Genomic DNA, 115343 nt, shown 5'->3' with positions numbered 1-115343 from the left:
CGGATGGGAGCGCTGTTCATGGGCGGGTCCTGGTCTCGACGTGCGGGGTGAGGGGGAGCCGGGCGGTCAGGGCGGTGCCGTGGCCGGGGGCGGACCGGATGGTCAGGGCGCCGCCGAGGGCGTGCACGCGCGCACGCATCGCCGCCAGGCCAAAGCCGCCGCTGTCGCCGTCGGGGGCCGGGAGCCGGCCGGGGTCGAAGCCGCGGCCGTCGTCGACGACACCGAGGACGATGTGGTCGCCGAGATAGCTGAGGGTGACCTCGGCGCCGACGGCTCCGGAATGGCGGACGGTGTTGGCGAGGGCGGACTGGGCGATCCGCAGCAGGGCGACCTCGTGGGCGATCGGCAGCGGGGCGGCGTCGCCGACGAGGTGGAAGCGGGCGGCGAGCCGGTGGCGGTCGCTGGTGGTGACACACAGGCGGGCCACGGCGTCTGCCAGGGTGGTGCCTTCCAGGGCGGGCGGGGTGAGGGCGGCGACGAAGCGGCGGGCCTCGGCGAGGTTGTCCACCGCGGCCTGCCGGGCTGCCTCCGCGTGCCGGGCGGCGGTGTCGGGCCGGTCGGGCAGGGCACGTTCACAGGCCCGCAGCAGCAGCTGAATGCTGGACAGGCCCTGGGCGAGGGTGTCGTGGATCTCCCGGGCCAGGCGTTCACGTTCGGCGAGTACGCCGGCGGCGTGCTGGGCGTCGGCCAGGTCGGCGCGCGTGGCGGTGAGTTCCTCGATCAGTTGCCTGCGCTGTTCGCTCTCCCGGTACAGGGCCTGGTACCCCCGCACCACCGCGACCGCGACGGCCGCACCGAGCGCGGGACCGACCACCATCGCCGGGCTGAAGGAGTGCTGGTGGGCGGCGAAGCCGACCGCGGCCGTGGCCGCGGTGGCGGCCACGGCGGCAATCCCGGTACGGCGGGGCAGCAGGTGAAGCTGGAGGAAGTACAGCGGGAACGCCACCCATACGGCGTCCGGGGACAGGGCCAGCAGCACCAGCCACACGACGCCCACGGCGGTCAGCCACAGCGCGGCGGCCCGCCGCGAGCGGCGTACACCCGGCAGCACGGGGCCCGCCACGTACACCAGAGCGCAGGCCGCCGCGGCGGCGACGACCGGCCCGGCATGGGGCCGACCGTCGGCGACGGTCCGCCCGGCGGCCAGCGCGAGCAGGCCGATGACGAGCAGGTGCAGGCACCAGGCCAGGACCCGGGTGGTCGGGGTCAGGGTGGGGGCGGTCGCGTTCACAGTGCCTCCCAGGCTACGAAGGCAGAACCCCGGGGGCGTCCATCGAAAGGTGGAACCCGCGTCCCGTCTTTCGGACCGCGAAGTGCCGTCCTGCGCCGGACGCGCTCACCGGGGGCCGACGGCGACGGTGGAGACGTACCACTTCCACCGCTGGAGAAGGCAGGCCGAGGCCGTGTTCGTCGCCTGGAGAGACCTGAAGTTCGCCAAGGGCCGTTTCGCCCTGATGGGGGCCGTCATCGTACTGATCTCGCTGCTGGTCGGGCTGCTGTCCGGGCTGACGGCCGGACTCGGCCGGCAGAACACCTCCGCGATCACGTCACTGCCCGCCGACAGGATCGCCTTCCAGGCTCCGGCCGGTGGCCAGAACCTGTCGTACGCCGACTCCGCCGTCACCGTGCGGCAATGGCGGCAGTGGTCCATGGCCCCTGGCGTCGAGAGCGCCGATCCACTGGGGATCAGCGCCACGAAGGCCACCGCCGGGGACCGGAGCACCGGGGTGTCCGCCTTCGGTGTCCGGCCCGGCTCCCGCCTTGCCCCGGACGGCGGCCGGATCGACGACGAGTCGGTGGTGCTGTCCGGCGGCGCCGCGGACGACCTCGCCGTCGGGGCCGGGGACTTCCTCACCCTGGCCGGACAGCGGCTGAAGGTGGCCGCGGTGCGGGGCGACGCCTACTTCAGTCACACCCCGGTCGTCTGGACCAGCCTGGACACCTGGCGGAAGACCGCGCCGCCCACCGGCGGCGGTACCGGACCGGCCGCCACCGTCATCGCCCTGGACACCACGTCCGGCGCCGACGTGGCGGCCACCGACCAGCAGGCCGGCACCAGGACGGTCGCCACCGGGGACTCGCTGTCCGCGATCGGCTCCTACACCTCGGAGAACGGCTCCCTGCAACTGATGCGCGGCTTCCTGTTCGCCATCTCCGCCCTCGTCATCGGGGCCTTCTTCACCGTCTGGACCATCCAGCGCAGCGGCGACATCGCCGTACTCAAGGCACTCGGCGCCCCCACCGCGGGCCTGCTCAAGGACGCCCTCGGCCAGGCCGTCGTCCTGCTCACCGGCGGCACCCTGCTGGGCACCGGAATCGCCGCCGCCCTGGGGGCACTCATGGCGGGCTCGGCGGTGCCGTTCCTCCTCACTCCCGCCACCGCCCTCCTCCCGGGTGCGGTGATGATCGCGCTCGGCGTGCTCGGGGCGGTCCTGTCCGTCCGTCGCATCACCTCCGTCGACCCGCTGACCGCCCTGGGGAGCGCCCGATGAGCCTGCACCTGACCGACGTCACCCTCACCTACCCCGACGGCGACACCCGGTTGACCGCTCTCGACCAGGTCGGCCTGGACGTTCCGCGGGGCAGCCTGACCGCGGTGGTCGGCCCCTCCGGCTCCGGCAAGTCCAGCCTGCTGGCCGTCGCCGCCACCCTGATCACCCCCGACGCCGGCACCGTCACCGTCGACGGGACCGCCACCACCGGCATGAGTCGCAGCCGGCTCACCGAACTGCGGCGCCGCAAGATCGGCATCGTCTTCCAGCAACCCAACCTGCTGCCCTCCCTCACCGCCGTCGAACAGCTCCAGGTCATGGGCCGGATCGACGGCCGCGGGCCCCGCGCAGTCCACGGCAGGGCCATGGAACTTCTCGATGCGGTCGGCCTGGCCGACCAGGCCCGCCGCCGACCCCACCAGCTCTCCGGCGGCCAGCGGCAGCGCGTCAGCATCGCCCGCGCCCTGATGAACGACCCCACCGTCCTCCTGGTCGACGAACCCACCAGCGCCCTCGACCAGGAACGCGGCGCCGCTGTCATCGACCTGATCGCCGGTATCACCCACCAGCGGGCCACCGCCACCGTCCTGGTCACCCACGACCGCACCCACCTCACCGCCGCCGACCGGATCGCCGAAGTCCATGACGGGCGTCTCCGCCTACCGGCACCGACGCGCTGAGACAGCAGTCCGCGAACGGTTCGTGGCGCCGCCCTCGCCCCTGCCGCGCGATCGGTCGGTGCCCGGTGCCCGGTGCCCGGTGCCAGGTGCCGGCCGCCGGTGCCGCCGCCCGCGCCGTTCGGCACGCGGCGGCTGCTCGGCGCTGAGGACGCTCGGCCCGGCGGCGGGTGGACGCGTGCCGGGTCCTGATCAGCCCAGGAACTCCGCGAGCGGGAACGAACGGTGACTGCGCGGTGGGATCAGGAAGTTCTGGCGGTGGGTCGTGTTGACCACCGCGTTCAGCCCGGCTCTGGGTGAGCGTGGTGAGAAGTCGTCGACTCTTCTGCCGTCGGGATAGTAGCCGTCCATTGCCAGGCGAATACGGTTGAACGTCTCAGTCGTCGGCACAAAGATCAGGAAGTGCAGTCCGGCGGCTTTCTTGGAGCTGTAGTGATCACCGGCCGGGTCGGAGGTGTAGTGGAACGGGTTGTCCAGCGTGGCGAAATCACCACGGTTGGACACCGGTGTGGTGGCCGGATAGGTCACGCCGTAGTTGCTCTTGATCGCTTTCTGCAAACGGTTCGTCGGCTGCATGCTCCCGTTGTGACCGTAGCTGCCGGAGTTCTTCACTCCTTGGAAGACGTCGTTCTCGTTCTGGGTGGGAGGGTTCACGGTCACGGTGCCCTGTGGGACCGACAGCCCCGGCTGGTACATCGCGCGGATCCGGTCCGGGAATCCCGGGAAGTCCTGTGCTCCCGCACTTCCTTCCCCGTACCAGGTGGCCAGGTCCGAGTACAGGTGCGAGAGGGGCATGACGGTCCCGTACCTGAAGTAGCCGTTGGGCCACTGGTCGGTGTAGCCGGGCAGCGTCTCCAGGTTCGAAACGGGGGTGGAACTCTCCGCGGACTTGAGTGTGGTGGTGAAGCCGAGAAAGAGGGGAGAATGCTCCGGAACGGACGTGGCTCCGGGCAGACCGGCCTCAAGGGCGAGTTTGCTCGCGAGCGACTGCCTTCCGGTGTGGCCACCGCCCGTGAAGCCTCTTCGGATACTGGTCACCTCGAAAAGATCACCGGCCCGGCCGGGCCCCGTCCCGAACAGGGTGTTGGTGCCCTCCATGATGTGGTCGAGCGAATCGCTGCGCATGAGCACGGCCACGTGGTTCTGCTCCAGCCGGACGGCTCCGAAGCCGGGCGGCGGCTGGTCACTGGGATACGTTCGGGCGTGCTGGAGCGCGTAAATCGTGCGGCCCTGCTGTTTGGACGTCATCAGATCCACCGGCAGGTAGGCCGGGTAACGCGTTCCCGCCTTGAAGAACCCGGAGCTTTTCCCGAGGCTCGGGATGTAGTGCTCGAAATAGGGAAGCCCCCAGGTGACGACGATGCCCAGGCCGCCGGGCGGGGGTGGGAGACGTTTCTCCAGGTCCTGGATGACGGACTCCAGGTGGTGCTGTGCCTCCTGCAACGCCTTCGCGTTCGGCGCCACCTTCAACGTCGCGGTGATGACATGGGCGTGGAACGGCGGAATCAGCACGGGGATCGTTCCGTTGCTGCTTTCTACGCCCGTGCCGTTGTCCTTGATGACCCGTGGTGCGGGAAGGGCGTACTGTTCCGGCGGCAGGGGTTTTCCGGTCTCGGCGGGGGCCCGCTCGGGCGGGGTGACCAACTTGTCGATGACCTCGTAGACGCCCGCTGAGGCAAGAGCTACGCCAAGGGTCGCTCCCGCGACGAAGTTTCGTCTGCTCGGCTTCGTGGATTCCTCTGCACCGGACGGGTCCTTTCCACCCTTTTCCACCACGGGCTCCATCCTCCCTGTACGGCACGTATGCCTCTGGCCACCGCAAGCCGGGGCGCAGAGGTCGCTTCATTCGTACATGGAGGGGCGGCCCGAGCCAGTCGTGGCAGGCCATTCGGTCCACACCTCAGGCAGTGACAGAACCGATGCCGGGACCCGGTCCCACACCTGCCCGAGCCCGGCTAACCCGCCACCTTCTCGCCGGTCGGCCCCACCGCGAACCACTTGCCGTCGAGTCCCTGACCGTTGAGGTCACCCGGCTTGGCGTCGCCCGAGAAACGGTAGACGGGCTGTCCGCCCACGGTGATCTGGACCTGGCCGTCCTGCCGGCGGATGGCGCCCACCGCCTTCGGGTTCACGCCCGCCAGATAGACGTTGCCGCCCTCCTGGACGGTCACGGGGGGCCACTTCGCCGCGCAGGCGTCGTTGCAGGCCGACCGCGACGGGTCGGCCGTGTCGTCGTCGAAGCGGTACAGCGCCGCCTGGTTGATGTTGATGAGGTGCGGTGCGGACAGCGGCGCCGAGGTCACCGCGGACAACTGCACCCACTTGGGCGGCGCCTCCTGGACCGCCGCTCCGACCACGGTCCCACCGGTGCCGCTGAGCCCGGCGTCCTGGGCCGTGGAGTCGACCACCTGGAGCGCCGAGTTGCCCGCGCCCTGGCCGGGTGCCGTGGCCGGAGCGGACACCGGGGCCGGTGACGAGGCGGCGGGCGGCGCGGGGGACGAAGCGGCCGGGGCGGGGCTGTCGCCGATGGTGATCGTCTTGCCGCAGCTCGCGAGGCTCGCCGCGCCGCACAGGGCGAGTACGGACGCGACGGCGGCACGGCGTGCGGCGGTGCGCCCAGCGGCGGCGCGGGCGGACAGCAGGCGGGGGAGGAGCCGGTTCATGCCTGCAACACGAGACAGGCCCCGGCAAGGGTTCAATGCCGCCGCGGATCGGCCGGACCGCGCGTGGAAGTGAACGCTCCGCCCCCGTGGCCTCGTGTTCCCCGAGAGACGAATCCTCACCGCACAGGAACGGGGGACCGCAGTGGCGTCGGACGTCAACATCCCGGGGAGCGAGTTGAAGGAGGCCCAGGACATGTTGGGCTTCGTGGCGGACTTCATCGACATCGGACACCACACGTTCGACTTCGACGCGGCGTTCGGCCCCGAACTCTCCCACGGTTCCGCCCAGAACTTCGAGAACAAGTGGGAAGACGGCAAGCACCAACTGCAGAAGCAGGTGAAGGGCATCCGCGACGCCATCGGCACCATCCTGGACTCCTTCGAGAAGACCGACCGGGACGCGGTGTCGAACCTCGACGACGGAAGCGGCGGATGAACACACCCCGTTCCCCCAAGTCCCCCGAACCATTCCCCGAACCAGCCCCCGAACCATTCCCCGAACCAGCCCCCGAACCATTCCCCGAACCATTCCCCGACGGACGAAGTGGCGGCCGACCGATGAGCACTGCACAGCGTTTTCTGCTGGACATCCCGGATCCGTGGCAGCAGGTCGACCTGAGCGGCGAGGAACTGGCCAGGACCCGCGCACAGGCCCTGGCCTCGACGGACGACCCGCGCCACAAAGCACGGATCAACGACATGTTCCGGCAGGGCCGGGAGGTGAGCAGGGCGGCCCGCCGGCACGGCGCGCTGCTGTCCGCCGGCACCGCGACCATGTACACCGAGGGCCTGTTCATGGCGTACGCCATGGTGTTCGCCGTCAGCACGCCCGAGGGCGAGGAACTGACCCTGCCCGTGCTGTCCGCGCGGCTCGGTGTCTCCTCGGCGACCGGTGCGGCACCCCGGGACCGGGTCATCACCTCGGTACGGGTGCCCCACGTGGGCACGGCGGCCCGGGTCACCGGCACCGAGGTGACCCGGCTGACCGGGGACGTCGACGTCAAGCTGCTGACGATGCACACGATGATGCCGGTGCCCGGCAGCACCCAGGACTTCCTCGTGGTCACCCTCGCCAGCCCCAACCTGACGCTGAAGAACGAGGTGTACGACCTCTTCGACGCCATCACCAGCACGTTCCGTTTCGTGACGGACGGCGGAGTGCAGATCCCGGCGAACGGCGACGAAGGCGGCGCGGGCAACGGCGTCGCCGCCTGACTCGGGCGGCCTGACTCGAACGGCCTGACTCGGGCGGCCCGGCTCGCCTGGCTCGGGCCGACCGGCTGAGGCCGCCCGCTCCTGGCCGCTTCGCGCGCCTGCCAGGCCGCTTGACACCAACCGACATGGGGTGTCCGACCTGCCGAAGGGCGGCCGGACCCCCACGGTCCGGCCGCCCTTCGTCGCTCCGCAGGACCAGCCGCTCATCCGTCCTGCGGGCGGGGAGGGAAGTGCGCCCCCGAGGGGACACGGAGGCGCACCTCCCGGCTTCAGAGTTCCGCTGCGAGGAACGGCACCTGCACCGTCCGCAGCGTGCCGTCGCCCAGGTGCAGCAGGCCCCGGCCCGGCTGCGGAGCCTGCCCGACGACGCCCCGGGACAGCCGCACGCCGATCACCTCGCCGTCACTCGGTCCCTGGGGGGAGAGCAGCATGCCCGTGCGGTTGCGCTTCACCTGTCCCATCCAGCCGGCCAGGCTCAGCGACAGCGACTCGGCGTTGCCGGCCGCGAGGACACCCCAGCCGGTTCCGGCACCGCCGCGGGCGAGCACCGCGAGGTCGGCGTCGATCTCCGACCCCATGAACAACTCGGCGTCGTCCACGACGATCACACCGTGCTCCTCCGGCACATGGCCCAGCGCCTGCCGGAACTCACCCGCCGGCACCTCGGCGTCGGTGATGACCACGGCCACACCGGGCCGTCCCCGCAACTGCCGCAGCGGCGAGCGCCGCGGTGCCAGCACGATCAGGCCCGTCCCGGCGGCCAGCAGCGATTCGGCCGCGGTCAGCAGGGCGGTGCTGCGGCCGGTGCGCGGCGGCCCGGCGACCACAAAGGTCGGCACGTCCGCCAGGTCGGGGCCGAGCGCGGACAGGGTGTCGCCACCGACGGCCACCAGGGGCCGCATCGGTCCGCCGCCGTGGTGCAGGGCCAGGGCCTCGGCGTACGTGATCCGTTCGGGGAGCACGTCCAGCCGGATCGGCCGCCGCGCCGCGGGGACCGAGGACTCGCGTGCGGTCAGCTCCCGGCCCAGGGCGGCCAGGATCTCGGCCTGCGCGCTGCCGGACAGGTCCGCGCCGAGCACCGCGATCTGCGCCTCGCTCAGATCCTGGGTGCGGATGCCGCGCCCGGGTGCCGGGTCGGACGGCGCGGACTTGGTCGGGACGCCGACACCGGAGTAGTCCTGCCGGTCGTTGAGCCTGAGGACGATCTTGTCCTCCGTGGTGCCGGAGAACCGGCCGCTGCCGAGCACCCGGTCACCGGCCAGGACGACGTGGATGCCGACGCCCGCCCCGTCACGCAGCAGACGCAGCATGCGTTCCATGTAGCTGCCGTTGTCGTACGAGGTGAACTCGCGCTCGAAGACCTCGAACCGGTCGACCAGCAGCACGATGTGGGCGAGCCGTTCCCCGGGCGCCTGGTTGCCGCGCAGCTCGGCCAGGTCGGCCGTGCCCCGAGCGCCCAGGAGGCCCTGGCGCGCGGTGAGTTCGGCGCCGAGCCGGTCCAGCAGGCGGCCCAGGCGCTCGGTCTGGTTCCGGTCGACGACCGCCCCGCAGTGCGGCAGCGCGGCCAGGGCGTTGAGCGCGCCGTTGCCGCAGTCGATGCCGTACAGGTGGACGTCGTCGGCGCCGTGGGCCTGGCCGAGCGCCGCCGCCAGGGTGCGCAGGGTCTGGGAGCGTCCGCTGCGGGGCGAACCGACGATGTGCAGATGGCCGGCCCGGTCGAGGTCGAGGACCAGAGGAGCGCGGGTCTGCTGAGCGGGCAGGTCCACCATGCCGTACTCCACGACCGGCAGTGCTGCCGCCCGCTCGGCGGTGGGCAGCGGCGCGGGCGGCACCGTCCACGGGAGCACGGCGGGCAGCGGCGGCAGCCAGGGGCTCGGCTGGGACGGCACACCGGCGAGCCGGGCCGCCTGCGCGACGGCTGCCGCGAGTACCGCCAGGTCGGTGACCGCCTCGGTCCGTGCCGCGCCCGAGCCGTCCCGCGCCCCACCGGCCGGCCGCGGGCCACCGAGGTTCTGCCAGGTCAACGGTTCCGCCCGGACGTTCACCTCGGTCCCCTCGGAGTCCTGGACGCCGGGCCGGCGGCCGCCGACGCGCCCCGACTGGAAGGGCAGCAGGGCCGACGGGCCCAGCCGGGCGTAGGCGCGGCCGGGGTTGGCCGGGGAGATCTCCCCGGAGTCGGGGGCGTCGATGATGTCGCGGCTCTCGCTGGTGTCCGTGGTGCGCAGTGCGATCCGCAGATTGGTGTTGGCGCGGATGTCCGGGGTGACCGCGCCACCGGGACGCTGGGTGGCCAGCACCAGATGGATGCCGAGCGACCGGCCGCGCTGCGCGATGTTCACCAGTCCCGAGATGAACTCGGGCAGTTCCCGCACCATGGACGCGAACTCGTCGATGACCAGCAGCAGCCGCGGCAGCGGCGGCAGGACGTCGCCGCCGCGGGCGCGCTTGTCGAGGTAGTCCTCGACGTCCTTGGCGCCGGCTCGGGCCAACTGGGTCTCGCGGCGCCGCAGTTCCGCGCCGAGGGAGATGAGCGCCCGCTCCACGAGACGGGTGTCGAGGTCGGTGACCAGGCCGACGGTGTGCGGCAGGTCGGCGCACTCGGCGAAGGCGCTGCCGCCCTTGTAGTCGACGAGCACGAAGGTCATCTCGTCGGGCCGGTTGACCACGGCGAGGGTGGCGACCAGGGTCTGCAACAGCTCGGACTTGCCGGAGCCGGTGGTGCCGGCGACGAGGGCGTGCGGGCCGTCACGGACCAGGTCGACGGCGAACTCACCGTCGTAACCGACACCGAGCAGGGCCCTGGTGCTGCGCCCGCCCAGCGACCAGCCGGCCACCACCGCCTCCGCGGTCGGCGGCTCCACGCGCAGCAGGTCCAGCAGGCGTACGGAGGCGGGCAACGCACCCTCGTCGCTGTCGCCCACACCGCGCAGCGGGGCCAGCGCGCGGGCGAAGTGCTCGAACCAGCCGGACTCCGGCGAGTCACCGCGCACGTCCTCCAGCGCGGCACCGGAGCCGGTACGCACCCTGCACGTCGTGGCGCCCGCCCCGGTGACGACGACGGCGCCGCACTCCTCGGGCAGCAGCCGCTCCTCGCGGTCGATGCAGACGGTGTGGACCCCCACGGACGGGCCGTCCCGCAGCAGCGCGATCACGCCGGGCAGCGAGCGGGCCCGGCGCGCCTGCTCCAGGACGACCAGGACGTCGGGCGGGCCGGCCGCGCCGCCGCGGGTGGCGTCGGGGCCGGCGGCCGTCCGGGAGGCGATGAGCTGGCCGAGTTCCCCGATGCGCCGGGCCAGGGACTCGGCGGTGCTGCCGATGAGGGCGTAGGCGTCCTCACCCTGTGTCTGGGCGTGCGGCAGCCAGCGGGTCCAGGACCAGTCGCGTTCGCCGTCGGGTCCGGCGAGGACGACGACCCGCAGGTCGGTGGGGCTGTGCAGGGCGGCGGCCTGGGCGGTCAGCCAGCCGGCCAGCCGGGTCGCGCCCGGTCCGGCGACGCCGGTGACCCCGGCCTTGCGCAGCGGGACGGCGACGGGCACCTGGTTCAGCGACGGCACGGTGCTGCGCCGGTGCTCGTCCTGCTCGGGGTCGTCGACGCTGATCGAGGACGGCAGGTCGGCGGTGCCGACGCGGACGGACAGGAAGTCGGGGTCCTGCCGGCGGCGTTCCCACAGCCGCTCGGACGGCTGGGCCGCCATCTGGAGCAGGGTGGCCGGGTCGGGCAGCGAGAGGCGCAGCTCGTGCTGCTCCGCCAGCACCGCGGAGTCGATGTCGGCGCGCACCCGGGCCAGGGACCGCTCGTACTCCTCCTTCTTCTCCAGGTACTTGAGCATCGCCTGCTTGCGCCCGCCGAACTGGGTGACCAGGGCGGCGATCGGCGAGAGCAGGGCGATGAAGACGAAGGACCACCGGTGGGTGACGAAGATGGCGACGGCGGCACTGCCGGCCGGCAGCAGCAGGATCGGCAGCAGCGGGACGGGCCGCTTGTCGGGCTTGACCGGTGGGGTGGGCAACCGGAACTTCGCGCCCGCGGCGCGCGGCAGGAACCGCGGCGGCCGGTTGAACTCCAGGCCCAGCCCGTCCTGGGCGGGGGTCAGCGGGGCGCGGGCGGCCGGACCGGAACTCAGCTCCAGCAGGATGTCGCCGACGGCGAGCTGGCTGCCCTCCCGCCAGGGGGTGGGGGCCTGCGCGGGCTTGCCGTCGAGCAACGCCATGTCGGTCATGAGGAGTTCGGCGCCGCCGTCGACACGTATCCGGGTCCGGGCCGCGAGCGCGGGCGCACCCTCGGCGAGCCGGACGCGGCACAGTGGGCCGCTGCCGATGTCGTAGTCGCCGGGGACCAGCCGGAAGACGGTCCCGGCACCGGGTCCGGAGACGAGCCGGACCTCGGTGCGGCCCTCCGGCTCGGGCTCCCGCGGCAGGGGAGCACCGAGCCCGAGGTCCATGCCGTCGCGGACACCGGCGGCCCGGAGGGTGGTGTCCGGGTCGACGGGGGTCGGGCCGACGTAGAGGGACGGCGCCTCGGCGGCAGCCCCCACGTAGCCGACGGCGCGGGCCAGTTCGGCCGCGAACTTGCCGGTGGGCGCGGACGGCTCGGTCTCCACGGCGACGGTGGTCGACACCCCATCGACCTGCGGGTCACGCACGCTGACGGTCAATCGCACTGCTCATCGTCCTTCTCGAATGGAGGTGGGTGCCGCACCGCCCGCCGTGGCGGCGAGCCGGGCCGTCGGGTCAGGAGAGGTTGGAGCCGAGCTGGCTGTCGGTCTGGTCGAATGCCTCACCGACGGCCCTCACGTACTGGCCGATCCCCTGCAAGCCCTGGTTGACCTGCTCGAAGCCCTTGGCGAACTCGTCGAAGAACGGCGAGAACTTCTGCTGGGCGGCCGGCGTGCTGTAGCCGTCGGCGAGCAGGTTGGAAATCTTGCCCTTGACCTCGTTGAGCTTGTCCTGCAACTGGGAGAAGTCGTTGAGGAGGGCCTGCGAGGTCGAGGAGGTGGTGTCCGAGTTGACGCTGTAGTTGGGCATGGGAGCACTCCTTGCTGGTTGTTCGGTGCGGTCCGTCCCTTTCAGGGGCGGAGGACTGGGTGCGCGGACGGCTAGCGGCCGTCGCCGCGCGGGCTCTCGGAGGGGCTCGTCGGCGCCGTGACGAACCCGTCACCGGACGGGGACGGCGAGTCGCCACCGCCGTGCGGCTGCGCGCCGGAGGTGTCGATCGGCGGGAGGGTGGGCCGTCCCGGGGAACCGCCGCCGTCCGCGGGGGTGGGCGAGGGCGGCAGCGGCACGTCGGCGGGGTTCGGCGACGGCGGCCGTGACGCGGTGGGGGAGGGGGGTAGCGGTACGTCCGCGGGGTTCACCGGGGTGGGTGTGGGTGTGGGTGTGGCCGGGTGCGGTGTGGCCGGGTGCGGTGTGGTCGGGGACGGCGGGAGGGGTACGTCCGCCGGGTCCACCGGGGCCGGTTGCTGGGGGCCGGGGGGTGTGTTCGCCGGGTTGGCCGGCGGCCTGGGGCTGCCCTTGAGGGGGATCTTGTCGCTGAGGCCGTCGACCGCGCGGCCGAGCCCCGCCTTGCCGACCGGCCCGACGCCCAGCTTGGGAGCGGAGTTGGCGATCTCGCCGGCCGCGACCTCGTTGGGGTCGCCGCCCTGGGCGACGCCCACGCCGATCTTGGCCCCGAGTCCGGCGCCCTCCTCGACGAAGCCGCCCAACTGGTCGCCGGCCCGCTTGCCCACGGTGTCCCCGGCCGCCGGGTCCGTGGTGTCGCCGAACCGGCCGCCCTTGCCCTCCGCCACCGGAGGGTTCCCGCGGCTCTTTCCCATCCTTCCGATGCCTCCCTTGAAGGCGGTTCCGGCCACCGCTCCGGCCGCGGCCCCGGCGAACACGCCCGCGGCCGTGATCTTGTCGTGGTTGGCCGCCTTGGCGGCGGCCTCAAGACCCGAGTTGGCCAGGAACTTGCCGGTCACGCCCGCGACCACGTTGCCGACGGGGTTGGCGAGGACACCGCCGACGACCTTGCTGACACCGAGCGAGTCGCCGATCCTGGTGATCGAGCCGGTGCCCTTGGCGATGAAACCGGAGTTCTTCACGGCGGCCACGGCGGCCGGCGCGATCGCCTCGGCCGCCCTGCCACCCAGCTTCAGCAGGGAACCGCCCGGGACGATCCCGAGCAGGCCGACCACGAAGTCACCGGCCTTGATACCGCCGGTCTGACTCGCGACGACTTGGTTGAAGAGGAACAATGCCCCCCCGAGGAGCGCGCCGACCACCGGGAAGAACACCGCCACGACGGCGGTCAGAGCCGCCAGCAGGATCTGGACGAACGGGAAGTCCTTGAAGAAGTCGGCGATCTTCTGGAAGATGTTCCGCTCCGGGATCGCCTCCGACGCCGCCCGGTCCAGTACGTCGGCACACTGCCGCTGGGCGCTCTCCCGCATCGTCCGGGCCTGTTCCGCCAGGCTCCTGGCCGCGCTCAGCTCGGACTTGCCGGCGTCGATGGCGTCCTGTGTCCGGCGGGCCTCGGTCTTCTCCTCGTCCGTCGGGTTCGCACCTAGTTCCGTGGGCGCCTGGTTCGCCCGCGGTGCGGCGGCCTGCGCCTGGTCCACCGCCCGGTCGAAGGTGTCCTGGGCCTCACGCAGCCGCGGCATGTAGTCGCTGTACGCCTGGGCCGCGTCGTGGTACGAGGTCATGGTCTTGGTCAGCTTGTCGGGGAGATCGTCGCCGATCTTCTCCTTCAACTGGTCCATCGCCGACCCGCGGCCCTGCGAGATCGTGCCGTCCTTCTTCAGGACGTTCAGCGCCTTCTCCGCGGCGTCACCGACGTCCCGGTAGCGCTGCATCACACCCTGGATGAGGTCGGGGTCGCCGGGCGTCGGGTCCGAGTCCATGCCGACCAGCCGGAAGTCCTCGGGACTGGAATGCCGACGTGCCATGAGGATCCCCCGGTGCGGTGCCTGACAGATGCGGTGTTCGCCAGGTACACGAGGCCGGGCTTCAAGAGGGTTCACACCGCGATCGCTTCGAACGTTTTCGCCGGGCGGTTCCGTGTATCCGGTGCAAGGCGACCCCGGAGGGCATGGGTGGACACGATGAGCGACGGCGCGGACCGCGGGTCCGAGCACAGGACGGCGACCGCCACGGCACGCGGCACGGCACACACACTCCGGCACGCCGTGGCCGCGCTGCTTGCGGCGTGGCTCGTGGTGCTCGGCGCGGGCACCTGCGCGCACGCCGCGCCCGGCGACGGTCTGATCAAGGTGTTCGTGGTCCCGGACCCCGCGCGGACGGGCGGACAGCCCGCCACCCTCCCGTCGATCGCCGCCGACACCCTGGGCGACCCGGCGCGCTCCGGCGAGATCCTCGACCTCAACCGCGGGCTGGCGCAGCAGGACGGCGGGGCACTGACCGGCCCGGACGACCCACTCCACCCCGGCTGGATCCTGCGCCTGCCGCAGGACGCCTCGGGACCCGCGGTCCAACTGGCCCGCGACACCGGGAACCAGGACGGAACCACCCTCCCGCCCGGCACCGGGCAACAGGCACCACCGGGCACCGCTCAGTCCACGATGTTCGCGATTCCGTTGGCCGCGGCCGTCGCGGTGCTCGCGACGATCCTGCTCGCCCTGGTCACCGCCGGCATCGTGGGCAGGCGCAGGGTGCGCGTCGCGTACACCGCCGTACTGCGTGCCGTGCGCGGGCTGGGCGAACCGGTGCGGCGCAGGCGCCGGCTGACGCAGCGACGGACGACGGGCCGCCGGTTCGCCGCCGACACGGAATCGGTCCGACGCGCCTACGGCGTCCTCGGCGAGTTCGTGCCCACCCGCCACCGGCCCGAGCGGCCGGTGCACGCGGTGCGCGTCGACGAGGCGGGCGCCACCGTGTGGCTGACGGCCGCCGACACGGCCGACGCCCCGTGGACGCACCTGGACAGCACGCGCTGGCGACGCCCCACGACAGCCGCCGGCCGGCCGGCCCACGCCGACGACACCGGCCCGGCCGCCCAGACCTCGGTCACCGCGGCCTGCCTCGTCCGCGTGGGCACGGACAGCGACGGCGCGCCCGTGTTCGTGGACCTCAGCCGCCTGGACGGCGTCCTGAGTGTGAGCGGCGATCGGACCGTGGCCCGCGACGTCGTACAGAACCTGCTGGCGGAAGTCGCCCGTACCCGGCCGGACACCGCGGTGACCGTGCTGCGCGGGGCGGACGGCGGCCCACCGCTCACCGTGCCGACGGGCCTGCGGCAGCTTCCCCGGGTGGCGGCCCCCGCTCCGTCGGCGCCCGCCGCGGACCTGGGGACGGTGCGCGCAGGGGCCGCGCGCCGCCCGGTGCGGGGCGTGGTCGTGGTGGCCGGGACGCCGGACGAGCGGGTGGCCGCCGAACTGGCCGCCCTGTGCGGGCCGGGCGGCGCGGGCTGGACCGGGCTGGTCCACGGCGAGGTGAGCGGCGCGCACTGGCGCTGGCACACCGACGCCGACGGCCGCGTCGACATCCCGGTGCTGGACGTCCGGCTCACCGTTCCGGCATGAGTCCCTGGCCGGCCTTCGCGCGCAGGATTCCGAGGGCGTAGTGCCGGCGGGACTTGACGGTGCCGGCAGGTATGCCGAGGATACGGGCCGTCTCCTGCGCCGTCCGGCCGCACACGTAGGTGTGCAGAAGGATCTCCCGGTGGTCGTGGGACAACTGCTGCAGCAGGTCGGCCGCCTCGACCGAGTCCAGCACGGCGTCGGCGTGGTCGGGCAGGGCGACGTCGTGGTACTCGGCGCCGACGGTCTCGTGGCGGGCGGTGGCGCTGCGCCTCTGGTCGACGACGAGATTACGGGTCACCTTGAGGAGCCAGCCCAGTACCGATCCCTCGGTGCTGTAGAGGCGTTCCGCGTGCGGCCAGGCACGGATGAGGGCCTCCTGGACGATGTCCTCCGCCAGGTGGGGATCGTTCAGCAGCTTCTCGGCATAGCTGACCAGTGCTTTCGCGTGGTCGGACATCATGGTGCGCAGCAGTTGCTCGGGGGTCGCGGCCGGTGCGCCGGCCGCGTCAGTGGTCGTGGGCATGGCTTCGTTCCTGAGGGGGCGTCGTGTGCGGCTCACGGCTCCTGGCGGAGCGGAGCGCGCAGAGCGTAGACAGGACCCGCTTCCGGAACGCTGAACGTTTACTGACGCGGGTCCGAACCGGACACGGCGAGGTCCCTACGGGCACGGCGCCATCTCGCACGGGCAATGCGAGGTCTCCCACGTAGGGCGAGCAGTCCCACGCGTACGGTGGGGTCCATCAGTGGGCCGGACGGTGGCCGCACAGTTGCCGGACGGTGGCCGTCCCGGAGCCCTCCCTCGTCGCCTGCTTCCGGCGATCGATGCCGGGCGGTGCGCGGTCCGCGGCGCGCGGCGCGCCCGGCGGACCGCTTCCGGGGCGCCGCGACTTCGTGTCAGGTCGTGTCGAGTGCCTCGGTCGGGGTGAGCCGCGCCGCACGGATCGACGGATACGCGCCGGTCGCCATCCCGATCACCACGGCACCGCCCTCCTGCCTGACGGCGTCACCCAGTCCCGCGGACCGGGTCCCTCTCGCTCACCGGAGGGCGTCGAGCAGCAGGCTCGCGGCCACCGTCGCACCGTCGGTGCGGATCTCCGTGCTCAGAGCCTCGGCCCGCGCCCGGGTCTCGGGTGCCAGGGCCGTCCTGAACGCGACGCCGAGGGACTCGACGGTCGGAGCCGGACCGTCGAGTGCCGCGCCGATGTCCAGGTCCGCCACCCGGCCGGCCCAGTACGGGTTGTCCGCCAGTTGGAGCGGCACCACCACTTGCGGCACGCCCGCCCGCGCGGCCGTCACCGTCGTGCCCGCGCCGCCGTGGTGGACCACGGCGGCCACCCTGCCGAACAGACGCTGGTGGTTGACCTCGCCGATGGTGAAGCAGTCGTCCCGGCCGTCGACCAGGTCCAGGTCCGCCCAGCCGCGGGAGACGAGCGCACGGTGACCTCGTGCGCGGATCGCCTCGATCGCCTTGCGGGCGATGTCCGGCGACGGGCGCATGCTGCCGAAGCCCACATAGACCGGCGGCGTGCCCGCGTCCAGGAACGTCGCCAATTCGGCCGGGAGCGGGCGTTCGTCCGGCAGGGCCCACGCACCCGTCTGTACCACGTCGAGGCCGGGGGTCTTCTGCCACGGTCCCAGGACCGGGTCCGCCGCCAGCCACGGCTGGTCGGTGACGACATGGTCGCGGACGTTGTCCACCGGTGGCAGGCCGATCGCTGCCCGGTGGCCGTTGAGCGTCTCGCCGAACTGCGCGTGCACGTTGCGGGCGTCCAGCTCCCACAGCGTCAGGTTGTCGTTCACCTCCGGCTCCGGCCAGCCCGGCCGCGGTGGCGGCGCGTGGTGCGGCGACGGCAGGTTGACCGCCGAGTAGCTCACGTACACGTAGCGGATGCCCGCGGCCTCGGCCACCGACCGCGCCGCAATCTGCGCCAGACCGGCCGCCACCAGCGCGTCACACCCGTCGGCCGCGGTAGGGAAGATGTCGAACTGTGTGTGGACCATCTCGGTCCGGTACCGGGACAGATCCGCCGCCGACGGCAGACTCGTCCCGCGCATGACCGCCTTCACCGGTGGCCCGACCGGCACCAGTTGTATCCCGAGACCTGCCAGCCGCTCCGCGAACTCCTCGTCCGGCGGGGCGCACATCCGCACCTCCACCCCGAGCGCCCGGAGCCGCACCGCGAGTGCCACCAGCGGTTCGACATCGCCACGTGTCCCGTACGTGGACAACAGCACCCGCATTCCGCGTCCTCTTTCGCTCTGTCTCCTCGTACGCTTCGGCCCGTGGCCGCCCGGGTTTCGAGCGGTCCTCGTCGACGGCGACGCGCCGGCCGCAGCGGGTGTGCGGCAGCAGTGTACGTCGCGTGGTATTGAACGCGGGAGTGGTCACCGAACACCAAGGTGCCGGGGCAACGGGTCAACTCCTCGATTTCGACGTCGACTTCGACCCCCGCGTTCCACCCCCTTGTTCTACCCCCGCGTTCCGGCCCCCGTGTTCCACCCCCGTAGGCAGCGGCGAGCGTCCGCCGGCCCCCTCGTCGACGATCTCGTCGATCAACGCTCCCTCTCGCCTGGAACCGCCCTCGCTGACTACGGTGAGCGCCAGCGCACCTGCCAGGCCAACGTGTGGCGTCCGCCGTGGGCCGCCCGTACCCGGCGTGGCGCGCGAGGTTCCCCACCGTCAACACAACCTGAGAGCCACTCGATGCATAGTGAGAACCACTCAATGCATAGCTCGGCCGTGCCCATCCCCGATGTTTCGATCATCTTGCCCTGCGCCGGATTCGGAACGCGCTTCAGTGCGCCCTACTCGAAGGAACTGCACTGTCTGGCTCCCGGGGTCACTGTGCTGGACCGCAGCCTGGAGGCCGTCGTCGAACTGGCCAAGAGCGGACTCGACGTGCGCGTGGTCGTCGTGTTCGGGACACACAAGCTGGACACGGTGAGGTATCTCGCGCGCTACGCCGAGACCTTTCACATGGCCTTCGTCTACCAGGACGAGTCCTTTGCGTCCGGGCTCGACGGGGCGATCCGGTCCGCCCTGCCGATGACGCACGGGCCGGTGGCCCTCGTTCTGCCTGACATCGTTGTCACCGGCGCGGGGAGTGCCGGCTGTCTTCTCGCCGCGTTCCGGCACCTGGGGGTGGCGGGTTGGAGCGTGGTGGCCGCCGAGGAGCGGGATCCCGACACGCTGCGGCAGATGGGCGCGCTGGCCGTGGTCGAGGGGAGCGGGAGCGGCGTGGCCACGGTCGGGGCGGCCGCCGAAAAGCCGGCGGATCCTTCGGGCTTCGACGCGTTCTGGGGCATGGTGGCGGTCACCCAGGAGGGGGCACACCGGTTACCCGACGTGGTGAGCAAAGAGGCGGACAGCCCCCTGGGCGGCGCGGTCGCCGTCATGGTGGAGCGCATCGTCAACTACAACACCGTCGCGGGCTGACCCGCCAGGCAGCGACGGGTTCGTGTGTGGTGGCCCGCACGGGCCGTGCTGGACGGGCGCGACCGGCTCGTTGCGCGGTCCACCGTTCTCACGGCGGGATCGCCTCGATCGTCTCTCGCAGGTGGCGCAGTACGGCGCCGAGTTCGTCCGGGGCCACGGTGGCCAGTGCCAGCCGGAGCGCATGGGGCCGGTAGGGGCCGGTGGCGAAGGCGTCCGCGGTGGACACGAGGATGCCCTGCCGCGCGAGCACGGCCGCGACGTGATCGGGGCGTTGGTACGGCTCCAGGCCGAGCCACACCGTGTACGACGCCGGGTGTGCGGTGACGTCCAGGCCGGCGAGCGCGGCGCGGGCGATGTCCTGCCGGGCGGCGGCGTCCCTGCGACGGTCCTTCTCCAGGTGTGCCACCGTGCCGTCGCCGAGCCAGCCGGTGGCGAGTGCGGTGACGAGACCGGGAGTTCCCCAGGCCGACGTGCGCAGACTCCGCGTGACCCGCTCCACATCGTGGCCGGGTACCACGGCGAAGCCGAACCGCAGGCCGGGTGCCACGTTCTTCGACAGGCCGGCGACGTAACAGGTGCGTTCGGGTGCCAGGGCCTGGAGCGGAGGAGGCGGCGACGCTTCGAGGAACGCGTAGGTGCCGTCCTCGACGATCAGACAGTCCCGTGCACGGGCCACGGCGACCAGGCGGTCCCGCTGCTCCCGGTCCAGCACCCAGCCGAGCGGGTTGTGCACGGTGGGGATCGTGTAGATCGCGCGGACGGGCCGGGCACGGCACAGCCGGTCGAGCGCGCTCAGGTCGGGACCTGTCCCCGTGGCCGGGATGGGCGCCAGGTCGAGATGGTGCGCCGCGGCGAGGAGCTTGATCCCCGGGTAGCTGAGCGCGTCGACCGCGAGGACGTCGCCGGGCCGGGTGAGCGCGCTCAGCACGGAGTCGAGCGCCTGCTGCGTCCCGCCGGTCAGCAGGACGTTCCGTGGCGCCGTGTCGATGCCCCGCTCCAGCAGGTAGGTGGCCACGACCGCGCGGTCGGGACGGCGTCCGCCCGGCGGGTGCTGGCGCAGCAGCGCCTCGACGTCCCCTGACACCGCGAGTGCGCGCAGGGCCCGTCGCAACAGCACCCCCTGCTCCGGGGCCAGCGGCTGGTTGAACGACAGGTCCGCGACCCGTTCCACCGGTAGTGCGCGCGAGGGTTCGAGCCCGTCGTAGCCGGACCGCTCCCGGACGAAGGTTCCTCGGCCCGGTTCTCCCACGACCAGGCCCATGGCGGCCAGCTCGGCGTAGACCCGGGTGGCCGTGGCCAGCGCGATCCGCCGCTCGTGGGCCAGCGCGCGGTGCGTGGGCAGCCGGGTGCCCGCCGCGAGCGCCCCGGAGCGGATCGCGGCGGCGAACTCGTCGACGACGGGTTTGTAGGAAGGCGGTCGCATGCGGCACCTGCGTCGAGCGTGTCAGGGACGTACATGTCCGGGACAGACGTACGTGTCCAGGACAGAAGACAGAAGACGTACGTGTCCGGGACAGAACATGTATCCAGGACAATAGCTGGATTGTACTGGAATCCGGCTCCTAGCCTCGGTGCGTCCATACCCAGGCGGGACGGAGCCCGGCATGACCGTTCACTTCGAGCGGGACGACCACGTCGTCACCCTCACCATCGACAGGCAGCACAAGCTCAATGCCCTCGACTATCCGACGATCGACGCGCTGCTCGGCGAGCTGGACCGCGTCGACTCCGACGACGGGGTCCGGGCCGTCATCCTGACCGGCGCCGGGCGCCGGGCGTTCAGTGCGGGCGCGGACATTCCCTCTCTGGCGGACAGCATCGCCGGCGGGCCCGAGCGCGCGCTGCGCGAGATCGTGCGCCGTGGCCACACCCTGACCCGGCGCATGGAGGAGTTCCCCAAGCCGGTGATCGTCGCGGTCAACGGCCTGGCGTACGGCGGTGGCTGCGAGATCACCGAGGCCGCCCCGCTCGCGATCGCCGCCGAGCACGCGACCTTCGCCAAGCCGGAGATCTCCCTCGGCTTCCCGCCGCCCTTCGGCGGTTCCCAGCGGCTGCCACGCCACGTCGGCCGCAAACGCGGCCTGGAGATGATCCTGACCGGCGACCGGATCCCGGCCGCCCGAGCCGTCGAGATCGGCCTGGTCAACACCGTCGTACCCGCCGACGAACTCCTGGACGCCGCACGCGACTTGGCCGCACGGATCGTCCGGCACGCGCCGACGGCCGTGGCGGCCTGTCTGCGTGCTGTCACCCGTGGCATCAACCTGCCCATCGACGAGGGACTCGCCGTCGAGGCGGCCTGCTTCGCCGCCACCGTGCCCACGGCGGGTGTACGGAACGGACTTCGGCGCTTCCTCGACCGCTCAGCCGTCTCCGACTGAACCCGGCCTCCGTATCGCGGTCACCACCCGGGCCCCGATGCCACAGCTTCAGTTCTAGCGGGCATCGGGGCCTTCGTCGCGGCGACGGCATGTGCGCTCCGGCCCGGCCATCCGCCGGGCGCATGGCCGGGCGGAAGGACGGGCCCGCAGCACTGTCACGGCCGAACGTGAACGGACGTGGCGTACCGACGAGTCCGCTCGGTGGGTGATCGTTGGTCCGGCGGTCGGATCAAGTGCCTTGGCCGACCTCGGCCCGGCCGGTGTCCACGCCGCCCACAGCACCCTGCTCGAACTGGCCAAGGCGGTGGCCGGACGGCGTTTCGACGACGCGGAACCCTTGCCGGCCCCCGCACTCGCCCAGGTGGCGAAAGAACTCACCGACCGTCATCTCGCCGATCCCGGGCTGTCGCCCACGATGCCGGCGGGCGAACTCAACGTATCCGTCCGCACCCTCCACCGGGCCTTCGCCGCATCAGGAGAGTCACTGACCGCCTACATCCGCCGTCGGCGGCCGGCCGGGTTCCGCGCGTCGCGGCGCATCACCTGCCGTCGGACACCGGCAGTTGTTCCGCGCGTCGCGGCGCATCACCTGCCTTCGGACACCGGCAGTCCCTCGCATGGCCCAGAGGGGGGCCGGCGGGCCCGCGGGCACGGGCCGACCGACGCTCCGGAGGGGCATCGTGCCTGGTGATGTCTGCGGCGCTCACGTTGCCGCAGGGGGCTACGCTGGCCTCCGTGGTGGGACAGGTCACACATGGCAGGGGAGTTGGTCAAGAGTGTCGTCGATGCCGGGGAACATCGGGGAGCCCGGGTCTGCGGGGTTCGTCGGTGGTTACGCGCTCCTCGGCAAGCTCGGCAGCGGTGGCATGGGTGTCGTCTACCTCGGACAGTCGCCCTCGGGGCGTCAGGTCGCGGTGAAGGTCGTGCACGCGCAGTACGCGCAGGACGAGGAGTTCCGGGCCCGCTTCCGGCGGGAGGTCGCGGCTGCTCGCCGAGTGAGCGGGGCGTTCACCGCGCCGGTCGTGGACGCCGACCCCGACGCGGAGCAGCCGTGGATGGCGACCCTGTACGTGCGGGGCAGAACGCTGGGCAGCACCGTGGCGGAGACGGGACCACTGGCCGGGCGCGAGTTGCGTCTGTTGGCGCTGGGCCTGGTGGAGGCGCTGCGGGACATCCACCGGGCGGGCGTGGTGCACCGCGACCTCAAGCCCGGCAACGTCCTGATGGCCGAGGACGGACCGCGCGTCATCGACTTCGGCATTTCGCACGCGGCCGACCACCAGGCCCTCACCGTGACCGGTCGGCTGATGGGCACACCGCCGTTCATGTCGCCGGAACAGTTCGAGTCGCCCCGCGACGTCTCCGCGCCGTCCGACGTGTTCTCGTTCGGGTCGCTGCTCGTGTACGCGGCGACCGGCGGAGGCCCGTTCGACAGCGACAGCCCGTACCTGACGGGCTATCGGATCATGCACGAGCCGCCCGACCTGGACCGTACTTCACCGCCGCTGCGTTCCATCGTCGAGCGCTGCCTGGACAAGGACCCGCAGCAGCGGCCGGGACTCGACGAGTTGCAGGGGCTGTTCTCCTCGCTGCCGGACGCCGCCCTGCTCCCGCCGGCCGGTGCGCCCACCGCGGCGCACCTGGCGGCCCAGGAGACGGTGGACGCAGGGGGGAACCGCGAAGCGCCCGGTGCGAGCGCGAAGACGCGGGACAGGACCGGCCCCGCCGGGCGGGGCCGGCTCGTCCTCGCGGCCGGTGCGGTGCTGGCCGTCGCCCTCGCGGGCGTGTCGGTGTACCACTTCACGTCGGGCGGGCAGAGCGGCGGGATGGCTGCCGGCGACGTCTCCGCCGCCCCGGCCGGGCCCGCGGCCCCGGCGCTGCCCGCAGGCTGGCGGTCCTGGCGGACCAGCCTGGTCCGGACCGTGAAGGACGGTTCGACGGCCACCAACGTGGACAGCGTGGACTCCGGGTGTGTGGTCGACGGGGCGTCGGTGTACTGCGCGGGGACCGGCTTCACCGTCGCACGGATCGACGCCGCGACGGGCCGGGTGCGGTGGCGCTTCGGTGACAACAGCCAGGCCGCGGAGCGGCCTCTCGGCGTCCGGGGCGGACTGGTGTACGTGACGGTGCCGCCCGACGAGGACCACGTGTACTCGGCCCAGCAACTGGTGGCCCTCGACACTGCCACCGGCAAGCGGGTCTGGACCCGCACCGTCGACGCGGGCCACCCGGCGGCCCTGTTCGGCGGCGGCGTCCTCGCGATGCCGGACGGCGCGCACGAGTTCGTCGCCCTCGACGCCGCGACCGGCAAGAACCTCTGGCACACGTCGGCGCGATCGTCCCAGGGCACCGGATGTTCCCCGCTGGTGGTGGCAGGCGCCCCCTACGGGCTGTGCGTGAACGCGAACGACCCCTTCCAGGGCCAGGTCGGTTTCCTGCTCCTCGATCCCGCCGACGGCACTCCGCGAGAACTCGATCCCCTGCCCCTGACGGTGGAACCGCTCGGCTCAACCGCAGGACGGCCGCTCTTCGCCGTGCTCGCCGGCCAGGACGCCGCGGACGACAACAGAAACGACGCCCAGTACTCCGCCCTCCTCAGGGTGGACCCGAACACCGGATCCCTCACCCGCGTGCCCCTGAAGAGCGCCGCGCGGGGCACACCCCGGCTCATCGACGCCACGGTGTACTTCGTGCGCCCCGACGGCACGGTCACCGCGGTCAACGCCGCGACCGGCGAACGGAGATGGCAGAGGAGCACACAGATCGAAAACCTCTCGGCGCCCACCAGGTCCGCCACCTACGACACCCTCTACTTCGCCAACCGCTACGGCCGGCTGCTCGCCCTCGACCGGGTCACCGGCGCCACTCGGTGGACGAAGGACCAGCTGGCCGATCCCGGGTCCTCTGCGCAGAACCGGCTCCCGAGTATCGCCCTCGTGCAGGACGCGATCGTGGCCGTAGCGGGTGACACGGCCTTCTCCGTACGCCCTGATCAGCCACCGCCTGCGGCGGGGTGACGCTCTGCGGCTCGCCGACCGGACGACCGTCGTCGCTGGACTCCGCCGCCACACCGCGTCGATCAAGCCCTGAAGTGATCACCGTGGCGGGTCGGCGGACGCGGACCGGCGGGTCCAGGGCGGGCTGACGCCGCCGCAATCGGACCGTCACCACCTGACTACAGTCAGAAGTCCCTGCCGTGTACCCCCCTGCTCGTAAGCGGGGTGGTTCCGCCACGCGTCGGCCGCATATCGGCCATACATGAGCCATACATCAGCGATACATCGGCCGTGTATCCGGAAGCCGCCGACCGTGCCGTTCCCAGGGCGCCCGCGGAGGCGCCGGCACCACTCACCAGCGGCATCCGGCGGCCGCGCCGACGATCCGCATCTCGCCATGCGGCACCCCTGAGCGGGGCTGACACTCGGACATATGAACACGACGACGGACATGCCACGAGGTGACTCCTCGACCCCGCGCGGGGCACCGGACGCCGACGTTCTCGTGGTCGGGGCCGGTCCGACCGGCCTCCTGCTCGCGGGTGACCTCGCCGAGTCCGGAATCGATGTCGCACTGCTGGAGCGACGCGACCACGAATCCAATCTGAGCCGCGCCTTCACCCTCCATGCGCGAACCCTGGAGCAACTCGACGCCCGGGGCATGGCCGACGAACTCCTCCGGATCGGCACACCGACCCGGGCGCTGCATCCGTTCGGCCGTCTCAGTATCGACTTCTCCAGGCTGCGCACGCGTTTCCCCTTCATCCTGACCATTCCTCAGTGGCAGGTCGAAGGGGCCCTGCTGCGCCGGACCGAGGAGGCGGGAGCCACCATCGTCCGTGGGGCCCGGGTCACCGGGCTACGGCAGGACCCGGACGGCGTCGACGTGGACGTGTCCCACCCGGACGGCACCATGACCACGCTCCGGGCCCGCTACGTCGTCGGTACGGACGGAGTGGGCAGCACGGTCCGGCGGAGCCTGGGCATGCCGTTCCCCGGCAGGCCGGTCATTCGCTCCGTGATGCTGGCCGACGTGCTGCTCGACCGCGCCCCTGACGACATCTTCAACTTCAGCTCGAACGAAGAAGGGTTCACGTTCTTCGCGCCGTTCGGGGACGGCTGGTACCGCATCATCGCCTGGGACCGGCGCGAACAGGCGCCTGACGATGCGCCGATCACCCTGGCGGACGTCCGGGACATCACCGAACGTACGATCGGCGACGACCTCGGGATGCACGACCCGCGGTGGCTTTCCCGCTTCCACAGCGACGAGCGGCAGGTACCCCACTACCGGCAGGGGCGAGTGTTCCTCGCGGGCGACGCCGCACACGTCCACTCACCCGCCGGCGGCATGGGCATGAACACCGGGATCCAGGACGCCGCCAACCTCGGCTGGAAACTGGCGGCCGTCCTGCACGGCTGGGCCGATGACGCACTGCTGGACAGCTACCACGCGGAACGTCACCCGGTGGGGCGCATGGTCCTGCGGGTCAGTCACGCACTTCTCACGGCCGTCACCACCGGGTCACTTCTGGTCCGGGCGTCGCGGGCCGTGCTGGCCACCGTCGTACACCAGTTGATCGTGGTGGAGGCGCGTGCGGCCCGCGGCATTTCCGGCATCGGGATCACCTACCGGGCACCCCGCGGCTCTCATCCGCTCGTCGGACGCCGGGTGCCGGACCTCCGCCTGGCAGAGAAACCGGCCCGGCTCTACGAGGCACTGCGGGAGGGCAAGTTCGTACTGGTGGGCCGCGATGTCGCCGCGGTTGCCGCGCCATGGGCGGGGCGAGTGGTGACCGCGTTCCCGGCGGCCGGCCTGCGCCCGACGCTCCTGGTCCGGCCCGACGGCTACGCCGCGTGGGCGGCCGAGGACCCCGACCCGGACGAGGTGCGCGAGGCCCTGGCACAGTGGCTGGGCCCGGTGGACCGCGAGGGAGCGTGAACGGGCTTCCCGCTCGCCTGAAGCAGGACACCGCGGCGGCCCACCGTCCTGGCCGGTGAAAAGAACGAGCGCTCAGCTTGTGCTGCTCTCGGTCTGCTCAGCGGGTGGCTGTGAAGTCTGCCTCCGCGTTCGTGCGGGCGGGGGCCGCGGATACGGCGTGGGTGAGGCGTTCGCCCTCGACGTCGACGTGCGGGACCAGACGCTCCAGCCGTCGGGGCAGCGACCACGCGCGGCTGCCCAGCAGGGCCAGGACGGCGGGCACGATGGTCATACGGACCACGAAGGCGTCGAGGACGACGGCGGCGTGGGCGGCCCGGACGGCGACCGGATCACCGGCCGCCCGAGGCGGCTCCCGTGGTCGGTCCCGGCCCGGGGGAGGGGACCGGGACCGGCCGGTCGGGTGGGCGGAGCCCGGGTCCGGGTGGTCCCGGATGCGGTGGGCGGTCAGCCGGCGTCGGGGGTGAGTCCCGCGCTCTCGACGGCGGCGAGCGCGCAGATCTCGTCGTTGTCGGAGGTGTCGCCGCTGATGCCGACGGCGCCCAGGACATGGCGTTCGGCGTCACGGATCAGCACGCCGCCCGGTACCGGCGCGATCCGCCCACCGGAGATGGCGGTCAGGGCGTCGAAGAACGCCGGTGCGGTGGCCGCCCGCGCGGCCAGGGCGCGCCCGCCGAGGCCCATGCCGAGGACCCCCCAAGCCTTGGCCTGGGCGATGTCGGGACGGAGGAGGCCGCTGCCGTTCTCCCGTTTGCAGGCCACCAGGGCCCCGCCGTGGTCGAGGACCGCGACGGTGAGCGGATGGAGGTCCAGTTCCCGGCCCCTCGCCAGCGCGGCGTCGACGATGTGGGCGGCCTGGTCCAGTGACAGGGGTTCCATGGGGTGATCCGACTCCTCGGCGTTCTTCGGTGTTCCTCGGTGGCTCTTGTGTGTTGCCCGGTGTTTCTCGGTGTTTCTCGGTGTTTCTCGGCCCTGTGGTGGTGGCAGGGGTGGCCAGGGGGAGCGGCCGGGCGGCGGGGACGCGGGGCGCGGCGCCCGGTTCAGGAACCGGCGGCCGGTTGCGGCTCGCCGTCGGTGATCTCCACGTAGTCGAACTCGGCCGACTCCCGCGTCGGCAGGATCACCGGAGGCAGCCCGACGACGAACAGTTCGGTCTCGGTGTCCGCGGCGATGTCCAGCGTCTCGTCGGCCTCCACCTGGATCGCGGTGAGCCGGCCGTACGGGGTCGTGCCGCAGGTGCCCGTACCGGACAGGGTGACGATCAGGCGGCGGCCGAGAGGCTGCCGCGAGGTCCACCTGGCCCCGGCGGCCGCCCGGATCATCTCCATCCACATGCCGCGTTCGGAGTAGGAGCCGAGGAACCTGCGGTCCACGCGCGGGGCGTCCGGAACCGGGAGCCGGTTGAAGCGCCGGGGATCGACGACTACCGCGCTCTTGTAGCGGGGCTTGGGATAGCGCAGCCGTTCGCCGTGGACGTGCTCCCAGATCGCGTTGAGGCCCCACTGTTTCCTGCCGTCGGCGAAGTAGTAGTAGTTGCCGTCGAACCGCCCGGTCCGCGCCATCTCCTGACGTGCCCGGCGGCGCTGCTCGATGCTCATGAAACCGTAGCCGGAGGCGCCGCCGAACTGGAGGACCAACTGGACGCGTTCGCCGGGCGCGGCGTCGCCGAGCGGGTCGTCCTGGGGGCCGTAGGCGGTGCCCTCCGGGAAGTACCCGATCTCGCCCTGCCGCAGGACGAGGCCGCGCCCGATGGTCATGTCGCCCTGGATCGGCAGGCGGATCTGATCGAAGTTGTGCCGGTGCCGGGGCATCCAGAAGTCGGCGTCCTGACGGCCCAGGATGTACATGAAGTTCTCGGGCGTGTCCGGTTCGCCGCGCAGCATGTGGTGGAAGGAGACGTCGCCGGTGGGGTGGTCCTTGGCCCAGACGTCGTCGTCATAGGGGACGATCTTCACGGAGTCCTCCGCTTCACTGTGTGTCCTGAGGTGTGGGTGCGGTGTGCGTGCGGTGTGGGCGCGGTGTGGGCGCTCAAGCCTGCTTGGGGGTCGGTGGTGGGTGCGTGCGGTGCTTGAGCCTGCTCGGGGGCCGGTCGGCCGGTGCCCGCGCCGGCGGCCGAGGCGGTGGCAGATGGAGGCCGGCGCGGCACCTCCGGCCGGTCGGTGGCGCGGGCGGTGGCGCCGCCGGTCACCCGGCGGCGTGGGGGGAACGGCCGCCGGTCACCCGGTGGTGTGGGTGGAACGGCCGCCGGTCACCCGGTGGTGTGCGGGGTGGGGACGGCGGTCTTCCTGGGCGGCCGGCCCGCGGGGCGCAGGGCGAACCGGCCGAGGGCGAGGACGGTGACCGCGCAGGCCGCGCTGACGACGCTGACGACGACGAACAGCGCGCTCATGTCGAACGAGGCGGCGATCAGCCGGCCGCCGACCGTCGGGCCGATGATGCCGCCGACCCGGCCGCAGCCCATGGCCCAGCCGACGCCCGTGCCCCGCAGCGAGGTGTCGTAGTACGTGGCGACCAGGGAGACGGTGCACATCTGCGCGCCGATCGCCAAGAAACCGGCGACGAAGGTCGTGATCAGCAGCCAGGTGCCGGAGGTGCCGGCCTGGCCGATCAGGGCGATGGCGGCGGCGCCCAGGGTGTAGGCGGCGCCGAGGGCCGCACCGGGCGGGAAGCGGCGGGAGAGCGGGGTGATGACGAAGCTGCCCACGATGCCGCCCAGGTTGAGCGAGGCGACGCTGAGAATGGCGGCCGAGGAGCCGATACCCGCTGCGGTGGCGACCGTGGGGATCCAGTTGACCAGGAAGAAGGCCATCAGCAGGGTGAGGAAGAGGGCGAGCGACAGCAGTGAGGTGCCGACCGCGCGCCCCTCGGTGAACAGGTCCCGCACCGGCACCTTGCGCGGTCCCTCCGCCGCTTCGAGCCGGACCCGCGCCGCCTCCCGCTCCCCGATCCCCATCCGGGTCAGCAGCCGGATGATGGCGGCGTCGTCCTGCCGCAGGGACAGGAAGCGGACGGACTCCGGGACGAACGCGATGATGCAGGGCACCAGCAGCAGCGGGATCAGCCCGCCCACGACGAAGATGCTGCCCCAGCCGCTGTCCGGGATGAGGTGGGAGGCCAGCACGCTGCCGATCACGGATCCCAGCGGGATGCCGCAGAAGGCGATGGTGGCGACGGCGGCACGGGCCCGTTCGGAGGCGTACTCGGCGGCGATGGCGATGGCGCCGGGCAGCGCGCCGCCCACGCCGAGCCCGGTGACGAACCGGATGACGCCCAGGGTGGTCATCGAGTCGGCGAGCGGGGTGACGAGGGAGCCCAGCCCGAACAGCGCGACGGTGCACACCAGGGTGGGTTTGCGGCCGAACCGGTCGGCGACGACACCGGAGGTGATCGCACCGACCAGACCTCCGAACAGGCCGATGCCGAACACGAAGCCGAAGCTGGAGGGCGACACGTGCCAGGCGGCGGCGATGGCGGGAGCGGCGAAGGAGATGGACTGGGTGTCGTATCCGTCGAGGACCATCACCGCGACGCAGACGGCGATGACGAGGACCTGGAAACGGGACGTCCGGGCGTCATTGATGATCGTTTCGAGCGAGGGGCGTGACTCGGCACTCATGGCGGTCTCCTGGGTGTGAGCGGCTCTTACCAGGTCCCCGTGGTGTGGCCAGTTGCCTGTGCGCGATGATCCGACCGCGTGCGACCGCGTGCGGATCGGTTCGTTCTGGCCGGCGCCGTGGTCGGGTGCGCCGGCGGCCGGGTCCGGAGGTTTCCTGTCCCTTCTGTCCGAGGGTGTACGAAGCCGTCCTTTGGTGCACATCTCACCGGAGGTGACCGGGGAGGTGGTCGGGGGCGATCGGGAAGGTGATCGGGGAGGCCGGACCGGGGAACGGCGTCAGCGGGTGAGCGAGGCGAGCTTGGTGCGCATCAGCGACGAGATGAGTCCGGTGTAACTGGGGTCGGAGCACCGGACCTCCCGGGCCTCCGGCACGGAGGTGAGCAGGTCCAGGGCGTGTACGTGGTAGGCGCGGGTGACGCGCACCGCACGCTCGGGATCCCGGGCCTCCAGCGCGTCGACGACGGCGATCCGGTCCTGCTGGAGCGCCCCGGCGACCCTCCGCAGCGGCAGCAGTCCCCGCTGGGAGAGTTCTCTGGCCAATTCCACCTGCACCTCGCCGAGGAAGACGCAGATCGCCGCGAGTACGGGGTTGCCGCACGGCTCGGCCAGGCGCCGGAGGAAGTCACGCAGGCCGTCCATCGCCCGGTCCAGGTCGTCGAGGTCGGCGAGCCCCTCGGCACACGTGCGCAGGGCGGCGATCTGCTCGTCGGTCGCATGGCGCGCGGTGAGGCCGGCGGCGTGCGAGTTGACCACACCGAGGATGTCCATCACGTCCGTGACCGGGGCGGACTCCAACTGGATCGCGGAGGCCATGGACACGGCGATCAGGGTCTCGGTGCGTACGGTCACGAAGGAGCCGCTGCCGTGCCGGACCCGGACGAGTCCGAGCGCGGCCAGCGCACGGACCGCTTCGCGGACGGTGGCCACGCTCACTCCGTACCGCTCCGCCAGGTCCCGGTCGGGCGGGAAGCGGGACCCGTGCGGCAGCTCACCGCGCAGGATCCGGTCCCGGAGGTCCTCCAGGATCTGGTCGGCCGCCCGGATCCGGTCGATCTTCCGGTATGCCCGCCCGCCGTCGGCTGTCTGCTCCTGCTCCTGGTCCTGCTCCATCGCTGGGCGCCTTCCGCGGAGACGGTGAGGTGCAGAGCAAGCTACGATCAGCGGTCACCGGTGTCAAGTGACCAGTCACTGGTCACAGCCCGCGCACGGTTTGCCTTGAGTGGCTCGGGCCCGCACCGTAGAGGCATGGGCGCTAAAGAGGGCCCCACGCTCATCACGTCCGTGCAGCGGGCCTTTCGGTTGATGGAGGCGGTCGGGGCGCACGAGAGCGGCGCGCCGGCCAAGCAGCTCGCGCGGGAGACGGGGCTGGCGCCGGCCACCACGTACCACCTGCTGCGGACGCTGGCGCACGACGGATACGTGCGCAAACTTGAGGACGGGACCTTCGTCCTCGGCGAGAGGCTGGGGGCGCTGCACAGCGTGAGCCGGACACAGGCGCTGCTCAGCCGGGTCCGGCCGATGCTCGGTTCGCTGCGGGACGACCTGTCCGCCGCGGCCTATCTCACCTTCTACGAGGACGGCGAGATCCGTGTGGCGGACATCGTCGACGGGCCCCAGGCGCCGCGCGCCGAACTGTGGGTCGGCTTCGAGGACGCCGGTCACGCCACCGCCCTGGGCAAGTGTGTGCTGCGCGAGTTGGACGACGAAGGGCGCCAGGAGTACCTGACACGCCACCCTCTGGCGGACCTCACGCCCCGGACGATCACCCACCGCGAGGAGCTGCTGCGTCGGCTCGACGCCGTCCGCGAAGCCCCGACCGTCACCGATCAGGAGGAGTACGCCCTCGGGATCGTCTGCGTCGCGGTGCCGGTGTACCGGGGCGACACCCTGGGGTCGCTGGGCATCTCCCTGCGCACGGGCCGCGAGTCCACGGCCGAGGGCGCCGCCGTACGGCTGCTGGCTGCGGCGAACCGGGTGACCAGGGGCCTGTCGCTCACCATCTGAGAAGGTGGCGGATCGCCCCGGGACACGCCCGGACACCCTCCTCGCAGGCGCCGCGCGATGCGCCCGGACACCCTCCGCTGACGCCGCGCTGCCCGGGTACCCCGCACCGGTACCCCGCACCGGTACCCCGCGCCGGTACCCCGCGCCGGTACCCTGCGATGCGCCCGGACGCCCCGAGCGCGGAGCGCGGGACCACGGCAGGACCATCGCCGCGAGCGCTGGCGGCAGCGGGGACGAAGGGCAGGAAGGCCCGCCGCTCACTATCTGAAACTCACACCCTTGTGCCGGAAAACGCCTGAACCGTTCACTGGAGACACGGAAGCATCCAGGCCGGCACGAGAGGCAGTGAGCGAAGATTGCGGACGTTCCTACAGCTCGCCCCGACGAACGACAACCTCGATCACCGTACGACGAACGGGTGGACCGTCGTCAGTGTCACCGCCGAGATGGACATCTGCTGCTCAGAGCCGATCCGGCAGACCGTCGCCCGACTCGTCGACGAGGGGCACCGGCACTTCGTCCTGGACCTGTTCGGCGTGACGTTTCTGGACTCCATGGGGCTGGGTGCGATCGTGGCGATCACCAAACTCCTCCGCGCGCACGCCGGATCCCTGGTTTTGGCCCGCGCCGACGCCCGGATACTCACCGTGTTCAAGGCCGGCGGTCTGCACGCCGTGTACGCGTTCAACGACTCGGTCGAGGGGGCGACCCGGCACGCCCCCGACGGCAGCGGCCTGGACGGGTGGCCGTACGTCCGAGCATGACCCGGGCACCCAGGGCGGTCACGGGTGCGTCGGAGTACTCCCACGACCGCGGGTGCGTCGGACGACCGCTGCCCGTGGTCCACGCGCACACACGCAACGGAACCCAGGGTGCCCTGACCCCGACAGGCGGCGGATTGACAGGCGATTTTTCTGCAACCATAGTGGTTGCAGTTAGTGGTTGCAGTTAGCTCGATGGCACTGAGGTCGTGAGGGGAAGATGGCGGGTCTCAGCAGTAGGAGTGCGGTCGCGATTCACGCGCTCACCATGCTGGCGAACCGGGGTGAGGGCTCGCTGACCTCCGCGGAGATCGCGGACAGCCTGGCGAGCAATCCGGTTCTCGTGCGGCGCATCCTCGGCAGTCTGCGCAACGCCGGCCTGGTGTGGTCCGCCGAGGGCCGCGGTGGCGGCTGGACCCTTGCCCGTGCCGCACGGGACATCACGCTCCACGACGCCTACGCCGCCGTGGAGGAGGGGCGAATCCTGTCGGGGCACGCCCATCCGCCCAGCGACGTGTGTGAGATCGGACGCAACATCGGCGCCCTGCTTGAGGTGGAGTTCCGGAGCGCGGAACGAGCGATGGAGGAGCGCCTCGGCCGCACGACGATCGCCGACCTGCTCCAGCAGGTGCTGGCTGCCGAGCGTGAGCACACGCCGGTGAATCGCTGATCGAGCAGGGGCGGAGGCGCTTCCTCCGCCGTTACTCGCACCCTAACTGTAACCATTGCAGTATCAGTTCAGCCGCGATGGGGCACACCGATTACCGCGCCGCTCGACCGGCCGCCAACGACGCGTCGGCATCCGCGGACGCACGAGCCACCTTGGTGGATCGCCCCCGGCTGCGTCGTACACCTGCCAGATCGCCATGTTCGAGACCTGCCCACAGCGCGGTCCGGCGACTTACCCGACCCGAACTCGACCCCGACCCCGACCCCGACCCGCACCAGACACCGTCCGATCAGGAGTGAGAGCAATGGTCCATGAACCCGAGGTGATCACGGAGGCCGAAGTTCGCGACGCCGCGACTTACGACCTCGTCATCCGCCGGGCACACGTCTTCGACGGCCACAAGGCGCACACCGGGCTGTACGACGTCGCCATCAACGGCGGAGAGATCGCCGCCGTCTCAGCGGAGCCGCTGAGGGGCGGAAAGGAGGTGGACGCGGCCGAAGGATGGGTGCTGCCGGGCCTGATCGACACACACATCCACTTCTACGACGTGCTTGCGGTGTCCGATCCGGCATCGATGCGGACGTTCGAGGAGAACGAGCTTCCCGGACGGCTCGACCTGTTCCTCCAGCACGGGATCACCACCATCAAGTCGGTGGGCGATCCGACCGCGGGGATACTGGAGACGCGGGCCAAGATCGCCGCGGGCACGCTGCGAGGCCCGCGGCTCCTGGCGACCGGCTGCGGCATCACCGGACGGGACGGGCATCCCGCGGCCACTGTCTTCGACGGCAATCCGTGGGCACGCGCACGGTTCACGGGCGAGATCGACAGCGTGCAGCAGATGCGTGATCTGGTGCATCACCTGGCCGACCGCAAGGTGGACGCGATCAAACTCCTGTCGGAAGGTGCGTGCGCGCGCCCCGGCTCACCGACGTACGTCTGGCAGAACGCCGCATTTCCGGTCGCTGTCGAACTGGTGCGGCTCCCCCTCGATTTCCTTCGGGCGGGCATCGAAACCGGGCACGAGCGAGGTCTTCGAGTGACCGTCCACACGACCCAGCAGGTCGCGGCGCGCGAAGCGATCGAGGCCGGCGCGGACGGCCTGGAGCATGGTGTCACCGTCGAACCCATCACCGATCGCTCGCTCCTCGATCTGATGCTCGCGCACGACATCACCTACACCCCGACGCTCTGGGCTCACGACGCGATCCATCCGGACGTGCGCGGCAATGTCAGGAAGGTGGCCGATGCCGGCGTGAGCATCGCCCTGGGCAGCGACACCTTCAGTGGCCGGGGCCTGTTCGGGGCGAACACACTGGAAGAGGCGGAGCTGATGGTCGCGGCAGGGATGACGCCCGTCCAGTCGCTCGTCGCAGCCACCAGCGGGGCGGCGCGGCAGTGTGTCCGCCCCGATCTCGGCGCGGTGGCGCCCGGCAAGCGCGCCGACCTGATCGTGCTGACCGCCGATCCCACCCAGGACATCAGCAACCTTCGCGAACTGAGCATGACGATCCTGAACGGCCGGATCGTCGTCGACAAACGCTAGCCGTGTCCGCGGCGCGTCGTCCGCAGCAGGCTCGGGGGAGAGGCGTTGCCACGCCGATTCCTGCTTTCGCAAGGAACCGGGGTCGGTGACAAGGTCGAACCGGATCGGTCACCGCATCTGTCAACATCTGTCAACATCTGTCACCGCATCTGTCACGGACGGCGGAGAACCGTGGTGTGATGGCGCCGTGAGCCGCGCCGCAGAGGAGACGAACCGCCGCATGCTTCGGGCACGGGATGCGATGGACCGCGCCTACGCGCAGCCGCTGGACGTCCCGGCCCTGGCCCGGATCGCCCATGTGTCGGAGGCACACTTCACGCGCACCTTCCGGGCCACGTTCGGCGAGACACCGCACCGCTACTTGCAGCGCCGCAGGGTCGAGCGTGCGATGTTCCTGCTGCGGGAGACCGACCGCAGTGTGACGGACATCTGTTTCGAAGTCGGCTTCGGCAGCCCGGGAACCTTCAGCCGCACGTTCCGCGACATCGTCGGCCGGTCTCCGAGGACGTACCGCAAGGAAGTGGCGCTGGCCACGGGTGTGCCGACCTGCTTCACGATGGCGTGGACGCGGCCGAGCGCCTGACCGTCCGACTGCCCGGCCCGGCCGTCGGGTGAGCAGTTTCGGATAAGTTTTCGTCCGGCTTGCCGAGTAGCGTGACGCACATGTTCAACGCCATCACGCACTCGCAGATATACGTCCTCGACCAGAACGAGGCCCTCGACTTCTACGTCGGCAAGCTGGGCCTGGAGGTGAGCGCCGACGTCAACCTGGGCTTCATGCGCTGGCTGACCGTCAGCGTCCCCGGCCACCCGGAGCGCCAGATCCTGCTGGAGAAGCCGGGTGCTCCGGCGATGTCCGAGGAGACGGCACAGCAGGTCCGCGAGTTGGTGACCAAGGGCGCGACGGGTGGCTGGCTCATCTTCACCACGGACGACTGCCGCAAGACGTACGAGACGCTGGTCGGCCGGGGCGTCGAGTTCACCGAGGAACCCACCGAGCGCCCGTACGGAATCGACTGCGGCCTCCGCGACCCCTTCGGCAACCGCATCCGCTTCACCCAGCTGAAGGCATAGCACCGCGCGGCTCGCGGGCCAGGACGCCCTCGCGGCCGGCACCCGCCGGTGGTCGGTGCCGTCGAGGACGAGGGCGAGGGCGAGGACGACGGCGAGGACGAGGACAGGCCGGCGGTCGGTGCTGTCGTCGACGACGAGGACCCGCTGGAGGGGTTCGGCCGCTGCGCGCGGGCGGTGGCGCGAGCGGTGTGTGAACCGCCATGGCGAATGGCACCGTAGACCGCCGGGACCGCCGGTCTACGGTGCCATCCCGTGCTGGTAGGCCCAGTTGACGGTCTGCACCCGGTCCCGGGCGCCGATCTCGTGCATCGCGCGTCCGAGGTGGGCCGACGTCGGTCCGCCGCGCCGTCGCCGTCAGCGCGGTCCACCCGGCGGCGGTCTCGGTGCTCACGTACGTCGTCGGCCGGTCGACACACCTGGTGCGGTTGACCGGTGAACCCGCGGTGCTCGGCATCGACCTCCCCGGACCGCGTGCCGTCCAGGTGACCCTCGCGGTCAACCTGGCCGGTGTCCTCCTGCTGTCCACATCCCGCCTGCCCGGTCGGTCTCGGCCTCACCTGAACTGACCACTGTTCAGTACGTGCCGTGCTGAGCCCGGACGCGGGTGCGGCGAGGCGCGGACGCGTCGTGCGTGTTTGTTCGTGCGCCTTTGTTTCAGGCCCGTGAAGTCTCAACCCAGGGGCTTCTGGCATGCGACTTCGCATGCGAAGCTGCATGCGGGCTTCTTGAACGACAGAGGATTTGCCATGACGCATCTTGATCGCCGCGCATTTCTGCGCTCTGCCGGTGCCGCTGGAGCCACTCTCCTGGGCGGCGGGCTGCTGGCAGCCTGTGGGTCGCCGGGCAGCACCTCGGCCACCGGGTCGCCAACTCTCACCCTCTTCCACTGGGCCGGAGCGCAGGGGACCGTGCCACGCAGGGTCGCCAAGTCGTTCGCCGAGAAGCACGGCGTGACCATCCGCTACATCGAGGGCACGAACGCCGACACCTTCCCCAAACTGGTCTCGTCCGTACAGGTCAACGCCGACAAGCCACTGCTCAACCTCGGCTTCTTCAACGCCCAGAGTTTCGCCCAGGGCGCCGCGGACGGACTGTGGGCTCCGGTGAGCGAGAAGTCCGTGCCGAACGTCTCCAAGGTGCTGTCGGGCTACACCACCACCGGCGGGCTCGGCGCCTACATGGTGATGGACGCGATGGGCCTCATCTACAACAAGAAGGTCATCCGCACTCCGCCCACCTCATGGACGGACCTCTTCGACTCCGCCTACCGAGGCCGCGTGACCACCTGGGACGCGCCGGCCTTCAGCGTCAACGCGGTCCCGGTGATCAACCAGATCGAGGGCGGTTTTGACGGCGACCTCTCCAAGGGCATAGCCGCCTTCTCACAGGCGGCGAAGAAGGGGCAGTTCAGCGGACTGATCAGCTCGGTCGACCAACTGCGTCAGCAGCTCAACAGCGGCCAGGTCGTCATCGCCCCCGGTTTCCAGGGCGTGGCCCAGCCGTGGATCGACGAGGGCGATCCCATCGGCTTCGCGGTGCCCAAACAGGGCGTCATGGCGTTCCCCGAGGGCTTCCAACTGGTCAAGGGGTCGAGTGACGAGCAACTGGGCCTGGCCGCGGACCTGATGAACGAGATCTTCGCGCCGGGCGCGGTCTCCGACTACAGCGCGGCCACCGCCACCATCCCGCTCGTGCAAGGCGCCGAACTGCCCGCCAAATACCGTGACATCGAGAGCTTCCAGCTGGGGACCGTGCAGGACGCGCTCAAGCTCGACTGGTCCGCGCTGGTCTCCGGACTGGACAAGGCGACCACGGCCTGGAACAACGACGTGAAGGCACACCTGTGAACGCCTCCCCGTCCGACCCGGCGGCCGTCCACGCCGACGGCCTCACCCGCTCCTTCGGCTCCCGCCGCGTCCTCGACGACATCGAACTCCGCGTGGCACCAGGGGAGTTCTTCTCCCTGCTGGGTCCGTCCGGCTGCGGCAAGACCACCGCCCTGCGCATCATCGCCGGCCTGGAGCAGGCGGACGAGGGCCGGGTACGGATCGAGGGCGTCGACGTCACCCACGCACCCGCCCACCGCCGCCCCACCAATCTGGTCTTCCAGCAGGGAGCCCTCTTCCCGCACATGGACGTCGCCCGCAACGTCGCCTTCGGACTCAGTACCGAACGGACCGGCCGCAAGGAGACGGCCGACAGGGTCGCCGAAGCCCTCGACGTGGTGGGGATGTCCGCGTTCGCGCGCCGGGCACCGAGCACCCTGTCCGGCGGCCAGCGCCAGCGGGTGGCCATCGCACGGGCCCTGGTGAAACGGCCCCGCGTGCTCCTCCTCGACGAGCCGCTGAGCGCCCTCGACCTGAGCCTCCAGCTCCAGATGCGGCGCGAACTGCGCAGCCTCCAGCGCCGTACCGGGACCACGTTCGTCTGCGTCACGCACAACCAGGCCGAGGCGATGGAGATGTCCGACCGCATCGCCGTCATGGCCCACGGAAGGATCGAGCAGACCGGCACGGCCGAAGACCTCTACCGGGCGCCTGCCAGCCGGTTCGTCGCCGAGTTCATCGGGGAGAACAACCTCTTCGAGATCACCGGCACCCAGGACGATCCCGCCGTCCGGGGCGGGCGGCGCGCGGTCACCGCGGACGGGGGACTGGGACTGCCCCTGCCTGCGGGAGCCTGTCTGGCACCGGGCGCCGTGGTCGCCGTACGCCCCGAGTCGTTCCGGATCACCGCGCCGGACGAGGCCGGCGCCGCGGGACGCGCCGTCGTCCGGTCCACGGGCTTCCTCGGCGCCCTCGTCCGCGTGGTCCTCGCCACTCCCGACGGCCGGGAGATCCTGGCCGACACCCGCGCGGGCGGCGCGACACCCACGGTCGGCGACCACGTGGGCCTGGCCGTCAGCGCCGCGGACGTCACCGTCCTGCCGCCCGCCACCCGGCCCGCCGGCGGCCCCGCGCTCGCCGGGGGCGAGCGATGAGCGGCACACGCGAACAGACGCGCGAGCCAACGGCGACCCATCCGGACCGCACCGGCCACGACCCGGCGCCCGCACGCCCGCGCCGCCCCAAGGGACGGGGCCTGGCCTACGCGCTCGTCGCGCCGGGCGCCCTCTACCTGCTCCTCGTCTTCTGCTCCATCATCCTGCTGCTGCTGTCGTACAGCCTGCGTACCGAGCGCACCAGCCGCCTCTTCGCCCCCTTCGACCTGGGCACCTGGCACAGGCTCCTGGACGACGCCTACACGGTGGACGTGCTGTGGACCACCCTCCGGGTCGGTGTCCTGGTCGCCGTACTCAGCGTGCTCGTCGCCTACCCCATCGCCTGGTGCCTGCTGCGGGTACGCCGCTGGTGGCTCTTTGGGCTGCTGATGTTCGCCGTCTTCTCGCCCATCCTGATCAGCGTCGTGGTGCGGTCCTACGGCTGGATGCTGCTGCTGGCGCCGGGCGGGCTGCTGCACGGTCCGCTCGGGAGCTGGCTCTACCACGAGCCCGGCGTGGTCCTCGCCCTCGTCCACGTCGAACTGCCCTTCGCGATCGTGCCGTTGCTGGGATCCCTGCGCTCGCTGCCCGACGGCGTGCTGGAGGCCGCGGCCGATCTGGGCGCCTCCCCGTGGCGCCGACTGCGGTCCGTGCTGCTGCCGCTGACGATGCCCGGCGTCATCGCCTCCCTCCAACTGGTCTTCGCCCTCACCGTCAGCGCCTTCGCGACCCCCTCCCTGCTCGGCGGCGGACGCGTCGCGGTGCTGGCCCAGTCCGTCTACCAGAACATCCAGCAGTTGCAGTGGCCGCTGGCCGCGGCCCAGGCACTGGTCCTGCTGGCCGTCGCCCTGGTGGTGCTGGCCGTCTTCAACCGGCTCGGCCGGCTGACCGACGTACGGCACCGCGCGTCCGCCACCGAGAAGGGGGAGGTGCAGGCATGACGACGTCCCGCCGTCTGCTGCCGGCCGTCCGCGCGCTCTTCCTCACGGCGACCACGGTGTTCGTGCTGCTCCCGCTCGCCGTGGTGGTCTACGGCTCCTTCCGGGGCACGACCGCGGCCGGCGGGGGAGGCGGATTCACCCTCCGCTGGTTCCGCGAAGCCCTGTCCTACGAGCCCTTCACCGTCGGCCTGGTCTACTCCACCCAGGTCGCGGTGGTGGCCACGGCGATCTCCGTGGCCGTCGGCACGGCCGCCGCGTACGCCGTCGCGAGGCTGTCCTTCCCCGGACGGGAACTGCTGCGGTCGCTGTTCGTGATGCCGCTCAGCCTGCCGCGCGTCGTCACCGGGTTCTGCCTGTTCGTCCTGTACGCCTCGCTCTTCCCGGCGGCGTACGGGACCGTCGGAGGCATCGCCTTCGCCCACTGCCTCCTGCTGATGCCGTTCGTGGTGGCCGTCGTCGGCGCCGCGCTCGCCGGCCTCGACCCCGCACTGGAGGAGGCGGCCCGCGACCTCGGCGCCTCCCCGCTCGCCGCGTTCGCGCGGATCACGCTGCCGCAGATCCGGCCCGCCCTGCTGGCGGCGACCGTGTTCACGTTCCTCACGTCGTTCGACGAGGTCGACACCTCGGTGTTCCTGATGCCCGCCGACACCACGACGCTGCCGGTGGCGATGTTCCTGCGGCTGGAGCAGCGGCAGGACCCCACGGTCACCGCCATGTCCAGCCTGCTGATCGCCGGCTCCCTGCTGCTGGCCGCGCTCGCGGCGGTCGCGGCCCGCCGGGTGGCCGGCGCCCTGGTCAACACCCGCGCCCCACAAGGAGGTTCCGCCCCGTGAGCACCCCCACCCCGACGGCCGGACCCGTGCCGGCACCGCCGTACCGCATCGGTGTCGATGTCGGCGGCACCTTCACGGACGTGGTCCTCGCCGCCGCCGACGGCTCCGCCCTGCACACCGCCAAGGTGCCCTCCGACGCCGCCCGGCCCGCCGCGGCCGTGGTCCGGGCTGTCACCGAGATCCTCCTGAGGCACCACGTGGCACCGGAACAGGTGGAGTACTTCGCGCACGGGCAGACCTTCGCCCTCAACACCGTGCTGCAACGGTCCGGCGCCCGCACCGGGCTGCTGGTGACGGCCGGGTTCCCGGACCTGCTGGAGATCGGACGGCTGCGGCTGCGCGACCCCATCGACTTCTTCGCCGAGGCCCGCCGCCCCCTGGCCGACCGCCGGGACGTGCGGGAGATACCCGAGCGGATGCGGGTGGACGGCACGGTCGACCGCCCCCTCGACGAGACGGCCCTCCTCGACGCCGCCCGCGACCTGCTCGCCGACGGCGTCGAAGCACTGGCCGTCGTCTTCCTGCACGCCCACGCCCACCCCGAGCACGAGCAGCGGGCCGTGGCACTGCTGAGGCAGGCGCACCCCGGGCTGATCGTGGCCGGCTCCGCCGAACTGTGGCCCGAGGAGAAGGAGTACGAACGCGCCACCGTCGCCGTCCTCGCCGCACACGTCGCCGGACTCCTGCGCGGCTACCTCCGCGACCTCTCCGCCCGGCTGCGCGAGCAGGGGCTGCACTGCCCGCTGCACATCACCAAGTCCAACGGCGGAGTGATGTCCGTTCAGGCCGTCCTCGCCACCGGCGACACCACCACCGACGGCGAAGCGGGCGCGGCCCTGCTGCGCGCCGCGGTCGAGACCCTCCTGTCCGGCCCCGCCGCGGGCGTCGCGGGCGCCGTCCGGCTGGCCACGGCCGCCGGGGTCGGCGACCTCGTCACCATGGACATGGGCGGCACCAGCGTCGACAGCGCCATCGTCGAAGAAGGCCGCATCCCCTACTCCACCGACGCGGAACTGGGAGACTTCCCCCTGATCACCCCCTCGGTGGAGGTCTCCTCGATCGGTGCCGGCGGCGGCTCGGTGGCCTGGCTGGACGCCTCCGGCGTGCTCAAGGTCGGCCCGCGCAGCGCCGGCGCCCGCCCAGGACCCGCCTGCTACGGCCACGGCGGCGGCGAACCCACCCTCACCGACGCCTACGTGGTCTGCGGACACCTCGACCCGGACGACTTCGCCGCAGGAGCGGTGCGCCTGGACCGGGACGCCGCCCGGGAGGTGTTCGTCCCCCTGGCGCGGCGGCTGGGCACCGACGTGGAGAGCGCCGCGGAAGCCGTCGTCGACGTGGCCACCGCGATGATGCACGCCCAACTCGTCCCCCTCCTCGCGCGCCGCGGCGTCGACGCCGCCGGCTGCCGCCTCGTGCCCTACGGAGGGGCAGGCCCCGTGCAGGCGGTGGCGCTCGCCCGCGAACTCGGCATCCGCCGGCTGTTCGTACCGTGGTCCCCGGGAACGCTGTGCGCGTTCGGCGCGCTCGTCACCGACCTGCGCCACGACCTCGTCGCCCCGCTGGGACGGACCACCGACCACCTCGACGACGAACACCTGCGGACCGTGTGGAAGGACCTGGAGGAGCGCGCCCGCCTCTGGTACCGCGACCAAGCCTCCCCCCTGCACCAGCGGGTCGCCCTCACCCGCTGGGCGGACGTACAGCTCGCCGGGCAGTCGTTCACCCTGCCCGTCACCCTGCCCGACGAGGAGCAGCCCACCCTCGCCGCACTGCGCGACGCCTTCACCGCCCGCTACCGCGCCGCCTACGGCGTGGACGCCTCCGGACGCGAACTCGACGTCCGCAGCCTGCGCGTCACCCTCACCGCACGGTCCGAGCCGCTGACACCCCGCGCGGGCACGGGTGCCGGGACCCGGCCCCGGCCGCACCACGTCACCGAACACGGCCGCCGGGTCCCGGCCGGCCGCGTCGGGCGCGCCGAACTCGCCCCCGGAACACGGCTGCCGGGCCCGCTCGTCGTCTCCGCGCCGGACGCCACGCTCTACCTGCCCACCGGCGCCACGGTCGAGGTGGACGCCATGGGCAACCTGCTGATCGACGCCGGGCACGCCCGGGGGAAGGCCGCCTGATGCGCAGCTCACCGGTGACCCTGGAGATCCTCTCGCGCCGGCTGACCGCCGTCGTGGAGGAGATGGCCGAGACCATCCGCCGCACCAGCTTCAGCGTCTTCGTCAAACAGACCGCCGACTTCGGGACCTGCCTGGTCACCCCGGACGGCGAGGTGTTCGCCGCGCCCCGGGGCATCTCCGGCAACCTCATGATCGGCGCACCCGCGCGGGCCGCGATCGAGGCGCTCGCCCCGTACGCGCCCGGCGACATCGGCATCAGCAACGACCCCGACGCCACCGGCGGCCTGGTCACCCACCTCCCGGACGTGTGGACCTGGGCCCCGCTGTACGCGCGGGGCCGCGTCATCGCCTACGCCTTCAGCTTCGTGCACGCCTCCGACATCGGCGGATCCGTCCCGGGCTCCATCTCCTGGACCCACACCGACCGCGCCCAGGAAGGCGTGCTGATCCCGCCCGCCAAGCTGCACGACGCCGGCCGGGAGAACACCGCCCTGCTGCGCACGGTCCTGGCCAACACCCGGGTGCCGGAGGAGAACCGGGGCGACATCGACGCCCAGATCACCGGACTCGTGGCGGCCCAGCGCCGCATCGACGAGATCGTCACCGTGCACGGGGCCGACGCCCTGGAGGACGCCATCGCCGACCTCCTGGACGAGGCCGAGGCCCGCGCGAGGGCGCAGTTGGCCGAACTCCGCGACGGCAGCCACCGGTTCGTCGACTACGTGGAAGGACTCACCGGGACCGGCCCCGACGGCGCCGGCACGGTCGTCGTCCCGCCGACCCGGCTCGCCCTGGAACTCACCCTGACCCGAGGCCGCCCCCACCTGTCCTTCCACGGCACCTCACCCCAGGTCGCCGAAGCCGTCAACCTGCCCACCGGCGGCGACCCCGGCCACTACATGCTGGTGTTCGCCCTGGCCAACTACCTGGTCTCCAAGGACCCCGGGATCCCCTACAACTCCGGCCTCGTCCGCGCCGTCACCGCCGACCTGCCGCCCGGCTCGGTCGTCAACCCGGGGCCCGGCGCCGCCTGCGGCGTCCGCGCGGCCGTGTTCTTCCGCATCATGGACTGCGTCCTGGGCTGCCTGGCCCAGGCCGCCCCCGGCGACGCGCTCGCCACCGGATCCGGCGCCGTGGCCATTGCCACCGTCGCCCACACCGACCCCGTCACGGGCCGCCGCCACGTGGCCGTCGGCCAGCCGCTGACCGGCGGATCCGGCGGCCGGCCCGGACAGGACGGACTGCACGGCACCAGCTTCACCGGCGGCTGGCTGCGCAACGTACCCAACGAACTCCTGGAGCAGGACGCCCCCGTCCTCGTCGAGGAGTACCGCTACCGCACCGGCTCCGGCGGCGCGGGCCGGCACCCCGGGGGCACGGGCATCACCCTGCGGGTCAGGGCCCTCGCCGACGGAGTGACCCTCGCCGTACGCGGCATGGAACGCCTCCGGTTCGAACCCTGGGGCGTGCACGGCGGCGGCACCGGAACACCCGGCCGCGCCCTGCTCAACCCGGGCACCCCGGAAGAACGCGACCTGGGCCGTGTCAACGTCGTCACGCTGGCCGCCGGGGACGTCCTGCTCGTGGAGACGGCAGGCGGCGGCGGACTCGGCGACCCCGGTGAGCGGCCCGCCGCCGCGGTCGCCGCCGACGTCGCCCGCGGACTCCTGGACCCCGTCCGGGCCCGGGATGCCTACGGCGTCGTCCTGCGCGCCGACGGCACCGTCGACGAGACGGCCACCGCCGCGGCCCGTACCCCCTCGGCTCCGCACACGGAGGTGTTCACGCTCGGAGCGGCCCGCACCGCCTACGAGCGCCGCTGGCCGCAGGACGTCCAGCAGGACCTCGTCGACGCCGTCGGCCGCCTCCCGCAGGCCGAACGGGCGCGGACCTACCGCACCGCCTACCTCACCGCGGACCGCGCAGCGGGCTCCGGCACCGTCACCCGCGCCGCGGTCGCCCACGCCGTACGCCGGGCCGCGGGCCGCACCGGGGAAGACCCCGGCACCACCCCGGCCCCGCACGCCGACAGGACAGGAGAGACCACCCGATGACCCCGCTCAGGTTCGGCCTGATGACGTACGAAGCCGCCCCCTGGCCGGACCTCACCGCCCGCTGGCGCCGGTTCGAGGCCGAGGGCTGGGACAGCCTGTGGGCCGGAGACCACCTCTGGAGCGCCCTCGACGCCGAAGGCCGTCCGGCGCGCGGCCGGTTCGACGCCTGGATGCTGGCCGCCGGGATCGCCGCCGCCACCTCCCGCGTCACCGTCGGCACCCTGGTCAGCGCAGCCCCCCTGCGCAACCCCGCGATGGTCGCCAAGCAGGCCATGACCCTCGACCACGTCTCCCGAGGCCGCGCCGTGGCCGGCATCGGAGCCGGAGGCAACCCGAAGGACCTGGCCTACGCGGGCGTGGCGCCCTGGCCGCAGGCCCGGCGGGGAGGACTCCTTGAGGAGTACCTGACCGTCGTCCGGGGCGTACTGGAACAGGACACCTTCGACCACGAGGGCACGCACTTCAGCGTCGGGGGAGCGGTGCGCGCCCCCGCCCCGGTCGGCCCCGACCGCCCCGCGCTGCTGGTGGCGGCGCACGTCGACGCCACCCTCGCGGTCGCCGCGCGCCACGCCGACGTCTGGAGCAGCTACGGCAGCCTCTTCTCCCAACTGCGCCGGGGCATCAAGCTCGACGAGCAGCAGAGCCTGCGGCTGACCCGCGAGCGCGGCGCCCTCCTCGACGCCCACGCCGAGCGCGCGGGCCGCGACCCGGCCACCATCCGCAGGTCCTTCATGGCCGGGTTCACCGAGGACGCCCCCTGGGAGTCGGTCGAACGCTTCCGGGACTTCGTGGGCCGCTTCACCGACATCGGCATCACCGAGTTCATGTTCCCCTTCCCCCTCCAAGGACCGCACCGCGACGGCGTGTTCGAAGAGGTCGTCGCCGATGTGCTGCCCCGCCTCCGGGCCGGGGAGCGGCCGTGAACGGGGCACGGGAGCGGTTCGCCGCCCGCTCCCGCGACCTCGCCGGTGACCTCGTCGCGCTGCGCCGCCGCCTGCACGCCGTACCCGAGACCGGCCTGCGCCTGCCCCGCACCCGCGCCACCGTGCTGGACGCGCTCGCCCGCCCGGCCGAGGACGCCGGACCCGCCTGGGAGGTGAGCACGGGCAGCGCCGTGGACTCCGTCACCGCGGTCCTGCACGGAGCCCGGCCCGGTCCCGTGGTGCTGCTGCGCGGCGACATGGACGCGCTGCCCCTCAGGGAGACCACCGGACTGCCGATCGCCGCCGACACCGACCGCATGCACGCCTGCGGACACGACCTGCACACCGCCGCCCTGGTGGGCGCGGCCCGGCTGCTCGCGGAACACCGCGCCGACCTGGCCGGGAGCGTCGTGTTCATGTTCCAGCCCGGCGAGGAGGGCCACGACGGGGCCGGCCGGATGCTGGACGAGGGCGTCCTCGACGCCGCGGGCCGCCCGGTGGACGCCGCGTACGCCCTGCACGTCGTCGCCGACCTGCCCGCCGGCCGCTGCTACACCCGGCCAGGACCGGTGATGGCCGCCTACAGCGTCCTGGACGCCACCGTCCTCGGCCGGGGCGGCCACGGCGGCCGGCCGCACGAGGCGCTCGACCCGATCCCCGTGGCCATGGCCGCGGCGGCGGGCGTGCAGACGTACACCGCCCGCCGCTTCGACGCCTTCGACCCCGTCGTGGTCACCGTGGGCGAGTTCCACGCGGGCACCGCCCCCAACGTGATCCCCGCCGACGCCCGCTTCCGGGCCGGAGTGCGCTCCTTCTCCGCCGTCGCGACCGAACGCCTCGCCGCCGAACTGCCGCCGCTGGTCGAAGGCATCGCCCGAGCCCACGGCCTGGACGCCGACGTGACCCTCACGACCGTCCTGCCCACCACCGTCAACGACCCCGCGCACGCCGACCTGTTCGCCCGCACGGCCGTCGACCTCTTCGGCGCCGACCGGTACGAGGAACTGGCCACCCCGCGCGTCGGCTCCGAGGACTTCGCCCGGGTCCTCCAACGGGTCCCGGGCGCCTACGGCTACCTCGGCGCGGCCGTCCCCGGCCCCGGCCGTCCGGCCGGCAACCACGCCCCGAACGCCGTGTTCGACGAGGCGGTCCTGCCCGACGGCGCGCTGCTGCTGGCCGCACTCGCCTGGCAGCACGTCGGCCCCGCCACCCCGTCCTGTCCCTGACCGACTCGCCGCCGCACCTGCGCGGCGCCCACCACCAGGAGTGTTCCGTGTACGACGTCCAGCCCGAGCGGGCGCCCCTCGCCCCGGCCGCCCCGCAGCCCGAGCCCGCACCGGGTGGGCGCCGGGGGAGCGACGCGCTCGTCGACGCGCTGGTCGCCGCGGGCGTCACCACCCTGTTCGGAGTCCCCGGCGACACCGGCGTGGCCCTGTACGACGCCCTGTACCGGCGCACGGACGACATCCGGCACGTCCTGGCCCGCGACGAGCGGCACGCGGCCGCCATGGCCGACGCCTACGCCCGCAGCGGCAACCGGGTGGGCGTCGTGGAGGTGTCCAGCGGCGGCGGCACGACCTACGTGGTGGGCGGACTCGGCGAGGCGTACGCGGCAGGCGTCCCGGTGCTGCTGATCACCTCGGACATCCACTCCGCCAGCCGGGGCACCGGCGCGCTCACCGAGATCGACCAGGTCGCCCTCTTCTCCGCCGTCACCAAGTGGACCCGGGTCGCCGAGCGCGCCGACGACCTGCCGGGACTGGTCGCCGAAGCCCTGCTGGAGGCCGTGTCGGGACGCCCGGCCCCGGTCGCGCTGATCGTCCCCGAGAACGTCCTCGACGAGCCGACCGAGGCCCGGCCCGCGCCGGACGCCGACGCGCCCGCCCTGCCGGCGCGGCGCACGGCCGCCCCCGCGCCGGCCGTAGCCGAGGCGGCCCGACTGCTCTGTGCGGCGCACCGGCCGGCCGTGCTCGCCGGCTCGGGCGTCCATGTCTCCGGCGCCTGGCACAGCCTCGAACAGCTCGCCGACACCCTGGGCGCGGCGGTGGCCACCTCCCTGCACGGACGCGGCGCGGTGCGCGGCGACTTCCCCTGGTCGGTCGGCGTGGTCGGCAACAACGGCGCCCTGCCGGGGGCCAACGCCCTGATGCGGGAGGCCGACGCGGTGCTGCTGGTCGGCACCCGTGCCAACGCCACCGACACCAACAGCTGGACGGGACCCGCCCGGGGCGGTGTCCCCGTCATCCAGATCGACATCGACCCGGCCCGCGCCGGCCGTAACTTCCCCGGAGCGCTCGGCCTGCCCGGCGACGCCGACACCGTCCTGCGCCAACTGCTGGCGGCCGTCACACCCGCCGACGAGGACCGGCGGGCCGAGCGGCTCACCGCCGTACGCGGCGCGGCGAGCGCACCGGCACCCGAGCCCCGCCCGGCGGATGCGCCCCCCTTGCGGGACGGACTGCTGCTGCCCGACGAGGTGGTGCGCGTCGTGTGCGCCGGTCTGCCCGCGGACACCCCCGTCATCGCCGACCCCGGCACCCCCACCCCCAACGTCGCCGTGCACTGGCGGCAGCGGCGGGCCGGCCGCACCGTGGTGATCCCCCGGGGCCACGGCCCCATGGGCTACGCCATCCCCGCGGCCGTCGGAGTCGCCATGGCGCGGCCCGGCACTCCCTTGGTCTCCTTCACCGCCGACGGCAGCTTCGCCATGGCCTGCGGTGAGCTGGAGACGGTGTCCCGCCTCGCGCTGCCGGTGCTGTTCGTGCAGTTCACCAACCACAGCCTGGGCTGGATCAAGATGCTCCAGCACCTCTACACCGGCCGCCGCTACTTCGGCGTCGACCCCGGTACCATCGACGCGGTCGCCGTCGCCGGAGGATGTGGCGTGGAGGCGTACGCGGTCCGTTCCCTCGCCGAACTCGCCGCTCACGTCGCGGACTTCGCGAAGCGGCCGCGGCCGCTGTACCTGGACGTCGAGGTACCCCACATGATCGACTACACGCCGCCGGTGCCCGCCTGGGACCGTGGCCCCTCCGGCGACGCCGAACGCCCCGTGTACTGACGGCACGCGGCGGAGCATGGACCCGGAGCGGCAACAGGACTGAACGGACAGGACGGACCAGTGACGGAACAGCAGCCGGAGGCCTCAGCCGGGAGCGTGGGCAAGGCGTCCGCGCGCCGCCGCTCGGAAGAGGTCTACCGGATCCTGCGCCAGGAGATCGCCGACGGCGTCCTGCGGCCCAACGCGCCGCTCGTGGAGGACGAGATTGCGGCACGCCTCGGTGTCTCACGCACCCCGGTCCGCGAGAGCATGCAGCGGCTCATGGCCGACGGCCTCATCCGCTCGCAGCGGCGCCGCTGGGTCGTGCACGAGTACACCTCGCAGGAGATCAGGCACCTCTACGAGGTCCGGGCCGGTCTCGAAGCCCACGCGGCGCGGCTGGCCGCCCTGCGCGCCACCGTCGAGGAGCGGGCGGAGATCGCCCGCTGGCGGGAGCGGATGACCTCGCCGACCGTGGACTCCCTGTGCGACCGCGCCTCCAGCAACGACGCCTTCCACGACACCATCACCGCGGCCTCGGGCAACCCCCGGCTGCTGGAGATGATCCACGCCAACCGGCTTTTCCACTTCAACAAGCGCATCGCCGCGCTGTACAGCCCCGAGGAGATCGCGGTCTCCTCGGGGCAGCACGGCGACCTCATCACCGCGGTCTGCGACGGCGACGCGGACCGCGCCGGGGAGACCGCCCGCGAGCACACGGAGTACTCCCTTGAGATCATCCTGAAGCGGCTGTTCTGAATCCCCGTCCGGCAGGGTGAGGGAGCGCCGGAACCTCTCGGTACGGCCGCGCAGCACTTCGGCCGCTCCTCGGAACACCTCGGGCAGCACCACGAGAGAGTCATAGCCGGGTGGCGGTGCGGATGAGCTCGGCGAGGGCGAGGGAGCGGCTGTGGGCCGGCCAGGCGATGTGGGTGACGACGGGGGGTGCGTCGGTCAGGGGGACGGCGGTGTGTTCGGCCCACAGCCAGGCGCGGGCGGAGTCGGGGAAGACGGCCAGGGTGCGGCCGAGGGCGATCAGTTGGGCCAGTTGGGTCTGGTCGTGGATCTCGGGGCCCGGTCCGGGTGTGTAGGTGCCGTCACGGGCCCAGCGGGCGAGCGGTAGGCCGGGGACGTCGCTGATGTCGGCCAGGGACAGCGTCCTGCGTGCGGCGAGGGGGTGCGTCGCGGGCAGGATGGCGATCTGCCCCTCGCTCATCAGTTCCTCGCTGTCGAACCCGGCGACGGAGTTGAACGGTGTGTGCATGAGGGCCACGTCGGCGCGGCCGTCGCGCAGCATCTCGCCCTGCTCACAGGTGCCGCTCGGCAGCACCTCGATCTCGGCGGCGTCGGGCTCGGCGGCGTAGGCGTCGAGGAGCTTGTGCAGCAGTTCGTGGGCGGCGGCGGCCTTGACTGCCAGCACCAGGCGCTCGCGGGGGCCGCCCGGACGGTCGGCGCCACCGGCGCGGCGGGTGCGGCGGGCGGCGGCGGTGGTCGCGTCGAGGGCCGCGCGGCCCTCGTGCAGCAGCACCTCTCCGGCGCCGGTCAGGGAGACGCCGCGGCGGTTGCGCGTCAGCAGGGAGACGCCGAGGCGCCGCTCAAGCTGCTGGATCGCCCGGGACAGCGGTGGCTGGGCCATGCCGAGGCGCTCGGCGGCGCGGCCGTAGTGCAGTTCCTCCGCGACGGCGATGAAGTACCTCAGTTCGCGGGTCTCCAAGGTGTCCATGGCCGCAAGCATACGTCGGTGATACCTGCCGGGTATGACAGGGCACTGTTTCGGTGTTGGATGCGCCGCTCGTCGGCGGGCGACCATCGACGGCAGGGCGAAGCGAAGTCCGTGCCGGGGACCGGCGCGGACAAGGGGTGCCGTTGACGAACGGCGCACCACGTGGAAGGCCGCCCTCCGCAAGATCCGGCTCAGCGGGAAAGACACACGAAAGACAGAGGAAAGACACAGGCATGAACACATCCTCCGCGTCACTGCCCGGCGGCACCTGGACCCTGGGCGACCTGACCGTCACCCGCTTCGGCTACGGCGCCATGCAACTCGCCGGCCCCGGGGTCATGGGCCCACCCGCCGACCACGACGGTGCGCTCGCCGTCCTGCGTGAGGCCGTCGCCCTCGGGATCACCCACATCGACACCGCCGGTGCCTACGGACCACGCGTCACCAACCAGCTGATCCGTGAATCGCTGCACCCCTATCCCGCGTCGCTGCACCTCGTGACCAAGGTCGGCGCGGTCCGCGACCAGCAGGGCGGCTGGCCCCCTGCCCGGCAGCCCGAAGACCTGCGCCGCGCCGTCCGCCAGAACCTTGAGGACCTCGGCCTCGACTCGCTCGACGTGGTCAACCTCCGGCTCGGCGACGCCCAGGGTCCCCGGCCCGGCTCGCTCGCCGAGCCCTTCGAGACCCTCGTCGAACTCCAGCAGCAGGGCCTGATCCGGCACCTCGGAGTGAGCAACGTGACGGCGGAACAGGTCGCCGAGGCGCAGACCCTCGCACCGATCGTGTGCGTGCAGAACATGTACAACCTCGCCCACCGCCAGGACGACGAGCTGATCGACGACCTCGCCGACAAGGGCGTCGCCTACGTGCCCTTCTTCCCGCTCGGCGGCTTCACCCCGTTGCAGTCCACGGCGCTGTCCGCCGTGGCCACCCGGCTGGATGCGACGCCGATGTCGGTCGCCCTGGCCTGGCTGCTGCGGCGCTCGCCGAACATCCTGCTCATTCCCGGCACCTCGTCGGTGGCGCACCTGCGCGAGAACGCCGCCGGCGCGGGACTCCCGCTCTGCGACGAGGACCTCGCCGAGTTGGACGAGATCGGCCGCTAGCAGCACGCAGCCCGGCCTCCAGCAGGACCGAGGGGCAGTGGCGGATGATGTGGTGCGGGCCTCATCCCCCGTTCAGCCAGCAGGCGTTGAACGCGCCCCAGGGCGGTGGGGCCGGTCCGCCGGGCCCCCCGCCGCCGCTCCAGCCGCGTGCCGCCGCGATGAGCCGACTCCCCGATCGCGCCCAGCAGGCGGCTTTCCCCATGGGCAAGTAGATGCCTGAGGGGAGGTACGCGGGTGCGCGCCGAGGCGGCGTGGCCGGTCGTGGGGGAGGCGGCCAGGTCACCACCCCGGTGGGGGCGCCGCGGCCCGGCCGCCCCGGTTCCGGCGGCTGCTTGCCGAAGTGTCCGCGAACCTCCCCGGAATTGTGCGTGATCGGTAACGGCCGCATCCGGTGGCCGCCGAACGTCGTCCTGCCAGTTGATCGGAAGGCGACCACGGGTCGGCGAGGAACTGCGGGAGAGCGGGGCGGACATGGCACGGCGGGGCAACAGGCGCGGCTGGTACGGCAAGGCGGTCGGGGCGGCGCTCGGGGTGACGGTGCTGGCCGTCGGCGCCTCGGTGTGGACGGCGCAAGCCGGTGTCTTGGGCAGTTCGTCGCCTCAGGCCGCCGCGTCGGCCTCGCCGAGCAGTGACGTCAGACCAGTGGACGTGACCATCGCGCACGCCTCGGACAAGGGAGCGCGCGGCGTCAACATCACCATCGACGACGGTCCCGACCCCGTGTGGACCCCCCAGGTACTGGACCTGCTGCGGGAGCAGGGGGTGAAGGCCACGTTCTGCATGACGGGGACGCAGGCGCAGGCCCACCCCGACCTCGTGAAGCAGGTGGTCGCGGCAGGTCACCGGCTGTGCGACCACAGCGTGTCGCACGACACCACCATGGACAGCAAGTCCGAGGCGTACCAGTCGCGGGAGATACTCGACGCCGAACGCATGATCACTGAGGCGTCCGGTGGCGTACGGCCCATGTACTACCGGGCGCCCGGCGGGGCCTTCACCCCCTACAGCCGCAAGCTCGCCGCCTCCCGGGGCATGCGCCCGCTGGGCTGGAACGTGGACTCCAAGGACTTCGAGCGGCCGGGCACGGACGCCATCATCGCCACCGTCGAGCAGGAACTGCCCAACGGGCCGACCCTCCTCTTCCACGACGCGGGCGGCGACCGCTCCCAGACCGTCGAGGCCCTGCGCCGGCTCCTCCCCGAACTCAGGGAACAGGGCTACTCCTTCGGCTTCCCCGTGCGCTGAGCCCCCGCCCCGGCCGATCCGCGGTCGACGGCGGCCGATCCGCGTAGACGGCGGCCAGGGCATCGCCGGCAAGGTCGGCCGTGGCGCACCGCGACCGGGCCCGAAGTGGTACTTCCGCTTCATCCGGGCCGGCCTGTGTCGCGTCGGGCCGCGGCGGGCCGGGTCCAGGCATTCAGGTACTCCGGGGCGGCGCGGTCGGTGCGGTGCCTGCCCTGGCGGACGGGGTGGCGGGTCCGCTGGTCCTCTGCATGGCGCGGGCTATGGCGCGTATCTCGCTCAGGACGGTCGCCACGGCCGGTACGTTCGCCATGTCGGGCCACAGCAGGGCGTAGGAACGCCGCAGCGGCCAGCGCCGTAACGGCCGGTACACCAGCCCGGGGGCCACGTGGGCGTCCAGGGACAGCTCGCTCATGAGGCTGATGCCGAGCCCGGCGGACACCAGTGACTGGATGGCGATCACGTCGTCGACGGTCGCCGCGATCCTGGGCTGGAAACCGAGGTTCGTGCAGGCCGCCATGAACCGGTCCCGGAAGCTCTCCATCACCCAGTCCCGGGCGGCGAGTTCCGCGAGGTCGACGGTGTCGCGTCCGGCCAGCGGATCGTCGCCGCGCATCAGCACGTAGCGGCGGTCCGTCATCAGTTCCAGGCGGAGCATGGCGCTCTCGCCCTCGGGCAGGTCCTCGTTCTCCCAGTTGCAGAGCAGACCGAGGTCGGCCTCGCCGGCCCGGAGCATCCGGCGGGCCTCGACCGGCTCCGCCTGGACGACGGTCACCCGTACCTCCGGATGGTGTGCCCGCAGCCGGACCACCAGGCGCGGCAGCAGTTCCACACAACTGCTCTGGAAGGCGACCATCCGTACCAACCCGCCACCCCGTGCCACCACCGAGGAGGTTTCCTGCTCGGCGGCGCGCAGCACGGCGAAGATGCTGTCCGCATGGCGGACGAGGGTCTGGCCCGTCTCGGTCAGTTGCAGCCCCCGCCCGACCCGGGTCACCAGGGGCGCGCCCACGGCCTGCCGGAGTCTGCGCATCTGATAACTGACGGCCGGCTGCGTATAGCCGAGGGATGCCGCGGCGGCCGTGTAGGAACCGGTCCGCGCGACTTCCGCCAGGACTTCCAACTGGTGCACGTCCAACACGCTGGAACTATAAACGACCTTGATGACTTCGAAAAAAGATCCTCGTTGGACACGGTCGGGCAGGTCGTATCGAATAGCCGAAAGTTCGAACGGTGTTCATCCCGCTCTCCGGAGGAGTCCCGTGTGACCAGGACCGCTGAAGCCCCTTCCGCCATTGGCGAGGAAGGCGGCACCCGCCCGCTCGTCGAGATCCGGGGAGTCGACAAGCACTACGGCGACACCCAGGTATTGCACGGCATCGATCTCGAAGTCGCCGCGGGCGAAGTGGTGGTGGTCATCGGCCCATCCGGCTCCGGGAAGTCCACCCTGTGCCGTTGTGTGAACCGGCTGGAGAGCACGACGTCGGGGACGATCAGCATCGACGGCGTACCCCTGCCGGCCGAGGGCCGGGCTCTCGCCCGGCTCCGGGCGGACGCGGGCATGGTGTTCCAGTCCTTCAACCTCTTCGGGCATCTCACCGTCCTGCAGAACCTCATGCTGGCGCCCGTCAAGGTCCGCGGCATGGACAAGGCCGCCGCCAGGAACCGCGCCCACGAGCTGCTGGCCCGGGTCGGACTCGCCGACAAGGGCGACGCGTACCCCGCGCAGTTGTCCGGTGGCCAGCAGCAGCGCGTGGCCATCGCCCGCGCCCTGGCCATGGACCCCAAGGTGCTGCTCTGCGACGAGCCGACCTCGGCCCTGGACCCCGAGATGATCCAGGAGGTTCTCCAGGTCCTGGCCGAACTGGCCATGGAGGGTATGACCATGATCGTCGTCACCCACGAGATGGGATTCGCCCAGCAGGCCGCGGACCGCGTCGTGTTCATGGACGAGGGCCGGATTCTGGAGATCGCACCGCCTTCAGAATTCTTCACAAACCCGAAACATGAGCGCGCCGCCGAATTCCTCTCGAAAGTCCTGCGTCACTGACCACTGCCCGGCGGCGCCCCTCGCGCCGCATTCCGCAGAGCGCGCGCCGCAACTCTTCAGGGCGCGCCGCACCCCCGGGCGTCGGCCCCTCCGATGTCCACCGCCCGGGGCTTCCCGAGACCGCCGCCGCTTCGCAGCCGCCCCTCCCCCCTGGGCCGAAGCGGCGGCCCCCTCCGTACGCACCGGACTGCCGTACAGCCGTCCGGCTCCCCAGCACCCCACCGCAACTGTCCATCCCCGCCAGAGGAATCCTTCATGAACGTCACCGGATCCGAGTCCCGTTCCCTCGGAAGGAGTGCGGCGGCGGCCGTCGCGCTCGTCGCGGCGTGCACGCTCCTCACCGCGTGTTCCGGCTCCTCGTCCGCCACGGCGAAGGTTCCCGGCGCCCCCGCAGCCAAGGGGGGCGGAGACGCGGCGAGCAAGGCCATCGACCAGCTCGTCGCGGCCGAGAAGCAGGCCGACCCCTCGCTGATGCCCGCCGGCTCCACGGCCCGCGCGATCCAGGAACGCGGCACGCTGAACGTCGGGGCCACCCAGACGGCCGCCCTCTTCTCCCTGCTCGATCCCACGACCGGCAAGGTGGAGGGCTTTGACGCCGCCCTGTGGCAGTTGCTCGCCAAGTACATCATCGGCAAGCCCGAGGCGAAGCTGACCAACGTCACCAGCGCCACCCGCGAGGCGCTGCTGAAGAACCACTCCGTGGACGCCGTCTTCGCGACCTACACCATCACACCGGAGCGGTCGAAGGTCGTCGGCTTCGCGGGCCCGTACTACTCGGACGGCCTCGCCCTCGAAGTGAAGAAGGACAACGACTCCATACGGTCGCTGAAGGACCTCGACGGCAAGGTCGTCGTCACCGAGTCCGGTTCGACCGCCTCCACGGTCATCAAGAAGGAGGCACCCAAGGCGAAGATCCAGCTGTTCGACACCAACACCGAGTGCCTCCAGGCGCTCCAGCAGGGCCGTGCCGACGCGTACATCCTCGACCAGGGGATCCTGGCCGGTAACGCCAGCACCAACTCCGACGTCAAGGTCCTCGCCGGCACCTACAGTTCGGAGCCCTACGGCATCGGCCTGCCGATCGACAAGCCCGACTTCAAGAAGTTCGTCAACGACTGGCTGAAGAAGATCGAGGCCGACGGCACCTGGGCCAAGCTCTGGAAGAACACCCTCGGTACGCAGGTGCCCGGCCCCGTGCCGACGCCGCCGAAGATCGGCTGACCCGGCATGGACGTCATCACGTCCCATCTGGACGTCTTCGGCGGCGGCCTGCTGGTCTCCCTGGAGCTCAGCGCCTGCACCTTCGTGCTGGCGGGATTCCTCGGTCTCGTCCTGGCGGTGTTCCGGATCAGCCCGGTGCGGCCGTTGCGCCTCTTCGCCCGGCTGTACGTGTCCTCGGTGCGCAGTGTGCCGCTGCTCGTACTGCTGACGCTGTTCGTCTTCGGGCTACCGGAGATCGGACTGGTGTACTCGCTGTTCTGGACCGCGGTGACGGCCATGAGCCTGTACTGGGCGGCCTTCTTCTGCGAGACCGTCCGCGCGGGTGTGCGCGCCGTGCCGGTCGGACAGATCGAGGCCGCCCGAGCCCTGGGCTTCACGTTCGGCCAGGTCCTGCGCCTGGTGGTGATGCCCCAGGGACTGCGGTCCATCGTCCAGCCGCTGGCGTCGCTGCTGATCGCCGTACTGCTCAACTCGTCGCTCGCGGCGGCCGTAGGCGTGACGCAGGAACTGACCGGACAGACCCAGCTGCTCGACCAGCAGTACGCGCAGCCGCTGATCACCTTCGGCGCGGCAGCCCTCTGCTACGTGGTCTTCACCCTCGCCATCGGCCGCTTCGCCGCCCTCCTCGAACGCAGGCTGGTGGTGCTGCGATGACCTCACCCGTGCAGGCACCTCCCCCTCCGGCGTCCGTCGCTCCGGCCGCCTCCGCACCGCTCCAGAAGGCACCCGCCGGGCGGCGCCTGACCGCTCTGTGGGACCGGCTGGACGACGACGACACCCAACTCTTCGACGTGCCAGGACCGCGCGGGCGGCGTCGGATCGTCGTCGCCACCGTGGTGTCGCTGCTGGTCATCGCCGGGTTCGTCGCGGCCGCGGTGCATCAGTTCGCGGCGCGCGGCCAGCTGGACGCGGCGAAATGGCAGCTGTTCGGGCAATGGCCCGTCCTGAAGTACCTGCTGACCGGGCTGTGGGCGACCGTCGAGGTCACCCTCGTCAGCGGCGCGATCGCACTGCCGCTGGGCGCGCTGCTGGCGCTGGCCCGGCTCGCCCGGACGCCTCTGCTGCGGATCCCCGCCACGGTGTACGTCGAGGTCCTGCGGGCCGTACCACTGCTGCTGCTGGTGTACGCCTTCCTGTTCGGCCTGCCCGGCACGGGTGTCCGGATGTCGCTGTTCTGGATGCTGGTGTGGCCGATCGTCATCACCAACTCGGCCGTGTTCGCCGAGATCTTCCGGGCCGGTGTCCGGGCCGTCCCCAAGGGGCAGAGCGAGGCCGGTGCCGCCCTCGGGTTCGGGCACTGGTCCACCATGCGGCTGATCGTGCTGCCGCAGGCCATCAGGCAGACCGCACCCGCGCTGGTCAGCCAACTGGTCCGGCTGCTGAAGGACAGCACTCTCGGGTACGTCGTCAGCTTCCCCGAACTGCTCCAGTCGGCCAAGGTGCTCGGCGAGTTCAACCACACCGTCATCCAGAGTTTCCTCGTGGTGGCGCTCGTCTTCGTCATCGTCAATGTCGCCCTGGCGTTCTCGGCGAGCCGCTTGGAGCGATGGCTGGGCGGCGGTAGCGGCCGCCCGAACGGCACCCGCGGGGCACGCGCCGCCTGACGCGGCCCGGCGGTCACATGTCGGCCGGGCCGAGACGTGCCGTGGACCTCCGTACGACCACTGCGTACGGACCGTCCGCGGGCCGTTCGGCCCCCTCGCCCCGGACCCGCCGCCACGGGTCCGGGAGCCGCCCCGCTCGGACACCCCCGACCGAGCGGGGCGGCCACCACCAGCCACCCGGATGGCAGGTCCGTCGCCGCCTCCCCCGTGCCGACCTGACCAGTCATCCGATCGGTGCCCTTCCGACCCGTCCAAGGCGCGCCCGATCCACCTGATCCGCCCGATCTGCCAGATCCGCGCGATTCACGGTGTTTCCGGCGTTCTTGGCCGGGCGCCACCCCCGACCGAGAGAGAAGAGAGCGCATGTGTCGACTTCTGGGTGTCGTCGCCAGACAACCGCAGCCGATCGGCGGCCTGCTGGCCGACGATCTCGACCCGTTCCTCGCCCTGGCCTGTGAGCACCGGGACGGATGGGGGCTGGGGCTGCGTTCCGGCGACGGCACCGTGCGGAGTGTGAAGGACCCCGAGCGCGGAGACACCAGTGACCGGCTGCGCGCGCTTCTCGACGCCTGCACCGCCGACATGGCCCTGCTGCACCTGCGGATGGCCAGCCAGAACTTTCCCGTCTCGCCCGCCAACACCCACCCGTTCGGTGACAGTTCCGTCGCGTTCGCGCACAACGGCGACTTCGTGCCCTCCACCGCGCTCGACGGGGTGATCGGGCCCGAACTGCTCGCGACGGCCGAGGGGGACACCGACAGCGAACGCTTCTATCTCGCCGTACGCCGCCGCATGGACGAAGGGATCGATCCGGTCAAGGCCGTCCTGCAGACCGCCGGCGACATCCGCACGAGAGCCGATCGCTTCGTCAGCCTGAACTGCCTGCTGCTGACGCCTGACGCGCTGTTCGCCTACACCGAGCACGATCCCGACTCCGAGGTCATCGGCCGTCGCGGTCCGGGCTACTTCGGTATCCACTACCGCCAGACCCCGGACGCGGTCGTCGTCGCCTCCACCGGCTGGCCGCACCCCGCCCCTGAGTGGAGTGTCCTGCCCGAACGCCATGTGCTGGAGATCAGGCCGGGCAGCCTCGACCTCACCGTGTACAGCGGTTGAGCCGCGCGCTGCTTCCGGACGGGGACGGCTTTCGGACTGCTTCCGCAGGGCTTCCGGCCCGCTGCCGTCGCCCGCAGCGTCGGCGCCCGCAGCGCCGTCGCCCGTGCCGCCCTCGCCCGTACCGCCCGCACCGCCCTCACGACGGCCGCAGCCGCTGTGCACATAGCTGACGCCAGGTCCGGCCGTCCGCCGTGTTCGGGTTCGCGTCCGCGTCAGTGTTCGTGGGACGTGGGACGTGGTCTGATCTCATCCTGATCGTGGTGCGGCCCGGCTCAATGCGCGCGGAAGGGCCGGAAGAACGCGCGGAGTTCTTCCGCGTAGCGTTCCGGCTGCTCGAACGGGGCGAAGTGACCGCCGTGTTCGGGCTCGCTCAGGTAGGCGAGGTTCGTCGTCCGCTCCAGCCACGCCCGCGGAGGGCGGACGATGTCGCCGCGGAAGAGGGAGAAACCTGACGGCACCTCGACTCGCCGGGCGAGTTGTGCGGGGTCGATCGCGGCGTTCGCGTGGTACATACGCATGGACGAGCCGATGGTGCCCGTCAGCCAGTAGACGGTGACGTTGGTGAGGATCTCGTCCTTCGTGTAGACGCGCTCGATGTCGCCGTCGCAATCGCTCCAGGCCCGGAGCTTCTCGACGATCCACGCGGCGAGCGCGACCGGCGAGTCGGTGAGCCCGAACGCGGCGGTCTGCGGCTTCGTGCGGTGCATCGCCCCGTACGCGCCTTCGCTCGCACCCCAGGCTGCGGCCTCCTCGAACCAGGCCCGTTCCTCGGGTGTCAGCTCCGCCGGATCGCCACGGAAGACGGGCAGGCCGCCGTCCATGCGGTGGACCGCCATGACCCGCTCGGGGTGGTCGAGGGCGAGGTAGCGGCTGACGTGGCTGCCGATGTCACCGCCAGCCGTGCCGAACCGTTCGTAGCCGAGCGTGGTCATCAACTCGGCCCACAGTCCGGCCACGTCGCGGGAGTCGAGCACTTCACCGGTGGGGCGGTCGGAGTAGCCGTAGCCCGGCATGTCGGGAACGATCACATCGAAGGCGTCGGCCGGGTCCCCACCGTGTGCGCCCGGGTCGGTCAGCAGCGGGATGACCTTCGCATACCGCCAGAACGAGTCCGGCCAGCCGTGGCACAGCACCAGCGGCAGCGCGGCGCCGGCCGATGCCGTGGCCCGCGCGTGCACGAAGTGGATTCCGAGACCACCTGCGCGCACCCGGAACCGGGGCAGCCGCGCGAGCTTCGCCTCCTGGGCCGGCCAGTCGAACTCTTCCGCCCAGTAGGTCACCAGTTCGCGCAGATAGTCGAGGTCCGTACCGAGGGACCAGCCCGCGTGCGCGGGTGCGTCCGGCCAGCGGGTCGCGCGCAGGCGGGCTCGCAGATCGTGCAGGGCGGCGGGATCCGCCGTCGGCGTGAAGGGCTCGGGTCCGGGCGTGAAGGCATCAGGGGCGTGCGTCATAGGACTCATTCTCACTCTGGTGCGGTCGTCTTGCCGTGCCGGGCCCGCCGGTGCGGGTGCGGCCGGCGGTGAGCCGCCGGCGGGCGACCATCATGACGCCGCCGGCGGACACCTCGCGCTCGACACGCACCCCTCCGGTCCGGGGAGGAAGCTCCCCGGTGACGCCTCGGGCGCCGCGCTGCCCGGCACGCCGCTCGGCATCGGCCGGTGTGAGACACGTCATGGACAGCCAGGGGAACTCCTCGATCACCGGGTCCGACTACGTGGACGAACCGGCCTGACGGCGCAGGAGCCGAACCGGGGTCCGGTTCGGCTGAGAGGCGTCAGGAGGCCGGTGATGGAAGAACCCGAGCAGTCGTCCCCGGGGGCGGGTGCGGTGCCGCGCAGGCTGGTGCCGCCGCCCGCCCTCTGGGGGTTCCTGTTGTTGCTCGCCCTGGTCTTCGCCGTGTCGTACGCCGTCGGAGCCGCGGCCGGGCCGGTCGCGCCCGGCATGCACCGCTCCGGGACGACCGGGGGCGGCGGGCAGGGCGAACTCGGCGGCGGATCGAACACCGGTGGCATGGGCGGGATGGGCATGGGCGAGGGGAGCGGAGGCCGATGAACGCGGAAGGGGTGGCGGCACCCACGGAGGACGCGCCCGTCCTCGTCGTCACGGAGCTGACCGTCGGCGGGATGACCTGCGCGGCCTGTGTACGGCGGGTCGAGAAGAAACTGGCGAAGGTGGAGGGTGTGACCGCGACGGTCAACCTCGCCACCGGGCGGGCCCGGGTCAGCCATCCGGCGCGGGTCGGTCCGCAGGAGTTGGTGACCGCGGTCGAGCAGGCCGGGTACACGGCCACGCTCCCGCAGCCGCCCGCGCGGGGCGAGACCCCCGGGGACGAGGAGGACGGAACCGAGGCCGCGCGGCAGGAGCGCGGACGCCTGCTGGGCACCGCGCTGCCGGCGGTCCCGGTGCTCGTGCTGTCGATGGTGCCGGCCTGGCAGTTCCGCGACTGGCAGTGGCTGTGCTTCGTACTCACGGCACCCGTGGCGGTGTGGAGTGCCTGGCCCTTCCACTCCCGGGCGCTGCGCGGGCTGCGGCACTCCGCCGCGACGATGGACACGCTGGTCTCGCTCGGTGTCGTCGCCGCCTTCTCCTGGTCGGCGTACGCGCTGTTCCTCGGTGGCGCGGGCACGCCGGGCATGACGATGCCGTTCACGCTCCTGCCCGGGGCGTCGGACGGCACGGCGGACGTCTACCTCGAAGCGGTCGTCGGCGTCCCGCTGTTCGTACTGGCCGGACGGTACCTGGAGGCGCGGGCCCGGCACGGCACCGGTGCCGCGCTGCGTTCGCTCGCCCGGCTGGCCGTCAAGGAAGCAGCGGTACGGGACGGCGACGGCACCGAACGGCGCGTACGCGTCGCGGAGTTGGCCGTCGGACAGGTCTTCGTCGTCCGGCCCGGTGAGCGGGTGGCCACCGACGGGGAGGTGGTCGAGGGCTCCTCCGCCGTCGACCTGTCGCTGGTCACGGGGGAGAGCGAACCGGTCGAGGTGCAGCCCGGCACGGCGGTGGTCGGAGGCGCCGTCAACGTCGGTGGGATGCTGCTCGTCCGTGCCACGGCCGTCGGCGCGGACACCCGGCTCGCGCACATCACCAGGATGGTGACGGAGGCCCAGGCGGGCAAGGCGAGGGCGCAGCGACTGGCGGACACGGTCGCGGGTGTGTTCGTACCGGTCGTACTGGCCCTGGCGGTGACCGTCCTCGGGTTCTGGCTCGGAGCCGGGGCCGATCCGCAGCAGGCGGTCACCGCGTGCGTGGCCGTCCTGGTCGTGGCCTGTCCCTGCGCCCTGGGCCTGGCGACACCGACCGCGCTGATGGCGGCCACCGGACGTGGTGCCCAACTGGGCGTGCTGGTCAAGGGGCCGCAGGCCCTGGAGGGACTCCAGCACCTCGACGTCGTGGTGCTGGACAAGACCGGCACCCTCACTTCGGGCCGGATGAGCGTCGCCCGCGTCACCACGGTCACCGGCGGTCCGGGCCGGGACGAGATACTGCGGCTGGCCGGGGCGGTGGAACAGGGCTCCGAACACCCGCTGGGCCGGGCGATCGTCGCGTACGCGAACCGAGCCCTGCCCGGGGTGCGGCTGCCGTCCGTGCGCGAGTTCGCCGCGACGGCGGGCCGGGGAGTCGGCGGACGGGTCGAGGCCCGGCTGGTGGAAGTCGTCTCCCCGGGCGACGAGTTGCCCGCCGGCCTGGCCGACGCGCTGTCGGCGGCGGAGGCCGCCGCGCACACCCCCGTCCTGGTCCGCGTGGACGGCGCGGCGGCGGCCCTGATCGAGGTCGGGGACGTCGTACGGCCCGGCAGCTACCGCGCCGTGGACCGGTTGCGGCGCGCAGGCGTACGCCCCGTGCTCGCCACCGGCGACCGGGAGGCGCCCGCCCGAGCCGTCGCGTCCGCCCTCGGCATCGAGGACGTGCACGCCCGCTGCACCCCCGAGGACAAGGCCGACCTGGTACGGGACCTTCGCGCGCAGGGCTACCGGGTCGCCGTCGTCGGTGACGGCGTCAACGACGCCGCCGCGCTGGCCGGGGCCGACCTGGGCATCGCCATGGGCGGCGGAACGGACGCCGCGATCGGCGCCGCCGACGTGACCCTCGTCCGCGGGGACATCGAGGCACTGGCGGACGCCGTACGGCTCGCCCGGCGCAGCCTCGGCACCATCCGCGCCAATCTCCTGTGGGCCTTCGGCTACAACGTGGTGACCGTGCCGCTCGCCCTGGTGGGCCTGCTCAACCCGATGGTCGCGGCCGCCGCCATGTCGGTCAGCTCACTGCTCGTGGTCGGCAACAGCCTGCGGCTGCGCACCTGGCAGCCGTCGCCCGCGGGCCGCCGCACCCCGACGACGGCGCGGAACGGAGCCCGGTGAACCTCTTCGTCCGGCGGCCCGCCAGGCGCCGCGTCACCGACACCCTGCTCGCCGCCCTCGTCCCCGTCGCCGCGTGCGGTGTCGCCCTCGGCGGCCTGACCATCTGGGTCCGCACCGGCAACGCGGGCAGCCCACCACGCATAGCGGTCACGGACGGGCGTGTCTGGCTCCCCTTCGGCAACTCCCGGGACACCTCCGCGTACTTCCGCATCACCAACTCCGGCGGTGCGGACGACCGGCTGCTGAAGGTGACCTCCTCCGTGGTCGCCGGCGCCCCGGTGCTCAGCCGCCACCGCATGCTCGACGGCAACTCGGCCACCGGGCAGCAGATCCCGTCGGCGGTCACCCCGGCCGGGGGCACGCTGGCCATGTCCCCGGACAGCCTCGACGTGACGGTCCGGGCGCGGTCGGCCTGGCGGCCCGGGGACCTCCTGCCGTTCACCCTGCACTTCGAGCACGCGGGAGCCGTCGAGGTGCAGGCGGTGGTGCAACGGCCCGGCACGGACGGCTCGTGACGGACGGTTCGTGGCGGACGGTTCGTGACAGGCGGTTCGTGGCGGACGGTTCGTGACAGGCGGTTCGTGGCGGATGGATCGTGACAGGCGGCTCGTGACGGGCGGTTCGTGACGGACAGTGTCGCCGGGCCCCGGCGGCAGCGCGCGGGGTCCGGCCGTTCCGGCGAGTTCCAGGTGATCTCCCGGCCGGGAACTCGCCGCGCGCCGCGGCCGGGTGACCATCGCGCCGGCCGCGCCGCGTCGGGCGTCGGGAACGCACCTTTCTGTACGAGTTCTGTTTGCCCGTCGTACGCCTTCTCTGTGTCTGATGACGGGCGGTCGTGAACGCGGTGGGGTGATCCCATGTGTCCACTGCCGCCTCGCTCTGGGTGCATGTTCCGGCGTTCGGGCCGACAACGTTGTCTGCCGAAAGGGCCGGACCGTACGTGCGTATCACGACGCTGGAGAGGTTTCGTGCCCATCAGATCCCGTTCCCCCTTGCCCCGCTTGACCCTTCCGAGAGCCGCCCGCCGGCGCCGCCGGCCACTGCGCGCGGCGGTCGCCGCGCTGCTCACCGGGGCGCTCGGCCTCGCCGCGCTGGCGGGTGGCGGCACGGCCGCGGCCGTGCCCGTAGCGATCACCTCCGGTGCGTCCGCGGGGACGGCCGGCGGCACGGACTACACGAAACTGGTCGACCCGTTCGTGTCGACCGCCGGTGACGACGGCAACGACCTGCCGGGCGCCGAGGCACCCCACAGCCTGGCCAAGGTCAACCCGATGACCACGCCGGGCCGCAACCACTCCGGGTACGACTACAACGAGGACCACATCGCCGGGTTCACCGCCACGGACCTCGACGGCGTAGGCGGTTCGGGAGGCGGCGGCGACCTGTTGGTCGTCCCGACGTCCGTGCGGTACGACAGCCGCCCGGCCGCCAGCACGTACGCGCACGGGTACAGCCACGACGACGAGACCGCGACGCCCGGCTACTACCAGGTGGGGCTCGGGGCCGTCTCCGGAACCGCGTCGTCGGTGGCGCACGACTCCGGGACCATCCACGCCGAGATGACCGCAACGACCCGCACGGCGCTCGAACGGTACAGCTTCCCCGCCGGGTCGGACCCCGAACTCGTCCTCGACCTCGCGAACAACTTCACCAGCCGCACCCGCGCGACCATGAAGGCGACGACGCTCCCGGACGGAACCACCTCGATCACCGGGCTCATCGCGGGGTCGTTCAACGGCGCCTCGTACCAGCTGTACTACGACGCCACCACGAACGTCCCCGTGACCTCCCTGAAGAGTTGGGGCAACGACGGCAGGCTGAGCGACGCGACCACCCAGGACGGCTCCGACACCGGCGCCGTCCTCGGGTTCGACAAAACCGCCGGGAACGACATCGAACTGCGGGTCACACTCTCGCCGATCAGCGCGGAACAGGCCGCGACCGACCAGCAGAACGAGGTGGGCCACCTCACCTTCGACCAGGCGCGCGCACAGACCGAGGCGGACTGGAACAGCACGCTCGGCGCCGTCGACGTGCGCTCCTCCGCGAAGTCCGACCCCGGGTCGACGCTCACCAAGGAGTTCTACACACACCTGTACCGCATGTACGCGCTGCCGGTGAACGCCACCAGCACCAGCGGCACGTACCGCGGCGTCGACGGAGCGGTGCACAAGACGAACGGCTTCACCTACTACGACGGCTGGTCCACCTGGGACGACTTCCGCAAGTACTCCGTCGAGGCGTACATCGACCCGTCCACCTACCGGGACATGGTGCAGTCGCTGATCGAACTCTTCGCCGACGCGCGCACCTCCGGCAAGAGCCTGGGCAGCCTCACCCACTCGGTCCCCACCGTGCGCTGGGAGCGCTCGCCCGTGGTGATCGCCGACGCGCTGTCCAAGGGCTACAAGAACTTCGACCGGCTCGACGAGGCGTACCCGGCGCTGCTGTCGTACGCCGGGTACTACACGGGGACACAGCTGCGGCAGGGGTACGTCGCCGGTGATCCCGGTACGACCGTCCAGCGCGGCTACGACCAGTGGGCGCTGTCCGTCGTCGCCGACGCGCTCGGCAAGAAGGCGGACGCGAAGAAGCTGCGCACCCAGTCGACCATGGCGATCGACAACCTCGTGAAGTCCGGCGCCTGGACCGCGGCCGACGGCACCGGGGTCGGTCTGCTCACCCCGCGCGCCGCGAGCGGCGACTGGCAGAGCGCCGACTACGAGAAGTTCGAGGCAGCGGGCCTCTACCAGGGCACACTCTGGCAGTACCACTGGTACGACGCCTACGACATGGGCGGCCTCATCCAGGCCATGGGCGGGGAGAAGGCCGGCAAGGCAGCCGTCGAGCACATGTTCGGCGAGGACTCCGACGTCGACGACGGCTCGACCATGCTGCACTCCAACGCGAACGAGATCGACCTCCAGGCCCCGTACCTCTTCAACTACGTCGGTGAGCCGAGCCTGACGCAGAAGTGGGTGCGTGCCATCTACACCGGCACGACCTGGAACCGCTACATCGCGACGGGCTCCACGAACGAAGCCCCGAGCTCCGGCGGCGAGTTCACCCCACCGACCGACACCCGGGTCTACCAGCTCTCCCCGAACGGCTTCCTGCCGACCATGGACAACGACGCCGGCACCATGTCGACCATGTTCGTCGCCGCCGCCCTGGGCCTGTTCCCGGTGACCGCCGGCTCCAGCCAGTTCCAGATCGGCAGCCCGTTCTTCGACTCCACGACGATCACCTACGCGAACGGCACCCGGTTCACGGTGCGGGCCGACGGCGTGTCGCCGAGCAACTACTACGTGCAGAGCGCCAGCCTCAACGGCTCGCGGTTCACCGACACGTGGCTCGACTACTCGCAGATCATCTCCGGCGGAACCCTGGCCTTCACCATGGGTTCCAAGCCCTCCCAGTGGGGCGCCCACACGAAGCCCGCGTACTCGCTGAACACCGACTCGGGCGACGCGGGTGACGGCGGCACGGGAACGGGCAAGGACGACACCGTCGTCTCCGCCCGCCCCGGCACCGTCGACACCGCCGCGGACGGCACCGTCGACGCCGGCGTGCAGCTCACCCTGTCCGGGCGGGCGTCGTTCGCCGCCCGCAAGGGAACCAGCCTCACCAAGACCGGGGCGGCGGACGTGACCGGTCTGCCGGACGGTGTCAGGGCGGACCTCCGCGTCAGCGGCTCGCGTACGGCGACGCTGTCGCTCACCGGCACCACGAAGGTCGACGCGCGCTTCGGCATCACGTTCCGCGACGCGGCGTTCGCCCACGGCGTGCGGGCCTCGACGGTGAGCGGCACCGGGACGTCCCCGACCGACCCGCTCGTCATCTCCGCCGCCGCGGTGTACCGCAAGGCCCTCGGCGCACTCGTCGACCAGGCGTCCCCGGTGCGCAGCGGCAACTACTCCGACGGCTCCTGGAACCTGTTCCGGTCGGCGCTCGAACACGCGCGGACCGTCCTCGCGGACACCACCTCCGCGACGGGCACGCTCATGGCCGCAAACGACGCGCTGCGGTCCGCCATCGACGCGCTCACCATCGACGAGGGCGGCTACGCCGTCCTACAGGCCGAGGACCCCGACCAGAAGGAGGGCCCCAGCCTCACGAGCGAGGCGTACTACTCGGACGGCGACCTCGGCGGCGTCACCGAGGGGTCGTGGGAACGGTTCACCAAGCTGGACTTCGGCGGGGTCGCCCCGCGGAGCATCTCGGTCCGCTACGCGAACTCGCAGGCGACCACGGCGAAACCGAGCAGGGTCGACATCCACGCCGGCGCCGCCGACGGCCCCGTCGTCGCCACCGTCCCGCTCCCCGGAACCGGCGGCTGGCAGTACTACACCACGGTCCAGGCGGCCGTCACCGACCCGGACGCCCTGCTGGGCGCGTCGAGCGCGACGTTCGTGTTCCACGCCCCGTCCGGCCAGCAGTGGGTGTCGAACTTCGACTGGTACCAGTTCTCGCCGAACGGGGTCGCCTCGTCGCCCGCCACCACGCTCGCCACGCTGACCGCGGCGAACAGCACCACGACCGGCGGCGGTTCACTCCCGCTCAACCTCTCGAACGGCATCTTCGAGAACGTGTCGAACGGCGCCTGGGCCGAATGGCAGGACACGAACCTCCGCGACGGCGCCGACACGCTCACCGTCCGCTATGACAAGCCGCAGTCGCGGGCGGCGTCGGACTCGCACATCGAACTGCACCTCGGCTCGAAGGACGGCTCCAAGAGCGTAGACATCCCCCTCGACTACAGCGGATCGGGCTGGGGAACCATCGCCACCACGACCGTGCGGCTCGACCCGGCGGTCTTCACCGGCGTCCAGGACGTGTACACCGACTTCGTCTCCAGCACGCAAACCGCCGCCCAGCCCTACGTGGGCAACGTCTACTCGCTGACCCTGACGCAGGACGCCGACGCCCCGGTGGCGTTCGACGCCACGGCGTTCGACTCGAACAGCGGCGGTGGGCTCAAGAGCGAACCGGCGGGTTGGAGCGGCGCGGGTTCCGCCACCGACCTCGGGGGCACCTACGACGGAGCCTGGCTCGGCTACGGGACCATCGACTTCGGCGACTCGCCCAAGAACACCGTCACGATCACCTACGCCAACAACTCCGCCCGCTGCGGCACCGGCTCCGCCGTCCAGCTCTACCTGGACTCCTTCGACCCGGCCGATCCCGGCACGCCGTACGCGACCGTCCCGTTGCCGGTCACGGGGACCGCGTGGTCGTCAGGAGGGACGACGAGCCTGACGCTGCCCACGGCGATCACCGGCACACACACCGTCCACCTGCGGCTGGCGACGAACGCGGACTCCGCGCACCCGTACGTCGCGAACCTGGGCCGGATCACCTTCGACCACGTCGACACGCCCGCCGCCACGGACAAGTCCGCCCTGCGGAAGGCGATCGACCAGTACGCAGCGCTCTCCGGCGAAGCGGAGCGGTACGACACGATCGACTTCGGCGTGTACCGGCGCGAACTCGCCGCCGCACGCGCCTTCGTCGACGCCGACGACGCGACCCAGCTCGAAGTCGACACGCAGACCCGCAGCCTCACCCTCGCCGCCAACCAGCTGATCCCTCTCCCGAGGCTGAGACTTGAGGACCTGGTCGCGACCGCGTCGGCCCTCGACGACACGCGCTACACGGACGCGTCGTGGAAGGCGTTCACCCAGGCACTCGCCGAGGCGAAGACCGCCGTCGCGAACGACACGGCTACGGACGAGACCCTCACCGCACGGTACGACGCCCTCGACCACGCCCGGTCCGCGCTCAGCACGAAGCCCAGGACGGTGCCCGCCGTGCCCGACGCGGTGTCGGCGACGGCGTCCGGCACGAGCATGACCGTCGCCTGGTCCGCACCCGAGGACACCGGCGGCTCACCGGTCACCGGCTACGAGATCACCCTCGACGACGGCCACCAGGTCGAGATCCGCGATCCGGACAGTCGCAGCACGACGTTCACCTGGCTGCCGTCCGGCAGGTCGTACACGGCGCGCGTCCGGGCGGTGAACGCCCTCGGCGCCTCACCCCCGAGCGCCGCCACGGCCCCCGTGGTGACCGGCGGCGGCAAGCCGCAGAAGCCGGCCCTGACGGGTGTGATCACCGACGGCCGGCAGGTCCGAGTGACCTGGCGGGCCGCCGGCGACGGCGGATTCCCGGTCATCGGCTACACCGTGGCCCTCGACGACGGAACCACCGCGCACGTTCCCGCCACGACGGACACCGCGCTGCTCACGCCCGCGAGCAAGGCGAAGGCGCACACGGCCACCGTCACCGCGGTCACCCTGGCCGGAACCTCGGCCGACCCGACCGCGACCACCTCGGCGGACGCCTCCGACCCGACATACGTGTCGTCCCCCTTCCCGGACGACACGCTGAAAGCGACCTACGCGTCGGACAAGTGGCCGGCGACCGACGACGGGACCGACTACTTCAACGACCTGCTCAGCGGTATCGACGACCTCCACTCCGACATCCTCGGCGCCAACACCGAGGTGCCCGCCGGGGCCCCGCTCACCGCTGAGAACGACGAGATCGCCGTGCGCATCAACAACGCGGCGACGCAGCGGGAGGTGGACCGGGCCGAGGTCGACGCGACGAACAGCGCCACCGTCACGATGGCCGACGGCCTGGGGTCCCGGCTCGGCCAGATCTACCGCGACGCCCTGAACGGCGGCGAACTGCCGAAGACCAGCGCACTGTTCTCCCGCGTCACGCAGGGCCTCGACACCCACGACGCGGCGAAGGACCACTACGGCTACCTGCGCCCGTACGCGCGGCTCGGGTTCGTCGGCGACGGCGGCGACGTCTACGAGTCGCAGGACGGCTCGTACAGCAGCCTCGCCACCAGCGGCTCGTACCCCAGCGGCCACACCTACGGCGGGTACGAAGCCGGGACCGTCCTCGCCACCCTCCTGCCGGAGCTGGCACCCTCGATCCTCGCGCGAACCTCGGAGTACGGGAACAACCGCATCGTCCTCGGGTTCCACTACCCGCTCGACGTCATGGGCGGCCGCATCACCGGACAGGCCACCGTGGCGCACCGGTGGGCGGATCCCGAGTTCGCGCACCTGCTGACGCAGGCCCACACCGAGATCGAGAACGTGCTGCTCGCACAGTGCGAGCAGCAGGGGTACGGCGACACGCTCGCGGCCTGCGCGGGCGACTCCTACGGCGGCCTGAGCACGGCGCAGGACATCGACCTGTACACGCAGCGCCTGACCTACGGTTTCTCCCAGGTGGGCAAGGCCGGGCAGACCCTCAAGGCGCCGTCCGACGCGGCAGCCCTGCTGATCACGGCCTTCCCGGACCTCACCACCGAGCAGCGCACGGAGGTCCTCGAACAGACCGCGACGGACTCCGGGTACCCGCTCGACCTCACCGCGGACGGCGGAGCGAGCTGGGAGCGGATCAACCTGGCGGCCGCGATGGCGGCGCACGTGGTCGTCAACGCCGACGGGTCGGTCACGGTGACCGACTACGCGGACGCCACGAAGGCCAGTGTCGCCGACGCCAGGGCGATCACCGTGGGGGGTGTCGCGATCGACGGGTTCGATCCGGACGTGAGCACGTATGTCGTCGACTGGCCGAAGAACGCGAAGATCCCGACCGTCTCCGCCGTGCCGACCGAGCCCGGCGCCCGGGTGAAGGTCGTCGACGGCAGTTCCGTCCTCTCGTCGGCCGGTTCCCGGTTCGCCACCCGTAGCATCACGGTGACCTCGCCCAATGGTGCGGTCACCCGGACCTACACGGTCGGCTTCCAGCGTACGGACCGCGATCACCGGCCGGTCGCGGCGGGCGGCGACGGTGGTGGCGGCGCCACCTCAGGATCCGGCCCGTGGCCCCCTTCCGGCACGTGGGGCCCCGGAGGCAACGGAGCAGGCTCCGCCGGAGGCGCCGGACTCTGGTCGCCGGCGGCGGAGTGGGCCGAGCCCAGGTGGACCCCCCGGGCGCAGGGCACGACGTGACCGCCGGACCGGCCGTGCCCCCTGGGGCCGCGGCAGGATCCCGCTGATCCACCGGAGGCGTTCCTCCGCGGGCCGGCCCCTCCGGGTGAACCACGCTGTTCACCCGGAGGGGCCGTCGCCATGACGGCACGGCCGCCCTCCGAACCCGGCACCCCGGCATGGCCCCCGCTCGGCAGAGCCGGCCGTCCCGGCGAGGTCGCCGCCACCGCCCGCTGTCTGGCCGGGGACCACAGCTCTTTCACCACCGGCGCGGAACTGTTCGTCGACGGCGGCGCCACCCAGCTCTGGACCGGTACCGTTTCCGGCTTCGCCGCCGGGCCGTGGGCCGCGGGCCGCGGCAGGGTGTCGGTGACGGGTGCCACGGGTCCGGTCCTCGGGGCGGCCCGGCACACCCGCGGGTGGTGGTGGGCCCTTCACCTCCGAGGCATGAGCCTGCCCGCCGGGAGGTGCCGGGTGCCGTGCGGCCACCCGGCACCTCCGGTCGGTCAGTCGTCGGTGGGGCAGAGATGGAGTGCGAGGACGTTGCCACCGCTGACCGAGACGTGGACACGGCCGATGGTGCCGGTGTCGCCGCTGTTCGCGAGACGGAAGTCCGTCCCGCCGTTCTCACCGTTGTGGAAGGCGGCGTCGTCCACCGTGAACGTCGCGGTCTTCCAGGTGTCGGTGCCGGTCTTGGCGACCGGGGCGGTCGACTTGTAGGCGTTGCCGGTGGCGTCGTACTGGAGGCTCCAACTGCCGGTGCCGTGGTCGTAGTAGTCGATCGTGACCGTCGCGCGGTAGGCGCCACCTGGTACGACGGCATTGTCGACGTCGAAGTACTCGTACGGCGAACCGTCCGTGGTGGACCGCCCGGACCGGCCGCCCACGGTGACCGGCGCGGTATGCCCGTCGCCGCCGTCACGCAGGCGCAGCCCGCACTCGGTGTCGGTGGTGCCCAGCGTGTCGCAGGCGGTCGCGGTGCCGTCGGCGGCCGGCACGGTCATCACGGCGGCGCCGCCCGGCAGTGTCTTCCCGTCGGCGGTGCGGAAGCTGACCTTGACCGGGTGGTAGCCCGAGGGCGTGCCGTCCGCGACCTCGATGGTGACGGGCACGGAGGCGGTACGCGCGTGGCCGAGGTCCAGCGTGCCCGACGACGGGGTCACGCTCACCCCGGGGGTGTCCGTGACAGCCGTCCAGTGGACCGTACCGGCGGGCCCGGCGAGGGTGGCGGCGCCGACGGTGGCCGGCAGGGTGGTACCGGTGGGGGTCACCTGGGTGCCGGTCGGTGTGAGGTAGCCGATGGCCGGGACCTCGTCGGTGCGGTACGACGGGGGCGCGGCATGCGCACCCGTGCCCCAGTGGGTGTCGGGTCGGGTGGACAGGGCGAAGTCCAGGGCGCCGCCACGGGTGGCGAACGACGCGGGCAGTGCGGTCGACGCGTAGCGCCGTCCGTCGAGCTTCAGGTCCGTGATGTACGGCGCGTCGTCGGCGGCCCCGGGGGCGCCGATCGTGATGGTCCGGCCGGTGCCGAGGCTGATCACGGCCCGTTTGACCAGCGGGCTGTTGAGCGCGAGCGTCGGGGTGCCCGGGGTCACCGGCATCATGCCGAGCGCCGCCCACACGTACTCCGAGGAGAGCGCCCCGTTGTCGTCGTTGCCGGGCAGCCCGTCCGGCGCGGTCGTGAACAACTGCGTCTCGATGCGCCGGGTGACCTCCTGGGTCTTCCACGGCTGCCCGACGTAGTCGTACACCCATGGAGCGGTGGTGTCGATCTCGTTGCCCGCCCAGTCGTACGGGGCGTTTCCGCCGTCGTTGAGCCGGCTGAAGAAGTCGTCGAGGCGCGGGATCACCTTGTCCTTGCCGCCCATGGCGCTGACGAGCCCGGCGATGTCCTGCGGAACGGACCAGTTGTACTGCGCCGCGTTGCCCTCGTCGTAGCCGTCCTGGCCGAAGGCCCCGGCCGGCGGCGTCTGGAAGCCGGGTCCCGCCGGGAAGGCGCCGTTGTCGTCACGCGGGCGCAGGTAGCCGGTGGCCGGGTCGAGGATGTTCTGCCAGTTGTTGCCGCGTCGGGCGTACTCGGCCTCGGTCGCGTGGTCGCCGACAGCCTTGGCCAGCCGGGAGATGGCGAAGTCGTCGACGGCCCACTCAAGAGTCTCCGAAGCCCCTTGCAGTCCGTGATCGCCCTGTGAGGTGGCGTTGTTGGGCGCATAGCCGAGCTTGACGTAATCCTCGATCCCGGGCCGTTCCGTCCAGCCCCAGCCGACCTTCTGCGACTGGGTCGCGCCCTTCTTCATGATGGGCAGCGCGTCACGGATGTTCACGTCCTTGGCGCCGAAGGCTACGTACTGGGCGAACAGCGGCACGCCGTTGTCGCCGTTCATCACGTTGCCGGTCATGTTCTGCGACGGCCACTTCGGCCACCAGCCGCCCTGCTGCTGGGCGTCTCGCAGCAGTGAGTTGGCCATGTCGCCGGCCTTCTGCGGATACAGCATGGTCTGCAACGGCGCCAGCGAACGGTAGATGTCCCAGTCGGAGAACGTCGCGTACTGGGTGTGTCCGGACGGCACTGTGTGGATCTCGTTGTCGAAGCCGATGTAACGGCGGTCCACGTCGTTGAAGACGCTCGGCGACTGGAACGACCGGTAGAGCGCGGTGTAGAAGGTGGTCAGCTCGTCCCGGGACGCACCGCCGACGTCGACCTTGCGCAGCAGGTCGCGCCACGCGGCGCGGGTGTCCGCCTGCACGCGGGAGACGTTCCAGCCGGGGATCTCGGCAGCCATGTTCTTCGCGGCGCCCGCCGTGCTCACGTACGACATGCCGACCTTTGCGGTCACCGTGTCGGCCGCGGACGTGTCGAAGGTCAGGTACGCGCCGGAACCGGAGCCGGACGCGCTCGACGAGCCCGGCGTGACGGTCTTGCCCTGCCAGGTGCCGTGCGCGGTGAACGGGCGGTCGAAGCTGATGTGGAAGTACATGGTGTACTGGCTGTTGTTGCACAGTCCGTGCGGTGTGGCGGTGCCTTCGAGTTCGTGGTCGTTGACCACGTTCACCTGCGCCGACAGGTCGCCGCCGAGGCTGGTACCGGACTTCACCAGGACCTGCGCCTGGCTGCCGGACGGATAGGTGAACGAGGCGATCCCGGTCCGGGTGGTGGCGCCGAGGGACACCTTGACGTTCGAGTCGGCCAGCCGCACCGAGTACGAGCCGGGCGCCGCGTGCTCGTCCTTGTGCGAGAAGTGCTCGGTGCGGGCTGCGGGATCGTCGCCGATCGCACCGGTGACCGGCAGCAGCGGTATGTCGCCGAACGACGAGCACCCACCGGAGAAGTGGTCCAGGCTGAAACCCTTGATGGCGTCGTCGTCGTACGAGTAACCGGTGGGCCCTGACGTGGTGTCAGGACTGAACTGCATCATTCCGAACGGCGCCGTCACACCGGGGAACGTGTTCTCCCAGTCCACACCCTTCTTGGTGCCGATCATGGGATCGACGTAGCCGGTCGGGTCGGACACCAGCGCCACGCGCGCCGGTTGCGACGGTGCGGCGGCGACGGCCGACGGCATGCCCGCCACGCACGTCGCCAACACCATCGCCGTAATGCCGAATCTCTTGTGTCTCAGGTGTCCGATCCAACTGCCGCTTCCTGGACGCACCCCGGGCCTCCCTGCTCGTTTCCGCTCGTTCCTCAGTGGTGCTCTCTGCGTCGGCTGCGCGAGCCGTCTTCTTGACATCGTTGTCAATGCGTTGGCAGTCTGATCCCGCGGTGATCGGCAGTCAAGGCCCGTGCGGACATGGCGTACGGATGTGGCGTACGGACATGGCGTACGGATACGCCGTGCGGACACGGCGTACGGATGTGGCGTGCGGACAGGGGCTGCGGAGGTGGCCGGCGGAGGTGGCCTGCGGACACGGACGTCGGCTGCCCGACCTGCCGGTCCGCACCGCGCCATGACGACCGGAGTCCTTGTACGTCGACTCCGGCGGTGGGCGGTGCCCGTGCCCTCTGCGCCTGGAGCACCGCGGCTGCGGCCTTGTGGCGAACCCTTGCGTCGGGTCGGTTCGTTGACTAGTTTCATTCTGCTCGCGGTGTTGGCCTTTGTGTCGCTTCGGTGTGTTCGACCGGCGGAACCACCTGTTCCCGACAGGGGACGGATCGGCGGCCGAACCGGCGGCCTCTGAACTCGGCTGACATGAATCACGCACAACGGCAGGGCCTCACGCGTACAGGTCGCGGTGAGTGCCGAACTCGGCGGATTCCGCCGAGGGCACCTGCCGCATCCGGCACAGGTGAAGGCGGGGGAGCCATGCCAGGGAAGTTCGTGTTCGTCGTAGGCGACAACTCGGCCGGCGCGTCGAATGCGGACGACTCGGCGCCGTTGTCCCGGCTGGGCCTCCTCCTGCCGGAGACGCTGTCCGCTCCCGCGCCGGTGATCGTACCCGGGCAGGGGATCGAGGAGCACGAGCGGGAGATCATCCGCGCCAGGACGCGGCGGAGCCGTCCGCCCGAGCCGACGCTGACGGAGCCGACGCTGACGGACGTGCCCCTTCCGGCGCCGCCGCGCCCCCGTGAGGTGCCCGAGCACCGTCCTGAGAACGTCCTCGTCGCCGGGCCGCACCAGGCCCGTGCGCTGACGGAACTCCACACCGAGGAACCCGGCCCGACGAAGCACCCGGCCGGCCGCCGGATCGCCGGGTCCTGACCATCGGCGGCCGGCCTCGTCCGCCGGCCCCCGCCCAGTGGAGATTCCCCATGGTGTTCCTGCGCAAGTACCCCCTGTTCATCCTCGGTGTCTGTGTCGCGGTGACCGGCACGGCCGTCGTCCGCGGCCTGCTCGACCGCTCCGACCCCTGGCAGCGGACGGCAGCGACGCTCGCCGGGCTCTACCTGGTGTGGCTGCTGCTGGAGACCTGGACGACCGTCCGCAGTTCCAGGTCGACCGAGACGGCCACCGACCGCGGCACGGTCTACGTGTACGCCACCGCGCGCGCCGCCACCGTCGCCGCGGCCTGTCTGCCGCCGGCCGACGACCAGACCTACCACCCCTGGATGCCGGTGCTGCCCGTGGTCTTCGCGGCGGCCGTCGGCTTCCGGCTGTGGGCAGTCCACACCCTCGGCCGGTTCTACTCGCACCGGGTCCGAGTCCTCGGCGACCACCAGGTGGTGCGGAGCGGTCCCTACCGGTGGGTGCGGCATCCTGCCTACCTCGGGATGGCCCTCGCCCACGTCGCCTTCGTGCTGTTCTTCCTCAACACCTCCAGCGCCGCCGCCCTGATGGTCCTGCTGCCGACGGTGGTCGTGCGCATCCTCGTCGAGGAACGGACCTTGCGCACCCTTCCCGGCTACTCCGACTATGCGGCAACCCACCGCCGTGTCATCCCCTGGATATGGTGAAAGGCCCGATGAACACACCCCGTGCACTGCGCGCCCTCACGTTCTCGCCGCCCGGCAGGAAACGGCCGGTACTGCGCGGGCGGGCCCTGCTCAACGAGGCGGAGGTCGGCCCGAAGTTCTCCCGGCAGGCGCGGATGGCGGCGGCGGGCCTCCCGGTGCCCCGCTTCTTCTGCGTGCCGGCGGCCGTGTTCACCGAGGTGCTGCGCCCCGTGCGGGCCGAGTTGGACGCCCTGCTCACCGGAGTCGGCACCGCGGACTCCGCGACCTTGGAAGAACGGGCTTCCGCGCTCCGCGAGACGGTGCTCGCCGCCCCCGTACCGAGGGCGGTCGAACGGCAGGTGTACGAGGCGTTCGACTCGGTCTTCGGGCCCGAGGCCGTGGTCTCGGTGCGCTCCTCGGTCATCGGTACCGGCACGGACGCCGGTGAGGACTCGGCACACGACGCGTTCGCCGGAATCAGCGACAGCTTCCTGTACGTCACCCGCGAGCGGCTGCTGGACCGGGTCCGACAGTGCTGGGCCTCCGGGTTCGGGTCGCGGGCGCTGCTGTACCGGGCCGTCCGGGGCGGCGGGCAGCAGGACTTCGCGGTGGCCGTCGGGGTCCAGCGCATGGAGTTCGGCCGCCGCTCCTTCGTCCTGTTCACCTGCGATCCGCTGACCGGCGCCCGCGACCGGGTGCTCGCGGCCGGCCTCGGCATCGGCGAGGGCGTGGTCCAGGAGAAGGTGCCGGTCGACCACTATTTCGTCGACCGCCGCGGCAACGCGGTGCGATCCGTGCCGGCGCACAAGGCACACATGATGCAGGAGAACCCCGACCGGCTCGCCGACGGCCCGCGCACGGTGCCCGCGCCCGAGGGACTGCGGGACGCACCGGCACTGACCGACGAACAGATCCAGCAGGTCGTGGCGGTCGGCGACCGGATCGAGAATCTCTTCGGCCGCCCGCAGGACATCGAGGGCACCTTCACCGCCGACGGCCGGCTGCACATCCTCCAGGCCCGCCCGGTGGTCCTGGAGCTGGACCGGCAGCGGCTGTGGAGCAACGCCAACATCACCGAGTCCTACCCGGACGTCACCACCGCGCTGACCTACTCCTTCGCCCAGCGCTTCTACCGTGAGGACTTCCACGACCTCTACCGGCTGCTCGGCGTGCCGCGCAAGATCCTCGACCGGCACGAGGGCGAACTGCGCGGCATGATCGGCCTGTTACGCGGGCGGGTCTACTACTCGCTGAGCACCTGGTACACCCTGCACGGCCTCAGCCGCACCTTCCCCCTGTGGCGCGGAAGCTTCGAGCGGATGATGGGCATGTCCCCGTCCGTCACGCACGTCCGGCCCACCCCGCCGCTCACCGACCCCACCCTGCTGCCCGCGACGGCGGCGGCCCTGACACGCCTGGCGTGGCGGCTGCTGACCCACGGTGCGGCGGTGCAGGACTTCGAGACCTGGTGGGAGCGGACCCTCACCGCACACCGGGAGGCGGCGAAGACCGCCGATGCCCTGCAACTCGCCCAACTGATGCGGTCGTTGTGGCGGGAAGCCGGCGACCGGTGGGGCATCACCCTGGTCAACGATCTGCTGTTGCAGTTGCACGAGACGCTGGTCATGAAGATGCTCGACCGCTGGGTGCCGCAGGCCGACCCCGGACTGCACAGCGACCTGCTGTGCGGAGGGAAGGAGAACCGCAGCGTCACCATTCTGATGTCGATCGTCGACATCGCCGAACGGATACGCGCCGCCCCCGGCGTCCTCGACGCGCTCGCCGAGAGACCCACCGAGGAAGTGTGGCACGAGATCGACCGCAACGCATACGGCAGTGACCTCGGCGACCGGATGCGTACCCACGCCCACCTGCACGGCGACCGGGGCCTGCAAGAGCTGAAGCTGGAGGTGCCGGTACCCCGCGACCAGCCCGCCCAACTGCTGCGCACCACCGCCGAGTACGCGCGGGGCGACCTCACCTGCGCGCTGCTGCGCGAACGGGACGCCGAGGCCCGACGGACGGGCGAGCGGCGGCTGGCCGAGCTGCTGGCCGGCCACCCGCTGCGCCGTGGTGCCCTGCACGCCGCACTGGCCGGGCAACGCCGGTACATCGACATTCGGGAGAACACCCGCTACCGCCGCAGCGAGCTGTACGGCTTCGGCCGCCAGGTGTACCGCGGGCTCGGCGCCGACCTGGCCGCGCGCGGCCTGCTGGAGAGGGCCGAGGACGTGGTGCACCTGACCGAGGAGGAGATCCTCGGCACCTACGACGGCACCGCCGTCACCGGCGACCTGCGGGGCCTGGCCGCCCTGCGTCAGGCCGAGTTCCACGCACGAGGAGCCGAACTCCCCATGGACTTCGTCACCATGGGACCCGTGCAGGACGCACTGCCCGACCTGAACCGGGACACGGCCGCCGCGGGCACCCTGCTCGGCCTGGGCTCCAGCGGCGGCGTCGTACGGGGCACCGCCCGCGTCGTCATCGACCCGCACGACGTCGGTGAGCCCTTCGACGACATGATCCTGATCGCCCGCGAAACCGACCCCGGCTGGCTGTTCCTCATGCTGTCCGCGCGCGGCATCGTGGTCGAGCGCGGCACGTTGCTGTCGCACACCGCCATCTCCGGGCGCAAGTTCGGCATCCCGACCATCGTGGCGCTTCCCCACGCCACCACCCGTATCCCCGACGGCGCCCGGGTGGAGATGGACGGCGCGGCCGGCACCGTGAAGATCCTCAAGGAGGACGAGGCATGACCGCCACCGACACCCCCCGCCCGGTGGCCCGCGAACCCCGCTCCACCGCCCGCCGCCTGCGTGCCTTCTTCGCCGAACGGGCCCCCGCCCGCGTCTACGTCCTCTACGCGGTCCTGTGGGTCCTCGCCCTCCAAGGCGTCCTGGCGCTGCTAGCACCCGAGCCGGACTGGAGTCTGGACGGCTCCCTCCTCGCCGAAATCGTCACCGTCTACCTGACGCTGCTGTTCATCCGGGTCGTCGACGAACAGAAGGACCTGGAGTACGACCGGGTGCACAACCCTGGCCGGCCGCTGCCACGCGGCGCGATCGACGTGCGGGAACTGCGGATCGCGATGGCGCTGATCGTCGTCGCGGAACTCGCGCTCACCGGCTGGCGCTCGCCGCTGCTGGCCGGCTGGCTGCTGCTGGTCCTCGGCTACATCTGCTTTCTGGTGCGGCTGGAGCGCTGGTCGGCGACGGTCCGGGACCGTATCTTCGTCAACCTGCTGGTGAGCTATCCGGTGCAGGCGATGCTCAGCGTGCACATCTGGCTGTCGTTCCGGGAGGCGACCGGCCGCGGTCCGGGATCGCACGCGGTCCTGGGGGCGGTGCTGTGCGCGTGTGTGTTCATGCACTTCGAATTCGCCCGCAAGACCGGCGCCCGGGTGGTGCCCGGCGCCACGCTGTACTCGAACGTCGTCGGGCTGCGCGGTTCGGTCGCACTGACCGTGGGCTGCGCGCTGGCCGGGACGGCCCTGGCACTCGGCGTGATCCGCCCCTGGGAGCTGCACGGGACGGCCACGCTGGCGGGCTGGCTGCCGCTGACCACACTGGGCTTCCTGTGGGGCGGCGCGGAGCGGTTCGCCTCCCTGCGCACGCCGACCTGGCCGCCCGGACCGGCGATGGGCTATGTGGCGTGGTTGTATCTCGGGGTGTTCGTCGCGGCGCTGGCCGTGGTGCGACCGGGGTTCGGGGCCTGACACCGGCAGGCGGGGCCGCGCCGGCCGCTGTCCGCCGCGAGATCCGCCCGACAGACCTGCCGGCGGGCCGCTTCCCTGGCAAGGTACTGGTGGAGACCACCTGAGGAAGGGGTGTGGAACGTGGAGGAGATCGTCGCCCTTTACGCCCAGGACGAGGTGCCCGGCCGGGTCGTCGCAGCCGTGCCCCGCAGCCGGATGAGGGCGGAGAACCTGCCGCACGCGGCGGTGAAAATCCTGGTCCGAGATGTCGAGAGGCGGGTGTACGTGCATCGTCGCACCGAGACCAAGGACGTCTTTCCCGGCCTGGACGATGCGTGGATCGGAGGAGTGATCACGGCGGGCGAGGCGCCGGACACCGCCGCCGTACGCGAACTCGCCGAGGAACTCGGCTTGCGGGACCAGGTGCTGCGCCCACTGGCCCAGCGTTGGTACACGGACGCACACACCAACTTTCTGGCGTACACCTACGAGACGGTCCACGACCCGGAGCGGCACGGGCCGATCGTCCATCAGCAGTCCGAGGTGGCCGACGGCTGGTGGCTGCCATGGGACCGGCTCATGGCTCAGACGGCGGAGCCGGGCTCGCGGTTCGCTCCGGACAGCAGCGAACTCCTGGCCCGCTACGCGACCGCGCCGCACCCACAGCCCTGACGTCAACTTTGGCTTTCCTCCCTCCTTCAGGCTGTTCAGGCGGCTGTGTGGGGCCGAACTGGCTCGGAGAGACCGGAGAGACCGGAGAGACGGGAGAGACGGGAGAGACGGGAGAGACGGGAGAGACCCCTGAGTCGGGTCCGGTCACCGCGGTCGGCGGGGGAGCAGGGTGGCCCGTAGCTCGTTCTCGGTGACCTGCTCGGCGGGGCGGTGCAGCGTCCAGCGGTGGGCCTCGCCGTCCATGGGCAGTACTTCGACGACGGTCTCCAGCGGCGCGTGGCCGCCCTCGCCGCAGACGAGTTGGCGGATCCTCACGGCGGTGTCGTCGTCCAGGCCGAGCAGCGCGCGTACGGCATCCTTCAGTTCGCGGACGTGCGGGCTCGGCCAGGCGATTCCTGGGCGCGGTTCCAGGTACATGGGGGTATTCCTTCTCCTCGGTTCCGGAACGGGGGGAGGGCGGCGCAGACGGCGCCGACGAGGTCGACGGTGCCGCCTGCGGCTCGCGCGGCGGGGGACAGGGGGCGGCGGCCAGGCCGAGCGAGGGGGCTTCGGCAGGCAGCCGGGCATGCGGCCGCCCGGCGGTCGTTCAGTGGGGTGGTGTGCGGGTGGTGGCCCAGTCGGGTGTCCCGACGGGCGGTCGGACAGCGCGGGGCTGTCTGGCCGCAACCACCTGCCAGAGGGCGAGGAGCAGCAGCGTGCCCGCTTCGGCCAGGAGGCTGAGGACGGCTTGTGGCTCGGGTTGCAGACCGTGCTCGGTGAATCCGAACACCCCTACGGTGCGTGAGGCGGCGAAGCCGCCGAGACCGCCGAGCGCCACGCCTGCCGCGGCGGCCCTCAGCAGCAGGGGCGGAGTGCCGATCACCAGCAGGGCGGCGAGGGCGAAGGAAGCACTCGCCTGGAGCAGGAACAGGGGGCCGATGACGTGGATGAAGCGGTACCCGTCGAGGTAGAGCTGGGCATGCAGGTATCCACTGGCGGCCAGGGCCGCGGCGGTCATCGTCCGCAGGGCGGGGATGCGCAGTCTTTTGGTGTTCATGCCAGCCTCTGCTCCTTGATGGCCAGTTCGCGGTCGCCCTGGCGGTAGCCGACGCTGCGGATGCCGAGCGCCTCTTTGAGCTGCCGGGCGGGGACGACCTGCGGGGTGGGGGCGGGCGCGCGGCCCGGTTTGGGCAGGGGGTAGGCGGTGGTGGTGGCGGAGTGGAAGGTGATGTTGCCCTCTGTCTTGGTGAACAACTGGTGGACGTGTCCATTGAGACAGGTGACGGAGGAGAAGCGGCGCAGCAGGGCGATGACCTTGAGGGCGTCGTCGGTGCTCCAGCCCCACTTCGGGTACATGGCGAACAGCGGGATGTGGCTGAAGACCACGATCGGGGTGTCCGACGACAGCCCGGCGACGTCCTTGCGGACGAAGTCGATCTGCTCGGTGCCGAGGTGGCCGAGTTTCTCCAGGCTCAGGGTGTTGACCAGGGCGATGAAGTGCACGCCGTGGGTGTCGAAGCTGTACCAGCCGTCGCCGAGCGTGCCCATGCCGAAGGTCCGCCGGTAGGCGCGGCCCGCATCGCCGATGGAATCGTGCTCGCCCGGCACGGTGAAGACGCGGTCCGTCCTCATTCCGGCCATCATCTGCTTGACCTGGTCGAACTGTCCGGCCGTGGACAAGTGGGTCAGATCGCCGCTGTGCATGACGAAGTCAGGACGGAATCCCAGCGAGTTGACCTGCTTGATCGCTGCGCCGAAGGAGCCGGCCACATCCATGTTCGCCGGGCCCTGGAACCCGATGTGGCTGTCGGAGACCTGTACGAACCGCAGTGCGCCGGTTTCCGCCGCGGCGGCCCCGACCCCGGCCCCGGCCCCGGCCCCGGCCGCGGGTGCGGCCCCGGCGTCGGTGGCGCGGGAGTCGGCGATGTGACTGATCACCTCTCCACCGGCCACGGTCAGCACCACTGCGCCGCCGAACCATCCTGCGTGCCGGAGGAGCTGACGTCGGGTCATGCCGTGTTCGGTTTCGGGCTGACCGGCGTCGTCGGCCAGTGCTCCGTCGTAGCTGTCGGAGTAGTCGCTCATCGGGTCACCTCCACGGTGGCGGTCATGAACGGATGGATGGTGCAGAGGTAGGCATAGGTGCCGGGCTTGGTGAACGTGTAGCTGTAGGTGGCGTGGGTGGCCAGGGCTGCCGAACGCAACGGGCCGCCCGATCCGGAACTGGTGACGGTGTGGGCGTCGGTGTCCTGATTGGTCCACGTCACCTTGGTGCCGACCTTGACCTTCAGCGTGGCCGGGGAGAACGCGAAGTTGTTGATCGCCACCGCGTTCCCGGCCACCGGCGCGGCCGGCGCGCCCGTGTTCGAGGGGCTCATGGGCATGTTCATACTGGGCATCGGTGAGGCGCCGGGAGCGGAGCCTTTGTCCGGCCCGGTGGCGCCGGGCATCCCTGCCGTCTGGTGTTGCCCCGTACCGGGTGTGATGGCGCCGGCTCCGCCGGCCGAGGGGTGCGACGACTGGCCGCATGAGCTGAGGAGCCCCGCCGTACCGGCGGTGGCTATGACGGCGACCGCCAGCCCGGCCGCGGCGCGGGATCGACGGCCTGGTGTGCGAAGGTGCAGGTGCATGGTGTCCGTTCCTCACTGATCAGGCTGGAGGCGGTGACTGCGCCGGCCCGGCGCACGTGACCGCAGGAATGTGTGGTGGATGCCGTGAGTCGGCTCTTGTCCGGCTCCACGGACGGCAGGGGTCCTACGGTTCGGCGGATATGCACTTTTTGTGAGACCTCTTGGTGCAGCCGTGGACCGGTCGGCCTCCCGGGCTCCGCCCACCCCTGGCCCTCGTGGTGTCGCAAAGTCGGGCATGGGCACATCACCCGCCACGCGCGCGGAGCGTCACCGCCACCATGCCGTGAGTTACAGGACAAAGCAGTACATATGCGCGATGATCTGCCTATGCACTGGAGTTCCCGAAAGCGTGGCCCAGGGACCGATCCGGATCGCTCCGCGCGCCGTGTCACTGATAAAGGGACGCTTTCGACCGCAGACGAGGAACTGCTGCGCACTCTCTACGCGGAGCACGCAGGAGCCCTGTTCCACTACGTGCTGCGACTGACCTCAGGAGATTGGCAATGGGCGGAGGATGTGGTGCAGGAGACGCTGCTGCGAGCGTGGCAGCATCCCGCCGCGTTCGACCCCGCACGCGGCCCGGCCCGTGCCTGGTTGTGCACGGTCGCCCGGCACCTGGTCATCGACGCCCACCGGGCTCGGCAGGCCAGACCGGCCGAGACCGGTGGGGAGGCCCTTCAGCGGGCCGACGAGCAGACGCCGGGCGAGGACCAGATCGAGCAGGCACTACAGAGCTGGGCGGTCGCCGACGCCGTCCGGTCGCTGTCCCCGGACCACCGCGCCGTCCTGCTGGAGACCTACTACCGGGGCCGGACCATGACGGAGGCCGCACAGGTGCTGGGCATCCCGCTCGGGACCGTGAAGTCGCGGACGTACTACGCCCTGCACGCCCTGCGGCTGGCACTCCAGGAACGGGGCATCGAGCCATGACCGTGGCGGGCAGGAGGTGGCGGCCATGAGCACGGAGCACGACAGCCTCCGGCTGGCGCTGGGGGGATACGTCCTGGGCACGCTGCCCGCGGCGGAAATGGAACGAGTGCGCGTCCACCTCGCGGAGTGCGCCGACTGCCGGGCCGAACACACCCGGTTGGCAGGGCTGCCCGCGCTGCTCGCGACGGTGACCGAAGCGGAAGCCGCAGGCCGGACGGTCCCACCGGCCGACGGGGAACTGGCCGACCGGCTGGTGGCACGGGCAGCCGAAAGCGCGCGGAGTTCCCTGCCCGATCGGTCCGCCGTGCCCGAGGTGTCGAAGGTGTCGGCAGGGGGCGTCCTGGAGAGGCTGCTCCAGCAGGCCGCGGCCCGGCGCCGTAGGACCTGGCGTCTGCAACTGGCCGGTGCGGCCGCCTCGCTGACGTTCATCGCGGCAGCGGCCGGCGGCACCTGGCTGGCGGCCGTCGGAACCGTGGGCAGCCAGGCGAAGCCGCCTGGGCCGACCGCCCCGATCGCCTGGCGCACCTTCTCCGGAAGCGATCCCACCACCGGCGTCTCCGCCTCGGTGAAGGTCTCGCCCTCGGCCTGGGGCAGCGCCCTACAGGTCTCCGCCAAGGGAGCACCCGCCGGGATCACCTGCCGGCTACAGGCGATCGGACCGGGCGGAGTCAGAACGGACGGCGCGACCTGGCGGGCCGGCGAGTACCCTCCCGGCACCACGATCCCAGGGGCGGTTGCCATCTCCCCGGGTGCCATCTCCCACTTCGAGATCATCGCTGACAACGGTCAGAAGCTGGTCACGATCCAGGCGTGAGGCGAGGCCAGGCTCGTCATGTCCTCCGGCGGCCGGACCCTCCGGTGACCTGACGACAGGTGCCGGGTGTGAGCGCACGTCGGTACATGCGGCCAAGAAGACGTCGCCGTCGAAGGGCCGGGCGGCCAGTGGCGCGGGGTCGGGTGGTCAGTGGCGGGGGTCGGGTGGTCAGTGGCGCGGGGCCGGATGGTCGGCGAGAAGCGAGCCGCCTCCAGACCGGTGGGGGAGGTAGGGGTACGAACGCGCACGGGACGTCCAGCCGGGGGTCATCGAGGGGGCTTGTGCTCGTGACATCGGCCGTGCCGGCACGCTCGTGACCGCCGTCGTCCCCGGGCGAACCAGCCGCGTCCGCAGCCGACTTGAGTGTCCGAGTACGCCGTCGGGGAGTGCACCCGGGCCCTGGCGGAGGCGAGCGGGCCCCGCCAGGCCACCGGCACGGACGTGACCCACAAAAAATCGAGCAAAAGGGGTGAACTGCTCGAACCGTTCGGCATGTGCCGCCCGTGGAACTGAATGAGCGCGCCCTTCAGGATCCGGCCCACTGACAGCCCCCGAAGTCGTCGGTGGCCTTCCCGTCCCGCTCCCCGCACCTCCACAGAAGAGCCAGAAGACCATGTTTGTGACCGATTCCCCCAGCCCGAGTTCGCTGCTCGGCCGGCCCCGCCGACACGAGGCGCTACTCACCCTGCCCGCGCAGGAGGCGCACGTCTCCGCCGCACGTCACTTCGCGGCCGATCTGCTGGAGACCTGGAGCGTGCCCGCAACCGAGCGGGACTCCGCCGTACTCATCGTCGACGAACTCGCCGCCAACGCAGCCCAGTACGGCCGCGAGCGCATGACCCTGCGGCTCGTCCTCGACGACGGCACTCTGCACATCGTGGTCACGGAATCCGGCATGGCGGTTCAGCGCCGACGCCCCGACATCGCCCCCGACGAACACGGCCGCGGCACCGGCATCGTCCAGTACCTCGCCCAGTCGACCGAGATCCACCAGACGTGCAGCGGTCGCGAAGTCCGCGCCTGCCTCAGGTGCTCGTCATGACCGGGCCGGGCGTGCCGCACGAACAGCGGCGCCTCGCCAGGGCCGGTACCGCGGCACAGCGACGGGCCACCGGGCGCGGCCGCGGTGCGGAGTCGTCCGACGGCCCTGCCGAGGGGGTCCTCGCGACCCACAGGCCGTGCCCCGTCGACGGCTGCCCGGGTCCGGCCCGGGTGTGCATGCGGCCCGCGGCACACCCACCGGCTCCTGATCACGGCGAGAGCGACCACGACACGGTGCTGTGCCGACGCTGCGGCGCCGGCCCCCGCGCACAGACGGAGGTGTGAGCATGAACGCCACCCCGAACAGCGGCGAGGGCATCGGCGCCCCGCCCCCGCACGAGGCGTACGAAAATGCGCCGGACCTGCGCCGCGAACTGCACCAAGTACTCGCTCTCGGAGCCGAACGCGACGGCCGCCAGGCCAGGCCCGTCACCGGCCCCCTGGTCGGCCCCCTGGTCGGCCCCCTGGCCGACGCGCGGGCCGCCGAACGCGCCTGGCTGCTGCGACGGGCCGCCCTCATGGACCGGATGGCCCTCGACGCCCCCGCCCCCGGCCCGGTCGCGGCCGCCGCAGAGACCGCCGAGCAACTCGTCCTGCACGACCGCCGCCATCCCGACCTGGTGGCCGGTCCGCACCACCCCGACGCGATCACACTCGCCCCCGGCCACCGCCACTACGTCCGCCAGGAGTACGCCGCCTGGACGGCCGCCGGGCGCCCCAGAAACTGAATCACCCCGATCCGACAACCCCGATCCGACAACCCCGATCCAAAGAGGAGAAGGACACATGACCCGCAAGGACATCGACACCCGGCACGCCCCCACGGCAGCCGGCCCATCCCACTCGCCCCGTGACGTGTTCGAAGGAGTGGTGTGACATGTTCCGCAACGCGCTGGAGCCCTGGCACCTGCTGATCCTGGTCGCGGTGGTGGTTTTGATCTTCGGCTCGAAGAAACTGCCCGACACGGCCCGAGCACTGGGCAGGTCCATGCGGATCCTCAAGAGCGAGACCCAGGCCATGAAGGACGACGGCGCCTCGAACGAGCCGCGCCCCGACCCTGAGCCCGCACCAGGACCGGAACCGGGAACCCGACCCGGACCCGGACCACGGACGATCTCGGGCGCTCCCGGAGACACCGCCACCGCCCGCGCCGAGCCCACCGCCCGCGCCGAGCCCACCGCCCGCGCCGAGCCCACCGCCCGCATCGCGCCCACGGACAGCTCGACCAACCACCGGGACTGAGTCCGGTCGTGGGAGCCCTGGTTCATCCCCGCACGAGACCGACGCAGGGCCGGTGGTCACCGGTCCGCCGCACGAGATGAGGACATGGCGTGTCCCAGTCGGCCCGCAACAAGGAGAAGGACCCCGAGGGGCGGATGTCCCTCGCGGAGCACCTACGTGAGCTGCGCAACCGGCTCGCCAAGGCCGTCCTCGCCATCCTGGCCGTGACGATCGCCGCGGCCTTCGCCTACAAGGGCCTGGTGAACGTCTTCACCAGGCCGGTGCTGGACTCGGTCGGCTGCCCGACGTCCTTCGCCCATCTGGCCGAGCAGACCGCGGACACCACCTGTGCGCGGATCACGATCAACGGTCTGCTCGCGCCCTTCACCCTGGCCCTGAAGGTGTCCCTGACGGCCGGTGTCGTGCTGGCCTCGCCGGTATGGCTGTACCAGCTGTGGGCGTTCGTCGCTCCCGGCCTGCACAAACACGAGCGGAAATACGCCTACGCGTTCGTCGGCGCGGGCGTCCCGCTGTTCTTCGGCGGCGCCTTCTTCGCCTACAAGGTGCTGCCCACGACCGCGAAGGTGCTGATCGACCTCACCCCGGACGGCGTCGACAACCTGCTGCCGCTGGACGATCTGCTCGACCTCGTCAGCCGCATGGTGGTCGTCTTCGGTCTCGCCTTCGAGATGCCGCTGCTGCTGGTGATGCTGAACCTCACCGGGGTGCTGTCCGGTCGCCGGATGCTCGGCTGGTGGCGTCGCATGATCATGGGGATCACGGTCTTCTCGGCTGTGGCGACGCCGAGCACGGACCCGCTGACCATGCTGGCGCTGGCCGCTCCGATCTGGGTGCTCTTCTTCGTCGCCGTTGTCTTTTCGCTGATCAATGACCGGCGCAAGGCACGAAGAGACGCAGCGGGACCCGGTGACGACGAGCCCTCCCGCCTCGCCCTCACACCTTGAGGTCATCGGCGCAGCGGATGCGATGCCCGCAGGCCGGACCGTCATCGACCTGCGCCTGGCTGGGTACGTTGGTTTCCTTCTTCCCTTCCGCTAGGTGGCCGGGACGACGAGGCGGTAGCCGACACCGCGTACGGTCTCGATCAGTGTCGGCATGCGCAGCTTGGTGCGTACGGACGCGACGTGCAGATCCAGGAGGCGTCGTCCGGTCTCCACTCCGCCGGCCGGCCAGACCTCGCTGATGATCTGCTCCCGGCGGATGACGACGCCCGGGTGCCGGGCGAGCAGAGTGAGCAGAGCGAACTCCTTGCGGGTGAGCTGGACGACCGAACCGCCCACGCTGACCTGCCGGGTGGGCACCTCGATGTGCACGGGGCCCAGGCGCAGGACAGCCTCACCGCTGTCCCTGTCCCCGCCCCTGCCGGGGTCCGGGGCTGAGTCCGGGGCCGAGTTCGGGCCCGGGTCCTGCGATTCCAGGACGCTGAGTACGTTGCCCGCGTGCCCATAGCCTGACCGGGACGACGGGGACTCGGGCGCCGCAGGGCTGAGCGCCGTCGACGGTCCTGGTGCTCGGTAGAGGTAGCCGATACCTCGGGCCGACACGATGGAGGCGCTGCCGACGGCGGTCGAGTCCAGTTTCCCCCGCAGGCGCGAGATGGTGAACTTGACTTTCTCGGTGTCCCGCCCGTTGGGGTCGTCCCAAGCTCTTGCGAGCAGTTTTCGAAAGGACTGGACGACTCCCGTGTTGCGCACGAGCAGATCGAGTACGCGGAACTCGGTGGGTGTCAGCTTCAGCGGCGCATCGGCCACGCGGGCCTCGAAGCTCTGGGAGTCGAGCCGTAGCAGGCCGTCGTCGTAGACGTCCTGCGCCCACTGCTCCGGAGACGTGCTGCGGTGCAGCACCCTCTCCATGCGGGCGAGCAGTTCCGCGAAGTCGTAGGGCTTGACGACGTAGTCGTCCGCCCCCAGGTTGAGTCCGTGCAGACGTGACCGGACGTCGGAGCGTGCTGTCACCACGATGACGGGAACGTCGCTGACGGCCCGAAGGCGGGTCAGGGCGTCGTAGCCGTCCATATCGGGGAGCCCGAGGTCCAGTAGCACCAAGTCGGGCCGTTGGGCATACGCCGTACGCAGGCCGCCGGATCCGGATGCCTCATGGATGACGTCGTACCGGTGCCGGGCCAGGGCCGCGATCATGGCCCGGGCGACGTGCGGGTCGTCTTCGACGAGGAGAACTCGTGCCCCGCGGACGACGGTCGTCGGCGCCGGCGCGATCGCCGGCGCCCCGTCGTCCGCCTCGCGCTCGTCCGCTTCCTCGGGCAGCAGGCGTACCTCGACCGAGGAGGCCGGCACGCCGCTTTTGAGCAGGAACGACATGGTCATGTCGTAGCATTCGGCACAGACTTGGCTTTCGACGCCCTTCACTCTCAGGCTGTGGCGCGCGGTCCGTTCGCACCGGCGACCGGCGATGACCGTCGAGCACCGGCGTGAAGCGGTGGCGTCCGCGGATTCCTTCTGCCGGTTGCGGGACCGCCGAGCGGCCGATCTGCAGACGTCCGAGCAGTACTGGCGTGGCCGACCGGTGTCCGAAGCGGGCGGCAGCGGCCCGCCGCACTCCCGGCACTCGCCGTCCGCCGTCCCCATGACGCCCCCTCCCGTCCGGTCGGAACGCGAGCATGTCACGAAACCCGCTATCGTGACGCGCCATTAGGTGCAATTGAGAGAGCGCCCCTTGGCCGGCGTCGGCGGTCCATGGTCTCCTGGATGTGAGGGCCTGACCGCCTCTCGACGATCAGGCCCCTGGTTTCATGACCGCTCGTGCTTGCCGGCGTCGACGATCATGTCACCAACCGCGATGAGTGCCCTTGCCCAGAGGGCAAGGGCCTCGTGCTGTTTCAGGGCCGCCACCGTGTCCACTGTGAGCAGCACGGCCCGCAATCCCAACCACCACGAGCCCACATCCCGCGGATGCCACCTCGTGGGCGTACCGGGACCGGCCGAGGGGGGTTCGTCGCCCTCCGCGTCCGTGCCCGGATCGTCCGGCTCTGAGGTTCGGCACACAGCCACCTCCTCTCGACAGCGACCGCGACCATCGCGAGCTGTCGCGACGCGCACGCGGTGGATCCACGAGTCGCCGCAGTATCGTGCGAGAGGAGCTGGAGGGTGCTTGGGCCCCGTCACCTGAAGCGGTTCGCTCACCGTCCCTCAGGAACCCGTCCACCGGCAAGGACACGCAATCAACGTAGCGTCAGCGCCAGTTGGCGGAAGCGGTGGTGCTCGGCGGTCTGAGCGCATCGGCTCCGAACCGCTGACCGTCGGCGGCGTCAGCATGGGCGGCATCATCACCCGCTACGCGCACCACCAGCCGGCGTCGCCCACCCCCTTGAAGAACCCTCCTTGAAGGGCCCTGTCCCTTCCACCGGGCACGGCGGGTGCGGTCGGCTTCGGGTTACTTGTTCGCCCGGATCTGGATGTCCCCGGACGAAACGGGCTCAAGGTCCGCGGTCGTGACGGTGACGGCGACTCTCCTGCCGTCGTCGCCCCGGGTGAACGCCAACGGGGGGTGACCGTCCTGAAGGTGGTTGTCGCCCCACTGCACGAGGGCGAGGAACACCGGCAGCAGGTCTTCGCCGGCGGCGGTGAGCCGGTACTCCTCCCGGGGGCGCGCGCCCGGCTCGTGGTAGGGCGTGCGTACGACGACGCGCGCCGACTCCAGTTGCCTGAGCGCGCGCGAGACCGCGGGCGCCGAGGCTCCGACGCGCGTCACGAAATCATCGAAGCGCGAGGTGCCGTAGAAGCACTCGCGCACGACGAGGAACACCGTCTTCGTGCTCAGCAGCTCAAGCGTCTTCGCCGCGGAGCAGCGGTCGCCGATGGACCACGCCGACCTGTCCCGCAACCGTGCCTCGAATTCCATCGCCGCCTCAACCGGGTCTCCTGGGTAATGCTTGCGTTAGCCAGTCTATCGTGATTGCATCTGAGTTACGAGAGCGTTAGTCAGGAGGCTGTCATGGGAGCAATCGCAGGCAAAACCGTCCTCGTCACGGGTGGTCGGCGCGGACTCGGCGCGGCGATCGTCGACGAGACACTGAAGCGGGGTGCGGTGAAGGTGTACTCGACCGCGCGGGCGGAGTTCGCCGACGAGCGCCCGGCCGTGCACACGCACCGGCTGGAGGTGCGGTCGCCGGAGTCCGTCGCCGAGCTGGCCGCCCTCGCCACGGACGTCGACGTCGTGATCAACAATGCCGGGATAGTGCTGCCCGCTCCGCTGCTGACCGGGAGCCTGGAGGCCGTCAGCGACACCTTCGACGTCAACGTGCTGGGACCGCTGCGGGTGGCACGCGCGTTCGCGCCGATCCTGGCCGCCAACGGCGGTGGCGCGCTGGTGAACATTCACTCGGTCCTGTCCTGGCTGGGCGGCAGCGGTGCGTACGGGGCGTCCAAGGCGGCGGTGTGGTCGATCACGAACTCGCTGCGCGTCGAGCTGGCCGCGCAGGGCACGCAGGTCGTCGGCGTGCACGTCGGTTTCATCGACACGGACATGACTTCCGGCATGGACGTGCCCAAGACGTCTCCGGCGGAGGTGGCCTCGCGCATCCTCGACGGACTGGAGTCCGGGGCGGCAGAGGTGCTCGCCGACGCCGTGACGGAGAACGTGAAGAAGGCGCTCTCCGGGCCGGTGGAGAAGCTGACCTTCGAGTTCGCCCGCTGATCGAAAGGAAGCATCGTCATGCCACTGTGGACGATCTACCACTCGGCGGACACCTTCACCGTCGGTGAGCGCCGAGAACTGGCGGAAGTGATCACGGACTACTACGCCGACGTGGTCGGACTGCCACGCTTCTACGTGGTGGTCATCTTCCGCGAGATCCCGACGGACGACTTCTACGTGGGCGGCCGACCCACTGGCAGCGCGGCGCGGGTGACCATCGACCACATCGCCCGCCGGGCTCCGGACAGTGCCACACGTCGGCGCATGACCACTCGGCTCTCCGGACTGCTGACCCCGCTGATGGACAAGCACCCGGAGGTCCACTGGGAATTCCACATCGACGAGACCAGCGAGGAACTCTGGATGATCAACGGGCTCGTGCCACCACCCGCCGGGTCGGACGCCGAGAAAGCCTGGGCAGCGGCGAACGCCGTGTCTCCCTACTGACAGGGAGGGCCGCTGGCGGGGTGGGCTGCTGGCGGGGAGCGCTGCTGGCGGGAAGCGCTGTGGATGGCGAAGTAGTCCACTCGCAGGCCCGAGCGTGGACGGTCGCGCCCACGTCAGCGCCTGGCCCGGCCGCACTGTCCTTCCTGCGTCTGGCGGTCGCTGCCGTGGCGCTGCTCGCCATCTCCCCCGTCACGGGCCTGCGCATACCGCGCAAGCGAGACCTTCCGCTGATCGCGGCGTGCGGACTGACCGGGATGACCGCCTACCAGGTGCTGCTGAACTGGGCAGAAGTGCATGTCGAGGCCGGCACTGCCAGCTTCCTGATCGCGACGCCCCCGTGTTCAGCGTGCTGCTCGCCAGTGCGTTCCGGTCCGAGCCCCTCACCCGCAACATCGTCGTGGGCAGCGTGATCGCCGTCGCGGGCACCGCTGTCGTCACCCTGGCCGACGGGTTCTCCGGCTTCAGCCTCGCTTCGCTGGTGGTGCCGGCCGCGGCGTTCGTCCAAGGCGTCTACCACTTCGCCAGCAAGCCGCTGCTGCGCCACTACAGCGGCCCGGAGGTCGCCACGTACGCGATGGCCGCCGGCACGGTCTTCGCGCTGCCGCTCCCGCCCGCGACCGTCGAAGCGGCCGCACCTACGGTACGGTCGCCGCAACCGCCGACGTCCTGCACCTCACCGCACCGGCCGTCTCACAGCAACTGGCCGTGCTGGAACGCGAGGTCGGCGTGCCCGTGGTGGAAAAGAGCGGACGCACCCTGCGTCTGACACCCGCCGGAGAACTCCTCGTGGCACACGCTGAAGTGATCCTCGGCGACCTCGCCTCCGCGGAGTCCGACCTCGCCGCCCTGAAAGGCGGACGCCACGGTCTGATCCGCGTGGCCGCCTTCGCCTCCGCCGCCCGCACCCTCCTCCCCACGGTGTATTAGCTGCTCGCCCGGCACGAGGACGAGCAGGCGCGCACGCTCACCGTCCAATTCGCCGAGCACGAGCCCGACCAGGCATTGGACGCTCTCCAAAAGCGCCGCACCGACGTGGCCCTGGTGCACAGCTACACCGTGTTGCCCCGCAACTTCCCCCAGAACAGCCAGCAGGACCTCCTCATGGAGGACCCGGTCCTGCTGTGCCTCCACCCGGGGCGTGCCCGGCGCCTCGGCCTCTCCGCCGGCCGGCCCGTAGACCTCACCCGGCTGGCGAACGTCCCGTGGCTCACCCCCCATCCCGGCCTCTCCTGCTACGAAATGATCCAACGCACCTGCGGCGCCGCAGGGTTCGTCCCCGAGATCCGGGCCCGCAGCAGCGACTTCTCCGTGCTGGTGTCCCTGGTGGCCGCGGACGCCGGTGTCGCCCTGGCCCCCCGTTTGGCAGTCAGTCCCCGAACACCACGGTGTCAGCCTGCACCCCCTCGTCACCCCGGTGACCCGCACCATCTACACCGTCATCCGCAGCGGCACCGCCCGCAGACCGGACGTACACCTCTTCCACACGCTCCTCGAACAAGCGGCGACCCAGCACGAAGCGCTCCACGGCGCAGGCCACGAAGGCAATGGCACCACCTGACCGATGAAGATCGCCGACGGTGATTCGGTCCTGTGACGTTCATGCCCCGGACACCCGCGGCGGACGGCGCGGACGCCGTCCGGTGCGATCGTGAGCCCTGGACCGCCGAGCGCGCTCGACCGCACACGGGCGCCCGATCCATGCCCGATCCATGCCTGATCCATGACTGAGCCATTCCTGATTCAGGCATGACCCAGGTCGGTCCGGCACCGGCTCCGAAAAGCTTGAGAAACGGCGAGGAACCGATGAACCCGAGCGCAGTCGACCGTACCGAACAGACCACCGCCGAGAAGGCCGCCGCCGAACAGACCGCCGCCGAACCGACCATGGCCGAGCAGACCGCCGCCGAGCAGACCGCCGTAGTGCAGGAAGCCGATGCCGATGCCGAAGCCGAAGCCGATGCTGAAGCCGATGCCGGGATCAAGCCGCTGCTCGACACCCCTCAGACGGCTACGGCGGCGGTCGCGATGTGGACCTTCGTCGTCGGCCCGATGCTCTGCCTGATCGTCGTGGTGCCGCTGGCCTGGGGACGGGGTCTGTCCGCGCTGGACCTCGCCATGGCCGTGGTCGCCTACCTCGTGTCCGGCTTCGGCCTCGCGGTCGGCTACCACCGCCTCTTCACGCACCGCTCGTTCAAGGCACGGCGGGGCCTGCGGATCGCGCTGGCCGTCGCGGGTTCGCTGGCCGTCGAGGGCTCGCCGGTCCAGTGGGTGGCGAACCACCGGCGCCACCACGCCTTCGCCGACCGCGAGGGCGACCCGCACTCGCCCTGGCGCTACGGCACCGACACACGCGCGCTGCTCAAGGGACTCCTCCACGCGCACATCGGGTGGATGCTGAAGCGTGAACTGAGCAACCGTGCCAGGTTCGCGCCCGACATCGCCGCCGACCCCGATCTACGGCTCGTCGGTCGACTCTTCGGGCCACTGACCGCCGTCTCGCTCCTGGCCCCGGCGCTGGTGGGCGGGCTCGTCACCGGCACCTGGACCGGTGCGCTGACCGGGTTCCTCTGGGCCGGGGTGATCAGGATGGCGCTGCTGCACCATGTCACCTGGTCGGTGAACTCCATCTGCCACGTCGCCGGCAGGCGCCCCTTCGCCAGCCGGGACAAGGCCACCAACTTCTGGCCGCTCGCCCTGCTGTCCTTCGGTGAGAGCTGGCACAACTCACATCACGCCGATCCCACAGGCGCGCGCCACGGTGTGCTGCCGGGCCAGCTCGACCCGGCCGCCCGCCTCATCCGGGTGTTCGAGAGGCTCCGCTGGGTGCACGACGTGCGCTGGCCGAGCCCGGACCGTCTCAGCGCCCGGCTGCTGGCCGAACCGGGCGCCCCGCGCGAGTCGACGGGCTGACACCGCTCGGACGACGCCTCGCCGCGGTTTCCGGGGGCGCCAGGCGGGCGGATCGATGTGTCGGTCATCTCACGGATCCGGGCGATAAAGGGCGACGAACGGCGACGAAGGGCAATGCAGGGCAATGCAGGGCAATGCAGGGCGACGAAGGGTACTGGCCGAGACGACGGGTCTGCTGATGCGGCTGCTCGTCGGGCCTGACCAGCAAGCACCCCCTGAACCGGGGTGCCGGCCCTCTGCGGCGCGGAACGACGCGGAGCCCCGTGCGGGGTTGACGGCATCTGAGTGGCCGTCGGCCCCGCACGGGGCTCCGCGTGTGCTGCCGCGCCTGTGTTACTTGGTGGAAAGGCTGATCTTGGTCACCTGTCCCTTGGAGGCGGGGGCGGTCAGCTTCAGGGTGCCGGACTTGACGTTCTTGAGGGTCCAGGTCCTCGTCCCGCCCTTGTCGGTGTAGGACTCGGAGGCGGCCTTCACACCGTTGACCGTCAGCACCGCGGTGTGCTTGGCCCCGCTGTTGCCGGTGGCGTCGACCGTGATGGTCACGGTGCCGCCGCTGAACTTCTTGATCGACGCGGAGGTGCTCTTGCCGACCTGGGAGGTGCTGGTGACGTGCTGTACGTCCCGCGGTGCGGCCGAAGCGACGGCGGTGGTGGCGGTCACCGCGCCGACGGCGACGACGGCGACAGCAGCGGTCCTGAGAGCGATAGCGCGCATGTTGTTCTTACCTCTTTTTTCGATGGTCTCAGACGGACGAACCAGAGGGAACCCAGCCGCAGAACGGGTCCAACTTGGAAGCAGGAAACCGGTGCAGGCATCCAAGGAAGCCGAGAGAAATTGATTCCGAGGTTTGCTCGCTGGCACTGGCAGGAAGGCATCCTCGAATTTCGCGAACTCTCCCTTTCCATGATTCCGCTGGGAACCCCTTGGCCAGCTGAGGTCCCTCGGTTCGACAAGGAAGACGTTAGGAGGGCTTTTTGGGGGTCGACTGGGGGAAGTCCATGAACTGCCTGTGCGTCGCCTGAATCAATTCTCATCGTCCTCCCGGAACCGGCATGGGGGCGGATTTCGTCGGCTGCCAGGATGTCGGCTCCGACAGGGAACGTTCGGCCGGAGGAACCTTCAGCGTCGGGCCCGGTGGTGGACGACCGGCGGCGGACGACCGGCGGTGGTAAAGAGCGTGTCGTCGAACAGCGCACTGGACGTGGGCGTGTTCGGCGACGCGGGCCGCCCCTTGGAGTCCGCCACCATCAGCGGCAACGTGCTGATCGGCGGCGGAGGCTGGAACGGTGTCCGGCACGGGGTGCGGGTGCCGATCAGCTCGCCGCCCGCGGGGCGGGCCCCGGTGATGCTCCCCCGTAATTCGTCAAACGTATTGACAAACTGCTGCGGCGGTTCGTAACTTCACGTTCCGTCCATTGCACCGACCGTGGAGGTCCGGTCCATGCCGGGTGAACCGGTACCGACGACGGCGGGTCCCGCGGTACGGCGACGCCTTGGCCAAGGCACTCCACCACCCCTACGACGCGCACCTCCGTGTGGACTCGCCAGTGGCCTGATCCGCCTGGCCTGATCCACCTGAGCGGCACCGCTCCCACCGCCCTGCCCGAATTCACCACCGCAGCCGAGGACGGCACCTTGCTCGTGGACGTGGACGTGGACGTGGACGTGGACGTGGACGTGGACGTGGACGTGGACGTGGACGGGAACGTGGCCTGGCCGGACGGCGCACGGGAGACCCTCCGACTGCCTGCCCCCGACCCCTCGTACGACCCCTGGAAGAACCGGCACCGCGCATGACGGGCCGCCGGACCACCGACACCCGGGCGACTCAGGCCGCCGGACCGGATCGTCCGGCAGTCCCTCAGGCTCCTGGATGCGCCAACCCTACGAACGGCTGGACAAACCGATGACCGACGCAAGGACCACTGACCAAAACCGCCTCCTCGGACCGGACGGCGGCCTCCCGCAGGCCCTCCCGCCGTGGACGCACCGCGACCGACTGCGCATCACCCGAGTCAGGGCCGTCGTCACCGCCCCCGAGGGCACACCGCTGATCGTGGTCCGGGTCGACACCAGCGAGGACGGCCTGTACGGGCTCGGCTGCGCCACCTTCACCCAGCGTTACGCCGCGGTCGCCGCCGCCGTGGACGAACACGTCGGCCCGCTCGCCGTCGGCCGTCACCCCGCCGACATCGAGGACATCACCCGGCTCGTCCACTACTCCTCGTACTGGCGCAACGGGCCGGTACTCAACAACGCGCTGTCCGGACTCGACCAGGCGCTGTGGGACATCGCGGGCAAGCGTGCCGGGCTGCCCGTGCACGAACTGCTCGGCGGCCGGGTACGGGCCGCGGTCGAGGTCTACACGCACGCCGCCGGCGCCGGAATCGGCGAAACCCTCGACCGCGCCGAGGAGTTGATCGACGCGGGCTACCGCAACGTACGCCTGCAGACCGGCCAGCCGGGACTCGGCACCTACGGCGCCCCAAGCACCCGAGGCGGCTACCCGCGTTCCCCGCACCCCGACGGCTGGGACCCCGAACGGTATCTGCGTTCCACCCCGGCCCTGTTCGCCGCCGCCCGGGAACGGCTCGGCGAGGGCGTCAACCTCATGCACGACGTACACAGCCGTCTCACGCCCAAACAGGCCGTGGTACTGGCCAGGGCCCTTGAGCCGTACGGACTCTCCTTCCTGGAGGACGTCGTCGCGCCCGAGCACTACGACCGCCTGCCCGAGGTCCGCGCCGCGTCCCCGGTGCCCATCGCGGTCGGCGAGCAGCTCGGCTCGGTGACGGACGCGGCACGGCTCGTGCGGGACGGCGGAGTCGACCTGCTCCGTCTGCACACGTCCGCGGTGGGCGGGCTGACCCCCACCCGGAAACTGGTCGCGCTGTGCGAACTCCTCGGTGTGCGCACGGCCTTCCACTCCCCGGGCGACATCTCACCGGTCGGCGTCGCCGCCAATCTGGCGGTGGACATCTCGACACCGGCCTTCGGCTTCCAGGAGTCGCACGAGTACAACGAGGCGACGCACGAGGTCTTTCCCGGCACACCGGTGGTGGACCACGGGTATGTGCGTCCCTCCGAGGAGCCGGGGTGGGGCGTCGACCTGGACGAGAAGGCCGCCGAGCGCTTCGCGCCCGTGAAGTTCCTGCACGACCGTTGGGCGGCGCAGGTCCGGCGGCCGGACGGGGCGTTGGAGGCGCCCTGAGCCGGCTGGTGCCGGGACGGCGGACGCGCTTCGTGTATGGTGACCGCCGCCACGGGAAGATCTGACTTGGCGGAGTGAAGGGGGTGTTGTCGATGGCTGCGGTCCTCATGCCCAGCACGCACATCTGCGTGCGACCAGCCGTCCTCTGCACCCTGCTCACCGCTTGACACGCTGTATCGGCGCATCGGTGGGCACCTCTCTCAGGAGTCCGTCGTGCCCAGCCACGAAGAATTCGCCGTCCTTTTCGGCACCGCCGGGAAGAAGTCGAAGCAAATCCCGATTGCCCCCTCCGGTGGGCGAAAAAGCGGCACAGTAGCCGACGCCTTCCGCACACTCGTGCGGCCCGGTCGGTGAAGCGCATGGTTGAGGAGACAGAGGCGGAAGTCCGTTCCGCCGCCGAGGTTTCAACCGTGCGGTCCCTGAGGCGACTGCGGCCGTACGTGCGGCCGTACCGCTGGAGACTGCGGACGGCAACGGCGTTGGCCGCGCTGGCCGCACTCCTGGCGCTGGTGATGCCCCAGGTACTGAAGTGGACCGTCGACGGGCCGGTGGCGCAGCGGAAGCCCGCCGAGGTGGTCCTCGGCGGGCTGGCGCTCCTGCTCCTGGGAGTCGCCGAGGCGTTGATCTTCGGTGTCCGGCGGTGGGCGATGGCCGGGCCTCTCGCCGCCATCGAAGCGGGGCTGCGCGCCGACTTCCACCGGCACGTGCAGCGGCTGCCGATCGCTGTTCACGACGGCTGGTCCAGCGGGCAACTGCTGTCGCGGGGGACATCGGATCCGCAGGTCATCCGCATGGTCATCGCCGGGCCGCTGACGTTCCTGCCGGTGCACGTGTCCACGCTCGTCATCGGCGCGGTGATCCTGGTCTCCCAGCAGTGGCTGCTCGCCGTCATCCTGCTGTCACCTGTTCCCCTGCTCGTCCTCCTGTCCTATCGGTTCGAGTCCCGGTACGCGCGTGCGACCCGTCGGGCGCGGGATCTGTCGGGCGACCTGACGACGGCGGTCCTGGAGTCTGTGACGGGTATCCGCGTGATCAAGGGCTTCCGTCGGAGCGACCACCGGATCGCCCGGTTCCGTGACCAGGTCAGGTGGGCGCGCGAGGCCGAACTGCACAAGGCACGGCTTCTTGGCGGCATCGCGGTGCCCATCACCGTACTGCCGGGACTCGCCATGGCCGGCGCGCTGCTGACGGGCACGGTCCAGGCGGCACACGGGCATCTGTCGAACGGGACGCTGCTGGCGTTCATGGGAACGGTGGCCGCGCTACGCCCGGCGATCGAGCAGACGGGGGGACTGCTGGCCGTATGCCATGACGGGGCAGCAGCTGTGAACAGGTACTTCGAGGTGCTCGACCAACCGCGCGGTGCCCGTCCACGGCTGGAGCCCGGCACTCCGGACACGGCGGTGGGCGAAGACGGCCCCGGCGCGAACCGGGGCACGGGCGGCGCGAACCGGGACACGGGCGGAGCGGCCCTCGCCTGCCCTGACGCTTTCCGCTCCCAGCGGCCGGCGGAGCTGGTGTTCACCGGAGTCGGCTTCCGCCACCCGAACGCGCCCGCCGACGATCCGCCGGCACTGCACGACATCAGTCTGCGTGTCGCGCCCGGTGAAACACTGGCCGTGGTCGGGGCCACCGGAAGCGGCAAGACCACACTCGCTTCTCTGGCGGTACGGCTGTACGACCCCACCGTCGGCCGCATCACACTCGATGGCGTCGACATGTCGGCCATCTCCCGTGCCGAAGTGAGGTCCATGGTGGCCGTCGCTTTCGACGAACCAGTCCTGTTTTCCGGCACCATCTCGGACAACGTCCTCATGGGTGCGGAAGCCGACCCAGGTGAGCTTGACCGGGCTCTGCGGGCCACCTGCGCCGACCAGTTCGTGGACCGACTTGCCGAAGGCCGGCGGACCCGTGTCGGTGAGGGCGGGATGTCGCTCTCCGGCGGTCAGCGGCAGCGGATCGCGCTGGCGCGGGTCATGGTGCGCCGTCCTCGGGTCGCCGTCCTGGACGATCCGCTGTCGGCCTTGGACCTGCGCACCGAGGCTCAGGTCCAAGACGCGCTACGGGCGGTGCTGGCCTCGACGACGGCGGTGGTGATCGCCCATCGGCCGTCGACCGTGCTGATGGCCGACCGGGTCGCGGTGCTGGCCGGCGGCCGGGTGGTCGCCGTGGGTACGCACGAGGAACTGCGGCACACCAGCTCGGCATATCGGGCCTTGATGACACCGATCGGGATGACGGTCGACCCGGGGGAGGGGCTCTGATGCGCCGGTCGGCACGCACGTCGACATCCCGGGCGGCGAGGCCACGGCCCGACGGCTCCCTCGCTGATGACGGCAGTCCGGACGGGCCCACGACAGCCGCCGACCCGGCCGCCGCGAGCGGCGAGCCCGACGACCTGCTTGAGGCGACGCCACCGAGCGGGGCGGCCCGGCGCCTGCTCCGCTCGGTACTGGGATCGGACGTCCGGCGCCTCTGGTCGGCCGTGGTGATCGTCCTGCTCCAGCAGGCGACCGCGCTGGCCGGGCCGGTGTTCGTCGCCATCGCCATCAACCGGGCGATCCCGGCGCTGCGCGCCGACGACGCGAAACCCCTCGTCGCCGTCGCCGTGGGCGCCGCGTGCTGTGTCACAGCTGCCGGCCTGTTGCAGAACACGTTCATCCGGTTGTCCGCCGGAGTCGGGCAGCACGTGATCACCGAACTCCGTACGCGGGTGTTCACCCACCTACAGGCGCAGAGCGTGGCGTTCCACGACGAGCACGCCTCGGGCACGCTGGCCTCCCGGGCGTCAAGTGACGTCGAGGCCGTCCGCGAGCTCTTCGGCAGCGGGATCGACCAGATCATCACCGCAGCGGTGTCCCTGGTCTACATCTCCTCGGTCCTGCTGGTGCTCGACTGGCAGCTCGGCGCCGCTGCGCTGGTCGCGATGGCACCGATCTACTGGACCATGCGTTCCTTCCGCGGACGCTCGCTCCAGGTGTACCGGCGACGCTCGACGGCGGCCGGCGCGGCGGCCGGCGACATGAGCGAGACCTTCGCCGGCATCCGCACCGTCCAGGCATTCGGCCGCGAAGACATCAACGACCGCCGGTTCGCACGGCTCAACCGACGACACCGGAAGGAGAACCGACAGGCCGAACTGGAAATGGCACGTTACGTGACCGCCTCGCGCCTCGTCGCCAACATCGCTGTGGCGGGGCTGGCGCTGTGGGGCGGACATCGTGTGGCCGCCGGCACACTGGAGTTGGGCACCTACGCCGGCGTCGTGCTGTACCTGCGGGACCTGTACGACAAGCCACTCAGACTCGGCGGCGTCCTCGATGCCTACCAGGCAGCGGCGGCATCACTGGGCAAGATCGCGGTGCTGCTGGCCATCCGGCCGACCGTCGTCGAACCTGCCCGTCCCGTCTCCCTCCCCGCGCTCCGCGGACACTCCGTCGGACGCCGAGTGCGCTACGAGGACGTCTCCTTCGCCTACCACCGCGGGCATGAGGTGCTGCGCAGCCTCGAACTCGACATCCCGGCGGGCCAGACGGTCGCGCTGATCGGACCCTCGGGCGGCGGAAAGTCCACGCTGGCCAAGCTGCTCGCGCGGTTCCACGATCCAACCGGCGGCCGTGTCCTTCTGGACGGGGTCGACCTGCGATCCCTCGCGACGACCGAGCTGCGCCACGGCGTGGTCATGGTCCCCCAGGAAGGCTTCCTCTTTTCCGGCACCGTTGCCGAGAACATCGCTCTGGCGCGTCCCGACGCGACGCCGGACGAGGTACGACATGCCGCCGAGGCGACCGGGGCCCATCGGTTCATCTCCGCCCTCCGGGACGGCTATCAAACCGAGGTCGGTGACCGCGGTGGCCGCTTCTCCTCGGGCGAGCGGCAGCTGATCGCCTTGGCCCGTGTCTTCCTGGTGAACCCCTCTGTCATCGTGCTGGACGAGGCCACCGCGGCGATCGACATTCCGAGCGAGCGCGCGGTGCAGGACGCGATGCGCACGGTCTTCCGGGGGCGGACGGCGCTCGTCATCGCTCACCGGCTGTCGACGATCCAAGTCGCCGACCGCGTACTGGTGCTGGCCGACGGCCGCGTCATCGAGGACGGCACCCCGGCCACGTGCCTGGCGGCCACCTCATCCGCCTGGTTCAGATGGGATGGTGATACGCGCTGAGGATGCCGCCGAGCCGTCGGTGTCGGCGTATTCCGAGGTGGGTGATCTGCTCCGGATCAGCGATCGGCATCGGCGACGGCGCTGTCCGTGCCGTGGAAGCGGCCTTGTCCGCACACGGCGTCGAACTCGGCGTTGAGCCGCCGTGACGCCCGGACCTCAGCTGCCGCATCCAGCCCGCCTGTTGGCCGCCCGGGTCCATCAGATGATGAACAAGCTGTCCGCGGCCCGCCGATCCGGCGGATCGCCTCCAGGGGATACGGGGTCTGCCGCGGCGACCAGGGCGACCAGGACCGCGGCGAGCGCGGCGACGGCCGTGGCCGAGACGCGGAGCAGGGCCGCGGCGACCACGGCGCCACCGAGCATCGCGGCGATGGAGCCGGCCCGGCGGCGGGCCTTCGCCCCTTGCCCTCCGCCGAGGGCGCTGTCGGCGGTCAGCGCGGTGAGGGTCAAGGTCAGCACGGACGTGTTGAGGTCGGGTACGCCGAAGTGGCGGACGGTGCTGTTCTGGAGACCGGCGGCCAGAGTGAGGAGCGCGATGGACACGTGGGCGAAGAGAGCGGCGGCGGGTGCGCTTTGGTGGTCCGGTCCTGCCCCGTCGGGCGTCAGCGGACTGCTGCCGCTGACCAGCGCGACAAGGGCGAGCAGCACTGCCTCCACGGCGAGGGTCACGACCAGCCAGCGGCGCGGCCGGCGGGACAGGCGCGCGGCGACACGACCGCCGGCGAGTGATCCGAGGACGAACCCGCCGACGGCGATGGCGGGGACGGACACGGACGGATCAGTGCCCGGCCGCAGGCCGGCGCCGAGGAAGACGATGTTGCCGGTCATGTAGGCCACGAAGACATGTCCGAGGCTGAAGTAGCTGAAGGTGTCGATGAGGCCGGTCACCGCGGTCAGTACGAGCAGGGCGGCCACCGTCGGGCGGCGGCCGAGGGGTGAGGGGACGGCCATGGCGGCTCTCGTTTCGAAGGTCGGCAGCAGGAACGCTCAGCCAGAAACCGGCGTGCGAACGGAGGTCGGCCTGCACCACCACCGGCCCGTCGAGCGCTGCTTCGAGCATCCGGACCCTTCCTCATCGTGTCCAACGATCACAATTGATGGCACCCAGCGAATTCAGCGATGGATACTCCTGCTGTGGAGATACGTGACCTGGAGTACTTCCTGTCCTGCTGCGAGACCGGGAGTTTCACCGCCGCGGCCCGCAGGATGCACATCGTGCAGTCCGCGATGTCCAGCGCGATCGGCCGCCTGGAGCGGGACCTGGGTGCCGTGCTGTTCGACCGCTCGGTCACCCCCATCGCCGTGACCGGACAAGGGGCCGCCCTGCGTGCCGCGGCCCAACGGGTGCTGGACGCCGCACGGTCCGCGCGGGACGAGGTCGACGCCGTCTCCGACCGGGTGCGCGGCACGGTCGTGCTCGGCAGCACGCTCAGCACCGGCCCGCTCGACCTCGCGGTGGTGCTCACCGCGATGCGGTCGCGTCACCCGGAGGTCGTCGTCCAACTGCGCCAGTCCTCGGCGGGATCCGCGGGCAACCTACGGGCGGTCCTGGACGGTTCGCTGGACATCGCGCTGACGGCCAGTGGCGAGCGGCCGCCCGACGGGATCTTGCTGCGGCCCCTGACCGACGAGCCGCTCGCGTTCGTCTGCCCGTCGGACCATCCGCTGGCCGGGCGAGCCCGGATCACGCCGCTGGACCTGTCGGCCGTGCCGATCCTGCGCTTCCCGCCGGGCTGGGGAATGCGGGACACCGTGGACCGGGTGCTCGGCCCGGCGGACTCCGCGACCGAGATCGCCGACTACTCGCTCATGGTCAGACTCGTTCGCACCGGATTCGGCGCGACCCTGATGCCCGCTTCGGCGGTGGCCGGCGATGGCGTGTGCGTGATCCCAGTCGACGCGCCGGAGCTGACGTGGCATTTGTCCGCAGCCCTCAGTGCCCGCCGCCGTCCCACCGCGGCCACAGAAGCCCTCCTCGAAGCGCTCACCGCCGCGGCGGACGACGCCTACGGTTCGTGCGACACCCGGACGACGGCGCAGTCCCCGTCTCGCGACTGACCGCGCGCTGATCGCCGCACGGACCGACCCATGGCGTCGGCGACGCGGGGGACGTCCTGACCGCCGCCGGTTCGTACCGCGTTCCGGCTCAGGTCCAATCCGCGCTCCGGCTGAGTCTGTCAGCCGCGGTGAGAAAGGCGCGTACGGCGGGTTTCGTCCGGCTGTCCCGCCACACCAGGTCGAGATCCAAGGCAGCGGTGACGTCGGTGAGTTCGAGCGCCGCCGTCGTGGGGCCGAGGCTGTCCGCCATCGAAGCGGGCACGAGCGTGAAACTCCTCTCGTCGCCGAGGACGATGCGCCGCAGCCCGGGAACGGGATCCTCCCGGAAACCGAATGTCCTGCCCGTCTCGGCGAGGGTCGCCATGAGTTTGTCGTAGTGGACGGGTGCCAGGTCCCGCGAGTAGAAGGAGAACGTCTGGCCGGCGAATTCGGCGAGGGCGACGGAGCCCCGCCGGGCGAACGGGTGTGCCACGTCGACGACGGCGACGAAGCTCTCCCGACGCAGGCGCTGACGCCGGTACTCCGGTCCGCCGGACAAGGTGTGGGAGACCACCACATCCAGTTCGCCGTTCCGCAGGGCGTCGTCGAGCGCCGACCCCCACCCCTCACGGGCGATGACTTCCAGGTCCGGGTGGGTTTCGGAGACCGCCTGGATGAGGCGTGGCATGGTGTCGTAGGCCGCCGAGAGGACGTACCCGACGCGTACGGTGCCCAGCTCACCGTGCTGGGCCCGGATGGTGCGGGCGATCAGGGCGTCGGTGTCTTCGAGGATGGCGCGGGCACCCTCGATGAAGACGCGCCCCGCTTCGGTCGGGCGGGTGGGCCGACGCTCGAAGAACGTGACGCCCATGCTCTGCTCCAGCTCGGCGATCTGGCGGCTCAATGGTGGCTGTGCCATGTGCAGGCGCAGCGCCGCCCGCTGGAAACCGCCTTCGTCGGCGACGGCGACGACATAGCGCATCAGTCGCAGGTCCAGCTGCATACCTTGAAGGTATCACGGCAGCACACGGCCGGTATGGGACGCGATATGCGGGGACGCGGACACTCCACTCATGACCGGGTTCATCCCCCGGCGGGCGTCATCGACCGCAGGTACCTCCGTACCTCGCAGCCGTTGGCGCGTAGTCCAGGTCGCGGCCGGAGCAAGAACTCCTCACCCACATACCTGGACGGTATGTCGACAGACCTTTTCGATCTTCGACAAAGCAGGCCGCGGCTTCGACCATGGACGTCGTGAGTTCTCCTCCGGCCTCCCCTGGTCTCTCCCGTAGACGTCGCCAACTGGTCCTGGCGATCTGCTGCCTGAGCCTGTTCATCGTCAGTCTCGACAACACCGTCCTACAGATCGCCCTGCCGACCCTGCAGAGGGACCTTCGAGCGCCGCTGTCGGGGCTGCAATGGACGATCGACGCCTACACCCTGGTGCTGGCCTCGCTGTACATCCTCGCCGGCTCCCTGGCCGACCGGATCGGGCGGCGCCGTGTGTTCATGACCGGTCTGGTCGTCTTCACCGCCGGTTCCGCACTCTGCTCCCTCGCCCCGACCCTGCACACGCTCGTCGCCTTCCGCATGTTGCAGGCGGTCGGCGGCTCCATGCTCACCCCGGTCGGCATGTCGCTCGTCACCCACGTCTTCCCCGACCGACATGAACGCGCCCACGCGATCGGGGTGTGGGGAGCGGTCGTCGGGCTGTCCATGGCGGTCGGACCACTGATCGGCGGCTTCCTCGTGGACAGCGCGGGCTGGCACTCGATCTTCTGGCTGAACCTGCCCGTCGGCCTGGCGGCTCTCGTCCTGACCCGCGTGTTCGTGCCGGAATCGCGCGCCTCCGTCGCCCGCCGCCCCGACCCCGTGGGCCAGATCCTGGTCATCGCCCTGCTCGGCACCCTCACCTACACGATCATCCAGGCCCCCGACCACGGCTGGGCCTCCGCCACGACCTTGACCCTGGCCGGTCTCACCCTGGCGCTCTGCGCCGCCCTGGCCGGCTACGAGTTGCGCCGTGACGAACCGCTGATCGAACTGCGGCTGTTCAAGTCAGTCCCCTTCACCGGCGCCGCGATCAACCTCCTGATCGGCTTCGGCACGCTGGGCGGCTTCCTGTTCCTCACCACTCTCTACCTGCAGAACGTCCGCCACCTCAGCGCCCTGCACGCCGGATCGTGGCTCCTGCCGATGGCCCTCATGACATTCCTCTGCGCCCCCGTGTCCGGCCGCTTCGTCGCCCGGTACGGAGCCCGTCCTCCGCTGCTCGTGGCAGGCTCCGGCATCACCGGCAGCGGCATCGTCTTCGCCGCTTTCGACGGACAGGCGCAGACCTGGTCCATGATCCTGGGCTGCGCCCTGTTCGGCCTCGGCTTCGGCTTCGTCAACGCCCCCACCACCAACACGGCCGTCGCCGGCCTGCCCGTGTCCCAAGCCGGGGTGGCCTCGTCGCTGGCCTCCACCTTCCGGCAGACCGGCACCGCTCTCGGTGTCGCCGTCATCGGCGCCGTCCTCGCCTCCGGGATCCGACCCGACGACTACCCCGGTTCCTACCCCGACGCCGCACACCCCGCCCTGTGGATCATCACCGGCTGCGGCCTGACCATTCTCCTCGTCGGACAACTCACCAACACCCGCCGCACTCCGCACCCCGCACACGACACCCGGTCCGTCAGCCGGAACCGGTGCGAGGGCCGTACCGCGGACGGCGCGGCCACAGCGCCGGTAGGGATCCGACGCGTGCCCTCCGACGAGCGGCGGAGATGACGGGCGGCGGAGATGACGGGCGGCGGAGATGACGAGCGGCAGAGATGAGGAGTGACCGCCCCCAGTGCCTCGGCAACGACGAACCGCACGTACCCGCGCCGCGTCTCACCGCCCTGCCGTACTGACCAGAGACGGCAACAGCCCCACCAGGACGAGCGCCACCGCTGAACGGTCGACGACGGAAAGATCGATGAACAGCAGGCAACCCCGCACAGCGACAGTGACACCGACGGACGTGAACCTCACCCGACAGGGCACGGGACTCGGCAGAGCGACGGTCATCCTGCTGGCCGTCGCGACCGGCCTGTCCGTGGCCGGCGTGTACTACGCCCAGCCACTGCTCGACGAGATCCGTATCGACCTGCACCTCCCGCCCGGCACGGCGGGGCTGATCGTGACGGTCACACAGCTCGGCTTCGCCGCCGGCCTGCTGCTCCTCGTACCCCTCGGCGACCTGGTCGAACGGCGGCGGCTGATCACCGTCATGTGCGTGCTGAGCGCGGCCGGGCTCGTCATGACCGGCCTGGCGACCGGCCCGACGCTGCTGTTCACCGCGTCACTCGTGGTGGGCACGTTCTCCACGGCTGCCCAACTGCTGGCCGCGTACGCCGCCACGTCGACGGCGGAAGGAGAACGCGGCCGCGTCGTCGGCACGATCATGAGCGGGTTGCTGATCGGCGTTCTGCTCGCCCGTACCGTCTCCGGCTACCTCGCCGTGTACGGCGGCTGGCGCATGGTCTACTGGGTCGCCGCCGCACTCATGCTGCTGCTCGCCTTCACCCTGCTCATCCGGCTGCCGAAGTCCCCGCCCACCGCCGACCTCCGCTACGCGGCGCTGCTGCGCTCGGTGTTCGCCCTGCTGCGCGAGGAGCCGCTGCTGCGCCTGCGGTCGCTGTACGGCGTGCTCGGCATGGCCGACTTCAGTGTGCTGTGGACATCCCTCGGCCTGATGCTCGCCGAGCCGCCGTACCGCTACTCACCGGCGCTGATCGGCCTGTTCGGCCTCGCCGGTGCCGCGGGCGCGGTCGCGGCCTCGCTCGCGGGACGCGTGGCCGACCGCGGCGGCGCGGGCCTCACCACCGGCGTATGCGGCCTGCTGATGACCGCCGCATGGCTGCCGATGAGCCTGGGACAGCACTCCCTGGCGCTGCTCATCGTGGGCATCGTGGTCTTCGACCTCGCCGCCCAAGCCCTGCACATCACCAACCAGAGCCAGATCTACACCCTTCGCCCCGAGGCGCGCTCCCGTCTCACCTCCGCCTACATGACCTGCTATTTCATCGGTGGCGTCGCTGGTTCAGGCATGTCCAGCATCGTCTACACGCGGGCCGGCTGGACGGGCGTCTCCGTACTCGGGGCCGTCCTCGGCGTCGCGACCCTCCTGGTCCGGCTCTGCACACCGCGCCGCGGGTGCCGTAGGTGATGCGACCGCTGGTGTCGGCGCCGACGCCCGTCAACTCACCGTTGATCACCCGCAGATGCGAGATCAGTCGACGCCGGGGTCGAGCCGCCCACGGCGGCCCCACCCGCGATATCGAGATGCCGGTGCTCGGAGGGACCGGTAACTTCACTGGGATGGCGCACGAGGAAGTGTTGCAGGACGGGGCTCATCGGCTGGTCGTACGGATCGGTGACACCGTCCGCAGGCCCGCCCAACCGTGGACGCCCACCATTCACGCGCTGCTGCGGCACCTGGAGGAGGTCGGCTTCCGCTACGCGCCCCGGCCGCTGGGACTCGACGACGAGGGCCGCGAGGTCCTCACCTACATCGACGGCCAGGCCGGGCCCCTGGCCTGGGAGAAAGTGGTGTCCGACGACGGACTGCGGACCTTCGCCCGGCTGTTGCGCGACTACCACGACGCGTGCGCGGACTTCTCGCCCCCGTCCGGGGCGACGTGGTCCGGGGGCGGTACCGGCCTCGGCGACGCGGACGTCGTCTGCCATGGAGACTTCGGCCCTTGGAATGTCGTTTGGCAGGGCGACCGGCCGGTGGGAATCATCGACTGGGACTTCGCTCGCCCTGCGCCGCGATTGCACGACGTGGCCTACGCGCTGGAATACGTCGCCCCGTTCCGCGACGACGACGAGTGCCTGCGATGGCTGCGCCACCCCGTGCCGCCGGACCGGCGCCGACGGTTGGAAGTCTTCTGCACCGCCTACGGGATCGACTCGACCGAGGGGATCGTCGACGCCGTCATCGCCGGACAGCGCGACACCGCCGACCTCGTGCGCCGCCTTGCCGAGCAAGGGCACGAGCCGCAAGCCACCTGGGCATCCGACGGACTGCTGACCCGACTCGGCAACCGCATCACGTGGAGCCTGACCCATCGGAACCTGTTCGAGTAGTGGCTCACCCGCACGAACCGCGCTTCCGGCCCGTGACCGCGTCCGACGAGCCACACCCACACGCACAACAGGGATTTCCACTGCTCCCCCTTCGGCGTGGCCAGGACGAGGACGGTCACCGTGGAACTCGGCCGGCAGGTCCGGCGCATCCGGCGGCGGGCGAACGGGTGTACCCGTGGATGGGAGGCAAGTCGCGGGGCGGGTGGCCGACTTGACGCCGTTGTCCATGGGGCGCGCAGGTCATCCGGTCGGGTTGGCGGTGAAGCGTTCTTCGGCGACCGTGCGGGCGGCGCGCATGAAACCGTCCCGGAGGGCTGCGAGGCTGCGCGGGTGCCAGGCGAGGACCAGCATGGTGCCGGGATCGTCGGCCATGGGGACGGCGACGACATCGGGGCCGAGCCTGTGCCTGATGCTCTCGCCGACCACCACGACGAGCTTGCCGAGCGCCACGAGGTCGACGATCTCGTGGAGGGCGGTGGACGGTGGGCTCGGCTGGTAGGCGGGGTCCTGTCGTAGCTCACCGGCACTCACCTCGGGGTATGCGGCATAGCGGTGCCCGGCGGGGACCAACGCGACCGAACGCTCCGGAATCAGCTCCTCGGTGCGCACCTCGCTGAGGTCGTCGGTGCCGCACAGCAGCCCGACGTCCGCCGTCCCGTCACGCAGGGCACCCGCCTGGTTGTCGGTGAAGACGATGTGGACGGGCAGGGCGTCGTCCTGCCGTTCGTAGACCTGTAGGACGTCGGCGAGCAGCCCGGCGGACGTTCCCGGCCGGGCGGCCACAATGAGACGGTCTCCGCGGGCCGCCTGGCGGGCGCGGCGCGGGGCTGCCGCTATCGCCTCCAAAATGGTCTGCGCGTCCGCGAGGAAGGACTCGCCGGCCGGCGTCAGCTCCACCCGCCTGCTGGTCCGGTGGAGCAGCGCTGTCCCGACGCGGCGTTCGAGGCGGGCGATCGCCCGGGAGAGGGGCGGCTGGCTGATGCCCAACCGCTCGGCCGCCTTCGCGAAGTGCAGTTCCTGCGCGACCGTGACGAAGTAGTGCAGCTCGCGGGTTTCCAACCGATCCATACCTTCAGGGTAACGAGCCTGTTCGAAACAGTCATGGCTCCCCGGTGCCTTGAGTGCTCAACTGGAACTCGCCGATCAGCGCGGTCAGGCATTTCAGGCATTGTCGGTGGACGGCGGTGCCGGGACGCTTCCCGGATCGAGCATTCATAAGACGCACTTCCGTATATGGAGAGGGCATGACTGAGGTTCCTACGGCGGCTGGCGGTATCGACTCCTCTCAGCTCGGTAATACTCTTGTTCATGAGCACGTTTTTGCCATCGGCGAGGAATACCGCCTCAACTACGACACGACGTGGGACGAGGAAGAAAAGGTCGCCCAGGCGGTGTCCGATCTCAACGGGCTGAAAGCTCTGGGCATCGACACGATCATGGATCCCACCGTTCTCGGCCTCGGCCGTTACATTCCGCGTATTCAGCGGGTTGCGGAGCAGACGGATCTCAACATCATCGTCGCCACCGGCCTGTACACCTTCAACGATCTTCCCCCGCAGTTCAGCTACCGCGGTCCGGGGGAGTTCGTGGACATGGCCGAACCGCTGACCGAATTGTTCATCAAAGACATCACGCAGGGTATCGGCGGAACCGGAGTGCGCGCTGCCTTCCTCAAATGCGCTATTGACACCCCTGGGATGACTCATGGGGTCGAGCGGACCATGCGCGCGGTGGCGCAGGCCAGTGTCGAAACAGGCGCGCCGATCACCGTCCATACGCACGCGGCGTCCCGGTCGGGGCTGGCGGCGCAGCGCCTCTTCATCGAGGAAGGCGTGAGTCCCGCCAAGGTGGTGATCGGGCACTCCGGAGACTCGACCGATATCGACTATCTCACCGAGTTGGCCGACAACGGCTCACTGCTGGGTATGGACCGATTTGGCGTCGATGCGTTCCTGCCGTTCGAGCAGCGCGTAGCGACCGTCGTGGAACTTGTCCGCCGGGGCTACGCCGAGAGCGTCGTCGTCTCGCACGACGCCTCCTGCTATATCGACTTCTTCGAGGCCGGTGAATTCGGGGAAAAGTGGAACTACCGGCACATCAGTGAGGATGTTCTGCCTGCCCTGCGCGCGGCCGGTGTTTCCGAGGACGACATAGAAACGATCCTCGTCAAGAACCCGAAGCGCTATTTCGAGAAATAGCCGCCGTGCGGCGAGCGACCGGCCGTCACCGAGTCCCTGCGGCCCACGCGGTCGCCCGGATCGGTGACATCGAGGTAATGCGGCCACGGCGCAGCCCACTGGGAGCAGTCGCCCCCCAGTTTCCGCGGATCAGGCCATGACGTGGAAGACACGAGGGCTACCCCGCGTGCGGCCGGGTCGCGGGGTGGGCCGTCGCGTCGGCGGTGAGGCGGCTCGGGCCGGCGGCACGGGTGATGGCGGATTCGACGGCGGCGATCCGGTCCGCCAGCAGGCCCAGGGCCGCGATCGCACGGGTGAGCTGGTCGTCCTCCGGGCCGCCGAGTGCCTGGGCGCGGACGTGGGCGTTCTTGACGTCGCCCCAGTGGGCGGCCTGCTCCGGGGTGAGCGTGCCGCGCAGCTCGGCCAGCTTCAGCAGATTGGCCTCGGCGCCGGTGGTGAGGGTCTGGGCCTCGGCCGCGTAGTGGTCGTCGATCAGCGCGGACAGTTCGGCGTCGTTCATGACCGGCTGGATGCGCTGGGCGATCTTGTTCATGTTGCGGTACGAGCCCTGGAGAAGGAAGGGCGGTTCGGTGCGCGCGGTCCCGGACCGGCCGGCGGAGGCGATGTACGCGGCGTTGACCGCCAGGATCGTCTCGCGGGCGGCGAGCAGGTGGCGCAGCACGGCCAGGATCCGCTCCAGCTCGGCGGGGACGTAGGGGTGCGTCAGCCCGTCGGCGCTGCCGGTCGGGTCGCCTTCGGCGAGTCGGACCAGCAGGTCGAGGTCGGCGCGGTCGCGGCCGGCGAGCGGCGCGAGCACCGGGTTCGCGGTGAGCGCGTTCTCGACGAAACTGAGCGCGAAGACATCCTCCTTGCCGGTCAGGACGTCGCCGAGGTTCCACACGTCGGCGCGGTTGGCGAGCATGTCGGGGACCCGGAAGCGCTCGCCGGACTCGGTGTACGGGTTGCCCGCCATGCAGACGGCGAAGCGCTTGCCGCGCAGGTCGTGGGTGTGCGGCCGGCCGTCCCGGACACCTTCGACGCGCCGGGTGGCGTCGCACAGCGGGATGAACTTCTGCAACAGCTCGGGCGAGGTGTGCTGGATGTCGTCGAGGTACAGCAGGGTGTTGTTGCCCGCCGCCAGCGCGAAGTTGATCTTCTCCACCTCCTGGCGGGCGGTGGCGTTCGGCGCCTCGGCCGGGTCGAGAGAGGTGACCGCGGATCCGAGGGCCGGACCGTCGACCCTGACCAGGAGCAGGCCGAGGCGGTCGGCGACGTACTCCATCAGCGTCGTCTTGCCGTAGCCGGGCGGGGAGACGAGCAGGAGCAGGCCGCCGGTGTCCGTGCGCTTCGAGGCGCCGGTGGTGCCGAGCTGCTTGGCGAGGCTGTCGCCGATCAGGGGGAGGTACACCTCGTCGATGAGCCTGCCGCGGACGAAGGCGGACATGGTCCGGGGCCGGTACTCGTCCAGGCGGAGCCGGGTGTGTTCGGCGGCGGCCAGTTCCGTGCGGCGGCGCTGGTGGGCGCGGTGTCCGGGGACGTCGTGCGTGCGGAACGCGTGGGTGCGGGCGAGGAACTCGTCGACGCGGAGGGACAGCGCGCGGTCGGTGATGCGGGGGTGGGCGCCCAGCAGTCCTTCGACCGTCCCGGTCAGCGGCGCGTGGGAGTCGTACCGGGTCAGGTCGGGGCAGAGCTCCGCAGCCACCGCCTCGGCCAGGTCGCCGGGCAGGACGTCGGTGCCGGTCGAGGCGGTGTACGAGGTGAGCCACGCCTCGACGAGCTGGCGCCGCGCGGCCAGGTCGCCGAGGGCGGCCAGATCGTCGTCGTACGCCGAAGTGCCCGCCGTACGGCGGAACTTGTCGAGCAACGTGCGGGTGCCGCCGCTGATCACGAAGCCGTCGGGGCCGGTCGTCAGCTCCTCGAAGAGGTACGCGGCGGCGTCTTCCGCGCCGATCGCCTCCGCCAGTTCCTGCTTCAGGTCGGCGATCGCGGGCGCCGGACCGAACATGTTCCGGGCGCGGGCCAGGGACACCGCACGCCGCGCCCAGACCTCGCGTTCGCCGGCCGTGGTGTCGTGCGCCCAGAACAGCTGGGCCGCGGCGCGGGCCGCGGGTTCGTGGCGCAGGGGGCCCGCGTCCTCGTGCAGACGCAGGAGGACGGTGAGGACCAGGACCGCGTCGTGGTCGTGGACACCGCGTTCGTACCCCTCGTCGTAGGCGGCCTCCGCCGCCTGCCGCACGAGAGCGGCCAGATCGGCGTCCGCGAGGGCTGCCGGGCCGTGTTCCGCCAGGAGCCGGGCGGCGAGGTACTCCGCGCGGTAGACCTCCGGCGACTCCGACGGCAGGGGCCGGTCCCCGTACGAGCGGGTCGCCGCGAAGTCGGGGTCCGTCACCGGTGAGCGGTAGTCGGTGCCGGTGAGGGCGAAGGCGAGGCCGTCGCCGTGCGGGACGAGGGTGAGGTCGAGGGGCTGGGTGTTGACGGCGAAACGGTGGGTGCCGAGGCGGAGGGTGCGGCCGTCGTCGGTGTACAGCTCGGCACGGTCACGCAGAGCCCTGAGGGCGTCCTGGCGGGCCGACTTCAGACGGCCGTCCAACTCCTCCGCCTTGCCCTGGTCGCCGAGTTCGCGCAGTTCACCGGCCAGGCGGCGGACCTTGGCGGGTATCGGGTCGGAGGCGAAGTAGGTGGCGACGGCGTCCGCGTCGGCGAGGCCCGCGGCGCGGCGGGTGACGGTCCGCAGGATCCGGGCCGCCGAGTCGGCGAGGCGTTCGGCGCGGCGGGCGCGGGCGTCGGCGAGGGTCTGCTTGCGTGCGGAGAACGCCTCGTGGACCTCGTCCCGCTGGTCGGCGAGCGCGCCGAGGAAGTCGTCGAACTCCGCGAACCGGGACTCCAGGTTCTCCAACTGCACCAGCGTCCGGGCGAGCTGCTCGTCGCACGCCTCGGGGCTGTCGGCGGCCGCGAGAGCTCCGGTGACCGACTGGCCCAGCAGG

The 115343-nt window shown here is 71.3% G+C and carries 94 protein-coding genes and 5 pseudogenes (2 of these 99 running past the window's edge); 67 read left to right on the top strand and 32 right to left on the bottom strand.

Annotated features, from left to right (window positions below; all coding sequences use genetic code 11):
• Positions 1-20, bottom strand: the 5' end (the start) of a protein-coding gene (locus ACFC09_RS01015) for a response regulator (RefSeq protein ID WP_376522453.1). The gene continues 616 nt to the left of window position 1, outside the view; the window shows 20 of its 636 coding nt (coding positions 1-20); its start codon is at positions 18-20; its stop codon lies beyond the left edge, outside the window.
• Complete coding sequence (locus ACFC09_RS01010) at positions 17-1231, bottom strand: sensor histidine kinase (RefSeq protein ID WP_376522452.1); 1215 nt, start codon at positions 1229-1231, stop codon at positions 17-19. Before ACFC09_RS01010 ends, ACFC09_RS01015 begins: the two co-directional genes overlap by 4 nt.
• Before the next feature lie 172 nt (positions 1232-1403).
• Between ACFC09_RS01010 and ACFC09_RS01005 the strand changes: the two genes are divergently transcribed.
• Together ACFC09_RS01005 and ACFC09_RS01000 are read left to right on the top strand one after the other, a co-directional pair.
• On the top strand, positions 1404-2492 hold the full coding sequence (locus tag ACFC09_RS01005) for an ABC transporter permease (RefSeq protein WP_376522819.1): 1089 nt from the start codon (positions 1404-1406) through the stop codon (positions 2490-2492).
• Positions 2489-3172, top strand: coding sequence for an ABC transporter ATP-binding protein (locus tag ACFC09_RS01000; protein ID WP_376522450.1), 684 nt, complete (start codon positions 2489-2491; stop codon positions 3170-3172). The genes ACFC09_RS01005 and ACFC09_RS01000 overlap by 4 nt, the downstream gene beginning before the upstream one ends.
• A gap of 189 nt (positions 3173-3361) precedes the next feature.
• Here the strand turns inward: ACFC09_RS01000 and ACFC09_RS00995 are convergent, their stop codons facing one another.
• Together ACFC09_RS00995 and ACFC09_RS00990 are read right to left on the bottom strand one after the other, a co-directional pair.
• Positions 3362-4942: a hypothetical protein gene (locus ACFC09_RS00995; RefSeq protein ID WP_376522448.1), complete on the bottom strand. Its 1581-nt coding sequence runs from the start codon at positions 4940-4942 to the stop codon at positions 3362-3364.
• A 182-nt stretch (positions 4943-5124) separates the two neighbouring features.
• Positions 5125-5832 carry a hypothetical protein gene (locus ACFC09_RS00990; protein WP_376522447.1) on the bottom strand — a complete coding sequence of 236 codons (708 nt, stop codon included), beginning with the start codon at positions 5830-5832 and terminating at the stop codon, positions 5125-5127.
• A gap of 142 nt (positions 5833-5974) precedes the next feature.
• Between ACFC09_RS00990 and ACFC09_RS00985 the strand changes: the two genes are divergently transcribed.
• Both ACFC09_RS00985 and ACFC09_RS00980 read left to right on the top strand, forming a co-directional pair.
• Positions 5975-6268 (top strand): hypothetical protein, encoded by a 294-nt coding sequence (locus ACFC09_RS00985; protein WP_376522445.1) that lies wholly within the window; start codon positions 5975-5977, stop codon positions 6266-6268.
• A 122-nt stretch (positions 6269-6390) separates the two neighbouring features.
• A complete protein-coding gene (locus ACFC09_RS00980; RefSeq protein WP_376522443.1) occupies positions 6391-7047 on the top strand; it encodes a hypothetical protein in 657 nt (218 codons plus the stop codon).
• 269 nt (positions 7048-7316) lie between these two features.
• Here ACFC09_RS00980 and ACFC09_RS00975 read toward each other — a convergent pair whose 3' ends face one another.
• The 3 genes from ACFC09_RS00975 to ACFC09_RS00965 all read right to left on the bottom strand — a co-directional run bounded on the left by ACFC09_RS00975 (position 7317) and on the right by ACFC09_RS00965 (position 13970).
• On the bottom strand, positions 7317-11702 hold the full coding sequence (locus tag ACFC09_RS00975) for an FtsK/SpoIIIE domain-containing protein (protein WP_376522816.1): 4386 nt from the start codon (positions 11700-11702) through the stop codon (positions 7317-7319).
• Positions 11703-11778: 76 nt separating this feature from the next.
• Positions 11779-12072 carry a WXG100 family type VII secretion target gene (locus ACFC09_RS00970; RefSeq protein ID WP_376522441.1) on the bottom strand — a complete coding sequence of 98 codons (294 nt, stop codon included), beginning with the start codon at positions 12070-12072 and terminating at the stop codon, positions 11779-11781.
• Between the two features lie 71 nt (positions 12073-12143).
• On the bottom strand, positions 12144-13970 hold the full coding sequence (locus ACFC09_RS00965) for a putative T7SS-secreted protein (RefSeq protein WP_376522439.1): 1827 nt from the start codon (positions 13968-13970) through the stop codon (positions 12144-12146).
• 147 nt (positions 13971-14117) lie between these two features.
• On the opposite strand from ACFC09_RS00965, the gene ACFC09_RS00960 reads away from it, so the two are divergent.
• Complete coding sequence (locus ACFC09_RS00960) at positions 14118-15563, top strand: hypothetical protein (RefSeq protein WP_376522438.1); 1446 nt, start codon at positions 14118-14120, stop codon at positions 15561-15563.
• On the opposite strand, the gene ACFC09_RS00955 is transcribed toward ACFC09_RS00960, so the two are convergent.
• Complete coding sequence (locus tag ACFC09_RS00955) at positions 15547-16086, bottom strand: sigma-70 family RNA polymerase sigma factor (protein WP_376522436.1); 540 nt, start codon at positions 16084-16086, stop codon at positions 15547-15549. The genes ACFC09_RS00960 and ACFC09_RS00955 overlap by 17 nt on opposite strands.
• Before the next feature lie 512 nt (positions 16087-16598).
• Entirely contained in the window at positions 16599-17804 is a 1206-nt protein-coding gene (locus ACFC09_RS00950) for a glycosyltransferase (RefSeq protein WP_376522434.1), read from the bottom strand.
• 499 nt (positions 17805-18303) lie between these two features.
• Between ACFC09_RS00950 and ACFC09_RS00945 the strand changes: the two genes are divergently transcribed.
• Positions 18304-18999 carry a hypothetical protein gene (locus ACFC09_RS00945; RefSeq protein ID WP_376522433.1) on the top strand — a complete coding sequence of 232 codons (696 nt, stop codon included), beginning with the start codon at positions 18304-18306 and terminating at the stop codon, positions 18997-18999.
• Positions 19000-19087: 88 nt separating this feature from the next.
• Here ACFC09_RS00945 and ACFC09_RS00940 read toward each other — a convergent pair whose 3' ends face one another.
• Positions 19088-20422, bottom strand: coding sequence for a PLP-dependent aminotransferase family protein (locus tag ACFC09_RS00940; protein ID WP_376522431.1), 1335 nt, complete (start codon positions 20420-20422; stop codon positions 19088-19090).
• 181 nt (positions 20423-20603) lie between these two features.
• Here ACFC09_RS00940 and ACFC09_RS00935 point away from each other — a divergent pair, with 181 nt between their 5' ends.
• The 4 genes from ACFC09_RS00935 (at position 20604) to ACFC09_RS00920 (ending at position 26318) form a co-directional block, all read left to right on the top strand.
• Entirely contained in the window at positions 20604-21380 is a 777-nt protein-coding gene (locus tag ACFC09_RS00935; protein WP_376522429.1) for a crotonase/enoyl-CoA hydratase family protein, read from the top strand.
• A gap of 238 nt (positions 21381-21618) precedes the next feature.
• Complete coding sequence (locus ACFC09_RS00930) at positions 21619-22071, top strand: AraC family transcriptional regulator (protein ID WP_376522427.1); 453 nt, start codon at positions 21619-21621, stop codon at positions 22069-22071.
• A gap of 94 nt (positions 22072-22165) precedes the next feature.
• A complete protein-coding gene (locus tag ACFC09_RS00925; protein ID WP_376522425.1) occupies positions 22166-24397 on the top strand; it encodes a PQQ-binding-like beta-propeller repeat protein in 2232 nt (743 codons plus the stop codon).
• Between the two features lie 412 nt (positions 24398-24809).
• The gene (locus ACFC09_RS00920) at positions 24810-26318 is read left to right on the top strand and encodes an FAD-dependent monooxygenase (RefSeq protein WP_376522423.1); all 1509 of its coding nucleotides are present in this window, start codon (positions 24810-24812) and stop codon (positions 26316-26318) included.
• Between the two features lie 97 nt (positions 26319-26415).
• Here the strand turns inward: ACFC09_RS00920 and ACFC09_RS00915 are convergent.
• From ACFC09_RS00915 to ACFC09_RS00895, 5 genes and pseudogenes are all read right to left on the bottom strand, one after another.
• Positions 26416-26622: pseudogene (locus tag ACFC09_RS00915) on the bottom strand (hypothetical protein); the annotation flags it as partial.
• Between the two features lie 140 nt (positions 26623-26762).
• Positions 26763-27194 (bottom strand): heme-binding protein, encoded by a 432-nt coding sequence (locus ACFC09_RS00910; protein ID WP_376522421.1) that lies wholly within the window; start codon positions 27192-27194, stop codon positions 26763-26765.
• A 161-nt stretch (positions 27195-27355) separates the two neighbouring features.
• The gene (locus ACFC09_RS00905) at positions 27356-28270 is read right to left on the bottom strand and encodes a hypothetical protein (RefSeq protein WP_376522419.1); all 915 of its coding nucleotides are present in this window, start codon (positions 28268-28270) and stop codon (positions 27356-27358) included.
• Positions 28271-28563: 293 nt separating this feature from the next.
• A complete protein-coding gene (locus tag ACFC09_RS00900) occupies positions 28564-29931 on the bottom strand; it encodes an MFS transporter (RefSeq protein ID WP_376522417.1) in 1368 nt (455 codons plus the stop codon).
• A 276-nt stretch (positions 29932-30207) separates the two neighbouring features.
• Complete coding sequence (locus tag ACFC09_RS00895) at positions 30208-31041, bottom strand: FadR/GntR family transcriptional regulator (protein WP_376522415.1); 834 nt, start codon at positions 31039-31041, stop codon at positions 30208-30210.
• 135 nt (positions 31042-31176) lie between these two features.
• On the opposite strand from ACFC09_RS00895, the gene ACFC09_RS00890 reads away from it, so the two are divergent.
• The 16 genes from ACFC09_RS00890 to ACFC09_RS00815 all read left to right on the top strand — a co-directional run bounded on the left by ACFC09_RS00890 (position 31177) and on the right by ACFC09_RS00815 (position 49651).
• Positions 31177-31935 (top strand): IclR family transcriptional regulator, encoded by a 759-nt coding sequence (locus ACFC09_RS00890; protein WP_376522413.1) that lies wholly within the window; start codon positions 31177-31179, stop codon positions 31933-31935.
• A gap of 356 nt (positions 31936-32291) precedes the next feature.
• The gene (locus ACFC09_RS00885; RefSeq protein WP_376522412.1) at positions 32292-32699 is read left to right on the top strand and encodes an STAS domain-containing protein; all 408 of its coding nucleotides are present in this window, start codon (positions 32292-32294) and stop codon (positions 32697-32699) included.
• Between the two features lie 217 nt (positions 32700-32916).
• Entirely contained in the window at positions 32917-33366 is a 450-nt protein-coding gene (locus ACFC09_RS00880; RefSeq protein ID WP_376522410.1) for an Rrf2 family transcriptional regulator, read from the top strand.
• Between the two features lie 322 nt (positions 33367-33688).
• Positions 33689-34915 carry an amidohydrolase family protein gene (locus tag ACFC09_RS00875; RefSeq protein WP_376522408.1) on the top strand — a complete coding sequence of 409 codons (1227 nt, stop codon included), beginning with the start codon at positions 33689-33691 and terminating at the stop codon, positions 34913-34915.
• 187 nt (positions 34916-35102) lie between these two features.
• The gene (locus ACFC09_RS00870; RefSeq protein WP_376522406.1) at positions 35103-35498 is read left to right on the top strand and encodes a helix-turn-helix domain-containing protein; all 396 of its coding nucleotides are present in this window, start codon (positions 35103-35105) and stop codon (positions 35496-35498) included.
• Positions 35499-35578: 80 nt separating this feature from the next.
• Complete coding sequence (locus ACFC09_RS00865) at positions 35579-35989, top strand: VOC family protein (protein WP_376522404.1); 411 nt, start codon at positions 35579-35581, stop codon at positions 35987-35989.
• Between the two features lie 746 nt (positions 35990-36735).
• Positions 36736-37836: a PotD/PotF family extracellular solute-binding protein gene (locus tag ACFC09_RS00860; protein WP_376522402.1), complete on the top strand. Its 1101-nt coding sequence runs from the start codon at positions 36736-36738 to the stop codon at positions 37834-37836.
• Positions 37833-38969, top strand: a complete 1137-nt coding sequence (locus ACFC09_RS00855; protein ID WP_376522400.1) for an ABC transporter ATP-binding protein — start codon at positions 37833-37835, stop codon at positions 38967-38969. Before ACFC09_RS00860 ends, ACFC09_RS00855 begins: the two co-directional genes overlap by 4 nt.
• Positions 38966-39910: an ABC transporter permease gene (locus ACFC09_RS00850; RefSeq protein WP_376522399.1), complete on the top strand. Its 945-nt coding sequence runs from the start codon at positions 38966-38968 to the stop codon at positions 39908-39910. Before ACFC09_RS00855 ends, ACFC09_RS00850 begins: the two co-directional genes overlap by 4 nt.
• Entirely contained in the window at positions 39907-40743 is an 837-nt protein-coding gene (locus tag ACFC09_RS00845; RefSeq protein WP_376522397.1) for an ABC transporter permease, read from the top strand. Before ACFC09_RS00850 ends, ACFC09_RS00845 begins: the two co-directional genes overlap by 4 nt.
• The gene (locus tag ACFC09_RS00840; RefSeq protein WP_376522395.1) at positions 40740-42875 is read left to right on the top strand and encodes a hydantoinase/oxoprolinase family protein; all 2136 of its coding nucleotides are present in this window, start codon (positions 40740-40742) and stop codon (positions 42873-42875) included. Before ACFC09_RS00845 ends, ACFC09_RS00840 begins: the two co-directional genes overlap by 4 nt.
• A complete protein-coding gene (locus ACFC09_RS00835; RefSeq protein WP_376522393.1) occupies positions 42875-44929 on the top strand; it encodes a hydantoinase B/oxoprolinase family protein in 2055 nt (684 codons plus the stop codon). Before ACFC09_RS00840 ends, ACFC09_RS00835 begins: the two co-directional genes overlap by 1 nt.
• Complete coding sequence (locus ACFC09_RS00830; RefSeq protein WP_376522391.1) at positions 44926-45852, top strand: LLM class flavin-dependent oxidoreductase; 927 nt, start codon at positions 44926-44928, stop codon at positions 45850-45852. Before ACFC09_RS00835 ends, ACFC09_RS00830 begins: the two co-directional genes overlap by 4 nt.
• Entirely contained in the window at positions 45849-47078 is a 1230-nt protein-coding gene (locus ACFC09_RS00825) for a M20 family metallopeptidase (protein WP_376522389.1), read from the top strand. Before ACFC09_RS00830 ends, ACFC09_RS00825 begins: the two co-directional genes overlap by 4 nt.
• Positions 47079-47125: 47 nt before the next feature.
• The gene (locus tag ACFC09_RS00820) at positions 47126-48913 is read left to right on the top strand and encodes a thiamine pyrophosphate-binding protein (protein ID WP_376522387.1); all 1788 of its coding nucleotides are present in this window, start codon (positions 47126-47128) and stop codon (positions 48911-48913) included.
• Between the two features lie 60 nt (positions 48914-48973).
• Entirely contained in the window at positions 48974-49651 is a 678-nt protein-coding gene (locus ACFC09_RS00815; RefSeq protein WP_376522385.1) for a GntR family transcriptional regulator, read from the top strand.
• A gap of 100 nt (positions 49652-49751) precedes the next feature.
• Here ACFC09_RS00815 and ACFC09_RS00810 read toward each other — a convergent pair whose 3' ends face one another.
• Positions 49752-50615, bottom strand: a complete 864-nt coding sequence (locus tag ACFC09_RS00810; protein WP_376522382.1) for a LysR family transcriptional regulator — start codon at positions 50613-50615, stop codon at positions 49752-49754.
• Positions 50616-50848: 233 nt separating this feature from the next.
• On the opposite strand from ACFC09_RS00810, the gene ACFC09_RS00805 reads away from it, so the two are divergent.
• Both ACFC09_RS00805 and ACFC09_RS00800 read left to right on the top strand, forming a co-directional pair.
• Positions 50849-51721 (top strand): aldo/keto reductase family oxidoreductase, encoded by an 873-nt coding sequence (locus ACFC09_RS00805; RefSeq protein ID WP_376522379.1) that lies wholly within the window; start codon positions 50849-50851, stop codon positions 51719-51721.
• A 471-nt stretch (positions 51722-52192) separates the two neighbouring features.
• Positions 52193-52966 (top strand): polysaccharide deacetylase family protein, encoded by a 774-nt coding sequence (locus tag ACFC09_RS00800; RefSeq protein ID WP_376522814.1) that lies wholly within the window; start codon positions 52193-52195, stop codon positions 52964-52966.
• Between the two features lie 172 nt (positions 52967-53138).
• Here the strand turns inward: ACFC09_RS00800 and ACFC09_RS00795 are convergent, their stop codons facing one another.
• Positions 53139-54104, bottom strand: a complete 966-nt coding sequence (locus ACFC09_RS00795) for a LysR family transcriptional regulator (RefSeq protein ID WP_376522376.1) — start codon at positions 54102-54104, stop codon at positions 53139-53141.
• Between the two features lie 123 nt (positions 54105-54227).
• Here ACFC09_RS00795 and ACFC09_RS00790 point away from each other — a divergent pair, with 123 nt between their 5' ends.
• The 5 genes from ACFC09_RS00790 to ACFC09_RS00770 all read left to right on the top strand — a co-directional run bounded on the left by ACFC09_RS00790 (position 54228) and on the right by ACFC09_RS00770 (position 58954).
• A complete protein-coding gene (locus ACFC09_RS00790) occupies positions 54228-55013 on the top strand; it encodes an amino acid ABC transporter ATP-binding protein (RefSeq protein WP_376522373.1) in 786 nt (261 codons plus the stop codon).
• Between the two features lie 255 nt (positions 55014-55268).
• Positions 55269-56234 carry a glutamate ABC transporter substrate-binding protein gene (locus tag ACFC09_RS00785; protein WP_376522370.1) on the top strand — a complete coding sequence of 322 codons (966 nt, stop codon included), beginning with the start codon at positions 55269-55271 and terminating at the stop codon, positions 56232-56234.
• Between the two features lie 6 nt (positions 56235-56240).
• A complete protein-coding gene (locus ACFC09_RS00780; RefSeq protein ID WP_376522368.1) occupies positions 56241-56888 on the top strand; it encodes an amino acid ABC transporter permease in 648 nt (215 codons plus the stop codon).
• The gene (locus ACFC09_RS00775) at positions 56885-57838 is read left to right on the top strand and encodes an amino acid ABC transporter permease (RefSeq protein ID WP_376522365.1); all 954 of its coding nucleotides are present in this window, start codon (positions 56885-56887) and stop codon (positions 57836-57838) included. The genes ACFC09_RS00780 and ACFC09_RS00775 overlap by 4 nt, the downstream gene beginning before the upstream one ends.
• 363 nt (positions 57839-58201) lie before the next feature.
• Complete coding sequence (locus tag ACFC09_RS00770; RefSeq protein WP_376522364.1) at positions 58202-58954, top strand: class II glutamine amidotransferase; 753 nt, start codon at positions 58202-58204, stop codon at positions 58952-58954.
• A 272-nt stretch (positions 58955-59226) separates the two neighbouring features.
• On the opposite strand, the gene ACFC09_RS00765 is transcribed toward ACFC09_RS00770, so the two are convergent.
• Positions 59227-60405 (bottom strand): epoxide hydrolase family protein, encoded by a 1179-nt coding sequence (locus tag ACFC09_RS00765; RefSeq protein WP_376522361.1) that lies wholly within the window; start codon positions 60403-60405, stop codon positions 59227-59229.
• Positions 60406-60742: 337 nt separating this feature from the next.
• On the opposite strand from ACFC09_RS00765, the gene ACFC09_RS00760 reads away from it, so the two are divergent.
• The 5 genes and pseudogenes from ACFC09_RS00760 to ACFC09_RS00740 form a co-directional block, all read left to right on the top strand.
• The gene (locus tag ACFC09_RS00760; RefSeq protein WP_376522359.1) at positions 60743-61006 is read left to right on the top strand and encodes a hypothetical protein; all 264 of its coding nucleotides are present in this window, start codon (positions 60743-60745) and stop codon (positions 61004-61006) included.
• The gene (locus ACFC09_RS00755; RefSeq protein WP_376522356.1) at positions 61003-63312 is read left to right on the top strand and encodes a heavy metal translocating P-type ATPase; all 2310 of its coding nucleotides are present in this window, start codon (positions 61003-61005) and stop codon (positions 63310-63312) included. The genes ACFC09_RS00760 and ACFC09_RS00755 overlap by 4 nt, the downstream gene beginning before the upstream one ends.
• Positions 63309-63827 (top strand): copper chaperone PCu(A)C, encoded by a 519-nt coding sequence (locus tag ACFC09_RS00750; RefSeq protein WP_376522354.1) that lies wholly within the window; start codon positions 63309-63311, stop codon positions 63825-63827. The genes ACFC09_RS00755 and ACFC09_RS00750 overlap by 4 nt, the downstream gene beginning before the upstream one ends.
• 486 nt (positions 63828-64313) lie before the next feature.
• Positions 64314-71291, top strand: a complete 6978-nt coding sequence (locus ACFC09_RS00745) for a glycoside hydrolase domain-containing protein (RefSeq protein ID WP_376522351.1) — start codon at positions 64314-64316, stop codon at positions 71289-71291.
• A gap of 120 nt (positions 71292-71411) precedes the next feature.
• Positions 71412-71558, top strand: a pseudogene (locus ACFC09_RS00740) (SDR family oxidoreductase); the annotation flags it as partial.
• Positions 71559-71776: 218 nt separating this feature from the next.
• Here ACFC09_RS00740 and ACFC09_RS00735 read toward each other — a convergent pair.
• On the bottom strand, positions 71777-74857 hold the full coding sequence (locus ACFC09_RS00735) for a GH92 family glycosyl hydrolase (RefSeq protein ID WP_376522349.1): 3081 nt from the start codon (positions 74855-74857) through the stop codon (positions 71777-71779).
• 714 nt (positions 74858-75571) lie between these two features.
• On the opposite strand from ACFC09_RS00735, the gene ACFC09_RS00730 reads away from it, so the two are divergent.
• From ACFC09_RS00730 to ACFC09_RS00710, 5 genes are all read left to right on the top strand, one after another.
• Entirely contained in the window at positions 75572-75967 is a 396-nt protein-coding gene (locus ACFC09_RS00730) for a hypothetical protein (protein ID WP_376522348.1), read from the top strand.
• A gap of 50 nt (positions 75968-76017) precedes the next feature.
• The gene (locus tag ACFC09_RS00725) at positions 76018-76659 is read left to right on the top strand and encodes a methyltransferase family protein (RefSeq protein WP_376522345.1); all 642 of its coding nucleotides are present in this window, start codon (positions 76018-76020) and stop codon (positions 76657-76659) included.
• Positions 76660-76667: 8 nt separating this feature from the next.
• Positions 76668-79394, top strand: a complete 2727-nt coding sequence (locus ACFC09_RS00720) for a PEP/pyruvate-binding domain-containing protein (protein ID WP_376522342.1) — start codon at positions 76668-76670, stop codon at positions 79392-79394.
• A complete protein-coding gene (locus ACFC09_RS00715) occupies positions 79391-80353 on the top strand; it encodes a hypothetical protein (RefSeq protein WP_376522340.1) in 963 nt (320 codons plus the stop codon). Before ACFC09_RS00720 ends, ACFC09_RS00715 begins: the two co-directional genes overlap by 4 nt.
• Before the next feature lie 120 nt (positions 80354-80473).
• Positions 80474-81004 carry an NUDIX domain-containing protein gene (locus ACFC09_RS00710; protein ID WP_376522337.1) on the top strand — a complete coding sequence of 177 codons (531 nt, stop codon included), beginning with the start codon at positions 80474-80476 and terminating at the stop codon, positions 81002-81004.
• 144 nt (positions 81005-81148) lie between these two features.
• On the opposite strand, the gene ACFC09_RS00705 is transcribed toward ACFC09_RS00710, so the two are convergent.
• The 4 genes from ACFC09_RS00705 to ACFC09_RS00690 all read right to left on the bottom strand — a co-directional run bounded on the left by ACFC09_RS00705 (position 81149) and on the right by ACFC09_RS00690 (position 83361).
• Complete coding sequence (locus tag ACFC09_RS00705) at positions 81149-81421, bottom strand: hypothetical protein (protein WP_376522336.1); 273 nt, start codon at positions 81419-81421, stop codon at positions 81149-81151.
• 169 nt (positions 81422-81590) lie between these two features.
• Complete coding sequence (locus ACFC09_RS00700) at positions 81591-82040, bottom strand: hypothetical protein (protein WP_376522333.1); 450 nt, start codon at positions 82038-82040, stop codon at positions 81591-81593.
• The gene (locus ACFC09_RS00695; RefSeq protein WP_376522331.1) at positions 82037-83068 is read right to left on the bottom strand and encodes a metallophosphoesterase family protein; all 1032 of its coding nucleotides are present in this window, start codon (positions 83066-83068) and stop codon (positions 82037-82039) included. Before ACFC09_RS00695 ends, ACFC09_RS00700 begins: the two co-directional genes overlap by 4 nt.
• Positions 83065-83361 carry a cupredoxin family copper-binding protein gene (locus ACFC09_RS00690; protein ID WP_376522328.1) on the bottom strand — a complete coding sequence of 99 codons (297 nt, stop codon included), beginning with the start codon at positions 83359-83361 and terminating at the stop codon, positions 83065-83067. The genes ACFC09_RS00695 and ACFC09_RS00690 overlap by 4 nt, the downstream gene beginning before the upstream one ends.
• A 579-nt stretch (positions 83362-83940) precedes the next feature.
• Between ACFC09_RS00690 and ACFC09_RS00685 the strand changes: the two genes are divergently transcribed.
• From ACFC09_RS00685 to tatC, 6 genes are all read left to right on the top strand, one after another.
• Complete coding sequence (locus ACFC09_RS00685) at positions 83941-84543, top strand: sigma-70 family RNA polymerase sigma factor (protein ID WP_376522325.1); 603 nt, start codon at positions 83941-83943, stop codon at positions 84541-84543.
• A gap of 25 nt (positions 84544-84568) precedes the next feature.
• Positions 84569-85357, top strand: coding sequence for an anti-sigma factor family protein (locus tag ACFC09_RS00680; RefSeq protein WP_376522323.1), 789 nt, complete (start codon positions 84569-84571; stop codon positions 85355-85357).
• A gap of 613 nt (positions 85358-85970) precedes the next feature.
• Entirely contained in the window at positions 85971-86399 is a 429-nt protein-coding gene (locus ACFC09_RS00675) for an ATP-binding protein (protein ID WP_376522321.1), read from the top strand.
• A gap of 286 nt (positions 86400-86685) precedes the next feature.
• Positions 86686-87126 carry a hypothetical protein gene (locus tag ACFC09_RS00670; protein WP_376522319.1) on the top strand — a complete coding sequence of 147 codons (441 nt, stop codon included), beginning with the start codon at positions 86686-86688 and terminating at the stop codon, positions 87124-87126.
• Between the two features lie 149 nt (positions 87127-87275).
• Positions 87276-87641 carry a Sec-independent protein translocase subunit TatA gene (gene tatA / locus ACFC09_RS00665; protein ID WP_376522316.1) on the top strand — a complete coding sequence of 122 codons (366 nt, stop codon included), beginning with the start codon at positions 87276-87278 and terminating at the stop codon, positions 87639-87641.
• 89 nt (positions 87642-87730) lie between these two features.
• Positions 87731-88585: a twin-arginine translocase subunit TatC gene (gene tatC, locus ACFC09_RS00660; RefSeq protein WP_376522314.1), complete on the top strand. Its 855-nt coding sequence runs from the start codon at positions 87731-87733 to the stop codon at positions 88583-88585.
• A 90-nt stretch (positions 88586-88675) separates the two neighbouring features.
• On the opposite strand, the pseudogene ACFC09_RS00655 reads toward tatC, so the two are convergent.
• The 4 genes and pseudogenes from ACFC09_RS00655 to ACFC09_RS00640 form a co-directional block, all read right to left on the bottom strand.
• Positions 88676-88969, bottom strand: a pseudogene (locus tag ACFC09_RS00655) (winged helix-turn-helix domain-containing protein); the annotation flags it as partial.
• A gap of 201 nt (positions 88970-89170) precedes the next feature.
• A pseudogene (locus ACFC09_RS00650) lies at positions 89171-89959 on the bottom strand (response regulator transcription factor); the annotation flags it as partial.
• A gap of 429 nt (positions 89960-90388) precedes the next feature.
• The gene (locus ACFC09_RS00645) at positions 90389-90511 is read right to left on the bottom strand and encodes a hypothetical protein (protein ID WP_376522311.1); all 123 of its coding nucleotides are present in this window, start codon (positions 90509-90511) and stop codon (positions 90389-90391) included.
• A 520-nt stretch (positions 90512-91031) separates the two neighbouring features.
• Positions 91032-91499, bottom strand: coding sequence for a winged helix-turn-helix transcriptional regulator (locus tag ACFC09_RS00640; protein WP_376522309.1), 468 nt, complete (start codon positions 91497-91499; stop codon positions 91032-91034).
• Between the two features lie 93 nt (positions 91500-91592).
• Between ACFC09_RS00640 and ACFC09_RS00635 the strand changes: the two genes are divergently transcribed.
• From ACFC09_RS00635 to ACFC09_RS00600, 8 genes and pseudogenes are all read left to right on the top strand, one after another.
• A complete protein-coding gene (locus ACFC09_RS00635) occupies positions 91593-92294 on the top strand; it encodes an SDR family oxidoreductase (protein ID WP_376522306.1) in 702 nt (233 codons plus the stop codon).
• Between the two features lie 18 nt (positions 92295-92312).
• On the top strand, positions 92313-92741 hold the full coding sequence (locus ACFC09_RS00630; RefSeq protein ID WP_376522304.1) for a tautomerase family protein: 429 nt from the start codon (positions 92313-92315) through the stop codon (positions 92739-92741).
• Positions 92742-92761: 20 nt separating this feature from the next.
• Positions 92762-93151, top strand: a complete 390-nt coding sequence (locus ACFC09_RS00625; RefSeq protein ID WP_376522302.1) for an EamA family transporter — start codon at positions 92762-92764, stop codon at positions 93149-93151.
• Positions 93088-93507, top strand: a complete 420-nt coding sequence (locus ACFC09_RS00620; protein ID WP_376522299.1) for a hypothetical protein — start codon at positions 93088-93090, stop codon at positions 93505-93507. The genes ACFC09_RS00625 and ACFC09_RS00620 overlap by 64 nt, the downstream gene beginning before the upstream one ends.
• Positions 93408-93668 carry a LysR family transcriptional regulator gene (locus tag ACFC09_RS00615; protein ID WP_376522812.1) on the top strand — a complete coding sequence of 87 codons (261 nt, stop codon included), beginning with the start codon at positions 93408-93410 and terminating at the stop codon, positions 93666-93668. Before ACFC09_RS00620 ends, ACFC09_RS00615 begins: the two co-directional genes overlap by 100 nt.
• A gap of 75 nt (positions 93669-93743) precedes the next feature.
• A pseudogene (locus ACFC09_RS00610) lies at positions 93744-94139 on the top strand (LysR substrate-binding domain-containing protein); the annotation flags it as partial.
• Between the two features lie 16 nt (positions 94140-94155).
• Positions 94156-94299: a hypothetical protein gene (locus ACFC09_RS00605; RefSeq protein WP_376522839.1), complete on the top strand. Its 144-nt coding sequence runs from the start codon at positions 94156-94158 to the stop codon at positions 94297-94299.
• A gap of 428 nt (positions 94300-94727) precedes the next feature.
• Complete coding sequence (locus tag ACFC09_RS00600; protein WP_376522809.1) at positions 94728-95651, top strand: acyl-CoA desaturase; 924 nt, start codon at positions 94728-94730, stop codon at positions 95649-95651.
• Positions 95652-95984: 333 nt separating this feature from the next.
• Here ACFC09_RS00600 and ACFC09_RS00595 read toward each other — a convergent pair whose 3' ends face one another.
• Positions 95985-96365 carry a hypothetical protein gene (locus tag ACFC09_RS00595; RefSeq protein ID WP_376522297.1) on the bottom strand — a complete coding sequence of 127 codons (381 nt, stop codon included), beginning with the start codon at positions 96363-96365 and terminating at the stop codon, positions 95985-95987.
• Between the two features lie 463 nt (positions 96366-96828).
• On the opposite strand from ACFC09_RS00595, the gene ACFC09_RS00590 reads away from it, so the two are divergent.
• The 5 genes from ACFC09_RS00590 (at position 96829) to ACFC09_RS00570 (ending at position 103027) form a co-directional block, all read left to right on the top strand.
• Positions 96829-97050 carry a hypothetical protein gene (locus ACFC09_RS00590; protein ID WP_376522294.1) on the top strand — a complete coding sequence of 74 codons (222 nt, stop codon included), beginning with the start codon at positions 96829-96831 and terminating at the stop codon, positions 97048-97050.
• Positions 97051-97184: 134 nt separating this feature from the next.
• The gene (locus tag ACFC09_RS00585; RefSeq protein ID WP_376522291.1) at positions 97185-97448 is read left to right on the top strand and encodes a hypothetical protein; all 264 of its coding nucleotides are present in this window, start codon (positions 97185-97187) and stop codon (positions 97446-97448) included.
• Positions 97449-97557: 109 nt separating this feature from the next.
• Complete coding sequence (locus ACFC09_RS00580) at positions 97558-98862, top strand: enolase C-terminal domain-like protein (RefSeq protein WP_376522290.1); 1305 nt, start codon at positions 97558-97560, stop codon at positions 98860-98862.
• Positions 98863-99221: 359 nt separating this feature from the next.
• Positions 99222-101126 carry an ABC transporter ATP-binding protein gene (locus ACFC09_RS00575; RefSeq protein WP_376522287.1) on the top strand — a complete coding sequence of 635 codons (1905 nt, stop codon included), beginning with the start codon at positions 99222-99224 and terminating at the stop codon, positions 101124-101126.
• The gene (locus tag ACFC09_RS00570; protein ID WP_376522285.1) at positions 101126-103027 is read left to right on the top strand and encodes an ABC transporter ATP-binding protein; all 1902 of its coding nucleotides are present in this window, start codon (positions 101126-101128) and stop codon (positions 103025-103027) included. Before ACFC09_RS00575 ends, ACFC09_RS00570 begins: the two co-directional genes overlap by 1 nt.
• Positions 103028-103225: 198 nt before the next feature.
• On the opposite strand, the gene ACFC09_RS00565 is transcribed toward ACFC09_RS00570, so the two are convergent.
• The gene (locus tag ACFC09_RS00565) at positions 103226-103978 is read right to left on the bottom strand and encodes a YoaK family protein (RefSeq protein ID WP_376522282.1); all 753 of its coding nucleotides are present in this window, start codon (positions 103976-103978) and stop codon (positions 103226-103228) included.
• 183 nt (positions 103979-104161) lie between these two features.
• Between ACFC09_RS00565 and ACFC09_RS00560 the strand changes: the two genes are divergently transcribed.
• On the top strand, positions 104162-105085 hold the full coding sequence (locus tag ACFC09_RS00560; RefSeq protein WP_376522279.1) for a LysR family transcriptional regulator: 924 nt from the start codon (positions 104162-104164) through the stop codon (positions 105083-105085).
• A gap of 88 nt (positions 105086-105173) precedes the next feature.
• Here ACFC09_RS00560 and ACFC09_RS00555 read toward each other — a convergent pair whose 3' ends face one another.
• The gene (locus ACFC09_RS00555; RefSeq protein ID WP_376522277.1) at positions 105174-106067 is read right to left on the bottom strand and encodes a LysR substrate-binding domain-containing protein; all 894 of its coding nucleotides are present in this window, start codon (positions 106065-106067) and stop codon (positions 105174-105176) included.
• Between the two features lie 251 nt (positions 106068-106318).
• On the opposite strand from ACFC09_RS00555, the gene ACFC09_RS00550 reads away from it, so the two are divergent.
• The 3 genes from ACFC09_RS00550 (at position 106319) to ACFC09_RS00540 (ending at position 110182) form a co-directional block, all read left to right on the top strand.
• A complete protein-coding gene (locus tag ACFC09_RS00550) occupies positions 106319-107836 on the top strand; it encodes an MFS transporter (RefSeq protein WP_376522275.1) in 1518 nt (505 codons plus the stop codon).
• A 235-nt stretch (positions 107837-108071) separates the two neighbouring features.
• Complete coding sequence (locus tag ACFC09_RS00545; protein ID WP_376522272.1) at positions 108072-109259, top strand: MFS transporter; 1188 nt, start codon at positions 108072-108074, stop codon at positions 109257-109259.
• Positions 109260-109411: 152 nt separating this feature from the next.
• Positions 109412-110182: an aminoglycoside phosphotransferase family protein gene (locus ACFC09_RS00540; RefSeq protein WP_376522270.1), complete on the top strand. Its 771-nt coding sequence runs from the start codon at positions 109412-109414 to the stop codon at positions 110180-110182.
• Positions 110183-110422: 240 nt separating this feature from the next.
• Here the strand turns inward: ACFC09_RS00540 and ACFC09_RS00535 are convergent, their stop codons facing one another.
• Positions 110423-111250 carry a LysR family transcriptional regulator gene (locus tag ACFC09_RS00535; RefSeq protein ID WP_376522267.1) on the bottom strand — a complete coding sequence of 276 codons (828 nt, stop codon included), beginning with the start codon at positions 111248-111250 and terminating at the stop codon, positions 110423-110425.
• 176 nt (positions 111251-111426) lie between these two features.
• Here ACFC09_RS00535 and ACFC09_RS00530 point away from each other — a divergent pair, with 176 nt between their 5' ends.
• On the top strand, positions 111427-112380 hold the full coding sequence (locus ACFC09_RS00530) for a phosphotriesterase (protein WP_376522265.1): 954 nt from the start codon (positions 111427-111429) through the stop codon (positions 112378-112380).
• 157 nt (positions 112381-112537) lie between these two features.
• Here the strand turns inward: ACFC09_RS00530 and ACFC09_RS00525 are convergent, their stop codons facing one another.
• Positions 112538-115343, bottom strand: the 3' portion of a protein-coding gene (locus ACFC09_RS00525; RefSeq protein WP_376522262.1) for a DNA repair ATPase. It continues 2057 nt past the right edge of the window; 2806 of the gene's 4863 nt are visible here — the last part of the coding sequence; its start codon lies beyond the right edge, outside the window; it ends in the stop codon at positions 112538-112540.

It is taken from the genome of Streptomyces sp. NPDC056161, assembly GCF_042268025.1.
In the GTDB taxonomy this organism is placed as follows: Bacteria; Actinomycetota; Actinomycetes; order Streptomycetales; family Streptomycetaceae; genus Streptomyces.
This window is presented reverse-complemented; position numbering and strand designations above follow the sequence as displayed.

What these genes read in the sequence shown, in the direction of transcription:
- ACFC09_RS00835 (WP_376522393.1), top strand. Translation starts at nt 42,875, where the DNA reads ATGCGCAGCTCACCGGTGACCCTGGAGATCCTCTCGCGCCGGCTGACC.
- ACFC09_RS00700 (WP_376522333.1), bottom strand. Translation starts at nt 82,040, where the DNA reads ATGAACACCAAAAGACTGCGCATCCCCGCCCTGCGGACGATGACCGCC.
- ACFC09_RS00570 (WP_376522285.1), top strand. Translation starts at nt 101,126, where the DNA reads ATGCGCCGGTCGGCACGCACGTCGACATCCCGGGCGGCGAGGCCACGG.
- ACFC09_RS00705 (WP_376522336.1), bottom strand. Translation starts at nt 81,421, where the DNA reads ATGTACCTGGAACCGCGCCCAGGAATCGCCTGGCCGAGCCCGCACGTC.
- ACFC09_RS00890 (WP_376522413.1), top strand. Translation starts at nt 31,177, where the DNA reads ATGGGCGCTAAAGAGGGCCCCACGCTCATCACGTCCGTGCAGCGGGCC.
- ACFC09_RS00725 (WP_376522345.1), top strand. Translation starts at nt 76,018, where the DNA reads ATGGTGTTCCTGCGCAAGTACCCCCTGTTCATCCTCGGTGTCTGTGTC.
- ACFC09_RS00780 (WP_376522368.1), top strand. Translation starts at nt 56,241, where the DNA reads ATGGACGTCATCACGTCCCATCTGGACGTCTTCGGCGGCGGCCTGCTG.
- ACFC09_RS00680 (WP_376522323.1), top strand. Translation starts at nt 84,569, where the DNA reads ATGAGCACGGAGCACGACAGCCTCCGGCTGGCGCTGGGGGGATACGTC.
- ACFC09_RS00865 (WP_376522404.1), top strand. Translation starts at nt 35,579, where the DNA reads ATGTTCAACGCCATCACGCACTCGCAGATATACGTCCTCGACCAGAAC.
- ACFC09_RS00940 (WP_376522431.1), bottom strand. Translation starts at nt 20,422, where the DNA reads ATGCGACCGCCTTCCTACAAACCCGTCGTCGACGAGTTCGCCGCCGCG.
- ACFC09_RS00580 (WP_376522290.1), top strand. Translation starts at nt 97,558, where the DNA reads ATGACCGACGCAAGGACCACTGACCAAAACCGCCTCCTCGGACCGGAC.
- ACFC09_RS00770 (WP_376522364.1), top strand. Translation starts at nt 58,202, where the DNA reads ATGTGTCGACTTCTGGGTGTCGTCGCCAGACAACCGCAGCCGATCGGC.
- ACFC09_RS00775 (WP_376522365.1), top strand. Translation starts at nt 56,885, where the DNA reads ATGACCTCACCCGTGCAGGCACCTCCCCCTCCGGCGTCCGTCGCTCCG.
- ACFC09_RS00760 (WP_376522359.1), top strand. Translation starts at nt 60,743, where the DNA reads ATGGAAGAACCCGAGCAGTCGTCCCCGGGGGCGGGTGCGGTGCCGCGC.
- ACFC09_RS00535 (WP_376522267.1), bottom strand. Translation starts at nt 111,250, where the DNA reads ATGGATCGGTTGGAAACCCGCGAGCTGCACTACTTCGTCACGGTCGCG.
- ACFC09_RS00860 (WP_376522402.1), top strand. Translation starts at nt 36,736, where the DNA reads ATGACGCATCTTGATCGCCGCGCATTTCTGCGCTCTGCCGGTGCCGCT.
- ACFC09_RS00950 (WP_376522434.1), bottom strand. Translation starts at nt 17,804, where the DNA reads ATGCGGGTGCTGTTGTCCACGTACGGGACACGTGGCGATGTCGAACCG.
- ACFC09_RS00695 (WP_376522331.1), bottom strand. Translation starts at nt 83,068, where the DNA reads ATGAGCGACTACTCCGACAGCTACGACGGAGCACTGGCCGACGACGCC.
- ACFC09_RS00595 (WP_376522297.1), bottom strand. Translation starts at nt 96,365, where the DNA reads ATGCGCGCTATCGCTCTCAGGACCGCTGCTGTCGCCGTCGTCGCCGTC.
- ACFC09_RS00690 (WP_376522328.1), bottom strand. Translation starts at nt 83,361, where the DNA reads ATGAGCCCCTCGAACACGGGCGCGCCGGCCGCGCCGGTGGCCGGGAAC.
- ACFC09_RS00800 (WP_376522814.1), top strand. Translation starts at nt 52,193, where the DNA reads ATGGCACGGCGGGGCAACAGGCGCGGCTGGTACGGCAAGGCGGTCGGG.
- ACFC09_RS00755 (WP_376522356.1), top strand. Translation starts at nt 61,003, where the DNA reads ATGAACGCGGAAGGGGTGGCGGCACCCACGGAGGACGCGCCCGTCCTC.
- ACFC09_RS00565 (WP_376522282.1), bottom strand. Translation starts at nt 103,978, where the DNA reads ATGGCCGTCCCCTCACCCCTCGGCCGCCGCCCGACGGTGGCCGCCCTG.
- ACFC09_RS00880 (WP_376522410.1), top strand. Translation starts at nt 32,917, where the DNA reads ATGGCGGGTCTCAGCAGTAGGAGTGCGGTCGCGATTCACGCGCTCACC.
- ACFC09_RS00965 (WP_376522439.1), bottom strand. Translation starts at nt 13,970, where the DNA reads ATGGCACGTCGGCATTCCAGTCCCGAGGACTTCCGGCTGGTCGGCATG.
- ACFC09_RS00895 (WP_376522415.1), bottom strand. Translation starts at nt 31,041, where the DNA reads ATGGAGCAGGACCAGGAGCAGGAGCAGACAGCCGACGGCGGGCGGGCA.
- ACFC09_RS00540 (WP_376522270.1), top strand. Translation starts at nt 109,412, where the DNA reads ATGGCGCACGAGGAAGTGTTGCAGGACGGGGCTCATCGGCTGGTCGTA.
- tatA (WP_376522316.1), top strand. Translation starts at nt 87,276, where the DNA reads ATGTTCCGCAACGCGCTGGAGCCCTGGCACCTGCTGATCCTGGTCGCG.
- ACFC09_RS00670 (WP_376522319.1), top strand. Translation starts at nt 86,686, where the DNA reads ATGAACGCCACCCCGAACAGCGGCGAGGGCATCGGCGCCCCGCCCCCG.
- ACFC09_RS00675 (WP_376522321.1), top strand. Translation starts at nt 85,971, where the DNA reads ATGTTTGTGACCGATTCCCCCAGCCCGAGTTCGCTGCTCGGCCGGCCC.
- ACFC09_RS00685 (WP_376522325.1), top strand. Translation starts at nt 83,941, where the DNA reads ATGCACTGGAGTTCCCGAAAGCGTGGCCCAGGGACCGATCCGGATCGC.
- ACFC09_RS00980 (WP_376522443.1), top strand. Translation starts at nt 6,391, where the DNA reads ATGAGCACTGCACAGCGTTTTCTGCTGGACATCCCGGATCCGTGGCAG.
- ACFC09_RS00635 (WP_376522306.1), top strand. Translation starts at nt 91,593, where the DNA reads ATGGGAGCAATCGCAGGCAAAACCGTCCTCGTCACGGGTGGTCGGCGC.
- ACFC09_RS00830 (WP_376522391.1), top strand. Translation starts at nt 44,926, where the DNA reads ATGACCCCGCTCAGGTTCGGCCTGATGACGTACGAAGCCGCCCCCTGG.
- ACFC09_RS00630 (WP_376522304.1), top strand. Translation starts at nt 92,313, where the DNA reads ATGCCACTGTGGACGATCTACCACTCGGCGGACACCTTCACCGTCGGT.
- ACFC09_RS00845 (WP_376522397.1), top strand. Translation starts at nt 39,907, where the DNA reads ATGACGACGTCCCGCCGTCTGCTGCCGGCCGTCCGCGCGCTCTTCCTC.
- ACFC09_RS00900 (WP_376522417.1), bottom strand. Translation starts at nt 29,931, where the DNA reads ATGAGTGCCGAGTCACGCCCCTCGCTCGAAACGATCATCAATGACGCC.
- ACFC09_RS00720 (WP_376522342.1), top strand. Translation starts at nt 76,668, where the DNA reads ATGAACACACCCCGTGCACTGCGCGCCCTCACGTTCTCGCCGCCCGGC.
- ACFC09_RS00955 (WP_376522436.1), bottom strand. Translation starts at nt 16,086, where the DNA reads ATGCCCACGACCACTGACGCGGCCGGCGCACCGGCCGCGACCCCCGAG.
- ACFC09_RS00530 (WP_376522265.1), top strand. Translation starts at nt 111,427, where the DNA reads ATGACTGAGGTTCCTACGGCGGCTGGCGGTATCGACTCCTCTCAGCTC.
- ACFC09_RS00970 (WP_376522441.1), bottom strand. Translation starts at nt 12,072, where the DNA reads ATGCCCAACTACAGCGTCAACTCGGACACCACCTCCTCGACCTCGCAG.
- ACFC09_RS00805 (WP_376522379.1), top strand. Translation starts at nt 50,849, where the DNA reads ATGAACACATCCTCCGCGTCACTGCCCGGCGGCACCTGGACCCTGGGC.
- ACFC09_RS00575 (WP_376522287.1), top strand. Translation starts at nt 99,222, where the DNA reads ATGGTTGAGGAGACAGAGGCGGAAGTCCGTTCCGCCGCCGAGGTTTCA.
- ACFC09_RS00730 (WP_376522348.1), top strand. Translation starts at nt 75,572, where the DNA reads ATGCCAGGGAAGTTCGTGTTCGTCGTAGGCGACAACTCGGCCGGCGCG.
- ACFC09_RS00735 (WP_376522349.1), bottom strand. Translation starts at nt 74,857, where the DNA reads ATGGTGTTGGCGACGTGCGTGGCGGGCATGCCGTCGGCCGTCGCCGCC.
- ACFC09_RS00990 (WP_376522447.1), bottom strand. Translation starts at nt 5,832, where the DNA reads ATGAACCGGCTCCTCCCCCGCCTGCTGTCCGCCCGCGCCGCCGCTGGG.
- ACFC09_RS00810 (WP_376522382.1), bottom strand. Translation starts at nt 50,615, where the DNA reads ATGGACACCTTGGAGACCCGCGAACTGAGGTACTTCATCGCCGTCGCG.
- ACFC09_RS00765 (WP_376522361.1), bottom strand. Translation starts at nt 60,405, where the DNA reads ATGACGCACGCCCCTGATGCCTTCACGCCCGGACCCGAGCCCTTCACG.
- ACFC09_RS00715 (WP_376522340.1), top strand. Translation starts at nt 79,391, where the DNA reads ATGACCGCCACCGACACCCCCCGCCCGGTGGCCCGCGAACCCCGCTCC.
- ACFC09_RS00640 (WP_376522309.1), bottom strand. Translation starts at nt 91,499, where the DNA reads ATGGAATTCGAGGCACGGTTGCGGGACAGGTCGGCGTGGTCCATCGGC.
- ACFC09_RS00920 (WP_376522423.1), top strand. Translation starts at nt 24,810, where the DNA reads ATGAACACGACGACGGACATGCCACGAGGTGACTCCTCGACCCCGCGC.
- ACFC09_RS00925 (WP_376522425.1), top strand. Translation starts at nt 22,166, where the DNA reads ATGCCGGGGAACATCGGGGAGCCCGGGTCTGCGGGGTTCGTCGGTGGT.
- ACFC09_RS00910 (WP_376522421.1), bottom strand. Translation starts at nt 27,194, where the DNA reads ATGGAACCCCTGTCACTGGACCAGGCCGCCCACATCGTCGACGCCGCG.
- ACFC09_RS00850 (WP_376522399.1), top strand. Translation starts at nt 38,966, where the DNA reads ATGAGCGGCACACGCGAACAGACGCGCGAGCCAACGGCGACCCATCCG.
- ACFC09_RS01000 (WP_376522450.1), top strand. Translation starts at nt 2,489, where the DNA reads ATGAGCCTGCACCTGACCGACGTCACCCTCACCTACCCCGACGGCGAC.
- ACFC09_RS00935 (WP_376522429.1), top strand. Translation starts at nt 20,604, where the DNA reads ATGACCGTTCACTTCGAGCGGGACGACCACGTCGTCACCCTCACCATC.
- ACFC09_RS00785 (WP_376522370.1), top strand. Translation starts at nt 55,269, where the DNA reads ATGAACGTCACCGGATCCGAGTCCCGTTCCCTCGGAAGGAGTGCGGCG.
- ACFC09_RS00555 (WP_376522277.1), bottom strand. Translation starts at nt 106,067, where the DNA reads ATGCAGCTGGACCTGCGACTGATGCGCTATGTCGTCGCCGTCGCCGAC.